The 110,295-nt window shown below is 67.4% G+C and carries 115 protein-coding genes and 2 pseudogenes (1 of these 117 only partly in view); 52 read left to right on the top strand and 65 right to left on the bottom strand.

The window, feature by feature from the left end; all coding sequences use genetic code 11:
* The first annotated feature begins 955 nt into the window (after positions 1-955).
* Positions 956-1,099: a hypothetical protein gene (locus Ssi02_RS22790; protein WP_204028924.1), complete on the top strand. Its 144-nt coding sequence runs from the start codon at positions 956-958 to the stop codon at positions 1,097-1,099.
* A complete protein-coding gene (locus Ssi02_RS22795) occupies positions 1,099-1,854 on the top strand; it encodes a tyrosine-type recombinase/integrase (RefSeq protein ID WP_204029532.1) in 756 nt (251 codons plus the stop codon). The genes Ssi02_RS22790 and Ssi02_RS22795 overlap by 1 nt, the downstream gene beginning before the upstream one ends.
* Positions 1,855-1,889: 35 nt before the next feature.
* Here Ssi02_RS22795 and Ssi02_RS22800 read toward each other — a convergent pair whose 3' ends face one another.
* The 3 genes from Ssi02_RS22800 to Ssi02_RS22810 all read right to left on the bottom strand — a co-directional run bounded on the left by Ssi02_RS22800 (position 1,890) and on the right by Ssi02_RS22810 (position 6,849).
* On the bottom strand, positions 1,890-2,192 hold the full coding sequence (locus Ssi02_RS22800) for a hypothetical protein (protein WP_204028925.1): 303 nt from the start codon (positions 2,190-2,192) through the stop codon (positions 1,890-1,892).
* A gap of 107 nt (positions 2,193-2,299) precedes the next feature.
* Positions 2,300-6,316: a PIN domain-containing protein gene (locus tag Ssi02_RS22805; protein WP_204028926.1), complete on the bottom strand. Its 4,017-nt coding sequence runs from the start codon at positions 6,314-6,316 to the stop codon at positions 2,300-2,302.
* A 227-nt stretch (positions 6,317-6,543) separates the two neighbouring features.
* Positions 6,544-6,849 carry a hypothetical protein gene (locus Ssi02_RS22810; protein ID WP_204028927.1) on the bottom strand — a complete coding sequence of 102 codons (306 nt, stop codon included), beginning with the start codon at positions 6,847-6,849 and terminating at the stop codon, positions 6,544-6,546.
* Positions 6,850-7,267: 418 nt separating this feature from the next.
* Here Ssi02_RS22810 and Ssi02_RS22815 point away from each other — a divergent pair, with 418 nt between their 5' ends.
* Positions 7,268-9,547: a hypothetical protein gene (locus Ssi02_RS22815; protein ID WP_204028928.1), complete on the top strand. Its 2,280-nt coding sequence runs from the start codon at positions 7,268-7,270 to the stop codon at positions 9,545-9,547.
* Between the two features lie 356 nt (positions 9,548-9,903).
* Here Ssi02_RS22815 and Ssi02_RS22820 read toward each other — a convergent pair whose 3' ends face one another.
* The 14 genes from Ssi02_RS22820 to Ssi02_RS22885 form a co-directional block, all read right to left on the bottom strand.
* Positions 9,904-10,869: a DUF6414 family protein gene (locus Ssi02_RS22820; RefSeq protein WP_204028929.1), complete on the bottom strand. Its 966-nt coding sequence runs from the start codon at positions 10,867-10,869 to the stop codon at positions 9,904-9,906.
* Positions 10,870-12,625: 1,756 nt separating this feature from the next.
* Complete coding sequence (locus tag Ssi02_RS22825; RefSeq protein WP_204028932.1) at positions 12,626-13,279, bottom strand: AbrB family transcriptional regulator; 654 nt, start codon at positions 13,277-13,279, stop codon at positions 12,626-12,628.
* Between the two features lie 934 nt (positions 13,280-14,213).
* Positions 14,214-15,359 (bottom strand): thiolase family protein, encoded by a 1,146-nt coding sequence (locus Ssi02_RS22830; RefSeq protein ID WP_204028933.1) that lies wholly within the window; start codon positions 15,357-15,359, stop codon positions 14,214-14,216.
* A gap of 60 nt (positions 15,360-15,419) precedes the next feature.
* On the bottom strand, positions 15,420-16,361 hold the full coding sequence (locus tag Ssi02_RS22835) for a cyclase family protein (RefSeq protein WP_204028934.1): 942 nt from the start codon (positions 16,359-16,361) through the stop codon (positions 15,420-15,422).
* Positions 16,362-16,449: 88 nt separating this feature from the next.
* Positions 16,450-18,063 (bottom strand): amidase, encoded by a 1,614-nt coding sequence (locus tag Ssi02_RS22840; protein ID WP_204028935.1) that lies wholly within the window; start codon positions 18,061-18,063, stop codon positions 16,450-16,452.
* Between the two features lie 43 nt (positions 18,064-18,106).
* Positions 18,107-19,291 (bottom strand): acyl-CoA dehydrogenase family protein, encoded by a 1,185-nt coding sequence (locus Ssi02_RS22845; RefSeq protein WP_204028936.1) that lies wholly within the window; start codon positions 19,289-19,291, stop codon positions 18,107-18,109.
* A 16-nt stretch (positions 19,292-19,307) separates the two neighbouring features.
* Positions 19,308-19,622 (bottom strand): DUF7508 domain-containing protein, encoded by a 315-nt coding sequence (locus tag Ssi02_RS22850; protein ID WP_204028938.1) that lies wholly within the window; start codon positions 19,620-19,622, stop codon positions 19,308-19,310.
* An 8-nt stretch (positions 19,623-19,630) separates the two neighbouring features.
* On the bottom strand, positions 19,631-21,448 hold the full coding sequence (locus Ssi02_RS22855; RefSeq protein ID WP_204028940.1) for an acyclic terpene utilization AtuA family protein: 1,818 nt from the start codon (positions 21,446-21,448) through the stop codon (positions 19,631-19,633).
* Between the two features lie 26 nt (positions 21,449-21,474).
* Positions 21,475-21,927, bottom strand: coding sequence for a MaoC/PaaZ C-terminal domain-containing protein (locus Ssi02_RS22860; RefSeq protein ID WP_204028941.1), 453 nt, complete (start codon positions 21,925-21,927; stop codon positions 21,475-21,477).
* Positions 21,924-22,427, bottom strand: coding sequence for an FAS1-like dehydratase domain-containing protein (locus tag Ssi02_RS22865; RefSeq protein ID WP_204028942.1), 504 nt, complete (start codon positions 22,425-22,427; stop codon positions 21,924-21,926). Before Ssi02_RS22865 ends, Ssi02_RS22860 begins: the two co-directional genes overlap by 4 nt.
* A gap of 8 nt (positions 22,428-22,435) precedes the next feature.
* The gene (locus tag Ssi02_RS22870) at positions 22,436-23,632 is read right to left on the bottom strand and encodes a CaiB/BaiF CoA transferase family protein (RefSeq protein WP_204028943.1); all 1,197 of its coding nucleotides are present in this window, start codon (positions 23,630-23,632) and stop codon (positions 22,436-22,438) included.
* 236 nt (positions 23,633-23,868) lie between these two features.
* Positions 23,869-24,447, bottom strand: coding sequence for a nuclear transport factor 2 family protein (locus Ssi02_RS39880; RefSeq protein WP_204028945.1), 579 nt, complete (start codon positions 24,445-24,447; stop codon positions 23,869-23,871).
* A gap of 111 nt (positions 24,448-24,558) precedes the next feature.
* Entirely contained in the window at positions 24,559-25,188 is a 630-nt protein-coding gene (locus tag Ssi02_RS22880) for a nitroreductase family protein (RefSeq protein ID WP_204028947.1), read from the bottom strand.
* Positions 25,189-25,320: 132 nt separating this feature from the next.
* The gene (locus Ssi02_RS22885; RefSeq protein WP_204028949.1) at positions 25,321-26,139 is read right to left on the bottom strand and encodes an enoyl-CoA hydratase/isomerase family protein; all 819 of its coding nucleotides are present in this window, start codon (positions 26,137-26,139) and stop codon (positions 25,321-25,323) included.
* A gap of 130 nt (positions 26,140-26,269) precedes the next feature.
* Here Ssi02_RS22885 and Ssi02_RS22890 point away from each other — a divergent pair, with 130 nt between their 5' ends.
* From Ssi02_RS22890 to Ssi02_RS22910, 5 genes are all read left to right on the top strand, one after another.
* Complete coding sequence (locus Ssi02_RS22890) at positions 26,270-27,052, top strand: enoyl-CoA hydratase/isomerase family protein (protein ID WP_204028951.1); 783 nt, start codon at positions 26,270-26,272, stop codon at positions 27,050-27,052.
* A 17-nt stretch (positions 27,053-27,069) separates the two neighbouring features.
* Positions 27,070-27,882 (top strand): enoyl-CoA hydratase/isomerase family protein, encoded by an 813-nt coding sequence (locus Ssi02_RS22895; RefSeq protein ID WP_204028953.1) that lies wholly within the window; start codon positions 27,070-27,072, stop codon positions 27,880-27,882.
* 30 nt (positions 27,883-27,912) lie between these two features.
* Positions 27,913-29,064: an acyl-CoA dehydrogenase family protein gene (locus Ssi02_RS22900; protein WP_204028957.1), complete on the top strand. Its 1,152-nt coding sequence runs from the start codon at positions 27,913-27,915 to the stop codon at positions 29,062-29,064.
* Entirely contained in the window at positions 29,061-30,119 is a 1,059-nt protein-coding gene (locus Ssi02_RS22905) for an acyl-CoA dehydrogenase family protein (RefSeq protein ID WP_204028966.1), read from the top strand. Before Ssi02_RS22900 ends, Ssi02_RS22905 begins: the two co-directional genes overlap by 4 nt.
* 69 nt (positions 30,120-30,188) lie before the next feature.
* The gene (locus Ssi02_RS22910) at positions 30,189-30,947 is read left to right on the top strand and encodes a crotonase/enoyl-CoA hydratase family protein (protein ID WP_204028976.1); all 759 of its coding nucleotides are present in this window, start codon (positions 30,189-30,191) and stop codon (positions 30,945-30,947) included.
* A gap of 63 nt (positions 30,948-31,010) precedes the next feature.
* On the opposite strand, the gene Ssi02_RS22915 is transcribed toward Ssi02_RS22910, so the two are convergent.
* The 4 genes from Ssi02_RS22915 to Ssi02_RS22930 form a co-directional block, all read right to left on the bottom strand.
* Positions 31,011-32,099 (bottom strand): ABC transporter permease, encoded by a 1,089-nt coding sequence (locus Ssi02_RS22915; RefSeq protein ID WP_204028983.1) that lies wholly within the window; start codon positions 32,097-32,099, stop codon positions 31,011-31,013.
* On the bottom strand, positions 32,096-33,643 hold the full coding sequence (locus Ssi02_RS22920) for a sugar ABC transporter ATP-binding protein (RefSeq protein ID WP_204028986.1): 1,548 nt from the start codon (positions 33,641-33,643) through the stop codon (positions 32,096-32,098). The genes Ssi02_RS22915 and Ssi02_RS22920 overlap by 4 nt, the downstream gene beginning before the upstream one ends.
* Positions 33,640-34,782, bottom strand: coding sequence for a sugar ABC transporter substrate-binding protein (locus Ssi02_RS22925; protein WP_204029001.1), 1,143 nt, complete (start codon positions 34,780-34,782; stop codon positions 33,640-33,642). The genes Ssi02_RS22920 and Ssi02_RS22925 overlap by 4 nt, the downstream gene beginning before the upstream one ends.
* A gap of 169 nt (positions 34,783-34,951) precedes the next feature.
* Positions 34,952-35,923, bottom strand: coding sequence for an acyl-CoA thioesterase (locus Ssi02_RS22930; RefSeq protein WP_204029007.1), 972 nt, complete (start codon positions 35,921-35,923; stop codon positions 34,952-34,954).
* 172 nt (positions 35,924-36,095) lie between these two features.
* On the opposite strand from Ssi02_RS22930, the gene Ssi02_RS22935 reads away from it, so the two are divergent.
* Complete coding sequence (locus Ssi02_RS22935) at positions 36,096-36,746, top strand: TetR/AcrR family transcriptional regulator (RefSeq protein WP_204029008.1); 651 nt, start codon at positions 36,096-36,098, stop codon at positions 36,744-36,746.
* 67 nt (positions 36,747-36,813) lie between these two features.
* Here Ssi02_RS22935 and Ssi02_RS22940 read toward each other — a convergent pair whose 3' ends face one another.
* The 7 genes from Ssi02_RS22940 to Ssi02_RS22970 all read right to left on the bottom strand — a co-directional run bounded on the left by Ssi02_RS22940 (position 36,814) and on the right by Ssi02_RS22970 (position 43,354).
* The gene (locus Ssi02_RS22940; protein WP_204029011.1) at positions 36,814-37,947 is read right to left on the bottom strand and encodes an acyl-CoA dehydrogenase family protein; all 1,134 of its coding nucleotides are present in this window, start codon (positions 37,945-37,947) and stop codon (positions 36,814-36,816) included.
* 12 nt (positions 37,948-37,959) lie between these two features.
* A complete protein-coding gene (locus Ssi02_RS22945) occupies positions 37,960-38,973 on the bottom strand; it encodes an acyl-CoA dehydrogenase family protein (RefSeq protein ID WP_204029013.1) in 1,014 nt (337 codons plus the stop codon).
* A gap of 65 nt (positions 38,974-39,038) precedes the next feature.
* A complete protein-coding gene (locus Ssi02_RS22950; protein ID WP_204029015.1) occupies positions 39,039-39,803 on the bottom strand; it encodes an SDR family NAD(P)-dependent oxidoreductase in 765 nt (254 codons plus the stop codon).
* Positions 39,804-39,878: 75 nt separating this feature from the next.
* Entirely contained in the window at positions 39,879-40,442 is a 564-nt protein-coding gene (locus Ssi02_RS22955; protein ID WP_204029016.1) for a MaoC family dehydratase, read from the bottom strand.
* Between the two features lie 205 nt (positions 40,443-40,647).
* The gene (locus Ssi02_RS22960) at positions 40,648-41,796 is read right to left on the bottom strand and encodes an acyl-CoA dehydrogenase family protein (RefSeq protein ID WP_204029018.1); all 1,149 of its coding nucleotides are present in this window, start codon (positions 41,794-41,796) and stop codon (positions 40,648-40,650) included.
* Between the two features lie 87 nt (positions 41,797-41,883).
* The gene (locus tag Ssi02_RS22965; protein ID WP_204029020.1) at positions 41,884-43,080 is read right to left on the bottom strand and encodes an acetyl-CoA C-acyltransferase; all 1,197 of its coding nucleotides are present in this window, start codon (positions 43,078-43,080) and stop codon (positions 41,884-41,886) included.
* Positions 43,081-43,150: 70 nt separating this feature from the next.
* A complete protein-coding gene (locus tag Ssi02_RS22970) occupies positions 43,151-43,354 on the bottom strand; it encodes a hypothetical protein (protein ID WP_204029022.1) in 204 nt (67 codons plus the stop codon).
* Between Ssi02_RS22970 and Ssi02_RS22975 the strand changes: the two genes are divergently transcribed.
* On the top strand, positions 43,286-43,834 hold the full coding sequence (locus Ssi02_RS22975; RefSeq protein WP_275410740.1) for a molybdopterin dinucleotide binding domain-containing protein: 549 nt from the start codon (positions 43,286-43,288) through the stop codon (positions 43,832-43,834). The two genes, Ssi02_RS22970 and Ssi02_RS22975, sit on opposite strands and share 69 nt — an antisense overlap.
* A gap of 44 nt (positions 43,835-43,878) precedes the next feature.
* Here Ssi02_RS22975 and Ssi02_RS22980 read toward each other — a convergent pair whose 3' ends face one another.
* Positions 43,879-44,028 carry a GPGG-motif small membrane protein gene (locus Ssi02_RS22980; protein ID WP_204029026.1) on the bottom strand — a complete coding sequence of 50 codons (150 nt, stop codon included), beginning with the start codon at positions 44,026-44,028 and terminating at the stop codon, positions 43,879-43,881.
* 909 nt (positions 44,029-44,937) lie between these two features.
* On the opposite strand from Ssi02_RS22980, the pseudogene Ssi02_RS39630 reads away from it, so the two are divergent.
* Positions 44,938-45,060: pseudogene (locus tag Ssi02_RS39630) on the top strand (hypothetical protein); the annotation flags it as partial.
* Here the strand turns inward: Ssi02_RS39630 and Ssi02_RS38845 are convergent.
* The 3 genes from Ssi02_RS38845 to Ssi02_RS23000 are packed head-to-tail and all read right to left on the bottom strand — an operon-like array spanning position 45,024 to position 47,902.
* Complete coding sequence (locus Ssi02_RS38845) at positions 45,024-46,115, bottom strand: glycosyltransferase family 2 protein (protein ID WP_239129422.1); 1,092 nt, start codon at positions 46,113-46,115, stop codon at positions 45,024-45,026. The pseudogene Ssi02_RS39630 and the gene Ssi02_RS38845 sit on opposite strands and share 37 nt — an antisense overlap.
* Positions 46,115-47,119 (bottom strand): iron-containing redox enzyme family protein, encoded by a 1,005-nt coding sequence (locus tag Ssi02_RS22995; protein WP_204029032.1) that lies wholly within the window; start codon positions 47,117-47,119, stop codon positions 46,115-46,117. The genes Ssi02_RS38845 and Ssi02_RS22995 overlap by 1 nt, the downstream gene beginning before the upstream one ends.
* A gap of 39 nt (positions 47,120-47,158) precedes the next feature.
* The gene (locus Ssi02_RS23000; protein WP_204029034.1) at positions 47,159-47,902 is read right to left on the bottom strand and encodes a class I SAM-dependent DNA methyltransferase; all 744 of its coding nucleotides are present in this window, start codon (positions 47,900-47,902) and stop codon (positions 47,159-47,161) included.
* 340 nt (positions 47,903-48,242) lie between these two features.
* On the opposite strand from Ssi02_RS23000, the gene Ssi02_RS23005 reads away from it, so the two are divergent.
* On the top strand, positions 48,243-48,689 hold the full coding sequence (locus tag Ssi02_RS23005; RefSeq protein WP_204029036.1) for an SRPBCC family protein: 447 nt from the start codon (positions 48,243-48,245) through the stop codon (positions 48,687-48,689).
* Between the two features lie 150 nt (positions 48,690-48,839).
* Here Ssi02_RS23005 and Ssi02_RS23010 read toward each other — a convergent pair whose 3' ends face one another.
* Positions 48,840-49,340, bottom strand: coding sequence for a hypothetical protein (locus Ssi02_RS23010; RefSeq protein ID WP_204029038.1), 501 nt, complete (start codon positions 49,338-49,340; stop codon positions 48,840-48,842).
* A 329-nt stretch (positions 49,341-49,669) separates the two neighbouring features.
* Between Ssi02_RS23010 and Ssi02_RS23015 the strand changes: the two genes are divergently transcribed.
* Positions 49,670-50,005: an STAS domain-containing protein gene (locus Ssi02_RS23015; protein ID WP_239129423.1), complete on the top strand. Its 336-nt coding sequence runs from the start codon at positions 49,670-49,672 to the stop codon at positions 50,003-50,005.
* Between the two features lie 928 nt (positions 50,006-50,933).
* The gene (locus tag Ssi02_RS23020) at positions 50,934-51,731 is read left to right on the top strand and encodes an SDR family oxidoreductase (protein ID WP_204029535.1); all 798 of its coding nucleotides are present in this window, start codon (positions 50,934-50,936) and stop codon (positions 51,729-51,731) included.
* Between the two features lie 148 nt (positions 51,732-51,879).
* Here the strand turns inward: Ssi02_RS23020 and Ssi02_RS23025 are convergent, their stop codons facing one another.
* Together Ssi02_RS23025 and Ssi02_RS23030 are read right to left on the bottom strand one after the other, a co-directional pair.
* On the bottom strand, positions 51,880-52,839 hold the full coding sequence (locus tag Ssi02_RS23025) for a glycosyltransferase (RefSeq protein WP_204029039.1): 960 nt from the start codon (positions 52,837-52,839) through the stop codon (positions 51,880-51,882).
* Positions 52,836-53,390, bottom strand: a complete 555-nt coding sequence (locus Ssi02_RS23030) for a D-glycero-alpha-D-manno-heptose-1,7-bisphosphate 7-phosphatase (RefSeq protein WP_204029041.1) — start codon at positions 53,388-53,390, stop codon at positions 52,836-52,838. The genes Ssi02_RS23025 and Ssi02_RS23030 overlap by 4 nt, the downstream gene beginning before the upstream one ends.
* Positions 53,391-53,530: 140 nt before the next feature.
* Between Ssi02_RS23030 and Ssi02_RS23035 the strand changes: the two genes are divergently transcribed.
* The 9 genes from Ssi02_RS23035 to Ssi02_RS23075 all read left to right on the top strand — a co-directional run bounded on the left by Ssi02_RS23035 (position 53,531) and on the right by Ssi02_RS23075 (position 63,639).
* Entirely contained in the window at positions 53,531-55,171 is a 1,641-nt protein-coding gene (locus tag Ssi02_RS23035; protein ID WP_204029537.1) for a carbamoyltransferase family protein, read from the top strand.
* Positions 55,168-56,208, top strand: a complete 1,041-nt coding sequence (locus Ssi02_RS23040) for a glycosyltransferase family 2 protein (RefSeq protein ID WP_204029043.1) — start codon at positions 55,168-55,170, stop codon at positions 56,206-56,208. Before Ssi02_RS23035 ends, Ssi02_RS23040 begins: the two co-directional genes overlap by 4 nt.
* Positions 56,209-56,501: 293 nt before the next feature.
* Entirely contained in the window at positions 56,502-57,290 is a 789-nt protein-coding gene (locus Ssi02_RS23045) for a glycosyltransferase family 9 protein (protein ID WP_307825761.1), read from the top strand.
* The gene (locus Ssi02_RS23050) at positions 57,287-58,480 is read left to right on the top strand and encodes a glycosyltransferase (RefSeq protein WP_204029046.1); all 1,194 of its coding nucleotides are present in this window, start codon (positions 57,287-57,289) and stop codon (positions 58,478-58,480) included. Before Ssi02_RS23045 ends, Ssi02_RS23050 begins: the two co-directional genes overlap by 4 nt.
* 4 nt (positions 58,481-58,484) lie before the next feature.
* Positions 58,485-59,036, top strand: a complete 552-nt coding sequence (locus Ssi02_RS23055; protein WP_204029048.1) for a D-sedoheptulose-7-phosphate isomerase — start codon at positions 58,485-58,487, stop codon at positions 59,034-59,036.
* Positions 59,033-60,823, top strand: coding sequence for a PfkB family carbohydrate kinase (locus tag Ssi02_RS23060; protein ID WP_204029050.1), 1,791 nt, complete (start codon positions 59,033-59,035; stop codon positions 60,821-60,823). The genes Ssi02_RS23055 and Ssi02_RS23060 overlap by 4 nt, the downstream gene beginning before the upstream one ends.
* Before the next feature lie 133 nt (positions 60,824-60,956).
* A complete protein-coding gene (locus Ssi02_RS23065) occupies positions 60,957-61,637 on the top strand; it encodes an SDR family oxidoreductase (protein WP_204029052.1) in 681 nt (226 codons plus the stop codon).
* A gap of 195 nt (positions 61,638-61,832) precedes the next feature.
* Complete coding sequence (locus Ssi02_RS23070; RefSeq protein ID WP_239129425.1) at positions 61,833-62,648, top strand: glycosyltransferase family 9 protein; 816 nt, start codon at positions 61,833-61,835, stop codon at positions 62,646-62,648.
* Between the two features lie 16 nt (positions 62,649-62,664).
* Complete coding sequence (locus tag Ssi02_RS23075; RefSeq protein ID WP_204029056.1) at positions 62,665-63,639, top strand: UDP-glucuronic acid decarboxylase family protein; 975 nt, start codon at positions 62,665-62,667, stop codon at positions 63,637-63,639.
* A gap of 336 nt (positions 63,640-63,975) precedes the next feature.
* On the opposite strand, the gene Ssi02_RS23080 is transcribed toward Ssi02_RS23075, so the two are convergent.
* The 3 genes from Ssi02_RS23080 to Ssi02_RS23090 all read right to left on the bottom strand — a co-directional run bounded on the left by Ssi02_RS23080 (position 63,976) and on the right by Ssi02_RS23090 (position 65,854).
* Positions 63,976-64,308 (bottom strand): STAS domain-containing protein, encoded by a 333-nt coding sequence (locus tag Ssi02_RS23080; protein WP_204029058.1) that lies wholly within the window; start codon positions 64,306-64,308, stop codon positions 63,976-63,978.
* Positions 64,309-64,458: 150 nt separating this feature from the next.
* On the bottom strand, positions 64,459-65,472 hold the full coding sequence (locus tag Ssi02_RS23085; protein ID WP_204029059.1) for a DNA topoisomerase IB: 1,014 nt from the start codon (positions 65,470-65,472) through the stop codon (positions 64,459-64,461).
* A gap of 232 nt (positions 65,473-65,704) precedes the next feature.
* Complete coding sequence (locus Ssi02_RS23090) at positions 65,705-65,854, bottom strand: hypothetical protein (protein WP_204029060.1); 150 nt, start codon at positions 65,852-65,854, stop codon at positions 65,705-65,707.
* A gap of 289 nt (positions 65,855-66,143) precedes the next feature.
* Between Ssi02_RS23090 and Ssi02_RS23095 the strand changes: the two genes are divergently transcribed.
* Together Ssi02_RS23095 and Ssi02_RS23100 are read left to right on the top strand one after the other, a co-directional pair.
* Positions 66,144-66,452: an early set domain-containing protein gene (locus Ssi02_RS23095; protein ID WP_204029061.1), complete on the top strand. Its 309-nt coding sequence runs from the start codon at positions 66,144-66,146 to the stop codon at positions 66,450-66,452.
* Positions 66,453-66,794: 342 nt separating this feature from the next.
* Entirely contained in the window at positions 66,795-67,538 is a 744-nt protein-coding gene (locus Ssi02_RS23100; RefSeq protein ID WP_204029062.1) for a DUF2071 domain-containing protein, read from the top strand.
* A 47-nt stretch (positions 67,539-67,585) separates the two neighbouring features.
* On the opposite strand, the gene map is transcribed toward Ssi02_RS23100, so the two are convergent.
* Positions 67,586-68,371, bottom strand: a complete 786-nt coding sequence (map, locus tag Ssi02_RS23105) for a type I methionyl aminopeptidase (RefSeq protein WP_204029063.1) — start codon at positions 68,369-68,371, stop codon at positions 67,586-67,588.
* An 87-nt stretch (positions 68,372-68,458) separates the two neighbouring features.
* Between map and Ssi02_RS23110 the strand changes: the two genes are divergently transcribed.
* Positions 68,459-68,728, top strand: a complete 270-nt coding sequence (locus Ssi02_RS23110) for a helix-turn-helix domain-containing protein (RefSeq protein ID WP_204029064.1) — start codon at positions 68,459-68,461, stop codon at positions 68,726-68,728.
* 213 nt (positions 68,729-68,941) lie between these two features.
* Here Ssi02_RS23110 and Ssi02_RS23115 read toward each other — a convergent pair whose 3' ends face one another.
* The 5 genes from Ssi02_RS23115 to Ssi02_RS23135 are packed head-to-tail and all read right to left on the bottom strand — an operon-like array spanning position 68,942 to position 71,601.
* A complete protein-coding gene (locus tag Ssi02_RS23115; RefSeq protein WP_204029067.1) occupies positions 68,942-69,529 on the bottom strand; it encodes a CGNR zinc finger domain-containing protein in 588 nt (195 codons plus the stop codon).
* Positions 69,530-69,573: 44 nt separating this feature from the next.
* Entirely contained in the window at positions 69,574-70,041 is a 468-nt protein-coding gene (locus Ssi02_RS23120; RefSeq protein ID WP_239129427.1) for an HPP family protein, read from the bottom strand.
* A gap of 38 nt (positions 70,042-70,079) precedes the next feature.
* Positions 70,080-70,277 (bottom strand): ferredoxin, encoded by a 198-nt coding sequence (locus Ssi02_RS23125; RefSeq protein ID WP_204029068.1) that lies wholly within the window; start codon positions 70,275-70,277, stop codon positions 70,080-70,082.
* Between the two features lie 3 nt (positions 70,278-70,280).
* A complete protein-coding gene (locus tag Ssi02_RS23130; protein WP_204029069.1) occupies positions 70,281-71,156 on the bottom strand; it encodes a pyridoxamine 5'-phosphate oxidase family protein in 876 nt (291 codons plus the stop codon).
* A 1-nt stretch (position 71,157) separates the two neighbouring features.
* Positions 71,158-71,601: a VOC family protein gene (locus Ssi02_RS23135; protein ID WP_204029070.1), complete on the bottom strand. Its 444-nt coding sequence runs from the start codon at positions 71,599-71,601 to the stop codon at positions 71,158-71,160.
* A 356-nt stretch (positions 71,602-71,957) separates the two neighbouring features.
* Between Ssi02_RS23135 and Ssi02_RS23140 the strand changes: the two genes are divergently transcribed.
* The 4 genes from Ssi02_RS23140 (at position 71,958) to nrfD (ending at position 77,907) form a co-directional block, all read left to right on the top strand.
* The gene (locus tag Ssi02_RS23140; RefSeq protein ID WP_204029541.1) at positions 71,958-72,602 is read left to right on the top strand and encodes a DNA alkylation repair protein; all 645 of its coding nucleotides are present in this window, start codon (positions 71,958-71,960) and stop codon (positions 72,600-72,602) included.
* A 187-nt stretch (positions 72,603-72,789) separates the two neighbouring features.
* The gene (gene fdh / locus Ssi02_RS23145) at positions 72,790-76,032 is read left to right on the top strand and encodes a formate dehydrogenase (protein ID WP_204029072.1); all 3,243 of its coding nucleotides are present in this window, start codon (positions 72,790-72,792) and stop codon (positions 76,030-76,032) included.
* An 85-nt stretch (positions 76,033-76,117) separates the two neighbouring features.
* Positions 76,118-76,885 (top strand): 4Fe-4S dicluster domain-containing protein, encoded by a 768-nt coding sequence (locus tag Ssi02_RS23150; protein WP_204029542.1) that lies wholly within the window; start codon positions 76,118-76,120, stop codon positions 76,883-76,885.
* A complete protein-coding gene (nrfD, locus tag Ssi02_RS23155; protein ID WP_204029076.1) occupies positions 76,882-77,907 on the top strand; it encodes an NrfD/PsrC family molybdoenzyme membrane anchor subunit in 1,026 nt (341 codons plus the stop codon). The genes Ssi02_RS23150 and nrfD overlap by 4 nt, the downstream gene beginning before the upstream one ends.
* A 124-nt stretch (positions 77,908-78,031) precedes the next feature.
* Here the strand turns inward: nrfD and Ssi02_RS23160 are convergent, their stop codons facing one another.
* From Ssi02_RS23160 to ccsA, 12 genes are all read right to left on the bottom strand, one after another.
* Positions 78,032-79,789 carry a complex I subunit 5 family protein gene (locus Ssi02_RS23160; protein ID WP_204029077.1) on the bottom strand — a complete coding sequence of 586 codons (1,758 nt, stop codon included), beginning with the start codon at positions 79,787-79,789 and terminating at the stop codon, positions 78,032-78,034.
* 3 nt (positions 79,790-79,792) lie between these two features.
* The gene (locus Ssi02_RS23165) at positions 79,793-80,137 is read right to left on the bottom strand and encodes a sodium:proton antiporter (RefSeq protein WP_204029078.1); all 345 of its coding nucleotides are present in this window, start codon (positions 80,135-80,137) and stop codon (positions 79,793-79,795) included.
* The gene (locus tag Ssi02_RS23170; RefSeq protein WP_239129437.1) at positions 80,137-80,835 is read right to left on the bottom strand and encodes an MnhB domain-containing protein; all 699 of its coding nucleotides are present in this window, start codon (positions 80,833-80,835) and stop codon (positions 80,137-80,139) included. Before Ssi02_RS23170 ends, Ssi02_RS23165 begins: the two co-directional genes overlap by 1 nt.
* Entirely contained in the window at positions 80,832-81,086 is a 255-nt protein-coding gene (locus tag Ssi02_RS23175; RefSeq protein WP_204029079.1) for a hydrogenase subunit MbhD domain-containing protein, read from the bottom strand. Before Ssi02_RS23175 ends, Ssi02_RS23170 begins: the two co-directional genes overlap by 4 nt.
* Positions 81,079-81,351 (bottom strand): monovalent cation/H(+) antiporter subunit G, encoded by a 273-nt coding sequence (locus Ssi02_RS23180; protein ID WP_204029081.1) that lies wholly within the window; start codon positions 81,349-81,351, stop codon positions 81,079-81,081. The genes Ssi02_RS23175 and Ssi02_RS23180 overlap by 8 nt, the downstream gene beginning before the upstream one ends.
* Entirely contained in the window at positions 81,348-81,593 is a 246-nt protein-coding gene (locus Ssi02_RS23185) for a monovalent cation/H+ antiporter complex subunit F (protein ID WP_204029083.1), read from the bottom strand. Before Ssi02_RS23185 ends, Ssi02_RS23180 begins: the two co-directional genes overlap by 4 nt.
* Entirely contained in the window at positions 81,590-82,054 is a 465-nt protein-coding gene (locus tag Ssi02_RS23190; protein ID WP_204029084.1) for a Na+/H+ antiporter subunit E, read from the bottom strand. The genes Ssi02_RS23185 and Ssi02_RS23190 overlap by 4 nt, the downstream gene beginning before the upstream one ends.
* Before the next feature lie 54 nt (positions 82,055-82,108).
* Positions 82,109-82,978, bottom strand: a complete 870-nt coding sequence (locus Ssi02_RS23195) for a cytochrome c-type biogenesis protein (protein ID WP_204029087.1) — start codon at positions 82,976-82,978, stop codon at positions 82,109-82,111.
* Positions 82,975-83,511, bottom strand: coding sequence for a TlpA family protein disulfide reductase (locus Ssi02_RS23200; RefSeq protein WP_204029088.1), 537 nt, complete (start codon positions 83,509-83,511; stop codon positions 82,975-82,977). Before Ssi02_RS23200 ends, Ssi02_RS23195 begins: the two co-directional genes overlap by 4 nt.
* The gene (locus Ssi02_RS23205; protein WP_204029089.1) at positions 83,508-85,457 is read right to left on the bottom strand and encodes a heme lyase CcmF/NrfE family subunit; all 1,950 of its coding nucleotides are present in this window, start codon (positions 85,455-85,457) and stop codon (positions 83,508-83,510) included. Before Ssi02_RS23205 ends, Ssi02_RS23200 begins: the two co-directional genes overlap by 4 nt.
* Positions 85,454-85,837 (bottom strand): cytochrome c maturation protein CcmE, encoded by a 384-nt coding sequence (locus Ssi02_RS23210; protein ID WP_204029090.1) that lies wholly within the window; start codon positions 85,835-85,837, stop codon positions 85,454-85,456. Before Ssi02_RS23210 ends, Ssi02_RS23205 begins: the two co-directional genes overlap by 4 nt.
* 85 nt (positions 85,838-85,922) lie before the next feature.
* Positions 85,923-86,675, bottom strand: coding sequence for a cytochrome c biogenesis protein CcsA (gene ccsA / locus Ssi02_RS23215; protein ID WP_507763439.1), 753 nt, complete (start codon positions 86,673-86,675; stop codon positions 85,923-85,925).
* 322 nt (positions 86,676-86,997) lie between these two features.
* Here ccsA and coxB point away from each other — a divergent pair, with 322 nt between their 5' ends.
* Genes coxB through Ssi02_RS23265 form a run of 10 tightly spaced genes read left to right on the top strand, consistent with a single transcriptional unit; the run spans position 86,998 to position 95,504 of the window.
* Positions 86,998-87,975, top strand: coding sequence for a cytochrome c oxidase subunit II (coxB, locus tag Ssi02_RS23220; protein WP_204029097.1), 978 nt, complete (start codon positions 86,998-87,000; stop codon positions 87,973-87,975).
* A 9-nt stretch (positions 87,976-87,984) separates the two neighbouring features.
* Positions 87,985-89,925, top strand: a complete 1,941-nt coding sequence (gene ctaD, locus Ssi02_RS23225) for a cytochrome c oxidase subunit I (protein ID WP_204029099.1) — start codon at positions 87,985-87,987, stop codon at positions 89,923-89,925.
* Positions 89,922-90,548, top strand: coding sequence for a cytochrome c oxidase subunit 3 (locus Ssi02_RS23230; RefSeq protein ID WP_204029101.1), 627 nt, complete (start codon positions 89,922-89,924; stop codon positions 90,546-90,548). The genes ctaD (Ssi02_RS23225) and Ssi02_RS23230 overlap by 4 nt, the downstream gene beginning before the upstream one ends.
* A gap of 7 nt (positions 90,549-90,555) precedes the next feature.
* The gene (locus Ssi02_RS23235) at positions 90,556-90,978 is read left to right on the top strand and encodes a hypothetical protein (RefSeq protein WP_204029103.1); all 423 of its coding nucleotides are present in this window, start codon (positions 90,556-90,558) and stop codon (positions 90,976-90,978) included.
* Positions 90,969-91,829, top strand: a complete 861-nt coding sequence (locus Ssi02_RS23240; protein ID WP_204029105.1) for a cytochrome c oxidase assembly protein — start codon at positions 90,969-90,971, stop codon at positions 91,827-91,829. The genes Ssi02_RS23235 and Ssi02_RS23240 overlap by 10 nt, the downstream gene beginning before the upstream one ends.
* The gene (locus Ssi02_RS23245) at positions 91,826-92,203 is read left to right on the top strand and encodes a c-type cytochrome (protein ID WP_204029107.1); all 378 of its coding nucleotides are present in this window, start codon (positions 91,826-91,828) and stop codon (positions 92,201-92,203) included. Before Ssi02_RS23240 ends, Ssi02_RS23245 begins: the two co-directional genes overlap by 4 nt.
* A gap of 11 nt (positions 92,204-92,214) precedes the next feature.
* A complete protein-coding gene (qcrC, locus tag Ssi02_RS23250) occupies positions 92,215-92,940 on the top strand; it encodes a cytochrome bc1 complex diheme cytochrome c subunit (RefSeq protein ID WP_204029108.1) in 726 nt (241 codons plus the stop codon).
* Positions 92,937-93,791 (top strand): ubiquinol-cytochrome c reductase iron-sulfur subunit, encoded by an 855-nt coding sequence (locus Ssi02_RS23255; RefSeq protein ID WP_204029110.1) that lies wholly within the window; start codon positions 92,937-92,939, stop codon positions 93,789-93,791. The genes qcrC and Ssi02_RS23255 overlap by 4 nt, the downstream gene beginning before the upstream one ends.
* Positions 93,788-95,206: a cytochrome bc1 complex cytochrome b subunit gene (gene qcrB, locus Ssi02_RS23260; RefSeq protein ID WP_204029112.1), complete on the top strand. Its 1,419-nt coding sequence runs from the start codon at positions 93,788-93,790 to the stop codon at positions 95,204-95,206. Before Ssi02_RS23255 ends, qcrB begins: the two co-directional genes overlap by 4 nt.
* Positions 95,193-95,504 (top strand): hypothetical protein, encoded by a 312-nt coding sequence (locus Ssi02_RS23265; protein ID WP_204029114.1) that lies wholly within the window; start codon positions 95,193-95,195, stop codon positions 95,502-95,504. Before qcrB ends, Ssi02_RS23265 begins: the two co-directional genes overlap by 14 nt.
* Here the strand turns inward: Ssi02_RS23265 and Ssi02_RS23270 are convergent.
* Positions 95,487-95,651, bottom strand: a complete 165-nt coding sequence (locus tag Ssi02_RS23270) for a hypothetical protein (protein WP_204029116.1) — start codon at positions 95,649-95,651, stop codon at positions 95,487-95,489. The genes Ssi02_RS23265 and Ssi02_RS23270 overlap by 18 nt on opposite strands.
* Before the next feature lie 209 nt (positions 95,652-95,860).
* On the opposite strand from Ssi02_RS23270, the gene Ssi02_RS23275 reads away from it, so the two are divergent.
* From Ssi02_RS23275 to ctaD (Ssi02_RS23295), 5 genes are all read left to right on the top strand, one after another.
* Positions 95,861-96,430 carry a hemerythrin domain-containing protein gene (locus Ssi02_RS23275; RefSeq protein WP_204029118.1) on the top strand — a complete coding sequence of 190 codons (570 nt, stop codon included), beginning with the start codon at positions 95,861-95,863 and terminating at the stop codon, positions 96,428-96,430.
* A 109-nt stretch (positions 96,431-96,539) separates the two neighbouring features.
* Positions 96,540-97,004 carry an SRPBCC family protein gene (locus Ssi02_RS23280; RefSeq protein ID WP_204029120.1) on the top strand — a complete coding sequence of 155 codons (465 nt, stop codon included), beginning with the start codon at positions 96,540-96,542 and terminating at the stop codon, positions 97,002-97,004.
* Between the two features lie 331 nt (positions 97,005-97,335).
* Entirely contained in the window at positions 97,336-97,527 is a 192-nt protein-coding gene (locus Ssi02_RS23285; protein WP_204029122.1) for a hypothetical protein, read from the top strand.
* A 100-nt stretch (positions 97,528-97,627) separates the two neighbouring features.
* Positions 97,628-97,921, top strand: coding sequence for a hypothetical protein (locus tag Ssi02_RS23290; protein ID WP_307825763.1), 294 nt, complete (start codon positions 97,628-97,630; stop codon positions 97,919-97,921).
* Between the two features lie 352 nt (positions 97,922-98,273).
* The gene (gene ctaD / locus Ssi02_RS23295) at positions 98,274-99,959 is read left to right on the top strand and encodes an aa3-type cytochrome oxidase subunit I (protein WP_204029124.1); all 1,686 of its coding nucleotides are present in this window, start codon (positions 98,274-98,276) and stop codon (positions 99,957-99,959) included.
* Positions 99,960-99,977: 18 nt separating this feature from the next.
* On the opposite strand, the gene Ssi02_RS23300 is transcribed toward ctaD (Ssi02_RS23295), so the two are convergent.
* The gene (locus tag Ssi02_RS23300) at positions 99,978-100,586 is read right to left on the bottom strand and encodes a TetR/AcrR family transcriptional regulator (RefSeq protein WP_204029126.1); all 609 of its coding nucleotides are present in this window, start codon (positions 100,584-100,586) and stop codon (positions 99,978-99,980) included.
* A gap of 139 nt (positions 100,587-100,725) precedes the next feature.
* Here Ssi02_RS23300 and Ssi02_RS23305 point away from each other — a divergent pair, with 139 nt between their 5' ends.
* Positions 100,726-101,718, top strand: a complete 993-nt coding sequence (locus Ssi02_RS23305; RefSeq protein ID WP_204029133.1) for an ATP-binding cassette domain-containing protein — start codon at positions 100,726-100,728, stop codon at positions 101,716-101,718.
* Between the two features lie 13 nt (positions 101,719-101,731).
* Positions 101,732-102,562 (top strand): ABC transporter permease, encoded by an 831-nt coding sequence (locus tag Ssi02_RS23310; protein WP_204029135.1) that lies wholly within the window; start codon positions 101,732-101,734, stop codon positions 102,560-102,562.
* An 80-nt stretch (positions 102,563-102,642) separates the two neighbouring features.
* Here the strand turns inward: Ssi02_RS23310 and Ssi02_RS23315 are convergent, their stop codons facing one another.
* The 4 genes from Ssi02_RS23315 to Ssi02_RS23330 form a co-directional block, all read right to left on the bottom strand.
* Positions 102,643-103,593 (bottom strand): serine hydrolase, encoded by a 951-nt coding sequence (locus tag Ssi02_RS23315; RefSeq protein ID WP_204029137.1) that lies wholly within the window; start codon positions 103,591-103,593, stop codon positions 102,643-102,645.
* 118 nt (positions 103,594-103,711) lie between these two features.
* Positions 103,712-103,960 carry a hypothetical protein gene (locus Ssi02_RS23320; protein ID WP_204029139.1) on the bottom strand — a complete coding sequence of 83 codons (249 nt, stop codon included), beginning with the start codon at positions 103,958-103,960 and terminating at the stop codon, positions 103,712-103,714.
* Positions 103,953-104,282 carry an ArsR/SmtB family transcription factor gene (locus Ssi02_RS23325; protein ID WP_204029141.1) on the bottom strand — a complete coding sequence of 110 codons (330 nt, stop codon included), beginning with the start codon at positions 104,280-104,282 and terminating at the stop codon, positions 103,953-103,955. The genes Ssi02_RS23320 and Ssi02_RS23325 overlap by 8 nt, the downstream gene beginning before the upstream one ends.
* A 130-nt stretch (positions 104,283-104,412) precedes the next feature.
* A complete protein-coding gene (locus Ssi02_RS23330) occupies positions 104,413-104,886 on the bottom strand; it encodes an HIT family protein (protein WP_204029143.1) in 474 nt (157 codons plus the stop codon).
* 47 nt (positions 104,887-104,933) lie between these two features.
* Here Ssi02_RS23330 and Ssi02_RS23335 point away from each other — a divergent pair, with 47 nt between their 5' ends.
* Complete coding sequence (locus Ssi02_RS23335) at positions 104,934-105,119, top strand: hypothetical protein (RefSeq protein WP_204029145.1); 186 nt, start codon at positions 104,934-104,936, stop codon at positions 105,117-105,119.
* A gap of 71 nt (positions 105,120-105,190) precedes the next feature.
* On the opposite strand, the gene Ssi02_RS23340 is transcribed toward Ssi02_RS23335, so the two are convergent.
* Positions 105,191-105,490 (bottom strand): chorismate mutase, encoded by a 300-nt coding sequence (locus Ssi02_RS23340; protein WP_204029147.1) that lies wholly within the window; start codon positions 105,488-105,490, stop codon positions 105,191-105,193.
* Between the two features lie 334 nt (positions 105,491-105,824).
* Between Ssi02_RS23340 and Ssi02_RS23345 the strand changes: the two genes are divergently transcribed.
* The 4 genes and pseudogenes from Ssi02_RS23345 (at position 105,825) to Ssi02_RS23360 (ending at position 109,391) form a co-directional block, all read left to right on the top strand.
* A complete protein-coding gene (locus Ssi02_RS23345) occupies positions 105,825-106,964 on the top strand; it encodes an agmatinase family protein (RefSeq protein WP_204029149.1) in 1,140 nt (379 codons plus the stop codon).
* Between the two features lie 119 nt (positions 106,965-107,083).
* Positions 107,084-107,689: an RNA polymerase sigma factor gene (locus Ssi02_RS23350; protein ID WP_204029151.1), complete on the top strand. Its 606-nt coding sequence runs from the start codon at positions 107,084-107,086 to the stop codon at positions 107,687-107,689.
* Positions 107,686-108,501 (top strand): zf-HC2 domain-containing protein, encoded by an 816-nt coding sequence (locus tag Ssi02_RS23355; protein WP_204029153.1) that lies wholly within the window; start codon positions 107,686-107,688, stop codon positions 108,499-108,501. Before Ssi02_RS23350 ends, Ssi02_RS23355 begins: the two co-directional genes overlap by 4 nt.
* Positions 108,498-109,391 (top strand): annotated as a pseudogene (locus tag Ssi02_RS23360) (ATP-binding cassette domain-containing protein). The gene Ssi02_RS23355 and the pseudogene Ssi02_RS23360 overlap by 4 nt, the downstream one beginning before the upstream one ends.
* Before the next feature lie 28 nt (positions 109,392-109,419).
* On the opposite strand, the gene Ssi02_RS23365 reads toward Ssi02_RS23360, so the two are convergent.
* Positions 109,420-109,869 (bottom strand): hypothetical protein, encoded by a 450-nt coding sequence (locus tag Ssi02_RS23365; protein ID WP_204029155.1) that lies wholly within the window; start codon positions 109,867-109,869, stop codon positions 109,420-109,422.
* 166 nt (positions 109,870-110,035) lie between these two features.
* A protein-coding gene (locus Ssi02_RS23370; RefSeq protein ID WP_204029157.1) for a glycoside hydrolase family 3 protein crosses the window boundary here: on the bottom strand, positions 110,036-110,295 show its 3' portion. Its footprint extends 25 nt past the window's final position; the window shows 260 of its 285 coding nt (coding positions 26-285); its start codon lies off the right edge, out of view — the gene reads right to left on this strand; the stop codon is at positions 110,036-110,038.

Consider the following 110,295-nt stretch of genomic DNA (forward strand, 5'->3'; position numbering starts at 1 on the left):
CTGTGCGAATGAGGGAGAAATTGTACAGGGAAGATGGAATTATACGAGACGCATAGCTGCTAACTATGCACTACCTGACGTTGCTTATCCTGTGGGAAATGAGATACGATGGCAACTATCAGAAATTTATTCCGCCGAATCGCTGGTTCGGCGAGGTCGCGCCTGTTCCGTGGGCCGTCCCTAGACCAGCAAGTGGATTTACCGGCAAGCGTAGGGCCCCGCGAGCGCCATTCCACCTTCATACGGTATCCGACTGATAGGCGGGATCGCTTGAAACCAAGTTATTGCTGCTCCCCAGGCCCATGGGACCGAACATCTCGGCCCCACGGGGTGTGGTGCATGTCAGGCGTCCCCACCACCGCTGCCGAACATTGCTTTGATCCACTGCACGAAGCGATCTAGCACCTCAAGTGCCCAATCCCGACGACTTACTGGCAAAAGTGACCAAAGGGCAAACGCCAGAGAGAACGCCAGAACAAGCGCACTAGAAGAGGCAGGGCAGTCAGGGCCGCGTTGAGTACACGCAACCACAGAGGCAACCCTTCCACGTTACTCCTTTGCCTGGAGAAATTTCCGCTTCTGCGGTGCAGGAGTTGATTCATCTCATGGCTAGGCGTGAGGTAGGGCTAGGTCGGCTGCCGGGAACCATCCGGGTCGCCTTACCACGGAGAGGTGAGCAGCATTGACCGAAAGTGGCTGCCTTCGTCTCGTTGACCTTGGGCTGAAGTCCAAACCCAGCCGAGTGCCAATGCCAAAACCATCCCTATGGACGCGATCCAGAATACGTCTGATGGCTGGCATGTGGGACGGGTTTTCCAGTCTGATCAGCTTCGCTCGCCGACGGCAGGGCAGACGGCGACTCCGCAACGTTGTATGTCATATCAGCGTGGAGGTGCCCGGGTCGGCCGTCCCCTTCCCTGAGCCCTGCCCCGACGCCTCCAGCAGTGGACCGAGCGTGGCGGCCTCGGTCGAACGCTTCCTGTCCTTTATCCAGACCACGACCACTCGCCAAAGCTACGCCGATACCCTGGCCCGCCTGACCGCACAAGCCGGCCCCGGCCCGCCGCCGACCTGGAGCCCGCCGACGACGCCGCCGTGATGAACCAGTGGGAGTCCGCAGCGGCCGCGACCTGGAACCGGCACCTGTCTGCGCTGGTCTCCTCCACCCCCTGGGCCCAGCGCCAGGAACTGCTGGCCGTCAACCCCGCCCGGCGCCTACAGCGCCGCAGAGCCGCCCGCCGCAGCGACCGCGCTATCCCGCGTGTCCGGCTGGAGGCCCTATTCATCGGTGCCGGCCACGCGCTGCGCGAACGCCTGCTGTGGCGATTACTTTACGAGACGGCCGCCAGAGCAGAAGAGGCCCTGACCCTCGATGTCGATGACCCCGACATGGAGTTCCGCCGCGCCCGAGTGATCTCCAAGGGCGGCGCCGTCGAGTACGTGCATTGGGCCACCGGCACCGCCCGCCTGCTGCCCCGCCTGATCAAGGGCCGTACCGGCGGACCGCTGTTCCTGGCCGACCGGCGCGCTCCCGCCGCCGGTTCCCGGGTGCCCGCAGCCGCCGACGTCTGCCCGATCACCGGTCGGGGCCGGTTGTCCTATCCGCGAGCCGAGTATCTGTTCAAGCAGGCCAGCGCCGACCTAGACCCCCACGGTCAGGACTGGACGCTGCACCAGCTCCGCCACAGCGCGTTGCAGCACCTGGCCGAGGCTGGTCGCAGCGCACCCGAGCTCCAGGTCAAGTCCCTGCACGCCCACCTGGCGAGCCTCGGTCGCTACGTCCAGCTCGATGAGCAGACCTCCGCCCGCATCACCGCCGAGGAAGACCCGGCCGCCCGCCGCAGATTCCGCTGACCAGGGCTTAGCGCCCCACTCTTCTCATCGCACCGCTAACTGGCGGCTGGGGGCACGTTCGGGAGAAGACCCCCGTTCCAGGACGGCGCGGTGAGGGCAAGCGGGGCCGCGAGGCGCACCGAGTGGCCCTGGCCGCGGCGGATGATCTGCCCAGTGGTGAGGGCTTTGCGGACGGGGCTGTCGCTGGCGGTGCGCAGGTGGTCGGCCAGGAGGCCGGGCAGATCGAGGATCACGATCAGGTTCGGCGCGTTCTCGCCGGGCCGCGCCGCTACCGACTGCGGCTGGACCTGGCGGACGCCGCAGCAGGTGCTCACCCACACCCACCCATGCCTATTCATCCGCGATGAAATCCGTCTTTGCGAACGGACACGCGCGCGAGCCCGCCCTGCGGGATCTCGTACTCACCTCGTGCAGCAGGATGGCGTCGATGAATGTCACCCAGGCGTCAACTGAATAGCGCCTCAAGGACCGCGTACCGATCCGGATCAGCAAGACCAGCAAACAGAGAAAGGGCAAGACGCGTAGCCTCCGCTATGGACAGCTCTTGCGCGAAGTCATCACGTAGCAAGCACGCGCATCTGGGCAAAGGGTCAGGACTGGCGGGGCTATCGGGATCAGCGCCGTAGGCGAGACCGTCTCGGGCCGCAGTCATCAGAGGCAACGCGGCATGCGCAGGTGTCCGTCCGACCTGGATGGCGACGGTCAGGAGCAAAGCGGTGATGTCGGTGGCGGCCTCCGGAGTATTTGCGCTGATGGCAGCGCCCCGAACGGCGTAGTACAACCACCGTGGGAGCGTCTCGGGGCAATGCGAGCGAATCTGGATGGTGAGCCGGCCGAACAGATTGACGGCGCGCAGCGCATCAGCCCAGGCTGCGGGGCGGCTCAAGGCCAGGGCCACATGTGTGGGTCGCCAGCCCTCGTCTTCAGCGAGTTCGAGCAGGCGTGGTTCATTCAGCGGCATGTCTCCGATATGGGCTTTTATCAGGGCGCGGATGGCCTGCTCGTGAGCCTCGGCCGTGATGCGGCCCGCGCCGAGGAGATAGTCCAAGATTGCGGTTGTAGACGTCGTCGCAATGCCCACCTGCCGAGCATGGGCCCGCAGCACGGAGTCGTCACTCCAGAGTGCGACCTGCCGCTGCTGGGCAAGGTCAGCAACCGACGCCCATGCGCGAATCGCCGGCGCGTCCAGGCGGTCGAACGCCTCGGTAGCAGGCTGCGGGATGCGGGTCAGACTTTCGATCGCGCTCAGCAGGGCCGAGGCCTGGCTGACCTGCCGAGAGATCTCGGCCGGTGAGACGGCAATCACCTGAACCCTGTCGTGTCGATCGTCCCATACCGCAGTGCCGACCTTGCGCAGGGCCAACTTGTCGCTGGCACCCAGCGCATCCAGCATGACTGCATCGGTTGTCATGACGCGAGCGAACACCCCCAGAACATCCTCGCGCAGCTGTGGAGGCAGTGTTTGGAGTACCAGCGCCGCCGCGGTGTCCTGAACCGCGTCTTTGTCAGCGTGACGCCGCACTGTCTCAGCGCACGCCATCAGGTCGACAGGGCCGGGGTGGCGCGCGGCGATGACGATGTCATCCCGGTCGATCAGAACCTCGGCATAGGTGCGATGGGCGGAGGCGGCCAGCAAGCTCAGCGGCAGTTGGCCGGTCAGGAGGCCGCGAACCAGCCGTTTGCGGGTAAGTTGATCTTGCGGGTCAGGGCGTATCAGGTCGCTGATGTCATCGATGATCCGATGCGGATCGAAGCTGTGCAGCCGCTGCGCGCGCTGGGCGGGCCAGCGCTCGAAGAAGCGCTCCGTTGCGTCCTGGACCTCGGCGTTCAGAACTTCCGAAAGCGGATCGTCGCGGCTCGATAACGCCAGGAGATTGGTGATGATGAACAAGCTGAATTCTTCATCATCGATGAAGCGACGCAGCAGTCGCACGCAGCCGGTTACCGTCTCCTTGGCCGACGCACGCCGCACATGAAGCTGAATCCATGCACGCGCATCGGCCACGCTTGTTGGGTCGAGCGGGTGGGGAGCCTTGCTGAGATGCCGCCAGGCCGCAGTCAGGTCACCCCGGTTGATGAGGATCCGGATCAATGTCCAGCGGGTACGCGTATCATCTGGCTCCAGGCGAAGCACCATGCCCAGCAAGTCGCATACACGGTCCAAACGGTGGTCGTCGTAGGCGACATGAGCCGCCAGACGCAGCGCCTCGGCGCGGCCGCTCCACTCAGGCGGAGTGTCGGACAGTAACCGATCCAAGACGCGCTCGGCTTCGGCGTTACGGCCAGCACGGGTCAGCACCGTGGCCGCACTGAAGCGCAGGGAGGCGTCGCCGAAGTGATCGGCGGCGTCGGTCAAGGTCTGTACCTGATCGTCCATTCTCCCGAGGGCTCCATAGCCTTGCGCCAGATTCATCGCGGCGGTGATCGAGGACCGGCGGCGTGAGCGCAGTTGGGCGATGGCCCACCCTGTGTTCCCTGACGCCAGCTCGGCCACGGCCCGGAGCTCAACGACCTCATTGGGGTACCGGACGGTGAGTTCCTCCAGCCTCGGCAGGTCTAGGACGCCGCACCGCGCCAGTCCGAACAGCGCCCGTGCGAGTTGTTCATCGTCTTCAGCCATTTCGATGGCTCGCCGCCACAACGGCTCAGGATCACGATGTTCGGCTTCGGCCAGCAGGGGTGCAAGCCGTGCCCGTGCCGACTCGCTGGTGATGGTGGCCAGATGTTCGCGGGCGCGGGAAAGGTCACCGATCTCCAGAGCGGCGATGGCGACGTACTCGTGCACGATCGGGGAGCTCGCCTCCAGCGCGGTGGCGCCGTTATCACTGACCGTGCCCAAGGTGATGACCATGTGAGGATCGGCCATCAACTGCGCGGCGTGACAGGCATGGATGACCGCTTCGGTGCTGTCTCCGCGGAAGACCCGGCGATCATCTCGGGCTTTCAAGAGCAGGTTGAGAGCTTCCCTGAGGTCATTATCCCAGTTCGGTGATTCGCCTCGCCGCGCCCGGATTATAAGGAAACGGGCACGGAGGATCGAGAAGGTACTTGACTGCTGCGCGGCAAGAACGTCGGTGGCGATTTGCAACATCTCGTTAAGACATTCACGAGTGAAAGACTGTCCGCTGAGCAGGAGTGCGACACTGACCCTCGCCAGCGCGTGGACCATTTGATCGGCCGGCTCCGGTACCCACCGATCGAGTTCCTCGGCCGCGGCTTGCACATCACCGGCGAGCAGCGCTACAGCGGCTCGAGCGTAAGGGTCTGGTGACGGCGGTGGTCCCAGCTTTTCCAGCACCTGACAAGCGGCCGCCGTATCGTCCAATTCGTGGTAGATGAACGCCGCCCGCGCAAGGCAGAAATCCCGGCGGAACGCACCGTGCTCCGCAGCCCGCACGAACAGATCCGCCGCCAAACGCGGCGCACCGTAGGCTCCAGCCAGTTCCCCGGCGGCCAACTGGATCTGCCAGGCGGCGCTGTCCAACCACGGCGGCAGGTGCCGGGCCCACCCGGCGACGACATCAGCCGGACGCGCCTGCACAGCGGTCAGGTCCGTTACCAGTTGCCAGGTCGAATCCGGTTGGCTCTGCCAGGCCGCCATGATCTGCGCCTCGCATGCCGGGGGCAACTGGCGAAGCCGCCCCTGCAGAGCCTCGTCATTGTTGTCCATGCCCGGCTGAGCAGTGCCGGCCCGCATGCGAGCGCCCCGAGCACGGACTGGGAACTCATGAGGCCACAGCTCCGAAACACCCTGATCGATGACGGCCAGCTCAAGCCGCTTGCGTCCATCTCGGACCTGTCGGGCGACCCAGTTGCCTCCCGCTTCCAGGGCTAGGTTGTCATCAGGAAGCCCTAAGGCACTCATCTGCGCGGCCACCGCCTCGCGAAGCCGGGGCGGTGTGACACCGGTATCGAACTTCAAGACCCCCAGTAGCTCCAGCAGCTCTTCTTCGGACAACTCAGCAGCCGCTGCCCAGCGGGCTCGAGCCTTTCCTAGCGCGGAGCGCGCTGTCTTCTGTCCGGCCTTGGGCAGCAAGAACAGGGTGCGCGAATCACAACAGGAGAGCAGCGCGTCGCTCGGGTCGATCGCGCGGCTGGTAACGAGCGCCAGCTCGACCTCACCGTCTGCGGCGAGCGTGCGCCAGGCCTTTGAGATCTTGGCAAGGATGGATGGGCCACCCGACTCGCTGCGAGCTAGCAGGTACTTCTCATTGACCGGAGAGGTAGCATCGACGGCGTACTTAACCTGCGCATACGAGTGAGGCGCCGCCGCCCGGTACAGCACGACGTCATCCAGATTCCCGGCGCCGTCGGCTTCCACTCCAACGGCGATCACCGGATTGCTCTCGGATCGTTCCCGGTCACGCAGCGCGGTGATGCACCCCTGCCAGGCAATGAGCCACTGATACATGTAGCCGGCGATTATGACACCGCTCGCACTCGGCGCTGGTAGGGGTTCCATGTCCTTATTGTTCCCTGCAATCCTACGCCTCAGCCGATCGGCGACAAGCAGGCGCAGAGGCTCAGACAGCCGCCCTTGTGCCTAGCAACCACCGCTACGCCACCGCCCAGCGTGCTCGTCCGGCTGCATGGGCTTGTTGTCAGGGAAATCTCTCGCAACGTAGGCATGTCAGCTCACGTGCAGTGCCCCTAAGCGTGAGTTCACCCAGGCGGAGGTCAGCCCCGAGTTCAGGGTGCCGTTCTGCTAGCCGGATGTGACCGTTCCTGCGATGAGGCATCTGGGGGTGACTTTTCGGGCCGGGCGGCACTGTCCTTCTTGTTCAGCAACGCTTGCGCCACGGCGGCGGCGGTGATGGCTTCCTCTCGCTGCAGGTGAGCGGCGCGCAGCGCGCTGGTGGTGTCGGCAAGCTCGCCACGCAGCCGATCCGCCTCACCAGCGGCGTCGGCTCGGGCCTGGGTCGCGGCCTCGCGGGCCTGCTCGGCCACAGCGGCCGCAGTGACGGCTTGCTCGCGCTGCTGTTGTTCGGCGGCCAACGCCTGGCGGAGCCGGTCGGCCTCTTCGGCGTGTGCCGCGGCGGTGCCGCAGGCCTGATCGCGTTCCTACTCGGCTTTCCGGGTCCCGCCTGCTCAACTCGAAAGTCAAACCTGCGGTTGAAATTGCGCGGCGGTGCAACGCTGGTCCGAACTCACACAGTGGCGACGTCCGATGTACCGACTACCGCGATAATGCGGACGAAATGTCGGACCCCACAGGTAGGTTGCCAGCATGGCAAAAGGGTCTCGACGGCAGCGGGCAGCTGGACACCATCAGCAGGGTTGGCGGCCTGCCGATGCTGACGCGGCCGCGCAAGTAGAGGTGTTCCAGCGTCGAGTGCTCCGGTCCACCGAGGCCCTCACGGCCCTAATGAATGAGGCCGAGTCGTGGGAGGAGGCGGCCACTCGGACAGCGGCGATGATGAATACGGTCGTCGCCGAGTTAGCCGAGCGGACGAGTTCCTGGCATGCGTTCGACGTCCTGGCGTGGCTACAGCGTGCGAACATGGCGTACGCCGAGGATTATCAGGAGAGCACGCATGACGGGTTGTCGGCGTTGGTGGAGCTCGCGGCGCTCCTTGTGATGGAACGGCCGTCGGCCAACGCGATGAGCGGCGACTCGCGGCCCCGCGAACTCGAATCACACGACATCGTGGACCCCGGGGCGGTTGCCCAGCTCTGCCGTGATTTGGACGCAGGCCTTCGTCGCCTTATCGACGCGGGGCATCTGCTGAACTTTGCGCGGCAAGCCGACAGCGGGCCTGACTGGCGGTTGCGCTATCACATGGTGGAGCGGGAGATGTTGCTGCGCAACCTGAGCTACCCGCACTTGCAGGAGCGCCTGCTGCGAGGGCTGTTCTGCGAGCCGCCGGTGGCGGACCTGCTCGCTACGACCCTCGGCTTCACCATCGAACAGGCGCTCAAGGTCATCGACGGTTTCCAGATGATGATCGAGAACGCCTACTGGGACAGCGTGGACGCCGCCCGGGAGCACATCCTGGCCGCCCCACGAGCCGCTGAGCCTGTCGCCATGGACGCGACCGCCACGCGCCGTCCCCGGCGCGGTCGCAAGGCGATGGACCGTGAGCGGCTGGACAGGGTACGTGTGTCTGTCGCGGCGATCGTGTCGGACCGGTTGGGGCGCCGGGTCGCTATTTCCGCCGAGCAACTCGCCGCCATGCTCGGCGAGGATTGTTCCGCGATCGAGGCCGTGCTTCGGCTGTTTTCGCAGCCATTTGGTACCAGGCCGGCAGTGGATCTGGTCGAGGACTACTTCCGTGGCCGCAATCCGCTGCGAACCAGGGCCGTGCTCCACGACCCCGCGGTCGGCTACTTCCCGATCAACGTCGGGAACCTGCTGTTTGGCCTCCGGGAACTCATTGAGGACGCCTTCAAGCAGCACAAGGTCTTCGACCGCTATGCCAAACACCGCGGTGACTGGGTCGAAGAGGCGGCGGTGGCCGCCTTGCAGGAGCGGCTCGGCTCTGAAGAGGTGCACCGCAACATCGAGTTCGTACTCGCTGACGGACGCGCTGTGGAAAGCGATGCGCTCCTGGTGTGCGACCGGGTCGCGCTCGCTGTAGAGGCCAAGGCCGTCAGCCTTAGCCCGCGAGCGCGCTCGGGCGATTCGGCGCGGATGAGCCGTGACTTCACCCGCATCGTCGCTGACACCGTCCAACAGGCTGACCGTCTGCGCACCACGCTGGCCCGCGACGGCCGGCTGCACGTCCGCAGTCGAGACCAGACCGAGTTTGACTTCGCCCATGTGCGACGGATCTTCCCCATCGCCGTCACCCTGGAAGACGTCACCAGCATCACTGGCAGCGCATCCGCGTTCGTTGACGCCGGGATCCTGCCGTCACGACGCGAGTTGCCGTGGATCGTGAGCCTGCTCGACCTCTGGGTCATCTGCGAGATCGTGGAGGGACCGGCGCAGCTGCTGCACTACCTGCACCAGCACGAGCAGGCGATCAACCTCGATATGATCACCGCATCCGAGGAACTCGACCTGTTCATGATGTTCCTCGACCAGGGCCTGTACTTGGGTGATCACGTCGACCAGGACGGCAACCCCACCACCGGGTTCTTCACGCTATCCATGACCGACCCCTTGGACGCCTACTACCTGCACCAAACAGGTCAGCGCCGAACGCCAGCACCGAAACCGCGGCAGGAATGGTCACCGAAAGCGTTCCGTGAGCTGATCACCCAGCTCGAGTGTGAACGCGCCGACGGATGGACCACCGCTGCCCTCAACCTGCACGAGGGCGACCGCAACGTCCGGAACCAGATTGCCACGATGGTGCGCAGATTGGCCCGTCGTACCCGACTCGATGGGCGCCCGCACGACGAGACCCGTCTGTTCACCGACTCCCACTCCTCGTTCGGTGTCACGGGCATGTCCGTCGGAAAGGAATGCACAGTTGAGCAACTCCGCGAGAGGCTGCTCACCTGGTGCCGTGCCCGCAAACACCTGGAGCACATCGCTTCCTGGACCGGCATCGGGGTCATAGCCAACCAGCCGGGTAGGGTTGCTGTCCTTGTGCAACTCGACGAGCCATGGACCGACGACCCCGAGCTCGACCTAATCGTCAGGACGTTACGGATGCGGCCCGCTGCCGAAGTTGCGACCACCGTCGGTAAGCGAGGCCACCCTGCGGGTGCCTCAGTCCCCGGCCCCAACCAAGGACTTGGCTGATCTGCTCCGCCCTGAGCGGGCGAACTGATGTATTGGAAACTCCTATGAGGCCAGCGGGTGGACTGGAGTGCAAGATCCGGAATATGTGCAGGATCGCCTTACCGAGGCAAAGGCAAGGCGATTTGATAGGTGCCAGGCCAGGGCGCTGAGAGCGGAGAAACGCACCTTCCACCTCTAATCCGACGGTCGTACTTCAGCGCGAGGAAGTTCATACAGCACTTACGGGATATACGTGGAATGATCTCGACACCAAATGGCTACCATAAGGAGTCGCCACAATTGGCCATCGGGCCACATGCACCCCCCAAGACATGTTTTATCATTCAACATCAAGCGCATCACCTCTAAAGTTGAAGCTAAACAAAAATTGCCATTGGGAGAATCTGAATCGCGGGCGCCCCAATCGGGTCAGCCACATCGAAGTGAAGCCCAGCACTAGATCTAAGATTGTCCACCATCTCGTTAACCATATCCCCTCCCGCAACACCCAGCACGGTACGGCGAGCCAGATTGACATTCTGATCGTCGGTGAGCACTTGGGTAACCTTGCCTAGAACCTTAAACTCTCCTGAGCGGAGGTACTCACTGGTGGCAGAGGTGTGAAACTCGGAAGACACAGTAAGAATCGCTTTAAGAGTTTCATCCATGCGAATTAGAACATCATGTACAGGAGCACTGCTAATATCCTCATAGAGGCGCCGAGCTATTCTCCATCCGTAATCCATCTGGGCACTTGCTGCGGCCTCGACCTGACGTTGCACTTCAACCTCGGGAGATTGCGTACGCGCCGGAACGCTCCTCCTCCTCTTCGACCTGGAGGGAGCGTTTTCTTTCTTATTTCCGGAGCCCTCATCCTCCATATCGAGATACGGAGTAATTTGCATAAAGAATGAAAGATTTTCTTCCAGCGGGTTTCCTGCATAAGAACCGGAAAGCTCTATCAAGTCTCCAGACCCAAGCTGACCCAGCTGACCGGCATCTTGCAGAGAAACTATTTTCTGGGCACCATGAAGATAAGCGTATAGTGCATTAAACAAGCTTACTTCCGTGTGTTGCTTAGCAGCTTTGGACTCAACCAGCCCTTCCCTCTTCCAAGCACCTCCACCTTCTACCCCAACCTCAACACCGAAAATCCCAGACAGCGAAGGGAGCTTCGCCTTACCTGTTCCCTTGAGGTTCTTTTCACCCACCTTCCCTTCTTTGCGAGTTTCCTCTTCTTCCATCGCCACACCTCCTTGAATTTGAGCCAGGAAACTCATCATCATTGGCACATCAAGGTAGACCGGATGCGCCAAGAAATGCAGCTTGTTTTCGTAATCCATTACCATTAGCCCTCCAGTCAGATCTCCCAGCTCGAAGCACATAACAGATGATCTTGGCTCGCAAGGCTGTTTCTCCAAACCGTCAGGATTGCAGAGCTGACCCACGATTTGCCCGAACTGTTCTCATGGGTATCAAGGGCGGGGGCGTGAGGCGCCACTGCACGGCACCGCCGGCCGGACGTGCGGCGTAGGCGCCGGTCCCGAACGGCGGCGGAGATCGGCCCGCATACCGCGCCGCTCGCGCGCCGCACCCAACCCGCCGTACTGGGGCCGCACCGCTGCCGGCAACTTCAGACGTGCTCACGCGGTACCAGCTCAGGATGAGCGCGGTACCAGTCGACGACGCGGCAAGTGATGCGATCGAGGGGCTCATCGTCAGCAAGTGGATACTCAAAGTCAGCGGAGCGACCCAGATCTGTGGACAGCTCCTTCAAGGTCTCCGCATCGAACAATCCCGGCGCGGGAGCTTTTCGCGCAGGTAAGTCAGAAGCTGCCCAAACAGCTCACCCCAGTTGACGTGGCCGTTGCGCTGGGCCTCGTCCCGGAGTATCTCCACTGCCCGCAGCAACTCACCTTGAATGGTGTCCGCCTGCCCTCAGCGCGTTACTTAGGCCTTCCAGATGTGGCGAGCATCAGCGGTGCACCGGGGGCCCATGCACGTGACCGTACGACCTACGCCTCCGGCGGGGGCGCTCCGGCTCCGTCTCCGGGATGATCTCCAGGGGCAAGAGCCGGGTTCGCAAGTGGTTGGGGACCAATAGAAGTGCGCGCGGCCGCCCATACTGATTTACTCGCTGCTCCTAGGCTCCTGGCTCACTCCGAGGCGGCCACGACCCGCGAGGTGTCCACTGTGAGGAACAGTTGGAAGAGGAAGCGGGGTTCGGCGCTATTGGCGTAGCCGAAAAGGACTTTCCCGTCCACACGACACGCATGTAGTCCTTAGCTTAGGTGCCGTGACGCCCTCCGGCCGAGTGCTCAAGCGTCATGGATTTTGAGAAGCCTGAGCGGCGGACAGCTCCCCGGCCGTACGTTCGCGGTGCGAAGGCCAGCAATGGCTGCCAGCTCACAGAGGGATATGCACGGGAATACGATCATCACATGGATGGGACTTACCCCCTGGTCCGCGAGCTCTTCCCAGACCTCATCACGGACCTGATCTCATGCCTTGAGAAGGACGGGGAACCCGAGCTTGCGATCGTTGCGCGGGATGTCCGGCTCTACCAGTGGTGCGGGTGCGGGGACGATCTCTGCCAGAGCTTCTACACAACCCACCCCCTGGTGGGGCCTACGGTCCCGAGCATCGTTGCGTGCCGCTAATCCCCGAGAAGGGCGACCTGATCCTTGACGTTGTACGTAACCGGATCACGTATGTCGAGGTGTTGTACTACCCCAGTCTCAGAGGTGCGACGAGCCAAAGTAGCGGCCCGGATCGGGCTCAGGACTGAGTGACGAACCGAGTGACAACGGCTACGGACGACCCCGGACACCGGTGGATCACCATGGATAGAAACAGCAGGTCACCGACACCGTGGGTCCATGTGCCGCCCCAGTCTCGACTGCTTCGGGACGAAGAGGCCGTGGGTTCAAATCCCGCCACCCCGACCCAGTTCGACCAGATCAGGGGCCTGATCCGCTAAGCGGAACGGGCTCTTTTTCTGTTACTGGGAGAGACCTGGGAGATGACCTTGATCACCTGTCTCTCTCCCCAAAGGGCGATCTCGATCCCGGGGGCGCTTTTGGGCACCGGCGCGCGAGCTTAGGAGCTCGCGAAGTCTACCTCCTGACCGGCAGACCTGGGCGAGCACTCATCTGGACACCCGCGCCCACCGGCGAGGCTGTTCCGATCGCCTGCCTCCTGCGACGGGCCCGCGGCGCCCGCCTGGGACGGCAGGATCACGCTCAGCAGCAGTGGCGTACTCGCCACGACGAAACCCAGCCGCAGGTACTGCATGAACACCACCTGACGCCCGTCCGCGTCGAGATCCTGAGCCGAGGCCACCGCGGCGGCCGATTCTCCCGCGATCATGCCCAGAGTCGCCGTGGCCCGATCCACCCCGCCGAACCGCATCATCGCCCACGCGGCCCCCTGGCAGATGACCAGCGTGGCCAGCGTCACCATGACCAGCGGCGCGATCGACCTCGCCACCTGCCCGAGCGCCGCCACGTTCAGGTAGGTCCCCATGAGCACGCCGAGCAGCGCCTGCGCCCCCCTGTTGAGCACAGCGGGCGGGCGGCGGCGCACCAGCCCGGTCATGGCCGCGAGCAGCCCGAGCAGCAACGGGATCAGCATGTGCGGGGAAGGCAGCTCCGGTTCGCCTAGCTCGCCAGCAGCCACGATGATCGGCAGAATCATCGCCCATCCGGCGATCTCGCGGGCACTGCCGTCGGCGGCCCGCAGCGCAACTCGCATGCTTGGCAGGCTAGTACCGGCATGGAAATGCCCAGGTCAGCACATGGTCTAGGTGGAATTGCAGAGTGGTCCGGGTGGCTGCCGTTGCGAATCCTGCGGAGCTGCCGGTTCAGTGCAGCAGTAGTCCGGCCAGGGCTCCGGCGGCGACTTGCGACACGTTCGGTCGGGGTTTCCTATGTCGTGCGACATGGATTTCCTTTGCCCTGAGCCAGCACACCGCCACCCCAACTCAGTTTGACCAGATCAGGAGCCTGATCCGCTAAGCGGAACGGGCTCTCTTTCTGTTATTGGGAGAGACTTAGGAGATGACCTTGGTCGCCTGCCTCTCTCACCAAAGGGCCAGCTCGGGGTCCAGGAGCGGGGTGCCGAGGTCAGCCAGACTCTGAACCTCTGGGAGATCGCCATCTCCCAGAGGGCGTCCAGGACGTCGAGCAGCTCGGCGCGATCGCGTCCACCTGGTCGACGAGATCCACTGTCCGGCAACCCGTGACGACCGCCCGCTCCCCAAGCAGGGCCTTTGACGCCGGGCTTCGACCCCGCCCGTTTCCAGACGAAACCGCCAGCCTGCTGCCGGACCTCCTGGCAACTCCTCGGACCGGACTTCCACCGGTAAGCGACGACGAGCTTACGAATGACAAGATCCACCGCTACGTCACGGCTTCACCTCCTGCTGGGCGCACGAAGAAGGCTCACTATTGGCCGCCCTGGCCGAGTTCATTCGCGAACTCATCGAGGGGCACCCACAGGGCCTGGCCGCCGCCCGCGCCTGCGGCGTCCGCCTCGGCCGACCACCCATGACGCCCCCGATCAGGTCCGGCATGCCGCGCCCTGCTACTGGACGCCGAGGCCGACAGGTAGCCGCTGGCTTCTCTGCCACTCCCGGGCAGGGAACGGAAAACCCCAGGTGGCCGAATTCAGGCGTCCACAGGGATGCTCACGGGACGAGCTCGAAGATCGTTGCATTCGCCTGACCGCCGCCTTCACACATCGTCTGAAGTCCGTAGCGAATTCCACGGTCAGCCATATGGTGGATCAACGTTGTGGCGATGCGTGCGCCGGATCCACCGAGCGGGTGGCCGAGCGCGATTGCACCACCGATTGGATTGAGCGCTGATTCGGGCACGCCGTACACGGCCTGCCAAGCAAGTGGCACCGAGGCGAACGCCTCGTTCACCTCGAACGCCCCGATCTCATCGATGCCCAGGCCGGCCTTCGCCAGTGCTTTCGCGGTTGCCGGGATCGGCCCCGTCAGCATGATGTTCGGCTCGCTGCCCACCACGACCGCCGTGTGAACCCGCGCGAGAGGCTTCCATCCGTGTGCGCTCGCGATGTCCGAGGTGGTGATCAGCAGGGCAGCGGCCCCGTCGCTGATCTGGGAGCTGTTGCCGGCACTGACGACGCCGCCCTCGAGGAAAGGAGTCCGCAGGGTGGCCAGTGTTTCGGCCGAGCAGTCCGGACGGATTCCCTCGTCGAAGCTCACGCCTCCTTCGGGGGTCTCGATCGCCACGATCTCCGCGTCGAAGGCTCCGTCGGCGGCGGCACTCGCGGCTCGCCGGTGGGAACGCTCGGCGTAAGCATCGAGTTCGCCGCGACCGATCGACCACTCACGGGCGATCTGCTCGGCTCCGAGGCCTTGGTTCGGCATACCGTCCCCATATCGCTTCGCGTACAGCTCCCCGAGCGGTGACTGACCGCCGACAGCCGACCCCATGGGGACTCGTGACATCGACTCGACCCCGCCGGCCACGACGACGTCGTAGTGTCCGGCGATGACGCCCGCGGAGGCGAAGTGAATGGCCTGCTGGGACGAGCCACATTGACGATCGACCGTAGTGCCGGGGACCGACTCCGGCCACCCCGCCGACAGCGCTGACGTACGCGCGATGTCAAAGGTCTGTTCGCCGACCTGGCTGACACACCCCCAGATCACGTCGTCCACCACCGCCGGGTCCAGCGACACGCGATCTGCGAGGGCCGTGAGGACTCGCGCGGACAAGTCAGCGGGATGGACGCCCGAGAGCGCTCCTGCCCGCTTGCCGATGGGGGACCTGACAGCCGCCACGACGACAGCGTCTCGCATGAAATCTCCTTGAACTCACTTTGGCTTGTCGGCTTGTACGTTCGATTCAGCGGACCGGGCTCAGTCCTTGCGGAAGGGGAAGGCCCACGGACGCAGCGGCGACCCGGTGGCGCCACGTAGGCGCAGACACGCTGCGAAGAATCCGAACTCGTACACCTCTGCCGCCGCGAGCGCCTCCAGATCGAGCACCTCGATCAGGGGCGCACCCGCCTCGGCGAGAAGATAGGTGTGCACCGGCGTGTAGTTGTCGGGATCGGTCGACGGCCCCTGCTCGACGCACACGGTGTCGGAGCCGACGATCATCGCCCCCTTCTCGACCAGGTGCACCGCGGCGGCGCGCGTCAATCCGGGCGGGTTCTCCCCCCACGCTGTGGCGTCCGGCCACGCCCGCATCCTGCCCGTCCGGGCGAGCACGACGTCACCGAGCTGGATCTCGACGCCCTGCTCGGCGAGGCATTCGTCGACGTCCTCTGGGGTGATCCCGTACTGGTCGGGGAGCATGTCGACACCGCGCAGGCCGGCGAAGTCGAGGAGGACGCCTCGAGCCACGATCGGCGGCATCTTGTCGGCGCCCGCGACGCGCCAGTGCCGAGTTCCGAGGTGCTCCCGCTCAGTGAAGTTGTTGTAGATTCGCCCGTTGTAGCCGTAGTGATTGAGCGTGTCGATGTGGGTACCGGTATGCGTGTACATCATCACCGTGTCGCCGGAGTAACTGATGTACTCGGTCATTTCCCGCGAGATGCCCGGCAGTTCGTCGATGACCGTACCGTGCGGCGTGTGCGTCATCCAGATCTGGTAAGCTGGATCTCCCAATAGCTGCCACGAGGGCATCCCGATGAAGTAGTCCACGGACAGATCGAACATCTGGGTGGCATCGATGCGACTGATGACGGCAGCGCGGGATTCCGGGCTCATCAGGTTGAGTCGGCCGATCTCATCCTCAGGCCCGTAGGGGCTCGTGGTTACTTGGCGGTTGGCGCCGGACGCTGGGTTGTCGGACATGTGGGCTCCTCCTGGGGGGTTTCGACTGTGCGGATGGACCGCGGTCGCCCCGTCGGCATGGGGCGGTCGTTGCGGGGGCGGAGATGAGTTAGTCCCCTGGCATGGCTGGGGCCGCCAGATGGAAGCAGGTCAGTCGTTGATACGCGTCAGCCACTCGCAGGACGGTGGTCTCGTCGAACGGCTTTCCGATGATCTGCATGGAGACGGGCATACCGACTCCGTCGAAGCCGATAGGAACGGCACATGCGGGGAGCCCGGTCAGGTTCCACTGTGATGTGAACGATGCGCTGGACCAGCGATCCATCATCATGGGATCGGTCTCCTCGAGGAGCCGCGCGCCCGTCGGCATGGTCGGCATGATCAGCACGTCGCAGGCGCGCATCGCCTCGGACACCTCGCGGTCGAACGCGGTCGCGATCTTCTTCGCCTGGACGTAGTCCGCGCCGCCGTACAGCGCTCCCCGGGCCAGCAGTCCGCGCGCGTAGCGCCCGTACTTGGCCCAGTGCGCCACCAGATCGTCCCGGTGATAGGCGAACGCCTCGCACAGCAGCACGATCTGGCACGCGATCCTCGCCATGTCGGCGTTGGGCAGGCTCACCTCCGCCACGCCGGCGCCCGCCTCTCGCAGCGCGGAGATGGCCGCGGTCACCCGCGTCCTAACCAGATCGGAGACGTTTCCAGTGTCGAAGAAGTAGCGCTTCGGCCAGCCGATCCGCAGGCCTTGCACAGAGCCGTCCAGCGCATCGAGATACTGCGGGACCGGCCGCCGGCTCGAGCCCCTGTAGCTCGGGTCATGGTCGGCGATCGCGTGAAACATCAGGGCGCAGTCCCACGCGGAGCGCGCGATGGGGCCGACGGTGTCAAGGCTCGGCGACAGCGGCACCGTCCCGGTGGTCGAGACGCGCCCGAGGCTCACCTTGAGGCCGGTCACACCGTTGAGCGCGGAGGGATGCCTGATCGAGCCGGCGGTGTCGGTGCCCAGTCCGCCGAGGGCCAGGCCGGAAGCGACCGCGATGGCCGTGCCGGAGCTCGACCCCCCGGCGTAGCGATCGGCGGCCCATGAATTGCGTGGCATCGGGAAACCCGTGGCGGGGTCGTTCAGTCCGAGAGCGAACTCGTTCGTTGTCGTCTTGCCGACAATGATCGCGCCGGCGTCCCGCAGGCGGGCCACGGCGGTCGCGTCGCCGTTGCTCCGCCACTGCCGGGGCGCGACCAGACTGTTCGCCCGTGTGGGTCCCTCGACCGTGGCGATGACGTCCTTGATCGCCAATGGGATCCCGTGCAGCGGGCCTCGGTCCTGTCCGGCGGCCAGTTCGCGGTCCGCACGGTCAGCCGCCTTGAGGGCGGCGTCGCGGAATGTGCTGACGTACGCCCCGAGCCTCGCGTCGAGACGATCGATGCGCACGAAGACATCGTTCGTGAGCTCGACTGCTGTCGTCGTCCCGTCGCGAAGCGAGGACGCGGTGTTCTGGATCGTCCGGACGGTGGCCCGAGTACTGATGGGATCAGCTGCGTCGGCCGACTTGAACGCCGATGGTGTCGATGTGTCGCGCGCGACACCGTCGGCGCCGGTCCGGTGAAGCTCGTCGGCCTGGTGCCGCAGCGTCTGGTAGTCGTGCGCGATGGAGGTGATCTCGTCGGCGCTCATCGTCAGGCCGACGACGTCGAACATGGTGCGTACCCGCCGCTCAGCCGATGTCATCGCGCGACAGGTCCCCGGTGAAGGGACGAGCGGATGCCCGAGGTCATCGGTCGATCCAGCTCGTGTAGCGGCCCTTGAGCATGTCACGACTGATGATCATCCGCTGGGTCTCGGTGGAGCCTTCACCGATCCTGCGGATCCGCAGTTCGCGGTACCAGCGTTCGAGCGGGAGGTCCTTCGAGACCCCGTATCCACCGTGGATCTGCATGGCGCGGTCGACCACTCGACCGGCCGCCTCTGTAGCGACGATCTTGGCGATCGCCACCTCGGTACGGAACGGCCGACCGCTGTCCGCGCGTTCGGCGGCGTCCAACGTGATGGCCGCCGCGGTCCGGAGATCGATCTCGTTGTCGACGAGCATCCACTGGATCCCCTCGTGGTCCGCGAGCTTCGAGCCGAAGACCGAACGGATGCCGGCGTACTCGACGGCCATGCGGTGCGCCATCATCGCCACTCCCAGACAGCCGGCGGCGTAGGGGATGCGGTTCTTGGTCAGCCGCTCGTTGGCCATCGCGAATCCCTGGCCGACCTCCCCAAGGACCGCACCGGCCGGCACTCGCACATCCTCGAACACCAGCTCGGTCGGGTAGTGACCTGAGCGTAGGGTGTGGATCACGCGTCGCACGGTGAATCCGGGGGTGTCCGCGTCCACGATGAAACACGTGATTCCGTCGCGCCCGGACTCCTGGTCGCCGGTACGCGCGAAGACCAGCCCGAAGTCGGCCGAGTCCGCGCCGCTGATGAACGTCTTGTTGCCGTTGATGATCCAGTCCGAGCCGTCGCGCTTCGCGCGGGTCTGGATCGCCCGGGCCGGGTCGCTTCCTCCGGACGGTTCGGTGAGCGCGAAGAAGGACCTCTTCTCACCCCGCAGGATCGGGAACAGGTAGCGTTCCTTCTGCTCGTCGGTCGCCTCGTACAGCTGTGCCATGTCGGGCTGGCCGAAGGCGCTGTAGCACGGCGAGTACAAACCGGCGCGATGCTGCGACATCTCGATGGCCAGCAGCGTTCGCGTCACAGTGTCCGCGCCGACTCCGCCCAGTTCCTCCGGGACGTCGAGGTTGTACAGCCCCATCTGCTTCGTCTTGGCGACGAGACCGGCTAGGACCGACGGGCTCAGTTCGCTCTCGTCAGGATCGAGGTCGAATTCCAGCGGGATGATCTCGGTGCGGACGAAACGCCGGACGTTCTCGATCAGAGTTCGCTGCGTCTCGGTGATGGCGAATCCCATGGTCGCTCCTCCAGTTCTAGTTCGATCGAATGCGTCCGGCCGGCGCGTCGACGCCTACCAAGTTCCGGGGAACCGCACCGAATTCGTTGACGAATACCTGAACGACCTCGCGGTAACGCGAGAGGTACGCATTGGTCCTCTCGTACCGGAACAACAGCCCCGATTGCTTGCCGCGCCACTCGTCGAGTGCCCCTCGGAGGCCGAACACACTGTTGCCGCCTGCGAAGTCGATGGCGATGACGCCGATTTCGTCGGCGATTTCGAAGACGCCGACGGAAGCGGGCACGAGTGCCACGTTCTCAGCCGTGAGCGGAGTCCAGGGCTTGGACATGGACACACTCATCTCGTCCCCACCGCCTCGCGGTACTGATCGGCGGCCGCGTGCCCCTCATGCAGAAGTGCCCGCGGAATTTCCACGAATCGTGAACGCACGTATTCACCCAGTCCTTTGGCCTGCGGATCGGGACGCGTCGTCGCGGCGACTCCGTCGCCGAGCAGACCACGCACGACGAAGTTGACGGCCCGCAGGTTGGGCAGCTCGTATCGCTCGACGACCAGCTCGGCGGCCTCGGTGAGCAGACCGCGCAACCGGTTTTCGTCGAGGTAGTTCCGCAACCACTCGAACGCCTCGTCCGTACGTGCCCAAAGGCCGATGTTGGCGTCGCCGCCCTTGTCTCCGGATCGCGCGCCGACCACCCAGCCCAGCGGTGCGAGGATGGTGTCGTCGTCCATCGCCTGCGGCACGCGCGGCGCGTCGCCGCGTGGCGCGTCCTGGCGCACGGTGGGGGGGCGAGGCACCGGCAGTCGCCGTCCGTCCTGGAAGACGATCTCGGGGCTGAGGACGTCGACCGGCACGAGCGTCGGCCAGTAGACCCCGTAGGCGCTGGCCGACCGTTCGGCCCGCTCGAGGTACATGCCGGGGTAGCTGGAGAGGCCGAACTCCGCGACGGCGTTGAAGAAGCGGCGCCCCACCTTGTGCTCGTCGGAGTCCTTCACCGTGATCCGGAGGCGGGCCTCGGCCTGGACGTTCTCCGGCGCGTCGAAGACATCGGTGCGCAGCAGCCGGATGTCGGTCTCCGCGAACGTGTCCGGCCCGCCGAGTCCGTCGATGACGAGAGAGCGGACGGCCTGGTCGGCTTTGGCTTCGATGTCCAGCCCGGTGAGGATGAACGTCGCGCTGTTGCGGTAGCCACCGTGATAGTTGAGGCAGACCTTGGCGGTGTCGGGCGCGGGAAGGCCGCGAACGCCGCTGACCCGCACGCGGTCGGTCCCGTCGCCGGACAGGTTGATGGTATCGAATCGAGCGACGACGTCCGGGTTGAGATAGTCCGGCGCGCCGATCTCGTAGAGAACCTGCGCGGTGACCGTCTCGGCCGTCACCGCGCCACCCGTGCCCGCATGTTTGGTGATCACGAACGAGCCGTCCGCCGCGATCTCGGCAATCGGGTAGCCCGGCCGTTCTCTGTTCGGCAACTCGGAGAAGAAGGAGAAGTTGCCGCCGGTGGCTTGGGGACCGCATTCGAGAATGTGCCCGGCGGCGACGGCGCCGGCCAGCCGGTCCCAGTCGTCGAGCTGCCAGTCGAACGCCCAGGCCGCCGGCCCGACCACCAGCGAGGCATCGGTCACCCGAGGACACACCACGATGTCGGCGCCGGCGCGCAGTGCCTCGGTGATGCCCCAGCCGCCCAGGTAGACATTGGCGGTCACGGGCTCGACGTCAGCCTCGGCGAGGCTCTTCCCGGAGCTGAGGTGCGCCAGGGGGTGACCCTGCTGCTGGAGCTCCGGAATGCGGTCGAGGAGGTCGTCGCCTTCGATGTGGGCGATGCTGGGATGGAGTCCGAGTCGCGTGGCCAGGCGTCCGAGTTCGATCGCGAGCCCGCCGGGATTGAGCCCCCCGGCGTTGGTGACGATCTTGATGTTGCGGTCTAGGCAGGTGCCGAGCACCTGTTCCATCTGCGCCAGGAACGTCGTCGCGTAACCACCAGCCGGGTCGCGCCGCCGGGCCTTCCACAGGATCAACATGGTCAGCTCGGCGAGGTAGTCGCCGGTCAGGACGTCGAGTGGGCCGCCCTCGACCATCTCACGGGCCGCAGCGAAACGGTCTCCGTAGTATCCCGAGCAGTTTCCGATCCGGAGGATGTCGCGTGTTGCCGACATGTTCACCTCGTTCTGTTCATTCATTGTCACAGCGGCAATGCGATCGTGGCGGTCGCGATGGCGCACACCGTGTTGTCGGATTCCCGGGTCTCGGTGACGTTGAGGTGGACAAGCCCATGGCCTTCTTCGACTTGCTCGACACCCGTGACCTCACCGGCACAGACGAGAACATCGCCAGGAACCGCATAACGTCGGACCGACACCTCCAGCCTGGTCAGCCGTCCGCTCGCGCCCATCCACTCCGTGCACAACGTCACCAGGAAGGCACCGTGCAGATGAGACTGGACGAGGACGTCCGGATAACCCTCGTGCGCGGCGTAGTCGGGATCGAAGTGGATGCGATGGGTGTTCCAGGTCACCGCGCTGTACCTGAAAAGCTGCAGCCTGGTCGGAGCATGGCGCATTTCCGGCAACCGGTCACCGACGTGGACGGCGCCGAACCGGAGATCTCGGCTGGTCGCAGTGGTCGAGCTGCTCATCGGAGCAAAACCTTCCGTGTCGAGGTCACCAAGGGGAGTCCGTCGTCGTCGACGAATTCATGCCGGTAGCGAACGACGATGAATTGGCCGTTGCGCCCGTGCAGCAGCTCGGCGTCGATCATCGTGGATCGCTCCACAACGGTCGTACCGGCCGTGATGGGTGCGTGGAACTCCATGTCCTCACCGCCGCCCATCACCCGTACGCCGCTGGTGGGGATGCCCTCCAGTTGCAGCGTTTTCGGTGTGCCGTCGGTGCGGAGATCATCAGCGGCGGGGCCTTCATCCCAACAGGTGATCGCCGTCACCAGGTTGGGCGGCGCCACGATGTCCGCGTATCCGCGGCTGCGGGCGAATTCGGGATCGAAGTACAAGGGGTTCGACTCGCCGATGGCGCGGGCGTAGCGCCGGATCATCAGGGCGGTGATCGGCCCGAGCGAGTGGGTGGTTTCGGAGCCGATCTTGATCCGGATCGACTCGAGCAGCGTCTCGTCAACGGGCATGGATTCTCCTAGACAACGTTCTCGTCACGCAGTTGCCGGACTTCGGCGGCGTCCAGGCCGAGCCGCTGTCCCAGGACCTCCTCGGTGTGCTCACCGAGGACGGGCGCCGCTTCGGTCGGCACCGCTGCCGAAGCCGCGAGGCGCAGCGGACTGCCGAAGACGTACGACGGCCGGCCCCCCGCATCGCTCACCGGCCGGATCATGCCATCGACGCCGACGAGCGGCCCGGACATGACGTCGGACAGGCTGAGCACGGCCGCACAAGGCACCCCGGCTGCCTGCAACCGGTCCACCACGTCGTCACGAGTGAGCTCCGCGGTCCACATCGCGACGATCTCGTCGAGCTTGTCCATCTGCGCCACGCGAGCAGGTGGTGACGCGAACGCGGGGTCGTCGGCGAGATCCTCACGATCCATCAGGCGGCACAGCGCCTGCCAGTGTCCGTCGGCCATGCACAGGATCGCCACCCAGCCGTCCGCCGTCGGATAGACGTTGTAGGGACAGACCGCCAAACCCCCGTGCCTGTTCCCGGTTCGCTCGGGAAGCGTCCCGCCGCTGTCGAGGTAACCGGCGATGCTGGAGGTCAGCGACGGGATGACGGCGTCCTGCATCGCGACCTCGACATGCTGGCCTCGTCCGGTCACCGTACGCTGATAGAGCGCTGCGGCGATCGCCCCCATCAAGTGCGTGCCACCGAAGAAGTCGGCGACCGCGGGCCCCGCCTTGGTCGGCGGCTGGTCGGGCTGTCCGGTCGTCGCCATCACTCCGGTCACGGCCTGGATGGTCAGATCCATGGCTCGCTGCCCGGCTTGTGGCGTGGAGGCACCATATCCCCGTCCGGATGCGAGGATGATCCGCTCGTTGGCCTGCGTCAGAACGTCGTAACCGAGGGACAGCCGCTGCAAAGTGCCAGGAGCGAAGTTCTCCACGACCACGTCAGCCTGCGCGACCAGGCGCAGGAACAGTTCCCGCCCACGGGGATTCTTCAGATCCAGCCGCAGGCTCTTCTTTCCGCCGTTGAGCAGGCCGAACGCGGCCGTCTGCTGCTCGCCGACGACGCGCCACCGCACGGGCTCGCCGCCGAACGGCTCGATCTTGATGATCTCCGCACCGAGTTGCCCCAGCAGCATGGTGCAGTAGGGACCGTTGTACACCTGGCTGAGGTCGAGTACGACGATGCCATCGAAAGCCCGCGGTTCCGTCAAGGCAGATCCTTTCTCCGGGAGGGGACGGTGCGAACGGCGCAACAGAGCGTCCCCCGGTTGAGCTGTACCGGCGCCCCGGGCTGGAGGAAAAAACATACTCCTGCGTAGTTCGTTATGAAAGGGTGGTCCAGGGCCGGGATCGACGAGAGGCAGACCGCGACGGGCTCGCACGATCTATGAGGAATCGTTCGCGCGGCGGCTGGGCCGCGCGGTCGGGCCAGCTGAAGATCGGCTTCCTACCGTCGGAGCGCGGCCAGTTCACGGAAAGCGAGGACAGCCGGATCGCGGTCGTCTCTGGAACCGCGACGGAAGGTGTCCGCTTTGGGCGCCGACGGCGCTTCACCGAGCTCGCGGCTCCAGTCGATCACACAAATGCGTCGCAGAATCCGCCAGACACCGTCACGCTTCTCGAGCCTGTCGACATACCGACCGCCGAACAAGCCGAGGGGCGCGACCGACCCGGAGCCGTCGAGGTCTTCCATGTAACAGAGGAAGTAGGCCTCGGAAACGGCAGCCCCGGCCCGAACCTCGATGAGGACGTTCCCGATGAGGTGCTGCCTGACGCCCTGTCCAGACGGGTGCTTTCGAAGTTTCGCCGTGAATTCCTCGACGGTCCCACTGGCATAGCCGTGGTCATCGTAGGCTCCCGGGTGATAGCAGGCCTCGACCATGTCAACGTCGCCGCGATCAACGCCATGTGCATACTGCAGGACGACTCGGGTGATGTCCCGTTCATCCAGCAGGAGTTGCAGGAGCTCGGAAACAGGCACTTCGTCAAAGGCGGTGTGGCCATCGAGGGCCCGCCGTTCTGTCACGGCAGATCCTTTCTCAGGAAGGGAAAGTGCTGATCGCGAACCAGCGCGTCCCCGTGGTGCTGAACACGTTTCCCACGCGCTGGGCGTACGGCGGTTTCGCCGGCGCCACAGTCAGTCCGTCCACCGGTTCCATCGGGTGATGGTCTCGACGGGGGGCCGTTTGGCGGGTTTGAACTCGTCACCGATCGTGTAGGCGACGGGAAGCAGGGCGACGGGTGTCATCGTGTCGGGCAGCCGCAGGACCTCGGTGTATCGCCGTTCGTCGTCGCCCACGAACGGCGTTGTCAGCACCGAGCCCATACGGCGGGACCGCAGCGCGAGTTGCAGGTTCCAGATCGCCGGGAAGATCGAGCCGTAGAACGCGGCGGGATGTGTCGCGTTGGGTTCGTCGAGCCGTCCCTGGACGCACGGCACGATGAGCACCGGGACCTGCGCCAGGACCGTGGCCAGATACCGGGCGCTGTCGTAGACGCGCCTGGTCTGTGGATCCTTGATGTGCGGATACCGCCGGTCGATGACCGCCAGGGTCTGGCGCGCGTAGATGTCTGCCACGTTCGCGCGCACCTCGGGGTCGTCCACGACCAACCAGCGCCACGCCTGCTTGTTGCCGCCTGTGGGCGCCTGCACCGCAAGACGAAGGCATTCGAGGATCACGTCGCGCTCGACCGGCCGCTCGAGATCGAGCCGACGGCGTACGGCGCGGGTCGTGGAAAGGAGTTGATCTGTTGCCGCGATGTCCATCAGGTCTCCCCTGGGCAAATCATTGACACGGCCCGGCTCGTTCGCGCTTCGTTCGTCCCTGTCGACGTAACGCACGTAAGTGCAGAGTCTGCCCCTCGGTGCCGTACTCGGCGACGCCGGGGTGGGGTGTTGTCATGCGTTCACCTGGGTGTCGGTGTGCTTGCCGGTCTTCTTGTCGCCCTTGGCGAGGAACTCGGCGACGCGGGCTTTGATGTCGTCGGTGCCGAAGGATTCGTATTCGGCGGCGAGGGCGAAGTTGAGCACGCTGTTCGCCGAGTCGAGCAGGTGCATGTTGAGAGCGCGCTTGGTGTCGCGCACCGACTGAGCCGGTAGTGCGGCGAAGCGGCGCGCGATCGTCTTCGCGGTCTGCATCACCTCATCTGTGGGTACCACCCGGTTGCACAGCCCGAGCCGCACGGCTTCGGAGGCCGGGATCCGGTCACCGAGCAGAAGGAATTCCTTGGCGGTGAGCAGGCTGGTCAGCCACGGCCAGGTGACCGCGCCACCATCGCCGGCGACCAATCCGATGCTCACATGCGGGTCGCTCATGAACGCGTCCTCGGCCATGACCACGAAGTCGGACATGGTGGCCAGGCTGCAGCCCAGCCCGACCGCCGGGCCGTTCACCGCCGCGACCACCGGCAGCTCACACGACATCATCGCCCGAGCCAGCCGCTCGCCTTCCCGGATGTCGCGACGCCGCGCCACCAGGTCATGGTGATTGCGGATGAAGTTCGGCACATGACCACCGGCACTGAACACCCGACCGGCACCGGTGAGCACCACCGCACGCGCGTCCTCGTCGTCGACCAGCAGATCCCACACCCGCCGCATCGCGACATGCAGCGTGTCATCGAACGAGTTGAGCTCATCGGGCCGGTTCATCGTGACGATCCGCAAGGGCCCGTCCACCTCCACCAGCAAGCCGGGCGCCAAACCCGAGTAATCCATCCGGAGCCTCCTCCACACTTGACCCCCCGCCGCACAGTGCAACGAGATCCGTCACCGAACTGCAACAACCTACGTGGTAGTATGCAGACGCACCGCCGCTTTGCCAAGCAGCGTTTTAGGAGACTCGAAAGTGGCAGACCTGGAATACACCGTTCAGGATGGGATCGGCACCATTCTGCTGAACCGGCCGCACCTTAAGAACGCGTTCACCCTCGACATGATCGATCAGTGGGGCGAGGCGCTGCGTTCGGCGCGAACGGACCCGGGCGTACGGGTCGTCGTCGTCACCGGTGCCGGTGACGCCTTCTGCTCCGGCATCGATCTTGACGCCTTCAACGCGGAGGCCAGTGGCCCCCTTGCGCTCAAGTCCCTGCTCACCGATCGCATCCATCGTGTCGCCCATGCCGTCGACGATCTGGACAAGCCCTTGATCGCGGCCGTGAACGGGGTCGCCGTCGGCGCCGGGATGGACATGGCGCTGATGTGCGACATCCGACTTCTGGCCCGGTCAGCCCGGCTGTCCGAGGGCTACATCCGGCTCGGGCTCGTGCCCGGAGACGGCGGCTGTTACTACCTGCCGCGGTTGGTCGGGATGGCCAAGGCACTCGAACTTCTGTGGACCGGGGACTTCGTGGACGCCGATGAGGCCTGTCGCATTGGCATCGCCGACCACGTTCACGCCGATGAAGACTTCGCGGAGGCGTGGCGACGTTACGCGCAAAGGCTCGCGGAACAACCGCCGATCAACGTGCAGATGATCAAGAGAGCGGCTTATCAATCCGCGCGCACCGACGTCCGGACCGCACTCGACCTGATCTCCTCGCACATGGCCGTGGTGCACAGCACACACGACTCCGCCGAGGCGATGGCCGCGTTCCGAGATCGTCGCGCCCCCGTGTTCGAGGGACGCTAGCCGGAAGCGAGTGGAACATGACTGCAGAAGCAACCTCGTCGGCCGTGCAGAGTCCGCTGATCGTCACTCGAGACGGCGCAACGGCCACCCTCACCCTGAACCGGCCCTCCCGCAAGAACGCCATCGACGATCAGGGCTGGCACCTGCTTCGCGATGTACTCGAGAACCTGGCCACTGACGACGCGGTCCGGGTCGTCATCGTGACCGGGGCCGACGGAAATTTCTGCGCGGGCGCCGACCTGGGGCGCCAGTCCCGCGACGAGCACCCCGTCTCGCGGATGCGCCGGGTCGGCAACATTGCGATCGCCTTGAGTGAACTGCCGAAGCCGGTGATCGCCAAGGTCGAAGGGGTCGCTGCGGGGGCCGGCTGGAACCTCGCGCTGGCCTGTGACTTCGTCGTCGCCTCGGCGTCCGCCCGGTTCTCACAGATCTTCGCCCGGCGTGGACTGTCGATCGACTTCGGCGGATCCTGGTTCTTGCCTCGGCTCGTCGGTCTCCAACAAGCCAAGCGATTGGCGATGCTCGCCGAGATGATCAGCGCCGAGGAGGCCCAGGAGCTCGGGCTGGTGACCTGGGTCAGACCGGAGGACGAGCTGGCCGGCTTCGTCACCGAGCTGGCCCGGCGGCTCGCGGCGCTCCCACCGGTCGCGCTTGCCCAGTCGAAGGCGCTGCTACAGCAGGGCACCACCCAGACGTTGCGTGAGGCGATCGACAACGAATCGCGCGCGCAGGCGGTGAACCTGGCCACCGAGGATGCTCCAGCCGCGTTCCGCGCCTTCCTTGAGAAGGCCGAACCGCCAGCCTACACCGGTCGCTGGGCATTGCGCTGAGCACTGACTGATGAGAGTGAGCCACAAGTGATGGATCTCTGGAGTCTCGAGCCCGTCGCGCTTCCGGCAGAGCTCGACGTCCTGCGGAGAGACGTGCGCGCGTTTCTGGCCAAAGAGCTGTCCTCAGGCCGGATCGCGGCGAATTGCGATCAATGGCTCGGGGGCTGGGATCACGCGTTCAGCCTGAGGTTGGGCGAGCGCGGCTGGATCGGCATGGCTTTCCCGGCACAGTACGGCGGGTCGGCCGCCGGCGCGTTGGCACGGTTCGTCGTCACCGAGGAACTCCTCGCGGCCGGAGCGCCGGTGGCCGCACACTGGATCGCCGACCGGCAGTCCGGGCCGGGATTGCTGAAGTTCGGGACCGAGGAGCAGAAACGGGCCTTCCTTCCCAGGATCGCTCGTGGTGAGTGCTTCTTCGCGGCCGGCATGAGCGAACCCGACACCGGCTCTGATCTGGCGTCGGTGCGTACCCGCGGCAGGCAGGTCAACGGCGGCTGGCGGCTCACTGGGACGAAGGTCTGGGTGAGTGGAGCGCATCGGGCGCACGCCATGATCGCCCTCGCCCGTACCGAGCCTCGGACAGCCAACCGACACGCCGGATTGACCCAGTTCATCATCGAGCTACCCGACCCCGATGTGCACATCCGACCGATCCGACTGCTCACCGGTGAGCACCACTTCAACGAGGTCGTCCTCGATGAAGTGTTCGTACCCAACGCCCGGGTGCTCGGGGAGCCCGGGTCGGGCTGGCACCAGGTCACCAGCGAGCTGGCGATGGAACGCAGTGGTCCGGAGCGGATCCTGTCGACCTTTCCCTTGCTGGCCGTTGCCGCGGACCACCTGGCCGAGAACGGCGAACGGTCGAGCGCGTCACGGGTCGGTGCGGTGGTCGGGCGATTGTGGGCGCTGCGCCAGTTGTCTCTCGCGGTCGCCGGCCGGCTCGAGGCCGGCGCCGCACCGGCCGTGGAGGCGGCGGCGGTCAAGGACCTCGGCACTCGGTTCGAGAGTGTCGTCATCGACACTGTCCGGCTGCTGAGCCAGGTCGTTCCGGACCTCGGCTCCAACCGGCCATTGCCTCGGATGCTGGCCGAATCGATCCTGCACAGTCCCGGATTCACCCTGCGGGGCGGGACCAATGAGATCTTGCGCGGCGTCGTCGCCAAGGAACTGGGGGTGCGATGAGCGAGATCATCGCGGCGCTCGTGGCCACCGTGCGCGAGGCGTCCGCCAAGCAGTGCGACATCGGCGCTGTGACGGCCTGCGCTGACGGTGGCTGGAACGCCGAGCTGTGGACAGCGTTGGAGCAGATCGGTGTCACCATGCTGTCGGTGCCGGAGGAACACGGTGGCGCCGGCGGAGACGTCGCTGCCGCCGTGGCCGTGCTGGAGGTGCTGGGTGAGTACTCAGCCGGCGTCCCGCTCGCCGAAACCGCGCTGCTCGCCGGTTGGCTCATCGCCGGCTGTGGTGCCACGGTGCCATCCGGTCCGATGACCGCTGCGGTCGCGAGCCCCGAGCTGCGGACCCGCCAGGAGGACACCGGCCTGTCCGTCCGGGGGACGGTCGCCCGCGTGCCCTGGGCCCGATACGCGCACCACGTGGCCGTCCTCGACAACGGCCGCGTGATTCTGCTGGGCCGCAGCGACTTCCTGCTGGAGCAAGGGACGAACCTGGCCGGCGAGCCCCGCGACGACCTGGCCATCAATGCCATAGTTCCCGCGTCCCGAGTCCACGAACCATCCGCGGACTCGGCGATCTCCGTGCAGGCGTTCTACGGTCGAGCCGCGCTCGCCCGTGCCGCACTCATGGCCGGCGCTGCCCGTCGGGCCCTGGAACTGGCCGTCGCCTACGCGGGTGAGCGTGAGCAGTTCGGCAGACCGATCGCGAAGTTCCAGGCTGTTCAACAGCATCTGGCCGCGATGGCCGGCGAGGTGTTGCTGTCCAAGATGGCTGTCGAAGCCGCGGCACTCGCTCTCGACACTCAGGGCGATGCGGACGTGGCGGTTGCCGCGGCCAAGCTCGTGGCCGGCCAGATGGCCGGCGTGGTCGCTTCGCTGGCGCACCAGATCCATGGCGCGATCGGATTCACTGAGGAGCATCCACTGCGGCACAGCACCACACGTTTGTGGGCTTGGCGGGACGAGTCGGGCAACGAAGACGAGTGGTCCGGGGTCCTCGGACAGCGTGTGGTGTCCGAGGGCACCGGCGGACTGTGGTCGTTGCTCACCGGGGCGCGCTGAGCAACGCCGTCACCTGCGGCAACACGATGAGCACGTCGGACGACCGGCGCGCGGAAATGGAGCAGACCGATGAGTGTGTCGTTCGAGTGCACAGGCGGGACCGCCGTCATCACGATCAACCGTCCGGAGAGCCGCAACGCCGTCAATCTCGAAGTGGCCCAGGGCATCGCGGCTGCGATCGACGAGTTCGAAGCACGCAAAGACCTCAGCGTCGCGATCCTGACCGGCGCGAGTGGCACCTTTTGCGCCGGCTTGGACCTCAAAGCCTTCACCCGCGGAGAGATCCCGATCATTCCGGCCCGGGGCTTCGGCGGTCTTACCGAGAAATTGCCGACCAAGCCGTTGATCGCGGCCGTCGAGGGATGGGCTCTCGCCGGCGGGTTCGAACTCGCGCTGGCCGCCGACCTGATCGTCGCCGCACGAGACGCGAAGTTCGGCCTGCCCGAGGTCAAACGAGGTCTGGTAGCGGGGGCGGGAGGTCTGCTGCGGTTGCCGAAGGTCCTCCCCTACCGGCTGGCCATGCAGCTCGCACTGACCGGAGAGACGCTGACGGCGGAGACAGCCCATGCACACGGGCTGGTCAACCTGCTCACCGAGCCTGGGGGCGCCCTGGCCGGAGCACGCGAACTCGCGGCGAAGGTGGCGGCCAACGGACCACTCGCCGTCCGCACCAGCAAGCAGATCGTCTCGATGTCGATCGACTACGCGAGTATCGAGGCGTTCGCCGCCCAACAGGCCCTGGTCGAGCCGGTGCTCGCCTCCGCCGACGCCCTGGAAGGCGCCCGGGCTTTCGCCGAGAAGCGAGCACCGGCCTGGACCGGCGAGTAGCAGGCACCAGGCCGGTGCTCGCGCACTGATTTCGTGTGTCGATGCCGCGCGCGGGACTGTTCGTCAGTGCGCCTGCGCACCCTCTGCCCGGCTTGCCTGCTCCTTCTGCTTGCGCCTGGGGCGGCGCTTAGCGCTCAGGACGGCCGCGCTCACCGCGGCGAGCAGCGCGACACCGCTGAACAGATCCGTCACCCACAATTGGTTGCCGCTGAGCTGCAGACCCTTCACACCGATGGCAAGCAGCACCAGCGCGATGACGGTGCCTCCGACGTTGAACCGACCTGGCTTGAGCTGGGTCGTGCCCAGGAAGCAGGCGGCGAAGCTCGGCAACAGATAGGCCGGGCCAAGCGTGGGAGCAACATTACCGATCTTCGCGGTGACGAGCACTCCGGCGATCGCGGCGAACAGGGAGGTGACCACGAACGAGCCCGCGATGTACCAGCCGGTCCGGACACCGGCCAGCCGGGATGCGTCCGGGTTCGCCCCCACCGCGAACGCACGGCGTCCGACGGGCGTGTGCTCAAGGACATACCACGCAAGGAGGCAGAGCACGACGGCGTACAGGACGACAATGGGGAGCCCAAGGATCTCGTAGTTCGAGAACTCCTGGAACCCGCTGGGCACCGGGCCGACGAACTGGTAGTTGGAGACCTGTCCGGTGACCGCGAGCAGCACCGAACTCGTGCCCAACGTGGCGATCAGACTGTCGATGCCGATCACCGCCACGAAGATCGCGTTGACCAGTCCGACGAGGAGTCCGACCAGCAGCGTCACCAGCACGGCCATGCCGGGATTCATGTTGTGGTGGACCATCAGAACGCTGCAGATCATGGCGCTCATGCCGAGATTCTGGGCCGCCGACAGGTCGAACTGGCCGACCGCCAGGGTCACCAGCAGCCCCAGCGCGAGAACCATCGTGACCGACTGGTCGCCGGCGATGCTGGTGAACGTCGCCTTCGTTAGGAACGTCTCCGGCAACTGGATGGAGAAGAAGACGATCAACGCCACGCACAGCAGCAATCCGCTGTACCGAGGCACCTGTACCCGGCCGGCGACCAGTTGCAGGAGCTGGGTCGCTCGCGACCTCCCGTCGCCGCCGCCGTCAGGCTGCGGACTCGACTCGGTGGTGATGTTCTGGGAGTCGAAGGTCATGAGTGCCACCCCTCCTGGGGATCGTCGGCGGAGTCGCGGATCGTCTCGCTCACGATTCGCGCGACCGATAGATCGCCCTTTTCCAGCACGGCGCGGACAGCGCCGTGGCGCATGATGAGCACCCGGTCACACACGGCGCACAGCTCTTCGGCATCAGATGACGACAGCACCACCGCCCGCCCTTGGGCAGCGATGTCGGCCAGCGCTTCATAAATCGACGCCTTCGCGCCGGCGTCGACTCCGCTGGTGGGCTCGTCCAAGAGAAGAATCCGGGCATCGACCCGCAACCAGCGCGCCAGTACCACCTTTTGCTGATTGCCGCCGCTCAGCAGGGCCAGTTGACGGTCGGGATCTGCCGGCACCACATCCAGGCGTTCGATCCACGGGCGGACCTCACGTCGCTCGAACCGTTGGCCGAGCCAGCGAGCGGGTCCGACGGCCGGAAGACGAGGCAGGGTGAGGTTCTCCCGCACGGTCCACTCGGGAATAGTGGAGAGCCGCTTTCGGTCGGCCGGGGCGTAGGCCAGCCCAGCGTTGATCGCCTCGTCAGGCCGGTTGGCCGGCACGGCGCGACCCCCGAGCCGCACTTCTCCACCGCTACGGCGGCGCGCACCGAAGGTCAGCCCGAGCGCCTGGTCGTACCCGGAGCCGATCAGACCACTGACGCCGACGATCTCACCGGCTCGAACATCCAGTGAGAAGTCGGTCACCTGGTCACCGGCCACCCCGGACGCACTCAGCAACACCTCCGAGTCCGGTGAAGGCAGAGGCGGGGAGAACTCGGTCGGCTTCCGGCCGATGATCAGTCGGACGAGCTCGTCAGCGTCATCGACGGTGTCGACCGGCTGAGTCGTGATTCGCCGTCCGTCCCGGAGCACCGTGACCCGGTCCCCGATCTGGAACACCTCGCGGAGGCGATGTGTCACGTAGAGAATCGCCGCACCACGGTCGCGGAGCTTACGCACCAGGTCAAACAATTGCTCGACCTGGTGCTGCGGCAACGACGCGGTGGGCTCGTCCAGCACCAGCAGGGCCGGTGCTCCGTCGGTCGCCGCCACCGCCCGCACGATGGCCACCATCGTCTGTTGCCCCGGCGTGGCCTCGGCCAGCGGGCGGCCGGGGTCGAGGTCCACCTCGAACTCGGACAGCAGCCGGGCCGCCGCGCGGCGTTCACGGCGGCCCGACAACCACCAGCGACCGGCGTACCGATTGCCCAGCGCCAGATTGTCCACGACGTCCAGCTCGGCCACCAACCCGAGATCTTGGTGGATGAAGGCCACCGCCCGCTCAGGCGTCGCGGTGCTGCCGAGCGTCATCGGAGCCCCGTTCAGGGTGACCGTTGCCCCGGGATCCGCCGAGTGATAGCCCGCGAGGATCTTGATCAGCGTCGACTTCCCGGAACCGTTCTGCCCCAGCAGGCAGTGCACCTCCCCCGCCCGCAACTCCAGGTCAACGTCGTCCAGCGCCTTCTGGGCAGGAAACGTCTTGGAGAGCGAGCCGATGCTCAGGACGACGGGCGGTGCCGGGGAACTCGCCGCACTCATCCCACGTGCCAAGCCGCGTAGTACGTCTGCGCGTAGTCCGGCGGCTCGGGCTTGTCGCTGGTCTGGGTCACGTTGCTCTTGATGTAGATCTGCTGCCATCCGGGGGCGTCGGCCCGATCGCCCAGTGGCACATCCATCATCAGTCGGATCAACTGGTCGACGGCGCGGTAGCCGGCAGCGGCGAGTTCCAGCCCGATCGAGGCCCACTGGGTCCCGGCCTGGATCGCCTTGAGGGAGGCCGCGTCGGCGGCGCGGCTGAGGATCTTGACCTTGCCGGCCAGTCCCGCGGACCGAAGTGCCGCGTCCAGCCCTGCGGTGTAGTCGACGACCGCCAGGGCGACGTACTCGGTGTCCGGGTTGGCTTGGAGATAGCTGACGATCTGGCTCGGGACCGTCTTGCCGATGTTGGCATTCGAGACATCCAGGATGTCGGCCGAGCCCCCGGCCCCCTCCAGCACCTTCTTGTAGGCGTCCTTGATCGGCCCCCAGGAACCGACGAAGGAGGGATCCCAGACGAACACCGACTTCGCCGGGCCGTTCGCCTCCGCCACCACCGCCTGGCCCATCAACGTCCCGGTCAGCGCGGCGTCCTTCTGCCCGAACACGACTGCCTGGACCGGACCGTTCGGCATCAGGGCGTCACCGAGCGGGGAGATCGACGTGATCTTCGTTCCGGCGGCCTGAAGCTTGGCCAGTTGCGACCGAATCGAGGAATCCGGCACGGCCGCGATGTAGGCGAGGGCGTCCGGTGGGTCCGCGGCCACCTGGTCCATCACCGAGACGAAGCCCTGCGGCGTGCTGTTGGACTGCAGCGTCGTGACCGTCCAGCCCAGCTTGCGCGCCGCCTCCTCGGCACCTTCGGAGAGGGTGACGCACACCGGAATCGAGCACGTGATGACCACCAACCGCTTGCCGCTGGGCGCCGGCGACGGGAGTGCCGGGACCGGGGCCGCGGGCTGCCGCTTGGTGTATTCGGCGTACGCCGCGCGCGCATCGGCGATCACGGCTTTCTCGGAGGATGAAACGGTGCCGCTGACCGCTTCAGCGTTCCTCCCGTCGACGCTGCCACAAGCGGCCAACACGAGGCAGAGCATGCCAGCGGCGAGCGTGGCAACAGGGACACTGAGCTTTGTTTGCATTGCATCTCTTTTCGGCTCGTCGCGCGATCTCCGCCCGGGACGTGTTTCCGCGACGTTCCACCCACACATCTCACCCGGGCGGGCGTGGGCCTTGAACTCGGTGCGTTCCGCACTTCAGTGGAGTGGTGTACGTCACCAAAAAACATGCTACTCAGTAGGTTGTAGCCCGTCAACGATCGGCGTTCTTCGCCGCCCGTCCGCCGCCGCACTCCGCTTCGCTGACGCGAAGGACGGCTTCCTGGGTCGTACTGGCGCACAATCGCCCGGTCCTGTCGAACAGCCGGCCGCGCGTCAGGCAGCGCCCGGCACCCGCCCAGTCACTCTCGACTTCGTAGAGCAGCCAGTCGTCGGCTCGAGCCGGTGCGTGCAGGATGACGGAGTGGCCGATCGTGGCGAACCACACGTTCCCATCGGCGATGCGGTGCGGATGCGGCTGCAGACTTGCCGCGAGCATGAGCAGGTCGGAGAGGTAGACCATGCCTGCGGCGTGAATCTCCGGCGAGTCCGTGAGCTTGTGCCGGGTGCGCAACCAGACCCGCAGCGCGGCGATGTGCCCGCTCGCGCTCGGACGGTGAAGCGACCCGTCGGGAAACCGGATTTCGACCGGCAGCCGGCTGGTCACCTCGGAGATCCAGGCCAAGGTCGGCGGGTCGTCCGCCAGGGCATTCTCCGCCGAGGGCAGCGTCTCAGGCATCCGCGCCGGAGAAGGAGCCACTTGATGGCTGAGCCCACGCTCCGGACTCTGGAACGAAGCGGTGGCCCACAGGATCGGCCTGCCCGACTGGCACCCTTCCACTGTCCTAGTGCTGAAGGTACCCCCGTCCCGCGCCACCCCGACCTTATAAATGACGGGCACCGTGGAATCGCCCGGGAGAAGAAAGTACGCGCCGAGCGAGTTGAGCGCCCGCCCCGGCGGCACCGTTCGGCCGGCCGCGAGCATGGCTTGGGCCGCGACTTCGCCGCCATACAGCCTGATTCGGTCGCCTGCGTGAGTCCGGCCGCGGAAGATCAACGGCTCGAGCTGCTCAAGCTCGAGGAGTTCACCGACTCCGCCTTCAGGGTCGACGTGACCGGCTCCCCCTGCGCCGGCGGGCTGCATGCCTCGGGTAGCTGCCGTGGTGTGCGGATCGGCTGCGTGCATCGAGTCGCCCCTTACCTGTTTTGTTTCAGCCGTGTGTCACCAGGTCCGGGGATGAGCGGTCGGACCCTATCATACTACCACGTAGGTTTTTTGGTCTCGCGAAACCGGCCCGGTTCCGTCGCCAACTCAGCGTGAGCCCCCGCCAATTCATTCGGCCGAGTAGTATGTCGCCATGCGACAGCCCATCGCCCAAGGACGTACGCAAAAACTGGACTCGAAGCGGCATGCGAGCGCACAAGAGATCCTGGACGCGGCGGCAACGGCATTCTCGGAACGGGGGTACGCGGCCACCTCGATCGATGATGTGGCCGATGTGCTCGGCTGCACCAAGGGTCGGATCTACCACTACTTCCGGACCAAGGGCGATCTGTTCATCGGGATCCATCTGCAGGCGTTGGAGTGGGCGTTGGAGGCGGTCGGGCCGACCGCTGAGCGGGCGGATCTCGGCCCGGAGGAGAAGCTGCGCGAGATGGTGCACCGCCACGCGATGCACCTTATGAATAGGGCCAGTTACATGGGTCCCGCGCAATATCAGATCGAGATGAACCTCGCCAGCGAAGGCCGCAACAAGGACGAGCAGATGGCCCGCATCCTGAAGATGCGCCGGCAATTCGAGGCGTACTACGCCACCGTCGTCGAGGAGGGAATTGCGGCCGGCGCATTCCGCGGCACCGACGCGAACATCCTCGTCAAGGCCGTGCTGGGCACGATTAACTGGATGCACGTCTGGTTCCGCCCGGGTGGGCCGCAGGACTCAACGGTTGAGCGAGAGCGGACTGCGGCGGAACTCGCCGAGTTTGCCGTTCGCGGTGTCGTTGCCTGAACCCGGTCGCCGACCTGTTGGTCGAAGTCGTCAGATCCAGTAGCGCACCACTCGCGGCCTCGTCGGGCTAGCCAGGACTTCGCGGCAGACCCAGCAGTCGCTCGGCGAGGATGTTCCGCTGGATCTGCGCTGATCCTCCGTAGATGCTGCCGGCGCGGCCGTAGAGGTACCGGTCGAACCACTCGGCGCGACCAGGCGCGGTGGTGTCGGTCAGCAGGCTGAGGCTGAGTGCCATCAGCTTCTGCTCCACCGCGGTCATGAGCAGCTTGTCGATGGAGCTCTCCGGGCCAGGAGGCGCGCCCGAGACGCGATCGCTCAAGGTGCGCAGGCAGTGCATCCGTAGCACCTCCAGCGCAGCGGCGGCCTCGCCCAGCGCACGTAGGATGGCTCTGTCCGGTGTCGACGTCTGTGTCTTGACGACCGCGGCGAGTTCGGAAAGGTAGCGCTCAAACTTCGGCAGGTACCCGGTTTCGACGGCGCCCCTTTCGTAGTTGACCACGTCCATGGCGATCCGCCAGCCGTCGGCCGGCCGGCCGAGCATGTTCGCCTCCGGGATTCGTACGTCGTCCAGGAAGATCTCGGCGAACTCTTCATCCCCATTGGCCAGCACGATCGGGCGGACGGTCACCCCTGGCGTGCTCAGCGGGACGATGAACGCCGAGATTCCACGATGGCGGACGGCATCTGGATCCGTCCGGGCGAGCAGCAGGCAGAAGTCAGCGAATGCTGCGTAGCTCGTCCAGATCTTGTGGCCGTTGAGCACCCATTCGTCGCCCTCACGAACCGCACGGGTCCGCAGCGAGGCGAGGTCGGAGCCGGCCTGCGGCTCCGAGAATCCCTGGCACCAGATCTCGTCGGAGGCGAGCAGCGGTGGCAGGTAACGACGTCGTTGCTCGTCGGTGCCGTAGCTGAGCAACGGCCGGCCGAGGTGACCCAGCGGAAGCAGGCTGGGAGCGTTGGCCTTGCCAAGCTCCTCGCTGAGGATCGCCTCCTCCATCGGTCCGAGGCCCTGACCGCCGACCTCCTTCGGATACGACAAGGCGACCCAACCGCTCCGGTACAGGCGCTGCTGGAACTCACGCATGTAAGGCCAGCGCTCGGCGAGTACGGTCGGTTCTGGATCAGTCGGCAGGTTCTCCTTGAGCCAAGCACACAACCGTGCTCGGAAACGAGCTTCTTTTGGGGAGTCGCGAAGGTCCATGTGTGATTGCCCTCATGCCTTGTCGAGGACGCGGCCGGCCAGCAGCATCAGCGGCGCGTCCAGGTTGCCGAATGCCGCGTGGTGCAGGTGGGCACTACGCAGGCGGAGGTGGGCGTCATGCTCCTGGGTCACGCCGATCCCACCGAGGACTTGGATTCCGGTCTCGCAGACCCTGATCGCTGCCGCACCGGTGTAGCACTTCGCGGCCGACGCCACCCGTTCCGCCTCGTCGATCGGGGCATGCTCCGCCGCCCAGGAGGCGCCGTAGGTGATGGAGCGGCAGGTCTCGACGTCGAAGAGCATGTCAGCGCAGAGATGCTTCACGGCCTGGAACGAGCCGATCGGACGGTCGTACTGCTCACGCTGACGTGCATAGTCGAGTGCCTGACGCAATGCTCCGTCAGCGAGTCCCGTCAGAAACGCCGCGGCTCCGGTCCACGCCGCTGCTCGGGCTCTGCGCGCCCCCTCACTGGAGGCTGCACCCGCAGGGACGGGCCGGACACGGCACAAGCGGTGCAGTGGATCGACGTCCGTGATCGGGTCCACATCGACGAGATCGTGCACCGTGGCGAGCCCGTCCGGGGAGAGCGCGACCCCTTGAGCACCGTCGACCCAGTCGAACGCCACCGTTGCCGTGGCAACAGGATCTTCGAGCTGACCTCCGAGGAGGACCGAGTATGCCTCGCCGCGGCAGAGAGCTGCGAGCGACTCCCCCGGGCCACCTGCGAAACGGAGTAGGGCTGCTGCCGCAATAGCGGTCCCGACATACGGCACCGGCGCGATGTGGCGACCGAGCGCCTCGGCCACGACGCAGGCATCGGTCAACGAACCGCCTGCGCCACCCTGGTGTTCGGGGACCAGCAGTCCGACGAGGTCAAGCTCGACCAATTTCGACCACAGTTTGGCGCGCAGCGCGCCTCCGTCTGCTCGCGCATTCCCCACCGGCGAATCCGCGAACAGCTGTGCACTGACCTCGTCAATCGTCTGCTGGAGGATGCGTTGATCCTCCGAAAGAGCGAAGTGCATTTCGGACTCCTGAATAGAAGCACACTACTGCGTAGGTGGTAGTTAGAGCGCCGGCTGGGCTCCGTTCAAAGCCTGAAGCCGCCGTCGACATACAGCGTCTGTCCGGTGATGTAAGACGCCTCGTCGCTGCACAAGAACGCCGCCGCGGCCGCGACGTCCTCGGGGGACCCGACCCGCCTGACCGGGGTCGCCTCGGCCCTGGTCCGGCGGAACTCCTCGACGTCCAGCTTGAGCCGACGCGCGGCGTCGTCGGTCATCTCCGTGGTGATGAAGCCCGGCGCGATCGCGTTGACGTTGATGCCGAACGGACCGAGTTCGATGCCGAGCGTGCGGGTGAAGCCCTGCACGCCCATCTTCGCGGCCGAGTAGTTGACTTGACCGCGGCTGCCGAGCGCGGAGGTGCTCGAGAGATTGAGGATCTTGCCGTACCTTTGCGCCACGAAGTGCCGCTGCGCTGCCTTGGTCATCAGGAACGCCCCCTTGAGGTGCACGCCCATGACCAGGTCCCAGTCGTCCTCGGTCATCTTGTGCAGCAGACTGTCGCGGGTGAAACCGGCGTTGTTCACCAGCACATGGATACCGCCGAGTTCCTCGACGACCCGGGTGATCGCCGCATCGACCGCGTCGCCCCTGGTGATGTCGATAGCGATGTCGATGGCCTTCGCGCCTTCGACCACCGGCAAAACGCCGACGGCCTTGGCGGCTGCGGCCTCGTCGAGGTCGATCACGGCGATCGACGCGCCCTCCTCGGCGAGGCGGGCGGCAACTCCGAAGCCGATACCGCGTGCTGCCCCGGTGATGACGGCGATCCGCCCGTCGTAGCGACCCATCGAGTCTCCTCGTCATTGTCGGTATTGCGTCTGGTGAAGGACTGAGCACACATCGGACTCAGGCGTGTGCCGCGATCAACGGGGGGAGGTCTGCGTGCCATCGCATCGGCTCGCCGGATCGCGCGCTCCCCCGGGCATGGGATGGCCCGGGTTCGAAGCCCCTCGCGGCACCATGAGGCGAACGGTCTCGGCGATGCAGGCCGGCTTGTCCTGGCCGTCGATCTCGATCGTGTGGCGGATGACGGCCTGGGTGCCCGAGGCGGTGTCGTCGACGCTGACCAGCGTGGCACGGGACCGGATCCGGGAGCCGACCGTCACCGCTTGCGGAAAACGCACCTTGTTCAGACCGTAGTTGATCGACATCAAGACACCGTCGACGGTGAAGATCCGGCTGCCCAGAATGGGGATCAGGGACAGCGTCAGGTAGCCGTGCGCGATCGGCGCACAGTAGGGACCAGAGGCTGCTCGTGCGGGGTCGACGTGGATCCACTGCCGGTCCTCAGTGATCTCCGCGAAGGCGTCGATGCGGTCCTGGTCGACCTCGAACCATTCGCCGACACCGAGTTCCTCGCCGACGTGGGAGCGGAAGGAGTCGATACCGCCGAAGCGGCGGGGGACGCCGGTCGCGGAGATAGTCATGCTGTAGTCCTTCGGTCGATGCCGGTGTTGGGTCGCGCCTGCTGGACGGAACCGCGGGGCCTACTACTTGGTAGGTTGTTATCGTCAAAGTCGGCAGGTTCAGTAGAGATCCGTACGTTCTCAACAGTTCGGTCGCCGCGACCTCAGGCTGGGCGGCGCAGACTCGCCGTGCCGCGACATCGCATGCCTCAGACCGTCTCCGAAGTCAGAGGGAGCGAGCGATCAGTTCCTTCTGAATCTCGTTGGTGCCGCCGTAGATACGCTGCGCTCGGGCATCGGCGTACAGCCGGGCGATCGTGTACTCGGTCATGTAGCCGTACCCGCCGTGCAACTGCAGGCATTTGTCGATCACCTGACACTGGACGTCGGTGAGCCACCACTTGCACATCGCCGACGTAGGGAGGTCCAGTCCGGTCGACAGGTGGGTGGCCATGCATTCGTTGAGGAAGATGCGGGCGACCTTTGCGAGGGTGGCACACTCGGCAAGCTCGAAGCGGATGTGTTGCTTGTCGATCAAGGGGCCACCGAACGCCTCACGATGCTTCACGTAGTCCGTTGTGACCGATAGCGCCAGCTCGGTCGCGGTAACCGCGGTGACGCCGACGATCAGGCGCTCCTGCGGCAACCTGTGCATCATCATCGCGAAGCCGTTGCCCTCCTCGCCGAGGAGGTTCTCCTCTGGAACGAGGACGTCGTCGAAGAAGAGTTCATTCGTGTCCGCACCGTGCTGACCGATCTTCTCCAGGGGCCGACCTCGAGTGAAGCCGACAGCGGCTTGGGTTTCGACGACGATCAGGGAAATTCCCTTTGCGCCTTTCGACGGGTCAGTGGAGCATGCGACGACAACGAGATCGGCGCTGCCACCATTGGTGATGAAGATCTTGGACCCGTTGATGAGCCACCCGCGGCTCGTGCGTACCGCCTTGGTGCGAATCGCCTTGAGGTCAGAACCGGCGGACGGTTCAGTCATGGCCAGTGCTCCGATGAGCTCACCACTGGCCATCTTCGGTAGCCAGCGCTGCCGCTGCTCCTCCGTCCCGTATTCGTATACGTAGTCGGCGACGACTCCGCTGTGCATCGAGTTGCCCCAAGACCGGTCACCATGACGCGCGTAGGCTTCTTGGATCGTCGCCTGGTGAAGGAAACTGCCGCCGCCACCGCCGTACTCGACGGGGATGCTCGCGCACAGCAGGCCGAGCTCGCCGCACTTGAGCCAGAATTCGCGGTCGACACAACGCTGTGCCTCCCACCTCTCCCTGTTGGCCGGGATCTCACGGTCAAAGAAGGCTGTGGCCATCGCGAAAAGGTCGGCCGCGTCGCCGGTCATCCAAGGCCGAGCCGTAGCGTCGATCATCAGGTCTCTTCTCTGTCGAGGACGTTCTGCGTGGGAACGTCATGTCCCTCGTGAGGCAGGAATCGAAGGATCAGGCATCAGTGAGAGTCATGGGGACTCGGGCAGTCGTTCGATGATCGTTCCCGTTCCGAGCCCACCGCCACAGCACATCGTGACCAGTCCGTAGCGACCACCAGTGCGCTCGAGCTCGTAAAGCGCCTTGGTGATCAGGATGGTCCCGGTCGCGCCGAGCGGATGGCCGAGGGCGATCGCGCCACCGTTGACGTTCACCCGGTCCATGTCCGCGTCGTACTCCTTCGCCCACGCGCAGGCGACCGAGGCGAATGCCTCATTGATTTCGACGACGTCGATGTCGGACAGCGAGAGCCCGGTCCGGGCCAGGATCTTCGCGGTCGCCGGAATCGGCCCGGTCAGCATGAGGACGGGATCGGAGCCGACCAGGACCGAGTCGAGGACGCGCGCCCGCGGGCGGAGTCCGAGAAGGTCGGCCTTCTCTCTGCTCATCAGCAGCACCGCACTCGCCCCGTCGGAGATCTGGGACGAGTTTCCGGCGGTATGGAAGCTCGATGGCACTCTGTCGGGCTGGTTGAGCCTCAGCCCGGCAAGGCCCTCGAGTGTCGTCAGCCGAATGCCCTCATCACGCGTGATCGTCTTCGTTCCGACCATCTCGCCGTTCTCGTCGGCGACGGCGGCGTCGATGGGGACGATCTGGCTGCCGAAGCGGTCCTGCTCCCACGCGCGTGCGGCCCGGTCCTGGGAGTTCTTCGCGAATTCGTCGAGCGCCTCGCGGCTCAACCCCCAGCGCTCGGCGATGCGGTCGGCCGCCTCGAACTGAATCGTGGGTTCGTAGTTCTCGGCGTACCTACCGCCACGAGGGTTGCCGTACGGCCCGCCCGGAGGCATGTTGCTGCCGAGGGGGATTTGGCTCATCACCTCGACGCCACAGGCGATCGCGACATCGGCGAGGCCGGCCGCAACAGCGGCCTGCGCCATCAGATGAGCCTCCTGCGACGAGCCGCATTGGGCATTCACCGTCACCGCCGGCACCTCCAGCGGGAGGCCGGCGGTGAGCCATGCGTTACGCACGACGTTCGCGGCCTGCATGCCGAGTTGCACGACGCACCCCCCGACGACGTGCTCGACCTCGGCGCCGGTGAGGTCGCATCGCGCGAGAAGCCTGGCGAGGACGTCGCCGAGCAGTTCGTTCGAGTGCTTGTGGGCCAGCCCGCCGTTGCGTTTTCCGACAGGAGATCGGACTGCATCGACGATGACGACTTCGCGCATGTGAACTCATTTCTGCATGACCTAGGCAAACATACTACCACGTAGGTTGTCCGTATGCCGCTCGACATCTCTAGAGCCTGCCGATCCCTTCCAGCACCTCCGGGCACGACCACCCATATGCCAACCGCCATGTCTCCAAAACCGCGACAGCGGGAAGAATGCGGGCGATCCGCTCGGCGATCAGCGGTACCGGCATCCCCGCACGCTGGGCCTCGGCACGGATGCGAGCGGCCAGGCGGGCCAACTCGGCCCGACGACGGCGGCCGACGGCCATGGTCGCCGCACCTTTCACTGCACGCGGGTACGGCAGGCGCACCATAAACCGCGGGTCGGGATGTGGGTGGAAATGTCAGCCGCCGAGGCCGCCGCCCAAGGCATGGCGGAGGGGGACATGGTGGAGGTGGCGACGCGCAGGGGAGCCGTGCGGGGCAGTTTGCGGGTGTCCGCCATGAGGGACGGGGTGGTATTCCTGTCCTTCCACTACGGCTACTGGGACACCCAGACGGGTGCCGCCCGAGCCCCCGGCCAGGCCGGGCGGGCGGCGAACAAGGCGACCCTCACCGCCTGGGACCCGGTCTCCAAGCAGCCCCTTTTCAAGACCGCCGCTTGCCGGGCGCGGCGCGTGGCGCCCGGCGGCGGCCGACATGCTCCGGCGCCCACCACCGGGGCTTCGGCGCCGGTCGACCTCGTCGGCGCGGCGGCCACCGCGGGTGGCTCAGACGCCCCCGCCGCTCAGAGGCTTCCGGACGCCTGAGCTGCAGCGGGCGCCCGAGATGCCCGCTCTGCGCCGGTGGCCGCTCACACGTCGAACATGCTTACTCCGCCCGGACCGACGAGCAGTCCCACAACGATCAGAACGATCCCCCAGAGGACCTGTCGGCGTGCGACCAGGACGTAGACGCCCCCGATGACCAGGGCCGCAGCAAGAATCCATAGCAAAGTACCCATAGAAGGCCCTATGCCCGCCGATCCGCACACCATTCGCAAACCGGTCCCAAACACCGCGCACCGATGCCCACCGACGCATCAGGCAGGGCCCGGACATACCGAGCCTGACAGGCGGACACGTTCTATGGCGGGTGCTGTCCCGTCACGCTCACCGCTCACCTCTTCGTGGGTGCCCTGTGACCTTGCGGTGCTGCAAGGGCAGGACCGCAGAGCTTCGGTGCGCAGTCCAAAGGAGTCGGAAAGCCACAGCATCTGCTGTCGGCGGCCAGCCCGCACGAGAAGCTGCTGGTCGGCCGGGACGCCCACAAGTCGGTCGTCGCCGGGCTGATTTTGTCCGGGATCGAGCCGGTGTAGGTGGACCCGCAGTGGGACGCCGGCTTGCGTCTGGCGCACCCGCCGTCCCCGGCCACTTTCGAGGTCGCTTTCGCCGCCCACCCCGACGCCAAAGTGGCCCTGGTGGTCAGCCCGACCCCGTACGGCACATGCGCCAACCTGGCGACCCTCGCCCGCATCTGCCATGAGCAGGGCGAGCCGGTGATCGTGGACGAGGCGTTGGGGGGCCCACCTGCCGTTCCACCCCGGCCTGCCGAGCTGGGCGATGGCCGCCGGGGCGAACGTCTGCGTCACCTCGATCGGCTACCTGCGCAGCGGTGTGCAGGCGGGCATGGTGATTCCCGATGCGGTCGACTCCCGGATGGAGAGTGTGCGGGTGGTTGCCCGAGACTTGCTTTGCGCGTGCCGCGGATCATCTTGCCGTCGTATCGCGGCCGAAGGCGATGGTCTTGTCGCGCGAGGGACGCCGCTTTCGCGGCGGGCTCGGGACTTGCCGAGGTTTCGGCGGGCGATGGAGTCGCCGGCCGCAGACGACGGAACGGTTTCCTGCCAGACCTCGGGGGCAGAGTCCCAGCTATGGGCCGCAAGGCGAACAAACGTGTATCAGTAACGCTGTGTGAGGATGGCCCCCTGCTCGTGCGGGGCGCCTTCACGCTGGTCACTCAAGACGGGGAGACGATCGACCCCGGCAGGGCGACCGTGGCGTTGTGCCGCTGCGGGCTTTCGTCGCGCAAGCCGTTCTGCGACGGTTCGCACAAGGCGGCGGGGTTCCAGGCCGCCGGAGAGCCCGAGTCCGCCGACTGAAACCGTCTTTTCAGGTAGCGCACCGAATGTGCGGCGACCAGCAGCCGCCGGCCCGCATAAGGCACTCCGCCCCGGAAAAGCCGAGCCCACAGAGCCAGCCAACTGCAGGTCGCGCGCTCCAGCATCCAAAGCGGCGCGAACAGCGATGTGCCAGCGGGAAAGACCTGCCGGCCCCCGGCTTTGCGGCGGCCGATCTCGGCTGCACCCACCGTCAGCGCGCTGAAGGCCAGGACCGCTCGCCATCGTCGGCGCAGGAGACAGACGGCGAGGGCGGGCAGGAGCGCCAGGAAGCCCAGCATGCGGGCAGGCTGGGCCAGATCGTCGTATGCCTGTCGCACCCGCTGGGACCGGAATCTTTGTGCATCGGGCGGCAGGCGGCGCACATAGAGGCCAAGGGGGCGGTGCTCGCGGCCGCCGAAGCTGCGGACGGTGCGAATCAGCTCCAAATTCTCAAAAAGGACGTCACCGTCGTAGCCTCCCATTCTCCGGAAGGTCGACCGGCGCACTCCGAAGGTGCCGGGATAGTCTGCGCCGATGCTGCGGTTGAGGAGGATACGGGCCGTATCCCATCGGGCGTGCCAGGGAAGCGGGTGGAAGTAGTTCTGCGGCCTGACCAGGTCCGCCGTCGCCAGGAGGGCGTGCATCCTGGCGAGCTCGGCTTCGCCGTACCGGACGTCGTCGTCGGCGACGATCACACGCTCCGCGCGTGCGCGGCGCATCCCGCTGATGACTCCGCTGACTTTGCCGTTGGCGAAGCGCAGGTCCCGGTCCGGGCGCACATGCCGTACGAACCCCTCCCACGTTTCGGAGTGCCGTTCGAACAGCGGCGCCGGCGAGCCGTCGACGACTATGACCTGTACGGAGCGGCTCAACCACCTCAGATAGCCGGTCAGCTCCATCAGGCCGGAGTCATCGCGCCAGCGCAGCGGTAGCACGTAGTCGAGCTCCATCACGGGCCGCCCACAGGGGAGGCTTCCTCCAGCAACGATGTGGTGCCGCGCGCCCAGGCGTCCAGGAGATGGTCGCTGAAGAGCCGGTCGAGGAAAAGAGCGCAGGCCGCGCCGTACAGGATGTCGCCGGCGAGTTCGGGGTGCGCCTCGGCGAACCCGCCGCACATATCGTGAGCGGCGATCTGCTCGTGTACGGCGTCGGCCTGCACATGCTCTTCGAAGAATCGGCAGGCCGACTCATCGCCGCCGAGCCGCCGCAGACCGCGCGCGTATTTCTGATTGGGCAGCGAGGAGGTCATTTCGAAGGCTGCGAGATGGCCGAGCAGGGCCCCGCGGTGGCGGCGGTGCAGGCCGAACAGCGAGATGACGTTGGCCGCCGCCAGGGTGAGCGCCGGAACTCGGTTCACATAGGCGCCGTAGGTGTCGTCGAGGCCGAGGCCCCGCATGGTGGCCCGGAACAGCTCCGAGTGCATCCGATCCAGTGATCCTCCGCCATATTCATCGGCCTGTATCTCCACGAGGGCGGCCTTGGCCTTGCCGGTCAGCCGGGGAATCCCCCACGTGTGAGGGTCGGCCTCTTTCAGGTGGTAGATCGACCGGTGCGCGATGAACTCACGGAACTGCGTCGCATCCGCTTTCTTCTCCAGAAACGCGGCAAGGGAAGGGGCCTCGTCGGCCGCCGCCACCAGCTCCGACAAGGCCCGCCGTATGTGGGTGGAAGCAGGCACGGCCGGGCGGGCCACGGCTTCGGTGAGGGCGTAGGTGAATCGCCGCTCCAGCACTTGTCTGGTGGCGAGCAGCGAAGGCTCCCACTCCCATCGGTCGTTCACCTCGGAGAAGCCCTGGTAGTGCAGCTCGTAGCAGATGAAGAGCGCGAGCTGCTCGTCCTCGTCCGCGAGAGCCGCATCGCCCGAGAGCGGGGGCGGCCGGAATTCGTGCGGCGGGCGCGTCAGCCGTTCGGCGAGCATGGTGGTGACGGGACCTCGGGGGAAGGGCAGGTGCATCGGGCGTCTCCAGAAGAATGAGAGGGTCTGTAGCATCGGTCAAAGGCGGTAGACCGACACATGGGCCCTGCTGTCGTCGGTGAACGGGGTGCGGCACCAGTCGGCCCAGCGATGCTCGTGTTCCATGCCCGCCAACCGTGCCATCAGGTCCAGTTCGGCCGGCCACGCGTATCGGTGGTTGGCGGGTAGCAGCCGCAGGCCATCAGCAGTCATGTCGATCTTCGTCGTGTGCATCATCTGATCGGCGCGTGAGAGCCGCGCCGCCTCCACAAGCACCCTCCGCTCACCTACCACCAGCAGGCGCAGTGCCGTACCGGCCCAGGAGCTCGCAATGTCGGGCACCCATGCCTCGACCACGAAGCGGCCGCCCGGCCGCAGATGAGCGGCCGCGTTGCGGAAGCATCCGATCTGGGCGTCTTGAGAGGGCAACGCATAGATCGTGTTGACGGCCAGCACGACAAGGCTGAACTCGCCCGGTACCCTCGTGGTGGCGAAATCGCCCATCGTCACGGGAATTTCCTCCCCGCCTGGCTTGGCGCGCAGCTCATCCACCATGTCAGTGGAACCGTCGATGCCCACGACGGTCAGTCCGCGCTTCACCAGCGGTAGGGCCAGCCGTCCGGTGCCGATACCGAACTCCAGGACCGGGCCGCCTTCGGCGAGTTCCTGCAGGCGGTCTACCGCCGAAGCGGTGGAACCCTCAGGAATGATGGCGCTGTAGATGTCGTCGTAGACGTCGGCGATGGCCTGGCCGTAAGCGGATGCGTCGAACGCCTGCGCCATGGGAGCCCCCGTTCCTCATTGCAATTAGGGGTGGCCTGCCCTTGGAAGGAAAGGCGAAAACAGCGGGCGTACCGTGGAAGGGCAAGGCTTTATCGGACCCGGGGGGAGATGAGGGCCATGCCGGCCCGGTGCCGTGCCCCCGGCCGGCCTGCCGGTCCCGGCCTTACCCGACTGGCCATGCCGGTCACCTGGAAGGCCGCTGTGCCGGACGGCGCGAGCCGAGGCGGGCACGGAACGGAATCGGTATAAACCCCCAAAAGGGCGGGTATCGGGACAACCTGACAGGGTCGCGGCGGAGCACCGCCGCGGCCTTGACCACATACAGAGAAAGGAATCGCCTGTGGGCAGCATCACCCAGTCGGTCGACGTCGACGTTCCGGTGCGCACCGCCTACAACCACGCGGCCCGGTTCGAGGCATTCCCCCACTTCGTCGAAGGGGTGGAGTCCGTGGTCCAGCACGGCGACGCCACCACCCACTGGAGGATCAAGCTCGGTGGCGGCGGGGCCGAGCGCGAGTTCGACGCCCGCATCACCGTGCAGCGCCCCGACGAGTGCATCGCGTGGGTCTCGGTGAGCGGCCCCCGGCACGTCGGCATCGTCACCTTCCAGCCCCTGGGCGAGGGCCGCACCCGCGTCACCTTGCAGATCCAGACCGACCCGCAAGGACCGGCCGACAAGACCGCCGACGCCGCCGACCTGCTGTTGCGCAAGGTCAAAGGCGACCTGCGGCGTTTCGCCGACTTCGTCGAGCAGCGCGGCGAGGTCGCGGTCCCTCCCGCCATGTGACCGGTGCCGGGGCAGGGCCGCCGAGGGCCTCAGGGGTGCCGCCGGCGGCCCTGCTCCGGCACCATCCAGGGCGGGGGACTTCACGCAGATGCCTCACCCCGGTGAAACGGTGCAGCGCTCCAAGCCGCGAGTAGACATGGTCGGCAGCAGCTAGATGTACTTCATCGCGGTGCCGCGGGGCACCGCCCCACGGCACATATCCGGGCGCGGTCGCAGATAGCGCAGCGGATGCCGCCAGCGGCCGTGCTCGCGGGCCAGATCGGCCGGCACCTCCACCACCGGCTCAGGCTCCACCCGCACGTAGGCGACCGGGTCGGCCCTGCGGAACAGGCCGGCTGCCCAGCCGGGCGGGAGCAGCTCCGGCCACGGGTGAGCGTCCTCGGCGGGGCGCAGAAGCGCAGCCACATCCGCCGCCCGGCTCCTAATGCAGGCGGCTGGTGCGGCCGACCACGCCCAGCAGCCCGCCGTCGTCGGCGCTCCGCGGCAGGACTCCAGCCGCACCCAGCGCTCACCGATGTAGGCCACGGCCCGGTAGCCGTCGTACTTGGCCTCGTAAAAGGCAGCCGCCGCGGCAGGAGCCGGGCTCGGGCAGGAAGTCCAGGAGGGCGGGCCGGCATCGGGCCCGGGAGACCGGTCACCCGACTCCGGCACGATGATCCCTGGAAGCGCGAACCGTGAGGACCGGGATGATCGTGTGTACGTCTGGACGCGGCCTTGGCGATCCGCCGCCGTAGCGGCGCGGCATGCGGACGGCCACCCTGCAAAAGGGGTGGCCACCGTGCAAAGCCATGCCCGTCCCTGCGGGAGGTATGCCCTTGAACTGGTCAAATGCGGGTTCCGGTCGTATTACCGGCTCTCGCAGGTAGGGGCGAGGCCTGCCTACCCTGGCAGAAGCAGTGGTCGCGGGACCAGGCGGGAGAGGGCACGGCGGACATCAGGCCTTCTCCCGCCCCGCCCGCATGGAGAAGGGGGCAGGGCCCGTGTCTCGTCTGCTGGCCGCCGTCGCCGACTACCGGCCGTGCACCGTGATCTCGCTGTGGGGCGAGCTCGACATGGAGTCGGCCGCGCTGGTGGAGTACCTGGTGGCCCAGGCGCTGGAAGGCGGCCGGGTCCGTCTGGTGGTGGACGCCGCCCGTCTGGAGTTCTGCGACTGGGCCGGCCTGGAGGCGCTGCTGGCCGCCCGCGACCGCGCCGCCGCGGCCGGGGGGAGTCTGCGGCTGGCGTTCGTGCACGGCCAGGTGAGGCGGCTTGTCGGCACGGGACAGGCCTGCCGTGTGGTCCCGGCCGACGCCGAGCTGGTGGCGCTGGACTGGTGAACCCCGAAAGGCCCCGCCCGCCGGTCTCAGGTGCCGGTGTGGGCGGGCTGCCTGGTCTCTTGGGCCTTGCGCGCGTGCCGGAAGGGCGGCTGGCCGGCGGGCCGGAGCTGGAGGCGCCGCCCGAGCGGCGTCGGCGGCGCACCGCCAACGCCATGTTGACCACCATCGCGAGCACCACCAGCACGGCGCTTAACCACCGTTGGCCGATCAGGAACGTCAGCAGGAACATCAGTGCGAAGACTCCCAGCAGCACGTGCGCCACATCGCACGTGATCGCCGAGTCGCGGTCTTGCCGCGGGCGGTCTGGCTGGTCCAGCCTCTCCTTCCGTTCTCCTTTCCGGCGCTCCTGGCCGGCGGAGTGTGGCAGGGGCGGGTCCGGCGGACGGTCTTGCCGTGGCCCGCGCCTGCTTTGGCTGCCCTGCCCCCGGCCTGGCCGCCGCACACCTCCTGCAGGGTCAAAACGGGATCCGGAGCGGACAGATCAGCAGGCAGGCGGGAGCTTCAGCAGCGTCCGCCCTCCTGGAGCGGCTTTGCGTCCTCACCCGGGGCCCAAAGTTCTGTGCGGGTGCGGGGCGGCGGACGCTCAGGAAGGCGCTGGCCAGGCCCATCACCTGCTCCAGCCACCGCTGCAGGCAGCGCGGCACCCCCTCAGGTGTTCGATCCTTGGCGTGTAGGTGCGGAGGGATGGCTGCTCGGGCCCGATGGCGGCTGAGCAGCACCGGCGATGAGTTCGCCGTCGTGCCCGGCTGACCGGCCATATCCAAGCGCTACCTGCGTGGCAAGGTGTGGACCGGCGGTCCCCGGTGCGGTCGGCCCCGTGCCGAAAAGGGGTGGCCTGGGACGTGGTGGGTAGCGTCCGAATATGCCAGAAGACACCGACAGCACCCCGCCGGCGCAGCGTCAGCCGCGCCCGGGCGAGACCGAGCCCATGGCGCCGCAGCCGCGGGACGAGATGCGCGACTACACCGGCACAGGCCTGCTGAAGGGCAAGCGCGCGCTGATTACCGGGGGCGACTCCGGGATCGGGCGGGCGGTCGCCGTCGCCTTCGCCAAGGAGGAAGCCGACGTGGCGATCGCCTATCTCAGCGAGCACAAGGACGCCGAGCACACCAGGAGCCTGGTGGAGAAGGCTGGGCGGCGCTGCCGGCTCTACCCCGGCGATCTCGCCGATGCCGGCCACTGCGCATCGGTGGTGGAGCGGGCGGCCGCCGATCTGGGGGGCCTGGACATTGTGGTGAACAACGTGGCCTACCAGGCTCCGGTGGAGTCGCTCGAGGAGCTCTCCGACGAGCAGTGGGAGCACACGTTCGCGGTCAACATCCACAGCTACTTCCGGGTGACCAAGGCGGCTTTGCGGTTCCTGGGTGAGGGCGGGGCGATCGTCAACACCTCCTCGATCAACGGCCTGCGCGGCAACAGGTCGCTTATCGACTACGCCGCCACCAAAGGCGCGATCAACGCCTTCACCTACTCGATGGCGCAGAACCTGCTGGAGCGCGGCATCAGAGTGAACGCCGTCGCGCCGGGACCGGTGTGGACTCCGCTGATCCCCTCCACCATGCCGGAGGAGAAGGTGGAGAAGTTCGGCGAGCAGGCGCCGATGAAGCGGGCCGCCGACCCCGATGAGATCGCACCGTCTTATGTCTTCTTCGCCTCTGACCGGCTCTCGTCGTATTACACCGGCGAGATCCTCGCCCCGGTCGGCGGGGAAACCCTGCCCGGTTAGGCCCATCCTGGGGGTGCCACACGATCGGCCCGGCTCACCGTCAGCTTCGCCGAGCGGGCCGCCAAGAGGCGGAAATCCACCAATTTTTACGGCAGAGCGGTGTTGGCCGCCTGCATTCGTGGAAGTAGGCACATATTTTCAAGCATGCCTAAAGGCTGCGTTGCGCCGCGTCAGGCACAAGGGTGGTCAGCAGTCTGTCCCAATCGTCCAGGAAGCGGCTGAGGCCGAAGTGGGCCAGGGCAGCGGCGCGCGCCTCGGCTCCAACCTCGGCGGCCAGGGCGGAATCGGTCGCGAAGGCCGCCAGGGCGTCGACCAAGGTGGGCACACACGTAGAAAGCACGCCAGCCCCGGGCGGAATTGCTTCAACGGCCTCGGTCGTCGCCAAGGCAACAACCGGCATTCCCAGCATCATGGCTTCGATCAGCGCCAACCCGAGCGATGTCCACCTATAGGGATGGAGGTAAACCCGCCGCTGTGCCAACTTCTCGTGCATCATGTGCTGTGGAAGGTCGTCGAAGGTGTTGTATGGCAAGCCCGTGACCTTCATGCCGAAAATGTCCAGTGGCGTCTTGGCCGCGAAGGCCGCAAGCAAATCAGTGCCCGTAACGCGGTTGCGACGCACCGGCTCGTTGACCACCACGGCCGCACGTGGCAGGGCACCGGTGTATCGGTGGCCGGGATCCCGCACGCCGTGCTCGATGACATAAGAGCATGCACGGCCAGAGTCCCACATCAAGTGGTTGAAGTGGGTGACATGGACCAGTGGGATGTCATCCCTGTCCGCCATGGGGTGACGGGTGGCGGGGACGTCGCCTGCCGGCGTGTTGTGTTCGACGTAGACGGCGGGCAGGTCTGTGCCCGGGTGTCTCCCCAGCCAGCGGTGGACCAGCTCGGCCTCGTGGGGGCGCTGAAGGACCACGAGGTCGACCTGTTCGTTCCCAAGCATGTCCCAGGGCACTTCCCGGACGGAGGCGGGCCAGGGGAAGGTGCGCGCTCTGCCGCGGCCGTCCGCGCAGCGCTCCGGGGTGAGCGGCACCACATAGCTGTGCCCGCCTTGCACGAACGAAGTGGTCCAAGAGCCGTGCACATGCCAGAGAAGCACCTTCATCCGAGCACCCTCCCAACCGCGGACAACAGGTCAGGAGCCACCTCGCGAGCGGCGAGCACCTCGTCCGGGAGTGTTTCTGCCGTCGGCACAAGGATTCCGCGTGCACCGGCCGCCGCGGCGGCCTCTACATCACGCCCGATGTCGCCGATCACAACGCAATGGCGTGGCCGTACGCCCAAGGCGGCGGCGGCGCGCTGGACAAGGCCGGGGAGGGGTTTTCGGCAGAGGCAGAGATCGGTTTGCCGGTGAGGGCATACCGCCCAGACGTCGAAAGGCCCGAGAAGCTCCTCTACTCGGGCATTGACCAGTTCCAGGGCGGTCATGCTGAACAAGTTGCGTGCCACGCCGGACTGATTAGTGACCACGCCAAGGGGAATCCCCGCTTGGCGGAGAAGCCGCAGAGCTGCTGCCGCATGCGGCATCGGTCTCACTCGATTTGGATCCGCATTATACGGGACGTTTTCAATTATCGTTCCGTCGCGATCGAAAAGCACGGCCGCAGGGAGCCTTCGAGATCGCGAGCCGATCATTTCGCCGCACGCACGAATCATGTCCTCTCCCGAACATCACACGACTACACAGAGTTATGGTTCCCTACTTTGGGGCCACACTTCGCCCTCTTATTGGAAAAGGGGTGTTTGCGGGAGTTCACCGGCGGTACGCCGTAAGGACTCGGCGAGAGGTGGGTGAAATGCGCTTTCTAGGCATCAATGCGATCTTTCACGACCCTGCCGCCGCGCTTGTAGTAGACGGAGAAATCGTGGCCGCAACCGAGGAGGAACGATTCTCTCGCCGCAAACACGGCAAGAGGCCCGTCCCCTTCTCGGCATGGGAGCTTCCCGAGAAGGCCGCGGCATGGTGTTTGGATCAGGCAGGGCTGCGGCCGGAAGATCTGGACGCGGTCGCCTACTCCTATGACCCGGATCTCGTACGGCACGGCGGAGACGGCCAGGATCCAGGCTGGGAAGAGCTTCGCACCACCTATGCCCGCCGCGCCCCAAACTTCCTCGCAGGAGTCTTGCCTGGGTTGGACCCCGGGCGCGTGCGCTATGTCCCCCACCACATCGCCCACGCGGCTTCCGCCGGGCTGGCCGCGCCGTACCGCGATTCGGCCGTGTTGGTCTGCGACGGCAGGGGCGAGGCGGTCTCGCATTTGGCCGGCCGTTACCAGGACGGGAAGCTCACCATCCTCGCGGCCCAGGAGCTTCCACATTCCCTCGGCCTCATGTATGAAGAGGTCACCGAATACCTCGGCTTCACTCGCTCCAGCGACGAATACAAGGTGATGGCACTCGCCTCATACGGCGAGCCCCGCCATCTGCCGAAACTACGTGAACTTGTTTACGCCACCGAGGACGGCGGCTTTCGCGTCGAGCCGATCGACTGGCAGAGCTATGCCAAGGCCCTGCGACCAGGCGAGCGCTGGAGCGCCGATCACGCGGATCTCGCGGCCAGTGTGCAGGCCTGCCTTGAGGAAGTGCTCCTTGATCTGGCCCGATGGCTCTATAAGCAAACTGGCGAAAGACACCTGACGATGGCAGGGGGCGTGGCCCTCAACTGCGTCGCCAACACACGCTTGCTGGTGGAGGGACCTTTCTCCGACCTTTGGGTGCAGCCCGCCGCCGGAGACGCGGGAACGGCTCTTGGCGGCGCGCTCCACTTGTCCGAGTGCGTCGGGGAGGGAGCCGGTCCCATGCGGGGAGCCGATCTCGGGCGAGGGTGGAGCGACGACGAACTCGCGCGATGGCTTTCGAACGCGTGTGTGGCATATGAGCGGCCGATCGACCTAGCGGCCGTTGTCGCGGAAGAATTGGCTGCCGACCGGATCGTCGCATGGTTTCAGGGGCGCAGTGAATACGGCCCGCGAGCACTTGGTCGGCGCTCTCTGCTGGCACATCCGGGACGTCCGGCCAACACGGAACGGTTGAACCAAGTCAAAGGACGTGAGCAGTTCCGTCCGATCGCCCCGATGGTGCTGATGGAGCGCGCGCAGGAGATCTTCCAACGCGGACCCGAGATCAGCCCGTACATGCTTTTTGTGCACGACGTGCGGCCCGAGTGGCGAGACCGGATCGCCGCTGTTGTCCACGTCGATGGCACCGCACGGGTGCAGACGGTGGACAGGGCCGACGACCCGTTGCTTGCGCGGACATTGGAGCAGTTCGATAAAAGAACCGGCTTGCCCGTCCTCGTGAACACCAGCCTGAACACGGCGGGCCGACCCATGGTCGACGATCCGCGCGACGCCTTGGAGTGTTTTGGTGCAGCCCCGGTGGACGTCCTTGCGATCGGCCCCTTTGTCGTACGCCGGGCGGAGGTCTTCTCAACGTGATCACCGTTGTGATTCCCACTGTCGGGCGCGCCTCTCTGGCCCGCACCCTCGCCGCGCTGACCCCTGACCGGAATGAAGTGGCCCTCGCCGAGGTATTCGTAGTGGACGATCGGCCGGACGGCACCGCCGAGCCGTTGCCCGTCCCCGAATGGGCGAAGGTGCTGCGCTCCGGGGGGCGCGGCCCGGCAGCCGCGCGCAACGTGGGCTGGCGAGCGGCCGGAACGCCGTGGGTGGTGTTTCTCGACGACGATGTGGTGCCGTCGCCCGAGTGGCGGTGGACCCTTCACACAGATCTCGCCGGGCTGCCCGAGGAGATCGGCGCCAGTCAGGCACGGATCGTGGTGCCGCTCCCGAGGGATCGTGCACCCACAGATGCCGAGCGCAATACCGCCGGACTGGCCACTGCCAAGTGGATCAGCGCGGACATAGCCTACCGGCGGGAAGTGCTGGAATATGCCGGCGGATTCGACGAGTGCTTTCCCCGCGCCTACCGGGAGGACGCCGACCTCGCCCTGCGGGTCAAGGCGATGGGCTACCGCCTGGTCAAGGGGCGGCGGGTGAGCAGCCACCCCGTGCGCCGGGACGGGTTCTGGGCCAGTGTCCGCTTTCAGCGAGGAAACGCCGACGACGCGTTGATGAGACACCGCTACGGCCCTGCCTGGCGTGACGTCATCGGTGGTGCGCGTGGACGCCTTCGCCGGCACACGCTGACGACCGCGTCGGGAATGACCTCGATACTCGCCTTCGCTCTCTTCAGCGCGGCCAAGGTACGGCTGCGCCGTACCTTGGCCGTGTGCCAAGCCGGCGATCTCATAGGTAAGGGGCGTGGAACGGGCACCGCCGCCCCTGTGCTGGTCGCGCTCGGAGTGGGCTCCGGTCTGACCTGGCTGGCATACACCGCGATGTTCGCGTGGACGCGCATCGCGCCGGGCCCCCGTACAGCCGGGGAGGTCGCACGCATGGCGGTCACCAGCGTGGTCATCCCGCCCGTCGCCTGTGCATGGCGACTGTACGGCGAGTGGAAAGTGCGACGTTGACCGGCTCCGAGCCCGCCGGGGAGAGAGCGAGAGGCACGGTGCTCATCGCTCGACTCGACAACGCGGGAGACGTGTTGCTCGCCGGACCGGCGGTCCGAGCAGTGGCGGCGGGGGTTCGGCGGATAGTGCTGCTCACAGGAACGAGGGGCAGCGCCGCCGGTGCTCTCCTGCCAGGGGTAGACCAGATCATCACGTGGGATGCGCCATGGGTGGGGTACACGCCACCGGAGGTAAGCGGCCGCGAAGCGAGCAAGTTGATCCGATTGGTGAGAGACAAAGCGCCGGAGCTAGCCTTGATCTTCACCTCGTTTCACCAATCGGCCCTGCCGCTCTCCCTGCTGTTGCGCTTGGCCGGCGTACCGGAGATCGCCGCTATAAGCGGCGACTATCCGGGATCACTGCTCAACGTCCGTCTTACAGTTGACGAGAGTGTGGACGTTCCCGAAGCGGAAAGGATGCTGAACCTCGTCAAGGCGGCGGGCTTCGACCTTCCGATCGGCGATGACGGGGCTCTGGCCGTACGCAGACCGCTTCCCAAAGTCCAGCGCCTTACCGGTCCTCGTGGCTACATAGTGGTTCATCCGGGTGTGTCGGCCCCTGCTAGAGCGTGGTCCCCCACCTCCTATGCGAAGGTGGTGCGTCTTCTCACCGATCGTGGGAAGCGCGTCGTGGTGACCGGGAATACCGACGAACGTGTCCTGACCGCAGTGGTCGCCGGCACACGCGCTCTCGACCTCGGCGGACGGACGAAGTTCGCCGAGTTGGCGGCGGTCATCGACGGGGCGCAGGCGGTCGTGGCCGCGAACACGGGGCCCGCTCACCTTGCGGCGGCTGTCGGCACACCTGTGGTGAGTCTTTTCGCACCGGTGGTGCCCGCCGAAAGATGGGCGCCTTATCGAGTGCCCGCGGTAGTCCTCGGAAACCAGCACGCACTGTGCCGGAACAGCCGTGCCCGGCTCTGTCCCGTGCCAGGCCATCCCTGTCTTTCCTCAGTGACCCCCGACGAGGTTGTCGAGGCGGTCATCCGCCTCGACGCCGCGAATCACCGCGTGAACGAGATCGCGAACGAGGGGGTGCGATGAGAATCGCTCTGATATCTGAGCACGCGAGCCCGCTGGCCGCGGTCGGGGGGGTCGACGCGGGAGGGCAGAACATCCACGTCGCCGCATTGGCCGCCGCGTTGGCCGAACGGGGCCATGAGGTAGTGGTCTACACCAGACGCACCAGCGAGGTCGAGCCCCACAACGTGCCGATGGCACCTGGAGCGACGGTCAGGCATATCACCGCCGGGCCTCCTGAGGCGGTGCCAAAAGACGATCTCCTTCCGCACATGGCCGATTTCGCGACGGAACTCGGCCGCCATTGGTCGCGGTGGACGCCCGATGTCGCCCACGCGCATTTCTGGATGAGCGGCGTCGCCACTCTGGCGGCCTCGCAGAAGGTCGACGTGCCCGTCGCCCAGACCTTCCACGCCCTTGCCACGGTCAAACGCCGCTGGCAGGGAGACGCCGATACGAGCCCGCCAGAGAGAATGGCCCTCGAAGAGCATGTCGGGCGGCACGCCGGAGCGATCATCGCGACCTGCAGCGACGAGGTGCGGGAGCTATCGGTGATGGGAGTTCCGCAAGACAGAGTGGTCGTTGTTCCATGCGGAGTCGATCTCAGCAGCTTTCAACCTCGCGGTGAGTGCGCCTGGAAAGGGGAGCGGCCTCGGATTCTCAGCCTCGGCCGCATGGTGCCCCGCAAGGGCCTCGACACGCTTATTCACGCGCTGCGCGATGTGCCGGAAGCGGAGCTCATGATCGTCGGCGGAGAACCGTGCGACGAGGAATATGTACGGCTCGCCGCATTGACCGCCGTTCACGGGGTGAGCGACCGAGTACGGTTCGTAGGAAGCGTACCCCACAACGAGGTGCCAAAGCTCCTGCGGTCCGCGGACGTGCTGGTCACCGTTCCGTGGTACGAGCCGTTCGGCATAGTGCCGGTGGAGGCCATGGCCTGCGGTGTTCCGGTGGTCGCGTCCGCCGTCGGCGGTCATCTTGACACGGTGGCCGGCTGCGGCCTTCTCATACCTCCCCGGCAACCTGAGCTGGTGGCCAGAGCCTTGAACGATCTACTGGCCGACGCTCATCTCCGTGCCCGGCTGGGAGCGGCAGGTGTGCGGCGCGCCCGTGCTCGATACGGCTGGCCTCGAGTGGCCGAGCGCACGGAGCACGCTTACAAGGCTTTGCTCGCGACATCAGCCGACCAGCTCGCCGCGGCGGAGGGATAGGCAGATGCACACCCACCTGATCCAGCTACGTGACGCCCTCGCCGCGGTCGACGCTCAGACCGGCAAGATCGAGGCATGGGGCGGAAAGCTCGCCGCCGTGCTGCGCGGCGGCGGGCGGCTCCTCGCCTGTGGAAACGGCGGCTCGGCGGCCGAGGCCCAGCACCTCACGGCCGAACTGGTCGGTCGCTTCAAATGCGAGCGCCGCGCCTACTCCGCGATCGCTCTGCACGCCGACACCTCATCGTTCACCGCGATAGGCAATGACTACGGGATGGAAGAGGTGTATGCCCGGCAGGTCCTGGCTCATGGACGCTGCGACGATGTGCTGCTATGTCTGTCAACCAGCGGGAAGAGCCCTAACGTACTCGCCGCGGCCGCATCCGCCGGCGAAATCGGCGTCACGGCGTGGGCATTGACCGGGCCGGCACCGAATCCGCTTATCGCCATGTGTGACGACGCTCTCGCCGTACCTGCCGGCGACTCGGCCACCGTGCAGGAGATCCACCTTGTTCTCATCCACATGCTGTGCGATGTGGTGGATCGGACGCTGTCATGAACGGGCCCCTTATCGTCATCGGAGACTCCCTTCTTGACGTCGACCTGGAAGGCGACTCCGAGCGTCTGTGCCCTGACGCACCCGTACCCGTTGTCGACGGCCACATCGAGCACCGGCGCCCGGGTGGCGCTGGGCTGGCGGCTTTGCTGGCCGCGCAGGACGGCGCCCGCGTCATTCTGGTCACCGCGATCGGAGACGATGCCGCCGGACGCTGCCTCGCCGATCTGCTTTCGGCCTATGTGGAAGTCGTACGGCTACCGCTGCACGGCCTTACCGTTCGCAAGACGCGGATTCGAGTGCGCGGACAAACGCTCCTGCGTGTGGACACCGGCGATGGGCGAGCGCATACGTGTGAAGCCGGGTTCTGTCTCACTCCTCTCGGGTCGGGCGGCTACATCGTCAAGAACACTGCGTCCCAAGGTGGAAAGGACCCTGGCGAGTGTGCGGTAGGCGAAGGGGTGTCTACATACGCCAACCCCGGAATGGCCGCATGGAGCGACGCCGGCCCGTCGGAGTCCGCGAGACGGAAAAGCGGAGTCAACGGTGAGGCAGATCACGGACGGGTCGGCGACGCCGTTGTCGCGGCGTTGAAAAGCGCCTCGGCGATCCTTGTTTCCGACTACGGAAAGGGGGTGGCCGATCTGTGCCGCGGCCTTCTCGACGACATCGAGGTGCCGGTGATCTGGGATCCCCATCCGCGAGGCGGGCCGCCGGCCCGCGGATGCACACTCGTCACACCGAGCGAGGCCGAGGCGGAGGCGATGTGCGGGGGTCAGCATGTCTCCCCCGAACGCGCCGTCCGCCGTCTCGTCAGGGAACTCGACGTCGAATCCGTCGCCGTGACGCTTGGAGGTGATGGCGCTGTCCTCTCACGGAGGGGTAACCGCTCATCGCGGTTCCGCCCCCATCGGATGGTATCCGGCCAGGACACCTGCGGCGCGGGCGACCGCTTCGCCGTATCGGCCGCGTTGGCGCTGGGCAAGGGGTGCGCCGCCGAGGAGGCGGTGAAAGGGGCCGTGGAGGACGCGGCCGGGTTCGTGGAGCGCGGAGGAGCGGCGGCCGTGCGGCTCGACGCCGTCGCCCCACGCGACTTGGTGGATCCGCCTGAGACGCACGACCTCCGAACGACGCGAGATCGTCCTCCTCGTGGCGAGCACTTGCAGAACGAGCGCGTTGGGGGCGGCCGAGTTTCCACGCCGATAGGCGCGCCGCAGGCGATGCCCGATGTCCGAGGCGATAACGCCCTCTCGAAGGGGTTGGGCACCGATCTTGAGTGTCTCGGCGCTTCCTTTCGTACCTCGGAGTCGGCCACCACAAATGCGGCGTCGCCGCTGAGTTCGGCGGCTGACGTGCTGCACCAGGTTCGCGCCGAAGGGGGCAGAGTCGTGGCGACGGGCGGCTGCTTCGATTTGCTCCACGCCGGCCACCTGAGCCTTCTCCGCCGTGCGCGAGCCTTGGGAGACGCTCTGATCGTCTGCGTTAATTCAGACGCATCGGTCAGGCAGCTCAAAGGGAATAGCCGACCGATCGTGAAAGAGCAGCACCGCAGCGAGATGCTGTGCGCCCTCTGCTGCGTGGACGCCGTGCTGATCTTTCACGAGACGACTCCGTGCGAGGTGATCGAACGTATACGTCCAGACGTGTGGGTGAAGGGGGGCGATTATCACGATCAGGGGTTGCCGGAAGCACCGATCGTGGGTGCCGTCGGAGGGGAGATCGTCATATTGCCCTGCCTCCCCGGCCACTCCACCACAAAGCTCATCGCAGCGGTGCAAGCCGCCCGTTGACGGTGAGCGGCCGATCCAACGCGAGCCGATGGGGCCGGCGGCATTCGCGCCGGTCTTGTTGAGCCGAGGAGTCGTTCCGCAGATTCGAGGCCGTGGCCTCGGGCTCACACAGCTGAAGTCGAGGGGGAAGTCGATGGTAGGAAACATCCTGATCACCGGAGGCGCGTCCGGGCTGGGGAAAGCCACCGCCACAGCCGTCGAGAAGGCCGGAGGACGAGCCTTGGTGATCGACGTGCGGCCGCCTGCCAACGGCCTCGAGTACGTGATCGCGGACGTCTCCGACCGGCGTCGAGCGGAGGACGCGGTCGGAGAACTGGCCGAACGCGCCGGCGGACTCGACGGGGTGGTCACAGCCGCGGGCATCGATGCCTGCGGGCCGCTCGAGGACGTGGCGCCGGCGGCCTGGGAACGCGTAATCAACGTCAACCTGGTTGGGACCGTGTCGGTGGTGCGCGCGGCCCTGCCGTACCTGATGCGCTCCAGTGGGCGAGTGGTGACGTGTGCCTCCACCCTCGGACTGCGTGCCGTCGGTGATGCGACCGCATATTGCGCCGCCAAGTTCGGAGTAGTGGGGTTCACCCGGGCGCTGGCGGCAGAGCTCGCAGGGCGCGTCGGGGTTACTCTGCTGGTGCCCGGTGGCATGCACACGCCGTTCTTCGACGGGCGCGACGAGAAGTACAAACCAGCGGCCGATGCCCGGCTGAACCAGCCGGAGGACGTCGCGGCGGCGATTGTGTTCGCACTCGCCCAACCGCCGGGATGTGAGGTTCGCGAGCTGGTCGTCTGCCCATCCAACGAAACATCGTGGCCTTAGGCGATGTGTCCAAGGGGAGAGGCCGACACCCGGCCTGCGGTGCTGGTGCTTCGGGCGCTGGGGCTCGGTGATCTTCTCACGGCTGTGCCAGCGCTGCGCGCTGTCAGACGGGCCTTCCCTTCGCATCGCCTCGTCCTCGCGGCACCGCGAGCGTTGGCAGACTTGCTGCCGCTTATCGGGGGTGTGGATGAGCTGTTGCACCTTCCGAGACTGGGGCCGATAGCCTGCGAGCGGCCCGAGATCGCGGTCAACCTGCACGGCGCCGGACCTCAGAGCGTCGACGCGCTGATAAGCACCCGGCCGACGCGCTTGATAAGCCACTCTCACCCGAGCCGCCCCTGGATCACGGGGCCGGTGTGGCGCGAGGAAACGCATGAAGTGAACCGCTGGTGTGCCCTCCTGGACTGGCACGGCGTTCCTGCCGATCCACAGGAGCTGGCTCTTATCCCCCCACCGCCGTGGCGGTCGGCCGGCCATGTGGTCATCCATCCGGGAGCGGCATATGCGGCCAGGCGCTGGCCCGCAGAACGATTCGCGGAGGTCGCCACTGCCCTGCACGCGCGATACGGAACAGCGATCTTGATCACCGGGTCGTCGACAGAGCACCACATCGGATCCTCCGTCGCCGATCTGGCCGGACTGCCGCGACAGTGCGTGATGGCGGGCTTGACGGATCTCACGACCCTGGCGGCAATCGTCGGATCGGCATCGCTTGTTATCTGCGGGGATACCGGAGTGGCGCACCTCGCCTCCGCACTCGGCGTGCCGTCGGTAGTGCTCTTCGGTCCGGTCTCGCCCTCCCGGTGGGGACCGCCTCCCGGCGGGCCCCACCGCGCATTGTGGGCGGGAAAGCAGGGTGACCCCCACGGGAAATACATCGACGAGGGTCTACTGCGCATTGATGTGGAGGAGGTGATGGCCGCGGCATCGGAACTCATGGAACCTCGATGTACGGCACTGCCCCGTGAGAGGCGCCGCCGCACGTCGAGCGGGATCAACCGTCCAGCCTGACGACGAGGGGGAGCTTATGAGGGCCGTCGTGACCGGAGGAGCCGGTTTCCTGGGATCGTATCTATGCGAGAGCCTGGTCGAGCGCGGTGCCGAAGTGATCTGCATGGACAGTCTTCTGACCGGGTCGCCGCACAACGTCGAACATCTGCTGCGCCTCCCAAGTTTTCAGCTTCTGGAATGCGACCTTACGGGCTTCGTCCATGTCCCTGGGGACGTGGACTTGGTGATGCACTTCGCCTCTGCGGCCTCTCCCCTCGATTACCAGCGCTACCCCATAGAAACCCTGAAGGTCGGCAGCATAGGCACGTTGCACGCGCTGGGGCTCGCCAGAGAGAAGGGAGCCAGATTCGTCCTGGCTTCGACCAGCGAGGTGTACGGTGATCCGCTGGAACATCCTCAGCGCGAGACATATTGGGGCAACGTTAACCCTATCGGACCTCGCAGCATGTATGACGAGGCCAAGCGCTTCGCGGAATCGCTGACCACGGCATATCGCAACTCCCACGGCGTCGACACGGGCATTGTGCGGATCTTCAACACCTACGGTCCTCGAATGCGTCCGCACGATGGGAGAGCTATCCCGACCTTCATCAATCAGGCCCTCGCCAACGAGCCGATCACAGTTGCCGGCGACGGACGGCAGACTCGTTCCATCTGCCATGTCGACGATACAGCCGCCGGAATTCTCGCTCTAGTCGACAGCGATGTCTCCGGACCGGTCAATATCGGCAATCCCACGGAAGTCTCCATGATCGAACTTGCGACGATCATTAGGGAATTGGCGGAATCGTCCTCGCCCATACGGTTCGTCGAACGCCCTGTCGACGATCCGGCGGTACGCCGTCCGGATACCACGCTGGCGGAGACGCTACTCGGATGGCGGCCTAAGGTAGATCCCATTACCGGGCTTCGCCGTACGATCCGCTGGTTCGCCGAGGAGGCGGCGGGCGTGGAGGCAAAGCCAACATGGAGCACGTCAACGGCCTTTTAGGAACGAGGAGCAGCGGCCCGTAGGTGTCTTCGCGAATTAGGTGGGACGGAACCTCTTCGACGCTGCCGGGCGCCACTCCAGTTTTGCCCTGCCTCCCACATCCTTAGGGCCGGAGGGGCTAAACTCGCAAATAGTGAGCTCCGTCCGGGCTGCGAACGGAGCTCACGCTCCATGAGCGACTCGACGAGCACCGGCGCCGATTCCGCGCTATCGGCGAAATGGACGGTGGCGGCTACCCTGGCAGCCCGTCCGACCTAATAGTTTGATGTTCACAGCGATCTGCATGAGATTGATATTGACGAGACAGCACACCAGTGATTAATGGGACATTAGCCGCTACCAGTCCAAAGTGGTGACCAATTCGGTGCCCGGCCCGCTTCCGTTTCTTCGATCGAACTCCAGCAGCCTCTTCAATGACCCGTGGGCGAAAGCCAGCGAGAGCCCGCCACCGGCGACCTCTGCGCGCCGATGCATAGCAGCCAGCAGGGCGGTCCCCTGATAGTCGCAGGAGTCGAGATTGGCGGCGTCCACCACGATTCGACTGCTGTGTTCCAGCGCCTCCTCCACCACCAGAGAAAGTATGGGCGCCGACAGCTCCTCCAGGTCGCCTCGTAGCACCAGCAGGCAGAATCCCGGATAATAAGCTATCTTAACTCCCAATGCTTTCATCAGAATCTCCGCAGAAGAGCGCGCATCTTCCACTCTGCTTGGAGCCGGTGGCCCTCCACATCCCACTGCGCGGGCGACTGCAACACTGCACCTCCACATGGACCCTTCGCGATCCGGTTTACGTGGCGAATTACGTGAGGGCATGCATTCTCAAGTACGGCCCAGCAGTCGGATGACGGCTCGTTCGGCTTCGCCGTGAGTGGCCATGACTCCGCCGGGGACGTCCTTGCCGAGCTTGGGCAGTATCGCCGCTATCGTGCGGCCCTCCTCGTATAGGTCGATCAGCCGGGGATCCACATATGACGCCCGGGCCAGGGCAGGTGTGTTACCCAGGTAGTCGGCGACCTCCGCCATGACCCGGGCGACGGCGCGCTTGCGCGTCCGGGGCGAGTCGGCGGGCGAGGAGACCGCCAGCCCTACCGCGGCGAGCACGGTCGCGTGCCAGGTCCGGAAGTCCTTGGCCGTGACCTCCTCGCCGAACAGGTCCTGCAGGTAGGCGTTGATGTCGTCGCTGCGCACGTCGTGCCATTTGCGATGAGACCAGTAGCGCAGCAGCCCGGCGCGGGCGGGTCCGCGTCGGCGGAGCGATCGGATGATCTGGCACACCACGGGGTCGGAGATCACCTGGACCCGCTTACGGCCGCCCTTGGCGGGATAGGTGAAGACCACTTCCCCTTGGCTGCAGCGGGCGTGTTCACAGCGCAGTGTGGCCAGGCCGTAGGTGTCGTTGTCGTCGGCGTAGCGCTCACCGCCGATGCGGAAGGATCCCAGGTCAAGCAGTCTGACCGCCGTTGACAGCACCCGGTCGCGACTCAGGCCCCGGCCGCGCATGCGCTCGGCGAGCACGCGCCGGATACGCGGAAGGCGGGTGGCCATGTCGCGGACGTGCTCGTACTTCGCCAGATCCCGCTTTCTGCGCCATTCGTCGTGGTAGCGGTACTGCAGGCGGCCGGCTTGGTCGTATCCGACGGCCTGGATGTGGCCTCGAGGAGACGGGCAGATCCACACCGAGGTCCAGGCGGGCGGAATCACCAGGTCCTTGACACGCTGGAGGTCCTCGGGGTCGGTGAGTGTCTGCCCCGAGGGAGTCGTGTAGCTGAACCCGTGACCGCGGCGGTGGCGGGTGATGCCCGGCGCCGATCGGTCGCTACGTGTGAGTCGCATGATCAAACCCGGATATGGCGGCGGGTTCTTCCCTCCGTTTGATTGCGCCCAGTTCTCGGTCCATGCCGTTTTCAGGTCTTGCCACGGCCGCTCATCGCGTCCCGCATGCGGTCCACCAGGCCGCTGGGCCTTTCGTCGGCCACGCCGACGCGTCCTCGCAGGCCAGATGGCCATACCCGCCGCACTTGGCGGAAAAACCGCGCTTCCGCATCTGTTGGGGGGCCGGCGGCGATCAGGTGTCGAAGGCGCTCAGCGCGCCCGGCCCGGCGAGCAGGACGAGCCCGACCAGCGCGGCCCCTCGCAGGCGGCGATCGCCGCCCCGCGCGATCACCGTGTAGACGCCGCCGACGACCAGAAAGACGATCCATAACAGAGTTCCCATACTGGGCCCATGCCCACAAACCTCTCATACATTCAAAGCCACTTCAGCACCCATCAAACCGGCGGTAGGGGGGCCCGAGCCGTGTGAGGGCCGCCCGAGCGGGTAGGCGGCCATGAGCGAGGCGTCCCTCCGCTCCTTGCGGCCGGGCAGCAGCCCGATGCCTGGGCGGCGGAGACTTCGCCAAGACCACACCCGGCCCCGGCGCGGCGGCCCGCCCTTCATGCCCCGGTCCCGATAGGAAGAGACCGGGGCCGCTTCTGGTCCCCCTCCCATCCGAAGGGCGCCCTTGATGATCACACAGAGCGAACCGGACGAGCACGGGCTGGTCACCGTCGTGTTCACGCTGCCGGCCGGCACGAGCGGCCATGTATCAGTGGTCGGCGACTTCAACAACTGGGACCCGCACACCGACCCCATGGGGCCAGGCCCCGGCGACCGGCCCACCGCCGTCGTGCAGATCCCCTACGGCAGCACCGTCGTTTTCCGCTACCTGGCCGAAGGCGGCCTGTGGTTCGACGACCCCGAGGCCGACTCCCACGACGAGCGCGGCGGCGTCCTGCTCGTCGGCGCCGCCCCCCAGGCGGGACCCGTCTGGTAGGTCACCTGCCCTGAGCGCCCGCTGGAGGGCCCGGTTTCCCGCCCGACCTGCTCGCGGACCTGCGCGACGGACAAGCGCAGCGCTTCCGCACCGGACGGACCGAACGCGGCCGAGGGCACGGACTCGGCCTGACCACCGCGCTCGGCCATGCCCGCATCATCGGCGCCGCCCTCCAGTTCGCCAACCCCCCGTGACGGCGGCGCGAGCGTCACTATCACCCTGCCCGGCACACCACCCGGCACCGGACCAATAGCCCGCCGCGGGATTCACGGCACGTGCGCTGAATATGGCTCCCCAGGCACCCCTGCCGGTCGCGGCCCCATCGCCGTATTCTTTCCGGGCATGACCTTTCGTGGCACCCCCCGGCCGCGTCCACGTTGGCACCATGCGCAGACCGAGCTGGACGACTTCGCGATCGTCAGCTACCGGGTGCCCGCCGATGCGCTCGCCCGGCACCTGCCCACCGGGTTCGCCCCGATGAAATTCGCCTTCGACGACGGCCAGGACGCTCTTGTCTCCGCCGTCGTCTTCCGGGACCGGGACTTTCATTTCCGGTTCTGCCCACCGGCGGCCATCACATGCGGACAGATCAACTACCGCGCCTATGTCACCGCGTACGGTGACCCAGGCGTGTGGTTCTTCGGCACCAGCCTGGATCACCCCCTGGTCGCGATCCCGCGGCACCTGTGGGGCATGCCCTGGAGGCGCGACCGCATCCACATCGAGGCCGATTGGAACGGCACCCCGGCACGCTGGCGATTGAACGCCGGGGGCGCCACCTGCGAGGCGAAGGAGCTTTCCGAGCCGCCCGCGAAGCTTCCCGGTTTCACCGGCCAGTCACACTGGATGGAACTGCTCACCCACCCCACCCGGGGCTGGTACCGCCGCCGGAACAGGCAGGTGGGCACCTATAGCATCTGGCATCCGCCGATGCGCCCACGGCATTTCACGGCCGGCTCCGCGCGTTTTCCGGTTTTCGAGCGCCTCGGCTTGACCACCTCGGAAACGCCGGCGCACTCGGTCCTGATCCAGCCCCGACTGCACTTCGACATCCACACCCCGCCCCGCCGCTTCCGCCCGGCTTAGAGCCTGTGACGAGAGGTCGCCAGACCGTCGGCATTTGCCGGCGATGGCTACTCGACAGTGTTCTCCGATTCACGGCGGGTGAGCACCAAGGGGGCGTCCTCGGTGATGGCGATCGTGTGCTCGGAGTGGGCCGTGCGTGAGCCGTCCGCCGACCGGATGGTCCAGCCGTCGGGGTCGTAGACGATCCGGTCGGTCGTGCGGGCGAACCAGGGTTCGAGCGCGAGGGTCAGGCCCGGCCGGAGCGGATAGCCGCGCCCTGCCTTGCCCTTGTTGGGAACGTGGAGATCCTCGTGCATGGTGCGGCCGATGCCGTGGCCGCCGAACTCGGTGTTGACGGGATAGCCGTAGTCGCGGGCCACCGCCCAGATGGCCGCCGAGATGTCACCCAGGCGGTTGCCCGGACGGGCCGCCTCGATCGCCGCCTCCAGTGCTTCCTCGGTGGCGCGAATGATCCGCAGGTCCTCCTCGGCGGCGGTGCCGACGACGACCGTGCGGGCCGAGTCGGCCACCCAGCCGTCGATGCCGACCGCGATGTCCGCACTGAGCACGTCGCCGTCGCGCAGTTTGTAGTCGTGGGGCAGGCCGTGCAGGACGGCGTCGTTGACCGACAGGCAGATGACGTTGCGGAACGGGCCGCGTCCGAAGGAAGGGGCGTAGTCCCAGTAGCACGACTCCGCTCCGCGCCGTTTGATCATGCCGCGCACGTGGTGCTCCAGGTCCAGGAGGTTGACGCCCACGTCGGCGAGCCGGCCGACCTCGGAGAGCACCTCGGCGACGAAACGCCCGGCCACGTGCATGCGTTGGATCTCCGCAGGTGTCTTCAGTTCGATCACGAATACCTCGCATCACAGGGTGTTGGTATAGTTATACCAGCAACCTAACGCTTGCCGGTAAAGTAATACCAGCCCTATCCTGGGCGCATGGTCCGCCAACCGCTCACACCTGAGCAGATCGAAGCCGGCAGGCGTCTCGGCGCCCTGCTGCGCCGCGCACGAGCAGGACGCGACCTAGCGGAAGTCGCGCACGCGGCCGGCATCTCACCGGAAACCCTGCGCAAGATCGAGACCGGACGGCTGCCCTCCCCCGGATTCGGCACGATCGTCTGCCTCGGCGAGGCACTCGACGTGCCGGTTGAGGAGTTGGCGGCCATCTGGCGCGGCAACGACCTGCCGCTGGAAGCCGTCTCGTAGCGGCTGCCGCGCCCGCTCGCGGAGTCCCGGCGGACACCCGCAGCCCGTGGCCCGCGATGTCCACGGCGAGGGCCGTGCGCCCGGAGCCCGTCACCCGGGTCAGCACCTCGCTTCAGCACCACGTGCCGTGCCAGAAACCGTGCAGAAAGAGGACAGGGGTAGATCTTCCTTCCGTCACTCCGAACATGCTCCAACTCAAGGCGCAGGGTGTCCTCACTGCGCCTTCCGGCTCGAACGATGCTGACGGTAGTGGCGGGCGGCTCTGGCACGGTTGCCGCAGGCGACTGAGCACCACTCCTGCCGATGATGTTCCTTGACGAAATAGAGCACGCAGCGGGGAGCCTGGCAGGCGCGCAACTCGGCCAGGTCCGGCCCGGTGAGGAAGTCGATCGCCGCCGTGGCCAAGACCGCGCGCAGCCGTACACCCGCGCCGGGCCGCCCCGCCGCGACCGTGCGCCGCTCCGGCCGCCCCTCCGCGGGCCAGTCGAGCTGCCTGGCCCAGGGGGCGGCGAGGGCGGCCTCGTTGACCAGCGCGAGCGCCTCGCGGGCGGGCGGCAGGCTGTCGGCATCAGCGCTGCTCGGCGGCGCGGGCGCCACCGCACGGGCGAACAGCGCCCGTACGGCCCGGCGCAGCTCGACCACCTCCAGGCGGACGAACTCGGTCACATCAACCCGGTCGACGGCGGCCTCGGCGGCATGCTCAAGCACCCACCGGGCCAGACCATCCGAATCCGCCAGAGTGTCGACGAGACCGCTGGAATCGGCTCTGACAGTGCTGACGAACTCCAGCGCGATGGACATCCTCCAATCCTAACGCATATATGACACTTTCCCCGTTAGTGTGCTCACCAGTAGACGGGGTACCGGGCCCCTCGCCCGCGAGCCCCCACGATGCCGACCGCCACGAGCACGACCGAGGCGGCCATCAGCAGGGCCAGGAACGACAGGATCGGCGGCGAGGTCAGCACCACGAGCACCGCACTGGCGGCGGCGGGCGAGTGCGGCACACGCACGAGCTGCATCACGCCCAGCGCCAACCCCCCGGCCAGCGCGGCGGCCCACATCGACCCGCCGAGCACGGTGAGTACGGCGAAGCCCGTCAGCGCCGAAACGAACTGCCCGCCGACCACGCTGCGCGGCTGGGCCAGCGGCAACGCGGGGGCGCCGGCGACCAGGGCCATGCTCGCCGCCAGCGGCGGGACCAGCAGGACCTGGTCGAACAGCACCCCCAAACCGGCCAGAACCGTCAACGCGAGCGTACTGGTGAGCGTGGCCGCGCCGATTTCCCATATCGGGGGACGCGGCGGGGCCACACGATCCTCCCTCCCCGCGCGTGAACGCGCCGACGGCCTCACGAATGCTCCTCGTCAAGGAAGATCGCCTGGACCGGGCAGGCGTTCGCCGCGAACTCCACCTCCCGCCTGAACGATTCGTCCGGCTCCGCAACGTAGATCAGTTCGTCGTCGTCACCGAGCTCGAAAACCTCGGGGACCGCGAATACGCACTGTGCGTGCACCTGACACAGAGCCCTGTCCACTCGGACATGCATTTCTTACTCCTGTGGGTTGAAGCGCGAGTAGCGGTCCAGGCTCCACCGCAACGGAACGGCCCCCTCGATCTGGACCACCCGGTCGATCTCAAACTCGACCAGCCGCTGTGCCCCCGCCACGCCGCGGGGTTCCCAGTCGGTCCTGGCCCGTCCGGTCAGGTGCAGAGCCGTCCCCGCTTCCCAGTCGAGAAAGAACAGCCCCGCACGCGCATCCAGTGCGAGGTTGCCCAGGGTCATGTACATCGAGTTCCCGGCATAGTCCGGCCAGACCAGCTGGTTCGGCCCGGTTACCGAGACGAAGCCCGGGTTGCCGCCCCGGTGGGACACGTCGGCGCCCTGACCGCGTGCGTAAGTGGCGACGAAGAACGTGTCGGCGCGTTCGATCCACCCCCGTTGCGCGCGGTCGAGCCCGGCCGTCGTCCTGGCCGGCCCACGCCCGGCCGGGCCGTCCGGAGCGGGCCGACGGGTGGTGATGTACTTGGGACAGTTGGCGTATACCTGATCGGTCGTCACAACCGTTTTCCCGCCGACCATCCGTGCCCGGCCGTTGACCCGCATCCTGCGACGGGTCTGCGGTTCGATCGCGAGGATGCCGACGTCACGATCGTGGTCGAGCAAGCCGTACAGCGGATCTCCCTCTCCCGGAAGGGCGTCGACCACGATGACCCGTTCGTTCTCGGGCTCGGCGAACCCCGCCTGCCCAGACAGCACGGTCACCCACACCCGGCCGTCGTCGCCGGCCGCACCGACGACGAGCATCCGCTGAAGGCGCAGGAACTCCGCCGCCGGAGGCGGGATCGACGCGTTCACCCCTGCCGAGCCGTATCCCTCGGCCCGCACGCCCGCACGCCGCTGGACCGCCAGCTCCCCCGGGTGCATTTTAGAAGAATCCGCAGGTGGGGGCACCGGAGGTGGGAGCCGGAGCGACGTCGGCACCGCTCGGTGCGTAGATCTCCAGCCGGATCCCGTCGGGGTCGGCGAAGAAGATTCCACCCGAGGACGCGCCCTCCCCGTGCGGCACCACGCCATCGTGGAAGAGCGTGGCACCGATCTCGCGCAGGGTCGCCTCGGCGTCACGCACCTCGTCGATGCCCGGCACCTGGAAGGACAGGTGGTGCAGCCCCGGCCGCTCGGCGGGGAAGCGGCCCTCGCTCTGCTGCCACAGGGTCAGTACGAGCCTGCCGTCCTGCCCGAGGAACACATAACGCCGCTCGTCCTGGCCCGACTCCCCGAGCACCTCGAAGCGGAACACCTGCCGATAGAAGTCCCTGGAGGTGCCGAGATCAGTGACATTCAGACCAACGTGCCCAGTCTCAAATGACATGTGAAACAACCTTTCTAACGGATAGAATCGATCCATCCGTTAGAGGATGACACACACTACTCACGGAGAGAACTATTCAGTGGCGTTATGTGACTCATGTCACCCAAAACTGTCCTAAGTGCACAGCGCGAGCCGCAGGCCGCACAGGCGCATTCGCCGGCGCATCTCGATGACGTAGTGGTCGTCTCCGGCCCCCGCTCTCACCTGATCCACCGGGGGATTTCGTGCAAGTTCGCTGCCGTCGAACCGGTGTGTACGGCAGGGGCCGGCTCCGACGTAGGCTGAGTCTCGCGCGTGATGTACAGGAGGCTGAGGTGGCCGAGACGACGCCGACCGGCACGACGGTGGCCGAGGTGATGGCCGAGTTGGCCCAGCTCGAAGACCCGAAAGCACGCAAGGTGAACGAGAAGCACGGTGACGATCACGGTGTGAACCTCGGCAAGCTGCGTGCGCTCGCGAAGCGGCTGAAGACGCAGCAGGAGCTCGCGGGCCGGCTTTGGGAGACGGGTGACACCGCGGCGAGGCTGCTGGCGATCCTGATCTGCCGCCCGAAGGCGTTCAATCAGGACGAATTAGACGTCATGGTGCGCGAGGCGCGCACTCCCAAGGTGCACGACTGGCTCGTGAACTACGTGGTGAAGAAGAACCCGCACGCCGAAGAACTGCGCCTGCTCTGGTTCGCCGCGCCGGATCCGGCGGTCGCGAGCGCCGGCTGGGCCTTGACCACCGAACGCGTGGCCAGGAAGCCCGAGGGCCTCGACCTCGCGGGGCTGCTCGACGTCATCGAGGCGGAGATGAAGGACGCCCCGGCTCGCCTGCAGTGGGCGATGAACCACTGCCTGGCGCAGATCGGGATCGAGCATGCCAGGCACCGCGCCCGCGCGATCGACATCGGTGAGCGCCTGGAGGTGCTCAAGGACTACCCGACTCCCCCGGGCTGCACGTCTCCTTTCGCACCCATCTGGATCAACGAGATGGTGCGCCGCCGGCACGACAAGTAGGAGCACCTCACACCCCCCGTACGGCAGAGCCACCCGCTGACCAGCCGATTCCTTGACGCTTCGCTGGCGGTGCCCACAAGCGGCACCGGGCATCCAACCCGACGTACGGTCACCAAGGGGGACGGATGCCGGGCAAACAGCGGGTCCTGCGGCTGCTGGCGATGCACTCTGAATCAGGGCAAACCCCATGAAAGCGCGTTGGCCGGTGTTGTTGCGCCAGATCATCGGTCCCGACCGGCTGGGAAGGGGAGCGGCGGTCAAGTCGCGGCGCAGTGAGGAGTTGACCGCGCGCACCGCGTCCGCCGACCGTGTGGTCAAGTCCGTGTGCCCCTATTGCGCCGTCGGCTGCGCCCAGAATGTCTACGTCCGCGATGAGAAGGTAGTGCAGATCGAGGGTGACCCCGACTCCCCGGTCAGCCGGGGACGGCTGTGTCCCAAGGGGGCCGCCAGCCTCCAGCTCACCACCGGCTCCATGCGCCGTCACACGGTTATGCACCGGGCACCGTACGCGCTCGACTGGCAGGAGATCGGGCTCGACGAGGCGATGGAGATGGTCGCCGACCGGATCATCGAGACGCGGCGGGCCACCTGGGAGTGGGAGCAGGACGGCAGGCGCACCGCCAGGACCATGGGCATCGCCTCTCTCGGCGGGGCCACCCTGGACAACGAGGAGAACTACCTGATCAAGAAGCTGCTGACCGCGCTCGGGGTGGTGCAGATCGAGAACCAGGCTCGGGTGTGTCACAGTTCGACCGTGGTGGGTCTCGGCTCCTCCTTCGGCAGGGGCGGCGCCACGACCTTCATGCAGGATCTCCAGCACTCCGACTGCATCATCATCGAAGGCTCCAACTTCGCCGAGGCGCACCCGGTGGGTTTCCAGTGGGTGATGGAGGCCAAGGCGCGCGGTGCCGTCGTGATCCACGTGGACCCTCGGTATACACGCACCAGTGCCCTGGCCGACCTGCACGTGCCGATCCGCGCCGGCTCCGACGTGGCCTTCCTCGGCGGGATCATCCATCACGTGCTGGAGAACGAGCTCTACTTCCGCGAATACGTGCTCAACTACACCAACGCCGCCACGCTGGTCACCGACGAGTATCGCGACACCGAGGACCTCGACGGGTTGTTCTCCGGCTTCAACCCCGACAGCCGCCACTACGACTTCGATACCTGGCAATACCAGGGCATGCGGGTCGTGGCCGCGGCCGGCGACCGGGACGAGGACTATGAGCTTCGCGGTCAGAGCAGGCAATCCGTTCGTTCCGCCGGGCGGGGTGAGATGCACGGCGCCGGTGGAGTGGCACTGGAGGGCACGCCGCGCACCGATCCGACATTGCGTGATCCGCAGTGTGTCTTGCAGATCCTAAAACGGCACTACGCGCGATACAGCCCCGAGATGGTCGAGCGCATCTGCGGCATCCCGCCGGAGCTGTTCGCGCGGGTGTGCCGCGACCTGACGGAGAACTCCGGCCCCGAGCGCACCTCGGCCTTCGCCTACGCGGTCGGCTGGACTCAGCACTCCGACGGCTCCCAGTTCATCCGAGCCGCGAGCATTCTGCAGCTCCTGCTGGGCAACATCGGCCGTCCGGGCGGCGGCATCCAGGCGTTGCGCGGGCACGCCAGCATCCAGGGCTCCAGCGACATCCCCACGCTGTTCAACCTCCTGCCCGGCTACATCCCGATGCCGCACGCGCACGAGCATGAGCACCTGAACGACTTCGTCCGCTCCGACGCGCCGAGCAAGGGCTACTGGGGCGAGATGCGCGCCTACATGGTCAGCCTCTTGAAGGCATGGTGGGGAAGCGCCGCCACGCCCGACAACGACTTCTGCTTCGGGCATCTGCCACGTCTCACCGGCAGCCACAGCACCTACGACACTGTTATGGCTCAGCTCGACGGCACCTGCAAGGGCTACATCCTGCTCGGCGAGAACCCGGCTGTCGGGTCGGCCAACACCAAGATGCAGCGGATGGGGATGGCCAACCTCGACTGGCTGGTCGTGCGCGACTTCTCCTTGATCGAGAGCGCCACCTGGTGGCTGGACGGCCCGGAGATCCAGAGCGGGGAGCTCACCCCGCAGGGCATCGGCACCGAGGTGTTCTTCTTCCCCGCCGCCGCCCACACCGAGAAGAGCGGGAGCTTCACCAACACCAACCGGATGCTGCAGTGGCATCACCAGGCGGTCGATCCGTCCGGCGACGCTCGCAGCGACCTCTGGTTCATGTACCACCTCGGCCGGATCATCCGCCGCAAGCTCGCCGGGTCCACCGACCCCATGGACGCCCCGATCCTGGATCTCACGTGGGACTATCCGACCGAGGGGCCGCTCATGGAGCCGGTCGCCGAGGCCGTGCTCGCCGAGATCAACGGCTGGGATTCCGAGGGCCGGCCCTTGTCCGGGTATACCGCGCTGAAGGACGACGGTTCGACGGCGTGCGGCTGCTGGATCTACTGCGGAGTGTACGCCGACGGCGTCAACCAGGCCGCTCGCCGCAAACCGGCCGAGGAGCAGGACTGGATCGCCGCCGAGTGGGCCTGGTCCTGGCCCGCCAACCGCCGCGTGCTCTACAACCGGGCCTCCGCCGATCCAGAAGGCCGCCCGTGGAGCGAGCGTAAGCGGCTGGTCTGGTGGGATGAGGCCGCGCGCAAGTGGACCGGCCACGACGTCCCCGATTTCGACGCCGCCAAGAGCCCGAGTTATCAGCCGCCCCGCGACGCGAAGGGCGCGGAGGCCTTGTCGGGCATCGATCCGTTCATCATGCAGGCCGACGGCAAGGGGTGGTTGTTCGCGCCCGCGGGCGTGGTGGACGGTCCGCTGCCGACCCACTTCGAGCCGCAGGACTCCCCTGTGCCCAACCCGCTGTACGGCAGGCAGCGCAACCCCGCCCGCATGGTCTATCCGCACGAGCACAACCGCTATCACCCGTCGCCCGGCGAGCCGGGCGCGGCCGTCTTCCCCTACGTCGTCACGACCTACCGGCTGACCGAGCACTTCACCGCGGGCGGGATGAGCCGCAGCACGCCCTACCTCGCCGAGTTGCAGCCGGAGCTGTTCTGTGAGGTGTCGCCCGAGCTGGCCGCCGAACGCGGCCTGGTGCACGGGGGCTGGGCCACGATCGTGACCGCACGCAACGCCATCGAGGCCAGGGTCCTCGTCACCGAACGGATCACGCCGTTGCGGCTCGACGGCCGGGTCGTGCACCAGATCGGCGTGCCGTTCCACTGGGGCCCGAACGGGCAGAGCCGCGGCGACGCGGCCAACGAGCTGAGCTCGATCAGCCTTGATCCCAACTCCCACATCCAGGAGGTCAAGGCGTTGTCCGCCGATATACGCCCCGGGCGGCGCCCGCGGGGCCCGGCGCTGCCCGAACTCGTCCGCGACTACCGGGCGCGGGCCGGCATCACCGATTCGACCGGCACGGAGGTGTGAGGCCGTGGCCTTCGACCTGGACCTCGCTCTGGCTGCGCCGTACGATCCGGCGAGCGCGAGCGGTTACCGCGAACATCCCGAGCGGATGGGCTTTTTCACCGACACCAGTGTCTGTATCGGCTGTAAGGCGTGTGAGGTCGCCTGCAAGGAGTGGAACGCGATTCCCGACCACCCACTCGGCTTCACCGGCATGTCCTATGACAACACCGGCGGTCTGGGTGCCTCCACCTGGCGGCACGTCGCGTTCATCGAGCAGCCGGGGCGTACGGCGGGGGCCGACGGCGCCGAGTTCCGCTGGCTGATGGCCTCCGACGTGTGCAAACACTGCACGCACGCCGCCTGCCTGGACGTCTGCCCCACCGGATCGCTGTTCCGCACCGAGTTCGGCACCGTGGTCGTACAGGAGGACATCTGCAACGGATGCGGCTACTGCGTGCCCGCGTGTCCTTACGGGGTGATCGCCCGCCGGGAGGAGGACGGCCGGGTCTGGAAGTGCACCATGTGCTACGACCGGCTCGGCGTCGGTCAGGAACCGGCGTGCGCCAAGAGTTGCCCGACCGACTCCATCCAGTTCGGCGAGTTGACCGAGTTGCGGACGCGCGCCGAGCGCAGGCTTGAGCAGTTGCATGAGGCCGGTGTGGGTTCGGCGCAACTGTACGGCCACGATCCCGGTGACGGCGTCGGCGGAACGGGCGCGTTCTTTTTGCTGCTGGACGAGCCGGAGGTTTACGGCCTGCCGCCCGACCCCGTGGTCACCACCCGGGACCTGCCCGCCATGTGGCGGCAGGTCGCCCTGGCCGCCACGGCGCTGCTCGCCGCCGTCGCCGTCACGGCCCTGGGAGCGCGTTCATGAGCCGGACGAGCCAGACCGACGTGCGCCTGGACGGCACCCGCGACCTGCGGCCCGATCGGGAGGCGATCACCCGCCCCGGCGGCCCCCGGGCACGCGGTGAGCGTTTGATGGTGCCCAAGGCGGACTTCCGCTCCTACTACGGCCGCCCGGTCCTGCAACCGACCCCGTGGAGCGACCACGACATCGCCGGCTATCTCTTCCTCGGCGGGCTGGCCGGGGCCTCCTCCACGCTGGCCGCCGCCGCCGATCTGATGGGGAGGCCGCACCTGGCCCGGGCGGCCAAGGCCGGTGCCGCCTGCGCGCTCGGCGGCTCCCTCTACTGCCTCATCCACGATCTCGGCCGTCCGGCGCGGTTCCTCAACATGCTCCGGGTGTTCAAGGTCACCTCGCCGATGAGCATGGGGACCTGGATTCTCAGTGCATATGGCCCGCCGGCCGGCCTCGCCGCGCTGACCGCCGTCACCTGCCGTTTCCCGCGGGCGGGGCGCGCGGCGACCGTCACCGCCGGACTGATCGGTCCCGCCGTCGCCACCTACACCGCCGCGCTGATCTCCGACACCGCCGTGCCGGTGTGGCACGACGCGTATCGCGAGATGCCCTTCGTGTTCGCGGGCTCCGCCGCCGCCTCGGCCGGCGGTCTCGGGATCCTGGCGGCTCCCGTCACCGAGGCGGGTCCGGCCCGCAGCCTCGCACTGATCGGCGCGCTGACCGAATACACCGCTGTGCGGCGCATGGAGCGACGGCTGGGCATGGTCGCCCGCCCGCTTAAGAAGGGGCGGGGCGGCGTGCTGATGCGTCTGGGCAAGGCATTGACGCTGACCGGGGCAGTGGCCGCGCAGACCGTCGCCCGCCGCGACAGGACCGCCGCGGTCGCCGCAGGAGCGGCCCTGCTGGCCGGGGCCCTCTGCACCCGTTTCGGCATCTTCCACGCGGGCCTGCAATCGTCCCGCGATCCGCGATACACCGTCCAACCGCAACGCGCCCGCCTGGAGAAGGCGGAAGGCGAGGGGAGCAGGTCGTGAAACGGTTGACGTCCTATCTGCCGCTGACCTTCATCGTCCTTGTCACCTGCGGCGCGGCTTGGTGGGCCGGCCACCGTCCGGTACGGCGAAGCCGCCCCTAAGCCCGGCCGCCCGCAACGGCGGCTCACCGCGTCACGACGGTCAGCACGGCGAACAACGCGATCCCGGCCAGCACCCAGGCGATGTAGTCGCCGACGTGCCCAGAGTGCAGGCCGCGCAGCACCGTCCCCAGCCTGGCCGGCTGCGGCAGGCGGCCACCCCAGACGCCCAGGGCCGCCACGGCCAGGGCGGCCACTATTCCCGCCAGGCCGCTCGCGACCCCGGAGAACGTCCAGGGGCTTGGGGGACGGCCGGCCGGTGCTACCGAGGCTTCGCCGTACAGGACGGCTTCGGTGTAGCCGGTGGTGAACACCTCCGCGCCGCCCGCCACGGCCGACGCCGGCAACACGACGGTGAGCAGTCCGCCGCCGAGCAGCAGCACGCCGGGAACCAGCATCGGCAGGGGCTTGCGCGGTGTCGGCTCCGCCGTCTCCGCGTCCTCGTGCTCGACCGGATGGCGGGTGGGCGCCGCACCGGCGCCGTGAAAGACACGCAGCCACACCCGGAGCACCGCGCCGCCCGTCAACCCCGCGGCCAGCAGGCCGAGCACGGTGAACCACCACCACCCGTACGGCTCGGCCGCCCGCTCGGCCAAGACCTTGCCGAGCCACATGCCGCCGGGCGGCAGCCCCGCCAGGCCGAGTCCGCCGAGCAGGAAGAGGCATGATGTGACCCGCATGCCCCGGGCGCGGCCGTGCAGTTCGGTCTCGTCCACCGTCTGGAACCGGTTGAGGAGCATGCCCGCCCCGATGAAGAGGGCGCTCTTTACTCCGGCGTGGCCGAGCAGGTAGAACGCGGCCCCCGTCAGCGCGTCGGCGCGCATCAGGGCCACGCAGGTGAGCAGCAGCCCCACGTGGCTGATCGTGGAATACGCCAGCAGGCGCTTGATATGCGGTTGGAGCACGCACATCACGCCGCCCAGCAGCATGGTGACCGCGCCGAAGCCGGCCAGCACGGCATCGGCGGTGCCGCCGAGGATCGTCCAGTGCGCGCGGGCGACCGCGTAGACGCCCAGCTCGACCATGATCCCCGAGAAGAGCACGCAAACGGGTGTGGGCGCCACCGCGTGCGCGTCGGCCAGCCAGAAGTGGAACGGCACAGCCGCGGCCTTCACCAGGAACCCGGTGCAAAGCAGGGTAAACGCCACAAGCAGCCCGGCGTCCGGCTCGCCCGCCGCCCGCACACGCTCCCCGATGGCAGCGAACCCGAGTTCGCCGGTGCGGCCGTACATCAGCGCGATGCCGGTCAGCGTGAGGTAGGCGCCTATGGAGTTGACGACACCGAAGTTCAGCGCGCCGTGCACGGTACGCGCCTCCTCGGCGCGGTAGCCGGTCAGCACGTAGGCCACGGTGCTCATCAGCTCGAAGAAGACGAAGGCGTCGAACACATCGCCGGTGAGCGCGAAGGCGCACATGGCGCCCAAGAACATCAGCATCAGAACGTGGAAGATGGCCTGCACCTCGGTGAAGTACCGCCAGGAGAACATCAGCGCCGCCACGGTCAGCACTGCCACGACCAGGGCCAGGCCCGCCGCGAACGGGTCGGCGACCAGCGGGATGCCGTTGCTTATCCCGCCGTGCGGCCCCCAGCCGCCGAGCCAGACGACGACCGTGCCGTGCCGTACGGCCCGCCACAGCACCACGCCGAGCAGGCCGATCACGGTCAGCGCGGCCGCCATGGCGACGGCGTCCACGACCACCCGGGGCAACCACCGCCCGGCCGCGGCGAGCACCATCGCCGTGACGAACGGCACCGCGAGGGCCAGTTCGACCGCGGAGAGCACGGCTCACTCTTCCAAGGTGCGCAACGCGTCCGGGTCGACCGTGCCGCGCCGTTTGGACACCTGCACCGTGAGCGCCAGCAGTAGCGCCGTCACCGTCGCTCCCACCACGACATCGGTGAGCGTCATGGCCTGCACCACGGGATCGACGACCGGCCGCCCCGGCCGGATGTCGGAGAACACCGGCGCGGTCGCTCCCCATCGGTAGCCGACGGACAGCAGGAGCAGGTATGTCGCGGACTGCGCGACCGACAGGCACACCACGACGTGCACCAGGTTGCGGCTGGTGACGATGCCGTAGAAGCCGGCGAGCACGATCCAGCCCGCCGTGAGGTATGCCGCCCAGGCCATCAGCCGGTCTCCCGTACGAGCAGCGCCTGCTCGAAGAACTTGGCGAGCACGAGGATGAACGCACACCCGACCTCCACACCGACGACCGCGTTCATCGGGATGATCAAGCCCGCGAAAGCCAGCGCCAGGACCACGAACGCCGCCGCCGCGACCGCCTCGCCGCCCTCGAACAGAGGGACAGGGCGGATCCGGTCAAGCGCCCGGTAGTCGCCGGTCAGGTAGAGCACGTGCACCGCGGTGCCGAGCACGACTCCGCCCTGGAAGCCGCCCCCGGGGCTGAGCTGCCCGTGCGCCACGACGTAGACGCCGACGAGTACGGTGACCGGGAGCAGCGCGTAGCCGGTGACCCGCAGGGCCTCGAACACGTCGGCGGGGCCATATCTGTGCCGCCCGGGCTCGTCCTCCTCCTCACGGCGCACCATGCGCAGCAGCACCACCACGGCGAGGGCGGAGGCCACCAGGATGAGTTCCTCACCGAGTGTGTCCAGGGCCCGCTGATCGAAATTCACCGACGACACGGTGTTGGGGGTGCCGCGCAGCAGCGAGGCCCGCACGGCCCGGTCGCCGTATGGATGGACATCGCCGCCGAACGGCTGAAGCCCGAGCACGGCAAGTGTGAACACGGCGGCGAAGCCGAGCGCCCCCGCCGCCATCAGGCACAGTCGCAACCGTCGCACACCGTTCACACCCTTGCTCACGGCGGCTCCTCACGCTGGTGCCGCCGGATCGCCGCGACGGCGAGAATCACCATCAGCGGCACCATGACCGTGCCCACCGCCAGTTGTGCCATGGCCACGTCGGGCGCCTGGAGTGTCACGAACAGGACACCCAGGCTCAAGCCGTACCCGGACAGCACGATCGCCTGGCGCACGGGATCGCGGGTCAGCACTACAGCGGTCGCCAGCAGCGCCGCCAGCGCGAACGCCCCCGCCAGCAGCGCCTCACCCATCGGGGTTCCTCATCGCGCGGGCGGCCGCGACGACGGTCGCCGGACCGGTCGCGACGAGCAGCAGGCCGATGACCGCAAGCTTGAGTGCGTCCGGCACGGCCGCCGCGCCGGCCATGAGGCCCGCCACGACCAGCGGAACGCCGCACGTGGTGATCGCGGCGACGAAGTGCAGACGGCGGGTGCCCGCGGTGGTCAGCAGTCCGGTCGCCGCAGCCACGGTCACCGCCACCCCGGTCCACACGAGGACCTGGGCCAGTGTGGTCACAGGGTGCGTCCCAGGAAGCGGGCGTAGACGAGCGACCCGGCGCACGACAGGAGGGCGGCGAGCAGGGCCACATCGACATAGGCGGTCCTGCCGTACGCGGCGGCCAGGAGCAGCAGCACCAGTGCGGACACGGGCCCGGTGGCCACCAGTCCGATCAGCCGCTCGGACGGCTCCCCGCGCGTGGTCGCGAGCAGGCACGGCAGCATCGCGCCGACCATCATGACCAGGGCGGCGGCGCTCATCGGCGCATCATCCGGGTCAGGCCGGCGGTCTTTCCCAACCGGTGCACGATGAGCTTGTCAGGGCGTCCGGTGCGCACCCGGATGACATAAGTGCCGGGCGAGAACGACAAGGCCAGCGTGGCCAGCGCGTGCCAGGCGGTTGTGCGCTTCTCGCCGCCCGTTTCAGGGCAGGGCACTTCGTCGAAGCCGGTGGGCACATCGCGGCGGGCCAGCACCCGGGCCAGAGTCCACAGGTCGGGAGGGACTCGCGCGAGCATCGGCGGCACCCAGCGCAGCCACGCCGCCCGCGGCCGGAAGCGCAACCGCTCCGCCCGCCGCGTGAGTGCCGCCAGCCACGCGCAAACCGCCGCCGTGACCGCACCCACCGCCAGTTCGACGGGCGGATAGGAGCTGACGAGGGCGAGGTAGCAGCCGAACAACAGCAGCCACCACACGGCGAACTCCACAACCGATCCCCGCACGACCGCCCCCGATCACCTACCCCAAAGGGTCACCTACCCGACACGAATGCTTACCTAACGTGACCGTCCTTTCGGGTTGTGACCTTGCTCAAGCAGTTGCCCCACCTGGGCGCGGGCCGGGTGGCCTGGCGGGGCCGCCGCAAGGAACCGCCGCAGCGTACGGCGCCCGTGCTCCGGGTCGAGTGCGTAGCGGGCCGAGCCGAGGACCAGCAACACGTCGGGATCGTCCGGAGAGCGGCGGATCAGCGGGCGCAATGCGGCCACGGCCTCGGCCGGGAGTCCCGCCTTCAGCAGCGCGAACGCGAGCAGGCAGCGCGCCGTACGGTGACCGGGACGGTCCTGGACGGCCTGCCGGAACACCTCTATCGCCCCGTGCAGGTCTCCGCGCTCCTGAAGTGCGCGCCCACGGGTCAAGGGATCCACGGCTCCCGCGGAAGCCGGCATGGGGGGCGCCGGAGTGCGGGTGAGCATCACGGTGAAGCCGCCGCCGGCGACGGCGAGGACCACCAGGACCGTGAGGCCGGCGCCCCGCGCCGGTGCGGAGGCGACGGCTCGGGGCCGGTAGACGCGCACCACGATCAGGCCGGCGACCAGCAGGGCGAGCACCGGCGCCAGCCACACCAGCAGCGCGATGCCGGAGGCACGCGGCGTGAGCAGGATCCAGTCTCCGTAGCGCCCGCGGAAATACTCGCGTATCTCCTCTGCGTCCTGCCCCTGGGCGAAGCGGCGGGCGATCTCGGTGCGCATCGCGCCGGCCATTTCACTGCGGGACTCGGCGGCCGAGGCGGCCTGGCAGTCGGGGCAGCGCAAGGTCGCGGCGATCTCCAGCACACCCTCTTCGGGTTCTGCCGCCGAGTGCCAGATCGCCAGTCCGGCGAGAAGCGCCAGCAGGGCGGACGCCGCGCCTCGGACCGCCGTCTTCACCGGGCCAGCCGCGGCAGCAGATGGCGGTCGAGCCATTCGGCGTCCACCGGGCCCACTCCTCGCCGCGCCACCGTGCCGTCGCGATCGAGCACGTAGGTCTCCGGCACGCCGAAGACGCCCAGTTCCAGGGCCAGCCGTCCGTCGGGGTCGGTCAGGTGCGGGAAGGCGTCCGAGATCCCGATCTCGCGCAGAAAGGCCTCCGCCACCCGGGGCGAGTCGCGGATGTTCAGGCCGACGACCCGCAAGCCGCGTGGCCGAAGCCGCCGCGCGAGGTCGGCCAGCATCGGGAGTTCCTGCCGGCAGGTCCCGCACCAGGACGCCCAGACGGTTACCAGCACGACATGACCCCGCAGGCCGGCGAGGGCGAACCGCTCACCTCCGAGGGTGGTGCCGGACACGTTCGGCGCCGTGGCCCGAGCAGGCACGACGGGCGTCGCCGCGCCGTCACGGAGGAGTCCCTGGGCCAGCACGGCGGCGAGCCCGCAGGCGCCCAGCGCCACGGCCCCGGCCACCAGGTATGGACGCGCGGTCATCGCGCCGCCGTCTCCGCCGGCAGGCGGGCGGGCTCCCGCTCCGCCGGGACGGGCCCTCGCCGCCGGGCGGGGACCTGAAGACAGAGCAGGCCGCCGAGGACAAGAGCGCCGGCAGCGGTCCAGAGCACGGCCATCATCGGGTTGACCGCCGCGCGCAGCACCACCGAGTCACCGATCTCCGACACCGCGACGTACAGGTCGGCGAGCGGTGTCATGTGCACGTCGGGTGAGGCCACAGGCGGTGCTCCCGACCGGGTGTAGAAGGTGAGCCCCGGGCGCAGGAGCCCGACCGGCGTCCCCTCGCGGTAGACCGTCAGCCGGGCCGCGGTGCCCATGTTGTCCTCCGTGCGCGTGCGTTCCACGCCGTCCAGCCGCAGGACGTAACCGTGGACGGGCATCGACTCGCCGACGCGCAGCCGGGCCTCGACCGCGTCCGCCGCGCCGGCGGAGGCCGCGATCGCCACCGCTGCCACCGCGACCCCGGCATGCGCGATCACCCCGCCCAACCGGCGCCTGGGCTCCGCCCGCGCCAGGACCCTGATCCCATGCAGGCCGATCAACCCGGCGGCACGGGTCGCGACGGCCCCCAAGGCGAAGGCGCCGATCCCATACGCGAGCAGGGACGGCACGGAATGACGCCCGGTGACACCGAGCACGATCACGGTCAGCGCCCCGAGCACGGCGGGCCGGGCGAGGCGGCGGGCCAGCACGCCCGGTTCGGACCGGCTCCATGCCGCGAACGGCGCAGCCGCCATGAGCACGAGCAGCGTGAACCCGAACGGTGGAGTCACACGGTCGAAGTACGGTGGCCCGACGGAGACCCGCTCACCGCGTGCGAGCTCGGCGAGGAGCGGGAACAGGGTGCCGAGCAGCACGGTGAAGGCGAGGGCGGCGAGTAGCACAACGCCGCCCAGCAGCAGCGACTCCCGCGACAGGCCGCGGATCACCGCGCGGTCCGCGCCGACGCGGCCGGCCCGCCAGACCACCAGGCCTCCGGCTCCGATCAGCGCCGCGGTGAAGACGCCCAGCAGCACCGGGCCCGCCGCCGAGCCGGTGAAGGAGTGCACGCTCGCCACCGCCCCACCGCGGGTGAGGAAGACGCCGAGGAGCACAAGCAGGAACGCGGTCACCGCGAGGGTGAGGCTGAAGGTCCCAAGGACGCCTCGCCGCTCCCGCGCGGCCAGGGAGTGCAGTAGCGCGGTGGCGACGAGCCACGGCATCAGGGAGGCGTTCTCGACCGGGTCCCACTCCCAGTAGCCGCCCCAGCCCAGCACGCCGTACGACCAGGCCGCGCCCAGCGCGATGCCCGCGGTGAGGGGGATCCAGGCCACCAGCGTCCAGTGCCGCATCACCCGGGCCGCCTCCTTGCCCGTGCGCCCGGTCACGAGTCCGGCGACGCCGTAGGCGAACGGCACGACGAGCCCGGCGGTGCCGAGATAGAGCAGCGGCGGGTGAACGCCCATCAGGGGGTGGCCGCGCAGCAGCGGGTCGGGGCCCGGGCCGTCGGCCGGGACGGGATCTGCGGGCCGGAACGGGTCGGCGGCGAACAACGTGAGGGCGAAGAATACCGCGCACACCACGCTGACGACCGCCATGGCGATCCCGTGCTCGGCGCCTGGGCCGCTTTTGGCGGCGCAGGCCAGGGCGAGTCCGGCACTGACCAGCACCCACAGGACCAGCGAACCCTCCATGCCCGACCACAGGCTGGTGAACGTGTAATACGGGGGGACGTGCCGGCCTCCGTGCGCCGCCACGAACCCGACCCTGAAGTCGTGGCTCAGCAGCGCCCATTCCAGCAGCGCGAACGCCGCCACAGCGGCCCCGCACGCGACTGCCGTGAGCCTGGCGGCATGACGGCGTGTGCCGGGGAAGGTCCAGGCGGGGGCGGCGACCGAGGCCGCCACCAGGCCCGTCGCCAGGGACGACGAGCCGAGAGCGGAGATCACCGCGATCCGTCCGCAGCGCGGTATTCCTCGGAATGTTTGACCATCAGCCGATCGGAGCGGAACCTGCCGTCCGCGCCGAGCACACCCTCGGCCACGACGCCTTGCCCCTCGCGGAACACGGGCGGCCGGTATCCGGTGTGCACCACATCGATGGTCTTGGTGCCGTCGGTGAGGGAGAAGTGCAACTCCCGGCCGTCGGGGTGCGCCGTGCCGGGAACGACGAGGCCGCCGAGGCGCACGTGCTCACCGCCGGCCGGGCGGAGTTCGCTGGGAGTGCGGTAGTAGGTCAGGCCCTCACCCAGGCCAGTGCAGGCCAGAGGGGTCATGGCGAGGGCCGTGACCGCGACGAGCAGGAGCGGCAGCCTGCCGCCGGGGCTCATGTGCGCCGCCTTCCCGACCACAGTGCGTATGAAGCCCAGGTGGCGGCGGTGAGCAGGTAGCCGGCCACCACCCAGCCCCACCCGTTCACGCGGCACTCCGCACCAGCACGCGCCCGCACGATTCCCCGGCGGGCTCGGCGGCACGGGCCGGAGCCGGCTCCAGGTCGCGGACGCGGCGCAGGACCACCCAGGCGCCCATGAGGGCGAACGCCACCGCGGCGGCGATCAGGGCGGCGAACATCGCCGGGTGGACCGGCACCTGTCCGGGCGGGCGCAGGAAGGTGGGCGGCTGGTGCAGCGTGCGCCACCACAGCACCGAGAAGTGCACGACCGGCACGACGGCGAAGCCGGCGACGCCGGTCGCCGCGGTGAGGCGGGCTCTGCGCACCGGGTCGCCCCCCGGCCAGTACGGCAGCGCGAGGTAGGCGAGAAGGACCAGCAGCATGGCCGCCGTCGCCGTCAGCCGCGGATCCCAGGTCCACCACACGCCCCACACCGGACGTCCCCACAGGGAGCCGAGCGCGATGGTCAGGGCCGTCATGCCGGCCCCGAGCTCCGCCGCGGCCCGGCCGAGCCGCTCCCACACCCCTTCGCCCCGCCACAGCCGCATGGCGCCCGCTCCCGACACGGCGGCGAAGGCCGCGAAGGCCGCCCAGGCGGCGGGGACGTGGACATACATCAGGCGCTGGGTCTCGCCTTGCAGCGCGTCGGGAGGCGCGATCACGAGCCCGAGCGCCAGGGCCGCGGCACACGCGGCCAGCGCGCCCGTCCCCAAGCACCGCTCCAGCCTCCGCCTTCCGGCTGCCACAGCATCGTTGCCGGCCAACTCATCCCCCACGAAGCTGTCGTCCGCGAATCACTTGTCCAGTACCTAAGCGGCAGGCGTGACGCAGCCGCCGGAGGCGACGGCGAGGTTGCGTCGATGAGGCGGCAAAAAAATCATGACGCCCGGCCCCGCCGACGGGGCCTGCCGAAATGGGCCCGCCACCCGCGACGGGCTTTCACCTCGGTAAAGACCTGCGCCGGCCCGCGTGGCGGCGATGTTTGACGTGATCATGCTTCGGTAACCATGGAGCCCTGACGCTGTGGCGATCGGGAGGCCGATGAGCACATCTCGGCGCCGCGTTCCGGCGGCGCGAACGAGGACCGCAACCGCCCGCGTGGCACGCATATGCTGCGCGGGCCTCCTCGTGCTGGTCGCCTCCTGCAGCGGCCGGAGCCCGTCCACGCTGTCTCCGGCCGGGCCCGGGGCGAGGCGTGTCGCGGGGCTGTGGTGGCTGCTGTTCGGCATCTCCGCCGTCGTGTCGGTCGTCGTGACGCTGCTCTTGCTGTGGGCGATGATCCGCCGCCGCGGGCCCGGCGTCGTGCCGCACCCCGGCTCCGGCACACGGTTCGTGGTGTCACTGGGGGTGATCGTCCCGGCGATCGTGCTCACGTTCGTCTATGCCATAGGCCTGCGCGACATGCGCGCCCTGGAGGCGCCGCGCGGTGCGGACTCCCTGGTGGTGGAAGTGACCGGCCACCAATGGTGGTGGGAGGTCCGCTATCCCGCCCACGGCGCGGTGACGGCCAACGAGATCCACATCCCGGCCGGACGCCCCGTGCTGCTTCGGCTGCGGACCGCCGACGTCAACCACAGCTTCTGGGTCCCGCAGCTCATGGTGAAGACCGACATGATCGCCGGCCGCACCACACAGATGTGGCTGCAGGCCGACCGCCCGGGGACCTACCGGGGCCAGTGCGCCGAATACTGCGGGCTGCAGCACGGCCGCATGGCCTTCCACGTGGTCGCCGACCCACCGGCGGCGTTCACGTCCTGGCTCGCGAACCAGGCCCGCCCCGCCGCCGAACCGCGTGAGGCCATGGCCGCCCGGGGGCGGCAGGTGATCCAGTCGGCGTCCTGCGCGTCCTGCCACACTGTGCGCGGCACCTCCGCGGCGGGCCGGCGCGGTCCGGACCTGACCCATCTCGCGAGCCGCCGCCATCTCGGCGCCGGGACGGTGCCGAACACCCCCGGTCACCTGGGCGGCTGGATCGCCGACTCCCAGGCCGTCAAGCCGGGCAACCAGATGCCGCCGCAGCCTCTTTCACCCGAGGACCTGCGCTCCCTGATCGCCTACCTGGGCACGCTGCGTTAGGAGACGGGAGTGCAGGTCATCGATGCCAACGAGGCACACGCCGCCGCGCAAAGCAGCGCCGGGGACAGGGTCGCCGCCAAGTGGCCGGAAGAGGGCGGTCTGAAGGGCTGGATCTGCACCGTCGACCACAAGCGCATCGGACGCCGCTACATGGTGACCGCCAGCGTGTATTTCACCCTGGCGGGGCTGCAGGCGCTGGTCATGCGCATTCAGCTCGCGGTGCCCAACGCCGGGGTGGTCACGCCCGATCGTTACAACCAGCTGTTCAGCCTGCACGGCACGGCGATGATCTTCCTGTTCGCCACCCCGATGCTGTTCGGGTTCGGCAACTTCCTGTTCCCGCTCATGCTCGGCACCCGCGACATGGCCTTCCCGCGGCTCAACGCCTTCGGCTACTGGATCTTCGCCGGGGCCGGGCTGATCATGTTCGCCAGCCTGCTGTTCGACGCCGCGCCCAATGGCGGCTGGTTCGCATACGTGCCGCTGACCGGGCCCCGGTACTCCGAGGGGGCCAACCTTGACGTATATACGCTCGGCCTTCTGTTCCTCGGTGTGTCCACCACAGCAGGAGCGATCAACTTCATCGCGACCGCGCTGAAACTACGGGCGCCGGGGATGGCATTGAACCGTATGCCGGTCTTCGTCTGGACGCTGGTGGCCACGTCGTTCATGGTGGTCTTCGCGCTGCCGCCGCTGAACACCGCCAACGCGATGCTGTTCATGGACCGCCGGTTCGGCACACACTTCTTCCAGGCGCCCGCCGGGGGCGACACCTTGCTGTGGCAGCACCTGTTCTGGCTGTTCGGTCACCCGGACGTGTACATCATCGTGCTGCCCGCTCTGGGCATCGTCTCGGCGATCGTGCCCACGTTCAGCCGGCGCCCGATCGCCGCCTACCCGCTGGTCGTGCTGGCCACTGTCGCGACCGCCGTCATCGGCTTCGGCGTGTGGGTGCACCACATGTTCGCGGTGGGGCTGCCGCAGCTGTCGCTGGCGTTCTTCTCCGCCGCCAGCGTGGTGATCACGATCCCGGCCGGAATCCAGATCTTCTCCTGGCTGGCCACGATGCTGACCGGACGGGTGGTGCTCTCCGTGCCGCTGCTGTGGGTGGCGGGCTTCATCGTGCTGTTCGTGCTGGGCGGGGTGACCGGTGTGATGTTCGCCATGGTGCCCTTCGACCAGCAGGTCACCGACTCCTACTTCGTCGTGGCGCATTTCCACTATGTGCTGGTCGGCGGCGCCGTGTTCCCGATCCTCGGGGGCCTCTTCTATTGGTGGCCGAAGTTCTCCGGCCGTATGACCAGTCCGCGTGCGGGGCGGTGGGCGTTCGCGATCACGTTCATAGGGTTCAACCTGGCGTTCTTCCCGATGCACATCTCGGGTCTGCTCGGCATGCCACGCCGGATCTACTCCTATCCCGAGGACCTCGGCTGGGACGCGTGGGCGCTGCTGTCCACGATCGGGGTGCATGTGCTGACGCTCGGGCTTCTGATCACGCTGGCCACGTTGCTGATCAGCCTGCGGCGCGGGGCGCCGGCGCCGCCGGACCCGTGGGGCGGCGAGACGCTGGAGTGGGCGACGTCGTCACCGCCGCCCACCTACGACTTCGCGGTCATCCCCAGGGTGCACGGCCTGGCCGCGGCGTGGGACACCCGCACGCTCGAATCCCTCGTGGACGCGGACGAGGACCGGGTACTGGCCGACGGGCACAAGGTGCTGCGCACGTCCGAGCTCGACGGGGAACGGGAGCGCGCCATGGAGATGCCCGAGGACACACCGGTGCCGTTCGTCGCGGCGGTCTTCCTCTTCCTCGCCGTGGTGGGACTGCTTCTGGACTGGATGTTCCTCGCCGTCGTCGCCTTCGCCGCAGCCGCCCTGACGTTCGCCTGGTGGCTTTGGCCACGCGGGGCACCACCGCGGCGGAGCCGGGCGGAAGGAGCGTCGGCATGACCGAAGCAATGGGGCGTACGCTGCGCGAGGCCGTCGAGCCCCCCGCCGTGTCGAGCCGGGCGTTCGGGCGCACCCCCGCCTGGTGGGGCATGGTGCTGTTCGTCGCCACCGAGGCGACGTTGTTCGCTTGCCTGCTGGCCTCCTACTTCTATATCCGGTTCTCCACCGGCGGCGAATGGCCGCCCGGCGGCATCAAGGACCCCGAGTTGTCCAAGCCGCTGATCATGACGGCGGTGCTGCTGAGCAGCAGCGGCCCCATGGTGTGGGCCGACTGGGCGGTGCGCCGAGGGCGCATCGGGCAACTGAAGGCCGGCCTGCTGCTCACCCTGGCACTGGGTGCGGCGTTCCTCGGTCTCCAGGCCACCGAATACTCCACCAAGCTGGAGGAGTTCACCTGGAACACCAACACCTACGGGTCGCTGTTCTACGTCATCACGGGTTTCCACGGCACGCACGTGGCCGTGGGCCTGGTGATGCTGGTCTTCATCGCGATCGCGGCGTTCGGCGGGAAGTTCAGCGGCCGGCGCCACATGCGGGTGAGGCTGGTCGGGTTCTATTGGCACTTCGTGGACGCGATTTGGCTGGCCATCCTCTTCACGATCTATCTCAGCCCACACCTGTGAGGACGCCTTGAACGCGAACGACAGTTCCACGGCTCCGAACGCCCGGGGGACCGGGCCGCCGTCACCCCAGGCCGCCAAGATCGGCCGCTGGCTGCTCGCCTTCGCCGTCGGCGGTGGAATCATCTCCTGGGCCGTGCACCTTCTCGTGGCCTGGGCCGTGGTGGAGGTGACCTGCGCGCGCAACCGGACCTACGTGGGTGGTCTGCCGCTCTACGTGGTGGTCATCCTGGCGACCGCGGTGCCCGCCGCCGTCGCGGCGGCCTCTGCGGCGACCGCGTGGCGGTTGCGCCGCTCCCTGCGCGACGCGAGCGGACGGCGTGAGATCCGCGCCCGTTTCCTGGCGCAGCTCGGCCTGTGGCTGGACGGACTGTCGCTGATGATGATCGCCTTCGGCGCGGCAGCGGTGGTGGTGTTCCGGCCATGCGCCTGATCGCGTTCCTGGCGCACGGCGGAGACCACGCGGGTCTCGAACCGGCGACCCTGTTGACGGCAGCGGGGCTTGTCCTGGCCGGCGGCGGCTACCTCGCGGGGCTGCGTGTGCTCGCGGGCGGGGACCAGAACACCGTCCGCCAGGGGGCGCGCAGGTTGGGCACGCACCGCGCATATGCCTTCGCCTGCGGCATGCTCGCGGTCGCGGTCGCGCTGCTGCCGCCGTTCGAGCCGATCGCCGACCAGCGTTTCTCGACGCACATGGTCCAGCACATGCTGCTGATCGCGGTCGCGGCCCCGCTGCTGGCCCTGGGCGCCGCCGAGGTGGTGATCCCGCTGGCGCTGCCGGTGCGCGCACGCCGCCGCCTGGCGGCGCTGACCCACGCGAGCCGCACCTTGCCGCTGCTGCGGCTGCTGTGGCTGCCGGTCACCGCCTGGCTGGCCCACCTCGCCGTGTTGTGGTTCTGGCACCTGCCAGGCCCCTACGACCTCGCCCTGAAGTCCGACCCCGTTCACGCTCTGGAGCACCTGACCTTCCTCGCCGGCGCGTGGCTGCTGTGGTGGCACGTGACCACACCCACCGCCCGCAAGCTGAGTGCCCCGGTGGCGCTGCTGTACATGTTCGTCACCGCGGTGCCCAGTGCCGCCCTCGGCGCGGTGCTCACTCTGGCCCCCACCCCGCTGTTTCCTGTTCAGGCCGGAGCCGCGGCCCGGTCGGGCGTCGATCCACTGGCGGACCAGCAGCTCGCCGGGCTGGTCATGTGGGTGCCCGCCGACGTCGTCTACCTCATCTCCTTCGTGATTCTTTTCCTGCTCTGGATGCGGCCCACCTCCACGGAGGCGCAGCGATGAGCCCTGCCGCCATGCGGCTCCCGGCCGCCTGCGCATTGGTGTTCGCGCTCGCCGCATGCGGCCCCGCCCTCACCACCCCCGGGCCGGTCCCGTACGGCCGCCCGGAGCGCGGCCAGGCGCTGATCAACCAGTACGGCTGCGCCTCATGCCACACCGTGCCCGGTGTGCGCGAAGCCGACGCCCTGGTCGGCCCGCCGCTGAACTCCTTCGCCCGGCGCGGCTACATCGCCGGGGAGCTGGTGAACAACGCGGGCAACCTGGTCCGCTGGATCCGCCATCCCCAGGCGGTCGAACCCGGAACCGCGATGCCCGACCTCGGCGTCACCGAGCAGGACGCGCGGGACATCGCCGCCTACCTGCTCACCTTGGAGTGAGGCCGGTGGACATGCGCAGACCGACGCCCGCCGTGTGCCTCGCGCTCGCGGCCTTCGCCCTGACCGCCGTCGCGGGCCTGGCCGCCGCGAATCCGGCACACGATCCGGTCGAACGCGGCAGGCAGCTCTACGGCGCGAGCTGCGCGGGCTGCCACGGCCAGTCGGGCGAGGGATTCATGACCAGCCCCAGCCTGCGCGGGGTGGGCGCCGCCTCGGCCGACTTCCAGCTCTCCACCGGTCGTATGCCCCTGTCCGCACCGGACGCCCGGCCTCATCCGCGCGAGCCGGCCTTCGACCACCAGGACATCGCCGCGCTCACCGCCTTCGTCGCCTCCCTGGGCGGCGGGCCGCAGGTCCCGGCGGTCGGGCCGGGCGACCCACGCAAGGGGCGCACGCTCTACCTCGCGAGCTGCGCCTCCTGCCACTCCGCCTCAGGGGTGGGCGCGGCCCTTCCGGGGGGTGGGGCGGCCCCGTCGCTGCTGAACACCAAACCGACCCAGGTGGCCGAGGCCGTCCGCCTCGGGCCGGGCGCCATGCCGGCCTTCGACACCAAGACGCTGACCGAGGCCGAGGTGAACTCGATCATCGCCTACATCGGCACGGTCCGCGACGAGTTCCGGCACGGCGGAGCCGCGATCGGCGGCGCCGGTCCCGTCCCGGAGGGACTCGTGGCCTGGGTCATCGGACTCGGAGTGCTGATCCTGGTCATCCTGTTCCTCGGCAGGAGGGCATCGTGATCACGGCTCGACGGAGGGCCGAGCGGGGGGCCGCGGCGGCGTTCGGCCTCACCGCCGTCGCCGGTGTGTTCATCGGAGTGGTTTACGTCATGGGCGGCAACACCGCGCTGCTGGGCATCGGTCTCGCCGTTGCCTTCGCCTCACTCGCGGTGGGACTCGCCCTGTGGGCACAGCATCTGCTGCCCGAGCGAGCTTACGTCGAGGAGCGCGAGCCCGCGCCCTCACCTCCCCGGCTGCGCGAAGCGCTCGCCGCCGAGCTGAACCGGGACGACCGCCCACTCGCCCAGGCCCCCCTGCCCCGGCGGATGTTGATGCTCGCGCTCGCCGTACTCGCCGTGGTCGCGGTGTTTCCAGTCCGCTCGCTGCTGTTCAGGGTGCGCGACCCCGCACGTGCTCTGGCCGAGACACCCTGGCGGGCGGGCGCACGCGTGGTGGACGACACGGGCCGCAGGCTTCGCCCCGCCGACATCCCGCCGGGCGGCATGGTGACCGTCTATCCCGACGGGCACGTGGGCGCCGCGGACGCGATGGCGGTGCTCGTCCGGGTCGACCCCGCACTGCTCGCGCTGCCCGCCGGCCGCGAGGGATGGAACGTGGACGGCCTGGTGTGCTACTCCAAGCTGTGCACCCATGCCGGCTGCCCGGTCGGCCTGTTCGTGCAGACCACATCCCAGCTCGCCTGCCCGTGCCACCAATCCGCCTTCGACGTGCTGCGCGGCGCCGTCCCCGTCGCCGGCCCCGCCGCCCGCCCGCTGCCCCAGCTCCCGCTCGGTGTCGGCGCCGACGGCCTGCTGGTGGCTCGCGGGGGCTTCACCGCCCCCGTCGGCGCAGGCTACTGGAGGCGGAAATGATCGCTCGCTGGGTGAGGCGCAAACTCGAAGAGAAGCTGCGGGTCAGTCGCTGGGGGCTACGCAAGCTCGATGAACGGCTGCGGATCGCCTCCGTGGTGCGCGAAGCGGTGGCGAAGGTCTTCCCGGACCACTGGTCGTTCATGCTGGGCGAGATCGCGCTCTACGCCTTCGTCAGTCTGCTCCTCACCGGCACCTTCCTGGCCTTCTTCTTCGACCCGAGCAGCGGTGAACGGATCTACGCGGGCGACTACGCGGGGCTGCACAACTCGCGGGTCTCGGCGGCATACGCATCGGCGGTCGAGTTGAGCTTCGACGTCCGAGGCGGGCTGCTGGTTCGCCAGACCCACCACTGGGCCGCACTGATCTTCGTCGCGGCGATCGTCACGCACATGCTGCGCAACTTCTTCACCGGCGCGTTCCGCCGACCGCGCGAGCTCAACTGGATCATCGGCGTGACCCTGCTCGTGCTGGCGATCGCCAACGGCTTCGCCGGCTATTCGCTGCCCGACGATCTGCTCTCAGGCACCGGTCTGCGGATCGCGAACTCCATCGCCCTGTCGATGCCCATAGTGGGGACGTGGGCGGCTTTCCTGCTGTTCGGTGGCGAGTTCCCCGGGGAGTCGATCATTCCCCGGTTGTACATCCTGCATGTTTTGCTCCTGCCCGGCCTCATCGCCGCGCTCATCGGGGCGCACATGGGGATCCTGATCCGGCAGAAGCACACGCACTTCGCCGGCCCCGGGCGCAACGACCACAATGTGGTCGGCTCGAAGATGTGGCCGACCTACGCGTTCCGCTCTTTCGCCCTGCTGAGTGCTCTGTTCGCGGTGACGTTCGCGCTGGGCGGCCTGGTGCAGATCAACCCGGTGTGGTTGTGGGGGCCCTTCGATCCGGGCACGGCCAGCGCCCCGGCACAGCCCGACTGGTTCATGGGCTGGCTCGAAGGCGCGCTGCGGCTCTACCCCCCGATCGAGTTCACCGTGTTCGGCTATCTCGTCCCGGCTCCTTTTGTGCCAGGGGTGCTGCTGCCAGGTCTCACGTTCGCGATCATGTATGTCTGGCCGTGGCTGGACCGCCTGATCACGAAGGACCGCGCGGCCCACCACCTGCTCGACCGTCCACGCCACTCCCCGGCCCGGATGGCCGTCGGCGTATGGGCTCTGTCCTTCTACGGCCTCCTGCTGCTCGCGGGCAGCGACGACGTGCTGGCCGACCTGATGGGCCTTCCGGTGTTGACCGTCATGAAGACCATGCGCATTGTGGTGATCGTCGTCCCGTTCCTCTTCGCGGCAGCCGCTTATGCCCTCGCCCGCGCGCTGCGGGCCAACCCGGAGCAGCGGTTGTCGGGCCTGCGGTGGAAACAGATCCGCAAGAGCGACGTCGTGGAGGAGGAGACGCGCCATGGAGGGTCCTGAGCGCGTGGAGGTCTGGCCGACCGAGGAAGGCCGCTGGCGGTGGCGATATGTCGGACATGTCGTCTTGTTGAGCAACATGGACTACTTGAGCGTGGAGGAGTGCGAGCACAGCGCGCGCACCGCATACCCGGACCTTCCGCTCAAACACCTGGACGGAGAAAGGCCCTCGCAGAGCGGGAAACCCTCGCGGGCCACACGCGTCTTCCACCGCGTCTACCGGCTGCTGCGGTTTGGCATGCTCTGCTATGTCCTACTCCAACTGCTGAAACGTGGGCTGCGGTCAAGCCGGCGGATATGAGGCACCGGTCAGCAGGCGGGCCACATGCGCGGAGTTGGCCGCGAGCGTCTTCTTGACCTTGCCGGTGGTGTCAGGCTTCGGACCGGCCTGGTCGTTGAGTTTCCCCGACGCCAGCTTAAATCTTGCTTTTCTGGATGCGTCGGCCATGCCGTACACCGGTGTGACCTGGGGTTTTTCATGGGGAAAGGGGGGTATGGCCATCTGCCTGTGAGGGCGGAGAGTGTGGCCGGGAGATTTCCGCGCCATTGAATGCGCTGCCGGTCGCGGCTGTGGAAGCGGAACCGTGGAAGCGGCTCGCGAGCAAGAAGGCCATAGCCGCGCGCCCCAAGAAAACACGTGCGAAAGGAAGATTTTCCATGACCACACCCCACGACACCGATCTGATCTCGGTCCTGACCCAGGACCACCGGGAAGTCGAGGAGATGTTCGCCGAGCTGGAGCGGATAGGCACCGGCGACCTCGAACGCCGGCAGAAGCTCACCGAGAAGGTCATCATCGAACTGGTCCGCCACTCGGTCGCCGAGGAAGCGTACCTCTACCCTGCGGCCCGCGAGCTGCTACCCGACGGCGACGAGATCGCCGATCGGGAACTGGCGGAACACGCCGAGGCCGAGAAGACGATGAAGCACTTGGAGGAGATCGACGTCAAGGACGCCGAGCACGTCACGGCCCTGAACCGGCTGATGCGCGAGGTCCGCCAGCATGTGCAGGAGGAGGAGTTCGAGCTGTTCCCGCAGTTGCGCCGGCACGCGACTTCTGAACGGCTGGCCGAGCTCGGCGAGAAGGTCGAGGCGATAAAGGACCTCGCCCCCACCCGACCGCATCCCGCCACGCCGCAGAGCCCGACGGCCCAGAAACTTCTCGGCCCGCTCACCGGCCTGGTGGACCGCATGCGTGACACGATCAGCGGCCGCGGCAAGGACTGAACGTTCTCTACGACGGTCCAGGAATCGGCCCTCAAGGGGCGGGTACCGGGGTTCGTCATAACCGATGCGGCATTCGCGGCATCGGACAAGCGAGAGGAGAGGGGCACCCATGAGCACCATCACCCAATCCGTCGACGTCGCCGTCCCCGTGCGCACCGCATACAACCAGTGGACCCAGTTCGAGTCCTTCCCAGAGTTCATGGAGGGCGTGGAGTCGATCAGACAAGAGTCCGACACCATGACCCATTGGAAGATCAAGGTCGGTCCTGCGGAGCGCGAGTTCGACGCCCGCATCACCGAGCAGCACCCCGACGAGCGCATCGCGTGGTCCTCGGTCGAGGGGCCCAAGCACGCCGGCGTGGTCACCTTCCACCGGCTCGACGAGGGCCACACCCGCGTCAACCTGCAACTCGACACCGATCCCGAGGGATTCGTGGAGAACGTGGCGGACGCCACAGGCATCCTGTCACGCCGCGTCAAAGGCGATCTCAAGCGATTCGCGGAGTTCATCGAGCAGCGTGGCGAGGAAAGCGGTAGCTGGCGGGGCGACGTTCCGCCCTCGCCTACCCTGTGAGACCTGATCACGCGACAGGTTCGGCCTGGGGAGCGGATCCGCGACAAGTTCAGCCAGAGGGCGGAACATCCGGATCCGGCTGTCGGCCCTGGCACCGTCGGGCTTGGTCATCTCTATGACCTGGCCCGGCAGGTAGCCGTTGGAGGCCCCAGTCAATGACTCAATGCTCTCTGGGGCTTATACCTGCACAAAAGGGGCATGGCATGACTTGTCGGGCTGGCAGATGCGGTCTCACGACGGGCCCTTCTGCGGACGATCGGAGGTTGAGATGGAGGAGCGGGCACCTCGACGCCGCGCCCAAGCCACAGCCACCCCGCGCGATGTGGCGCATGTGCGACTGGGGTCTTTCGCACTGGTGTTCCTGTTCGCCTTCGGGCTGTTGTCTATCTTGATCAGGCAATGGTGGTTGACCGCCATCATGGGGGTGCTCATCTTGGCGGTGAGCGTCGACATCGCTCTCGCCGTACGCCGCCAGGGCCGTCTTGACGATCCCTCCTCGCCGGACGAGGAAGGCGAGGTGTGAAAACCGGATAGGGCCTTGACCGCAGGCGCCGTTTCGCCTCCCCGGCGCCGGGCAGGTCCCATGGTCAGGGGCCGCAGCACCGAACACAGGGGGATTTATCATGATCGGCATGCTACGCAAATGCGGAGTGACATCGCAGATGATGTACACCGCCGGAATGGCCTCGATCGGCCTTTCGGGGCTCGCCTGGCTGGCCTCTCGGACAATGGAGGAAGCCGGCCAGGGCCGGGCCGACCGGTGGGGGATCTTCATCGGCGAATGGGTCCCCGCTCTGTTCGCGATCGGGGTGGCGCTGCGCCTCGAGGAGATACAGGGCACACCTGTCGAGCGGCGCGCCAAGCACCCGCATAAGGCCGAAGAGCCGCAGGAGGCCGCCGTCCACGCCGGCGTCTAACCGGAAACCGGACGCCGGAATCCGGCGGCGGTGCTCGCCCCAGGGCATTTCCGGGGAACAACTGCGGTCGGGGCGGCTCTGCGACGTTTCAGCCCCTTGCCCAGAAGAAGGACTCAGATTTCACCTGAAACACCGCAGGCCAGCTTTTGGCGGGCTCCATACCCGACCCATACATAGCGCATGCATCGTCGCTGATCTGCGGGGTAGCCCTACGCATGATCGCGGGTGACCGCGCACGCGTCACCGGAACTCGCCGTGAGCGGTCGGGCTGGCTCGCCGCGGCGCGGGCGGCCGGGGCCTGGACGGGATGCCCTCCTCGGCATCGCATTGTGAGCATTGAAGGGAAGATGCGATGACCGGCGTGCGCCCGTCGCCTCCCCCCACCGCGCCGACCGGCAGGGCGACCGGAGGCCGGCTGGCCTCGGTGTTGTCCACCACTGACCACAAGGTCATCGGCTACATGTACCTCATCGCCTCGTTCGTGTTCTTCCTCATAGCCGGCTTGATGGCGATGGCGATGCGGGCCGAGCTGGCCCATCCGGGACTCCAGCTCGTCAGCGCCGAGCAGTACAACCAGCTCTTCACCATGCACGGCGCGATCATGATGCTGCTGTTCGCCACCCCGTTGTTCGCCGGCTTCGCCAACGTGATCATGCCTCTGCAGATCGGGTCTCCCGATGTGGCCTTCCCTCGGCTGAACATGGTCAGTTTCTGGCTTTTCCTATTCGGGGGGCTGATCGCGGTGGCCGGGTTCGCCACTCCGCACGGGGCGGCGTCTTTCGGCTGGTTCGCCTACACGCCGCTGTCGACCGCGGCTTTCTCGCCCTCGATCGGCGGGGATCTGTGGATCATGGGCCTGGCGATGGCGGGCGTGGGGACGGTCCTCGGGTCGGTCAACTTCATCACCACGATCATCTGCCTGCGTGCGCCCGGGATGACCATGTTCCGGATGCCGATCTTCACCTGGAACACCCTGCTCACCGCGGTTCTGGTGCTACTGGCCTTTCCCGTGCTGACCGCGGCGCTGATGGCGCTCGTGCTCGACCGCAAGGTCGGCACGCACATCTACCACCCCGGCACAGGAGGGGCGTTGCTGTGGCAGCACCTGTTCTGGTTCTTCGGGCACCCGGAGGTCTACATCATCGCGTTGCCCTTCTTCGGCATCGTGACCGAGGTGCTGCCCGTGTTCAGCCGCAAACCGCTGTTCGGCTATCTCGGCCTGGTCGCCGCCACCATCGCGATCGCGGGGCTGTCGATGACCGTGTGGGCGCACCATATGTTCGCCACCGGTCATGTGCTTCTGCCGTTCTTCTCGTTCATGACCTTTCTGATCGCGGTGCCGACCGGGGTGAAGTTCTTCAACTGGATCGGCACCATATGGCGGGGGCACCTGAGCTTTGAGACGGCCATGCTGTTCTCGATCGGATTTCTGATCACCTTCCTGCTGGGCGGGCTGACCGGGGTCATCCTCGCCTCGCCGCCGCTGGACTTCCCCATCACCGACACCTATTTCGTGGTGGCCCACTTCCACTACGTGGTTTTCGGCACGGTGGTGTTCGCGATGTTCGCGGGGTTCTACTTCTGGTGGCCGAAGATGACCGGCAAGATGCTCAACGAGCCGCTGGGCAAGGTGCACTTCTGGATGTTGTTCATCGGTTTCCACACCACGTTCCTCGTGCACCACTGGCTCGGCGTCATCGGATTTCCGCGCCGCTATGCCGATTACAGCCCGGTGGACGGGTTCACCGGGCTCAACCTTCTCTCCTCGATCGGCGCGGCGGTTCTGGGGTTGTCCACGCTGCCGTTCCTCTACAACGTGTGGCACACCGCCAGGAAGGGGAAGCGGGTGGAGGTGGACGATCCGTGGGGGTTCGGCAATTCGCTGGAGTGGGCGACGTCATGCCCGCCGCCCCGGCACAATTTCACCTCGATCCCGCGCATCCGCTCCGAGCGCCCCGCCTTTGATCTGCACCACCCCTATTACACGGCCGCCCCGCCGTCCCGCAGACACCCCGAGGAGCCGGAACCCGGCCGGTAGTCCTCCGGCGTACTCCCGTTACACGCGCAATGCCTGGGAGACGCCGTCGACGGCACGCAGGATGCGGTGGCGTGCCCGATCGGAGTCCGGTTGTCCCGCATCAAGCCAGGCCATGATGCCCTCGATCGCCACCGTGGTCCCCAGGTTCGCCGCCCAGTCCACCCAAGCCGGACTCTCGGACTCGGTGGCCATGTGCGGGCGCAGCATCTCGACCATATTCGCCCGGAGACGGTCGATGTCCACCCGGAAGCCGGGCTCCCGGGCGGCGTGGCGGAACAGCAGCCGGAAGCCGTCGGGGTCCTCTCCGGCCCACCTCATCATGCCCGGCACGCTCTCCTCGCCCAGGTCACCCTCCGCCGTGGCCGAGGCGTAAAGCCGCTCGGCCGCGCGGTCGATCACCGCCTGGTAGAGCTCGGTCTTCGAGGCGAAGTGCCGGTAAAGGATCATCTTGGTGACACCGGCCTCCGCGGCGACGTCGTCGAGACTCGTCGTGTTGAAGCCCCCTGAGCGGGTGAACGCCTTGGTCGCCGCCGCCAGGATCTGTTCGCGACGCTCCTCCCGCCGCATGCGCCGGACGGGCGGCGCGGCGGCACCCGTGGCCGGTTGCTCGGGGCGGTTCTGCGGCATCTCTTCCCTCATGGCCGACGGCGAGGAACGCGACTTGAGTCTAGGTGATGCGGTCAGAAGGCCATCCCTCAAGTAAGTATACTTTGTGATATATAACTTGAAGTAGACATAGGAAGCCTCGTTGAGAGGGCGTCATGACATGACACTCGCCACGCAGCACCGACCGCTGCGCGAATCCACCGACCTGGCCGTCCGCGTCGAGGGACTCGGCAAACGCTACGGAGACACCGCCGCCCTCGACGGCTTCGATCTCGCGGTCCCCCGGGGCACCGTATGCGGCCTGCTCGGCCCCAACGGCGCGGGGAAGTCCACCGCCATCCGCATCCTGTGCACCCTTCTGCGGCCCGACTCCGGACGGGCCGAGGTCGACGGGTTCGACGTGGTGCGGCAGCCCATGCACGTGCGATACCGGATCGGACTCGTCGGCCAGAACTCCGCGGTGGACGAGGTCCTCAGCACCCGCGCCAACCTGGAGATGTTCGGCCGGCTTTACCATCTGAGCCCCCGCGCGGCCCGTCGGCGGGCCGACGAGTTGCTGGCGCAGTTCGCACTCACGGAGCACGCCGATCAGTCGCCGCGTAAGTTCTCGGGTGGCATGCGCAGGCGGCTGGACCTCGCCGCCGGCATCATCATGTCCCCACCGGTGCTCTTCCTCGACGAGCCGACCGCCGCGCTGGACCCCGTCCACCGCAGCGACGTCTGGGCGGGGGTGCGCTCACTGGTGGCGCAGGGCACCACAGTGCTGCTTACCACCCACTACCTGGACGAGGCCGACCAGCTCGCCGATCACATCTCGGTCATCGACCACGGGCGCGTCATCGCCGAAGGCACCCCCGACGAGTTGAAGACGGCGCTCGGCGGCGACCAGCTGGACATCGTGCCGGCCGAATCCGCCGACCTGGGTGCGGCACGGGACGTCCTGGCCCGTGTCACCGGCACCGAACCACAGGTGCACGAGGCCGCCCGCCGCCTCACCGTGCCGGTCCGCAACCGGGTGAACGCACTGACCGAGACATTGCGTGAGATGGAGTCGGCCGGACTGGCCGTCCATGACGTCGCCCTGCGCCGCCCGACGCTGGACGAGGTGTTCGTCCGGCTCACCGGGAACGCGCCCAGCCATGAATCCCCGTGAGGAAGTGCTCGCCATGACGACCCTTTCCGTCAAACAACCGCCCACCGACCTCGCCGGCCGGCTGAGCCGGGCAGTGCTCGACAGCGCGACCATGACACGACGCAACCTCATCTACTGGCTGCGCTCCCCTGACGAGGTCGTCGGCGGACTGGCCTTTCCGATCGTTTCGGTGCTGCTGTTCGGTTTCGTCTTCGGCAGCGCGATGACCGTGCCGGGCGGCGGCGACTACCGCGAGTTCCTGATGCCGGGCCTGTTCGGCATGACGATGGTCTTCGGGCTCGTGGTCACCGCCACGGCCATGGTCTCCGACACCTCCCGAGGGGTGACCGACCGGTTCCGCTCGATGCCGATCGCACCGTCAGCCGTGGTCGCCGGGCGCAGCCTCGCGGACATGATCCGGGCCTGCGCCGACCTGGCCGCACTCATCGGCTGCGGCCTCCTGGTCGGCTGGCGCGCCCGGGGCGGCGTGCTGGAGTTCGCCGCCGCGCTCGGTCTGCTGCTTCTGCTGCGCTTCGCCCTGATCTGGGTTGGCATCTACATCGGACTGCTGTTGCGCAGCCAGGAAGGTGTGAGCGTCCTGTTCCCCATGGTGCTGCCGTTCGCGATGATCGCCAACACCTTCGTCTCCCCGACGATGATGCCAAACTGGCTGGGGTTCATCGCCGACCTGAACCCCATGTCTGCCACCGTCGCCGCAATCCGCGAGCTATTTGGCAACCCGGGTCTGGGCGGGGAGACATGGCTCGCCCAGAACGCCATCTTGCTGGCCGCGGCATGGCCACTGGCCATCATCGCGATCTTCTTCCCCCTATCGGTGCACCGCTACCGCCACCTGAGCCGCTAAGCGAACTCGTACGGAGCGATCCCCAAGAGCCGCCGTCGCAGCCTCTTGTGCCCGGCAGGCTGCGACGACCGGCTCTCTGCTCAGCCGAGGATGTTGTAGACGGCGGCTATGGCGAGATAGGCAATTGCGGCGAGTGTCACGGTGGTGAGGTGGATTCGCCCGAAGCGGGTCCACCATTTCCGGCGCCATGCGAGCACCGTGGTGACCGCCGCTCCGGCGGTGGCTATGGCGGCCAGGAGCGGCACTGTCTGGATGACCGCGAGAAGCGGGGAACCGCCCAGGAAGTAGGCCGCCTGGTTCGCCGCGAAGTTTGCGAACAGGGCCACCAGGGATGCGGTGGTCACCGCGGCAAGGGTCGCCGCCGTCCAGCCGGGCAGGCCGGCAAGGTGTGGGGCACGGGCGGGGCGGCGGCGGTTGGTGCGTACGGCGAAGGCCACCGGCCAGGCCAGCGCCGAGAGCAGGAGGACGGCCAGGCTCACGGCGAGCACGCCCAGGTGCAGGGCAGGGAGTTCGTACCAGGCGAGACGTTGCAGGGGACCGGCCGGGTTCTCCGAGGCCAGCAGGCCGTCTTCGCGGAAGTGGATCGTGCGGTAGCCGTCCTTCTCCTGGAAGACGCCAGGGGTGATCTGTAGCCATTGACGAGGCTTGGCCGGACCGTGGGTGACCGCACCGGTTGTCGTCAGGGTTCCGTCAGTAGCGGCGGTGACGGTGGTGGCGGTGATGAGCTTGCCGATGGAGGCGGGGGCGAACACCGTCTGCTCCGCGTCCACCGGGCGGCGCGTGGCCACATCGGCTACGCCATACCCCTTAGTGAAGATCTGCTTGTCCTTGGTGACCACCGCCACCGCGGCGCCCGGAATCCGGTGGCGGGCGAGTTGCGCGGGGAGGTGTTCGTCGGCGAATGCGCCGACCTCTTGGGGGAGATCGGGTGACGTCGCATATGCGGGGAAGCCCGATCCGAGGACCAGGGCGACCGCCACCGGCCAGCCGGCGAGGGCACGCCGGACGGCCGGTTTGCATTTGAGCAGCATGAGCTGCTCTCCTTTCCATGGAAGCACGTATGCGTGAAGACACGCCGCTCGCGGCGTGGTCGTGCGGTTTCCACTCCGGGGGTGAGTTGCCGCTCACCCCCGGAGAACTTCACAACGGTCAGCCGACGTTGCGCAGCAACTGCTCCAGTGCCGCGACTCGCCCGGTCAACTCGGCGATCTGGGCCTGGCTCCGCTCCTGCTGCCGCACAGCCCGCTCGGCCTGCTCGCGGTTTTTCGCCAGCTCGGCGGTCAGCACTTCGGTGCGGTGCCGTTCATAGCGAAAGTAGAAGCGGATGCAGGCCGTGACGCCGCCCACCAGCAGCAGCATGATCACGATGGGAATCACGGCTGAGTTGATGTCAGTCACTGCGCTCTCCTGAACTGGGCTGTTCACTCTCCCGATCGGCTTGGAGAGCCGCCAGGATCGTCGGGACGGTCAGGGTCAACTGGAACGGCTTCAGCTCGATGTATTTCATCGACTTGCCATCGTGGGACAGCTCCAGGTGACCTTCGACGAGTCCTGCCTTCTCCAGCCGTTCGAGATGCATGTAAAGCAGGGGACGGGACACGCCGACCCGGCGGGCCAGCTCGCTCACATGCACTCTCTCGGCGGCCAGTGCGGCGATGATCTGCAGTCGCAGCGGATGCCCAAGCGCGGCCAGCACGGTCAGCAGTTCTTCGCTCGTCAAGGCTTGCTAGTCCTCTATTTGTTTCACCTGTCAGCTTGACCTTACAGGTGAATTACGGCGAACACCAAAACCCCCTGCCGAGACTCGGGCGCCGGTCCGCCTGACGTGATCGCCTCGACGAGGGTGCGGCCTAGGCGTCCTTCAACGCCTGGCGAATCTTCTCGGCGAATGTTTCCGCCGGGCTCGTCGCGGTGTAAGGGTGCCGGGGGCCGAGCCAGATGCGCAGCCCGTCCTTCTTCCGCCGCGGAATGATATGCACATGGAGGTGGGGCACCGACTGGCTGATCACGTTGTTGATGAGAATCATCGAGCCGTCGGCCTCAAGCCCCGTCTCGACGGCCCGTTCGAGGCGTTGAGCCTCGGTGAAGAAGCCCGCGACGCGTTCGGCGGGCAGGTCGCTCATCAATTGCACGTGAATCTTCGGCACGAGAAGCGTGTGACCGTGGAAGAGCGGGCGGTGGTCCAGGAACGAGATGAGATCGCCGGTCTCCCGGATCACCGTCGCCTCGACCTCGCCACGAATGATCTTGCAGAACGCGCAGGCACGGCCTTCCGCGACCTCGCCCCGCCGGAAAAGGCTCTCCTGCCGACCGCCTTCGGCCATGGTCGCTGCTCCCGATCTTCACGCGGCCCCAACCGGCGCCGCTCCCGGTGAACGGAAGCCCAACCTACCCCCGCCCGGCGACGGTAACCCGCCGTCGCGACACGGCACAGGCAGAACTACTGGACCTTGGGCTCCTTCTGCACCGCCTATATCCGCACCCTCACCACTCCCACCTCGCCTACGAGGAGGACGAGCTCGTCGAGCCACTCGACCGGCTCAACATCCACGCCTGACGCGACGGTCAGAGTTCTGCCCCCACCAGCCGGGAAGTACTCGCGAAGAAGCGGCTCCGCCGTACAAGGGCCTAATCCAGCGAGCTCTGCCGCCGGCGTTCCCCCAGTTCCAGGGCGATGAACGCGTCGATCATAGCTCGCCACACCGCCTCGGCCACCTCGGGCGCGAGGCCGGCGACCGCCGCCTTGGCCTTCGCCGCCGCGACGACCCGCTCCACGCGGTCCGGGGCGCGGACGGCCTGTTCGTCCTTCTTGAACCCCGCTGCCGCCCGCACCAGCTCCTGTCGCCGCGCGAGCAGGTCGACCAGTTCGGCGTCGATCGCGTCGATGCCTGCACGGACGTCGTCAAGGGAGCGAGGGCTGGTAGACATACCGCATATCGTCCCATAAAGCTCGCAAAATCTCGGGAATCCACTCCCCCTGTCGAACCGGCGGCACGGTCCGGCGGATTCCCGCTCCCAAGGCCGACCTGCCCACCCGGCCCCATCGGTATTAAACTGTGATGTGGCACCGCGATAAGCGGCCGCCCCGGACGAGGAGTGAGCGCCGTACCCGGACGAGTCAGACGACGCTCTAGGGCTGGCTGGTGTGGTGCCGTCTCGCCTTAGTTCTCGGGCTTTTTTATACGCTTGGTTCTCAGGCTTTCTGACGAAATCGCATCGGCTCCCGGTCAGACGCACATCTCTACGGGAGAGGAAGCCGACGATGACCGAACCGTTCGCCCAGGGAGCCTGGGCGCAGCGCGCCGAGGCCGAGCTACCCGAGCGGCGGCACAGGGAGGAGATCGAGCGAGCGCTCGATCTCGGTCTCCCCGCCGCAGAGTCGATCAAAGACCGCACCATCCCGACGTTCTCCCGCGGCGAGTTGCCGCATTTCGCGGGTGAGCGGGGCACTTTCCTCAAAGCACCGTTCATGGAGAACGTTCACGATGTCGGGGACGCCGAGGTCGCCATCTTCGGCGCCCCGCTCGACGCCGGCACGACCTACCGTCCAGGCACCAGGTTCGGCCCACAGGGCATCCGGCGTGCCACCAACCTGTTCGGCACCTACTCGTTCGAGCTCGGGGTCGATCTGCGCGAGCAGCTCAACCTTGTGGACATCGGCGATGTGGTGACCATCCCCGCCAACATCGAGAAATCGTTCGACCAGATCAGCAGGGCCATCAGCCATGTGGCGGCGGCGGGCGCGATGCCGGTGGTGCTCGGCGGCGATCACTCCATCGGCTACCCGACCATTCGCGGCCTGGCCCCGCACATCGATGGAAACATCGGCATCATCCACTTCGACCGTCATGTCGACACGCAGGAAACCGACCTGGACGAGCGGATGCACACCACGCCGTGGTTCCACGCGACCAACATCAAAAACGCCCCCGCCGTCAACCTGGTGCAGATCGGCATCGGCGGCTGGCAGTCGCCGCGCGCCGGGGTGAAGGTGGGGCGAGGCCGCGGGACGACCATCATGACCGTGGGCGACGTCGAGCGCGTCGGCATCGAGAAGATCGCTGAGACCGCGCTTGAGATCGCGTGGAAGGACGCCAAGGCGGTCTACCTGTCGTTCGACATCGACGTCATCGACGCCGGGTTCGTGCCGGGGACCGGCTGGCCGGAGCCGGGCGGCCTGCTGCCCCGGGAGGCACTGGGCCTGATCCGGCTGGTGTCCGAGCCGGGGCTGGCCGGCATCGAGGTCGTGGAGTGTTCGCCTCCCTACGACTGGGCCGAGCAGTCGTCGCTGATCAGCGCCAGGGTGGTGCTGGACTCGCTGGCCACCATGATCAAGGCCGGCAAGCTGGGCAAACGCCCGGCTGCCGGGAAACGTCAGGCTTGGGGACCGTACCCCGCCTAAACAAGCCCGCCTAGACGAGAAGGAAGCCGCCGGGTGCGCAGCCGCCCGGCGGCTTCCCCTGCCCCGGAGAGTTCTTTTCCGGGAAATCCCATGACGGCAGTCGAGGCGATAGAGATGGTGTGCGACTTTTCAGCAACAAAGACCCCTCCGGCGGCCCGCCAGAGACGAACGCCAATGATGCCGAGTTACTGGCCGCCCTCACCGACGGGCATGTCGAGGCGTTGCGGCTGCTTCACCTGCGGCATGCCACGTGGCTGAGGGAACGCCTGGCCAGGCGTTGCGCGGATCCGGACATCGTGGACGCCGCCGTACAGGACACCTTTGTGGCGATCTGGAAGGGCTCCGGTAGGTATAGACGGCGGGGTCCCCTGCATGAGGACGGGGACGCGGGCGCGTGGATCTGGACGATCGCGATCCGCAAACTCATCTCGCTCCTCCGCGCCCAAGGTGCACGAAGGGGCACGCTGATCGAGATGCCGGGGTACGGCGAGGGCCTGCCCGGCCAGGCCGCGTCCGCCGAAGAGCTTGTGCTGGTCGGGGTCGAGCACGGGGATCTCGGCCAGGCGTTGCAGAAGCTGGCTCCGGAACTCCGCGCGGTGATTCAGGCGACGGTGCTCGACGGCCTCACCGCCAAGGAGACATCCGTACTTCTCGGCATCCCTGAAGGAACGGTCAAAACCCGCGTGCGGCGTGCGAAAGCCCAGCTTCGGGAGCAGCTCACATGAAAACCGGATGGCACCTCGCCAATCAGCAAATCGCCGCCTATGTCGGAGGTTCGCTTGCTCCCTCCGACGTCATGTCGGTCGAGGCGCATTTGGAGCGTTGCGGGGAGTGCCGCACCAGGCTCCCCGCAGATGAGCAGTGGCTCGCCACGAGCTGGACGGGGATCGCGGACGTCGTGATGCGCCCGCGCCGGGGAGTGCCGGAGCGGATCGTGGAGCGGATGGGTGTCCCCGGGCACCTGGCCAGGCTCTTGGTAGCCACACCGGCGTTGAGCCGGGCGTGGTTGAGCGCGGTAGTCGTGGTGCTGGTGTTCGCGGTGGGCGCCACCCGGATGCCGATGCTCGACGCGTATAGCGCGGTGCCGATGACACTGGTGGCGCCCGTGCTTCCTCTCGCCGGGATCGCACTCGCATATGGCAGGCGCGTCGATCCGGCGCACGAGCTCGTCGTGGCCACGCCGTACGCCGGTGCCCGCCTTCTGCTGGTGCGGGCGATCGCGGTGCTGGTGACCGCCGTGGCACTGGCGGCGTGCACGATGCCGTTCGTGGCCGGCCCGCCGCTGCCGGCGTGGTTGTTGCCCGCGCTGGCCCTGACGTCGGCGTGCCTGGCGCTGTCGACGCGGGTGAGCGTGTTACGGAGTGCCGTCTCCCTGGCGGCGGCCTGGACGGCACTGGTCGCCGGCGCGGCGCTTGTGCACTGGCAGGACCTGATCGCCGCGCACCCCCTCGCCCAGGCGTTCTACGGCTCGGCCACCTTCGCGCTCGCGCTCGTCACCTATCTCCGGCGCCACCGCCTCGACACGGGAGAATCATGACCACCGTCAGCGTGCGCGCACTGTGCAAGAAGTACGGCAGGAGCCTCGCGCTCGATCACCTCGATCTCGACCTGGCCCCGGGCGTCACAGGGCTGCTCGGCCCCCACGGAGCCGGCAAGAGCACGCTGCTGCGCTGCCTGGCCACCACCCTCGCCCCGGACACCGGCACGGTCCGGGCTTTGGGGCTGGATCCCGCTGACAGCCGGCAGCGTACGGCGCTGCGCCGCAGGTTGGGCTATCTCCCGCAGAACCCAGGTTTCTAAGGGCATTTCACGGTCTTTGAGCTGGTCGACTACGTCGCGATTCTCAAAGAGATGACGGATCGCGGCAAGCGGCACGCGGAGGTGCGCCGGGTGCTGGACGACGTGCACCTGAGCGATCGCGCCACGGCGAAGGTCCGCACGCTGTCCGGCGGCATGTTGCAGCGGCTCGCGTTCGCCCAGGCGTTGCTGGGCGACCCCGACCTGCTGATCCTCGACGAGCCGACGGTGGGTCTCGACCCCGCGCAGCGCATGCGTTTCCGCACGCTGGTGTCCACACTGGGGGAAAGCCGCACCGTCCTCCTGTCCACCCACCAGACCGAAGACATCGCCGCCCTCTGCGAGCGGGTGGTGGTGATCAACCGGGGGTCCGTCCTGTTCACGGGCACGCCGCGGGAACTGGCGGAGACGGCGGCGGGACACGTCTGGCTCGCGGAGCAGCCGCCCCCGGGCTCGCGGGCGTCGTGGCGGACGGCCGAGGGCAGCTACCGGGTGCTCGGCGCACGGCCCGCGCGGGGGCAGGCGGTGGCGCCGGCCGTGGAGGACGGCTATCTCCTGCTGCTCGACGGCGGCGACGGTGACGGCGAAAGGACCGCCGTAGCGGAGGAGGGCGTCTGCGGGACGAGGTGATACACCGATCGGGGTGCGTACGGCTGGGCTATCCCACGATCTTCTGCAGGGCGGCGCTATAGCGTTCCGCCTGCTCCTCGCTGAACAAGGGCGACAGGCGCAGGACGACGTTGTCCCAGATGTAGTAATACTCCGTCTGCTTGGAGGCGTTCAGCTTCGCCTTGATCGCGTCGATGCGCGCGGACGCCTCGGAGGAGCCGGGGAAGACCTCGACGATGCCGCCCTCGCGAATGTCGCCCTTTTTCGCGCCGCCGGCCTTCTTCATGGCGCGCTCGTCTTGAAAGGCCACCTTGCTCTCATAGCCGTCGTCCGCGCCGAGCAGTTTCTCGGGGTCGTTTTCCGCGGTGTAGGTGACGGATGTGTGGACCGGCAATCCTTCTTTCCCGAGCCCGGCCGCGATGGTGCCCGCGTCGGTGGACGCCCCACCACACCCGGCGACGCCGACGAGGGCGGCCAACACGAGGGGGGCAAGCCGCATGGTTCTCATTGCCATTGCTCCAAAATGTTGCGAATTCCTGCGATCTTGCCGCACAGGTAGAGGATCCGCATCCTTATTGGGCAAATTTCCGGCACGCCGTATAGCCTGACCGATCACTGAAGGGGGTGTTCCGGGCCCGGCGGAGGCCCGGAACAAGTCCCGTTAATCACCCGAGGTGATTCACTCCACCCCGTGGACGTGCGCTATTAACGGGAATACGAAAGGCCATCGCCGAAACGGAAGTGGGGATCCGCCGTGTCGAAGGGCAAGTCGGGCGGGCCGCCTCTACGGCGTCCATGGAGGACGGCAGGTCGAAGGGAAGCCTCCCCGCGGGGCCAAACCGCCCGGTGAGCACGTCGAGCACGGCCTCGTCGCAGGCGCCGAACTCGACCACGAGGCCCGCGCAGGCGGCGGCGAGTTCGGGCA

The organism is Sinosporangium siamense (genome assembly GCF_016863435.1).
Taxonomy (GTDB): Bacteria; Actinomycetota; Actinomycetes; order Streptosporangiales; family Streptosporangiaceae; genus Sinosporangium; species Sinosporangium siamense.

Excerpts from the sequence above, each read along its gene's own strand:
- Ssi02_RS22795 (WP_204029532.1), top strand. The coding sequence starts at position 1,099 with ATGAACCAGTGGGAGTCCGCAGCGGCCGCGACCTGGAACCGGCACCTG.
- Ssi02_RS22800 (WP_204028925.1), bottom strand. The coding sequence starts at position 2,192 with ATGAATAGGCATGGGTGGGTGTGGGTGAGCACCTGCTGCGGCGTCCGC.
- Ssi02_RS22805 (WP_204028926.1), bottom strand. The coding sequence starts at position 6,316 with ATGGAACCCCTACCAGCGCCGAGTGCGAGCGGTGTCATAATCGCCGGC.
- Ssi02_RS22815 (WP_204028928.1), top strand. The coding sequence starts at position 7,268 with ATGATGAATACGGTCGTCGCCGAGTTAGCCGAGCGGACGAGTTCCTGG.
- Ssi02_RS22820 (WP_204028929.1), bottom strand. The coding sequence starts at position 10,869 with ATGGATTACGAAAACAAGCTGCATTTCTTGGCGCATCCGGTCTACCTT.
- Ssi02_RS22825 (WP_204028932.1), bottom strand. The coding sequence starts at position 13,279 with ATGCGAGTTGCGCTGCGGGCCGCCGACGGCAGTGCCCGCGAGATCGCC.
- Ssi02_RS22830 (WP_204028933.1), bottom strand. The coding sequence starts at position 15,359 with ATGCGAGACGCTGTCGTCGTGGCGGCTGTCAGGTCCCCCATCGGCAAG.
- Ssi02_RS22835 (WP_204028934.1), bottom strand. The coding sequence starts at position 16,361 with ATGTCCGACAACCCAGCGTCCGGCGCCAACCGCCAAGTAACCACGAGC.
- Ssi02_RS22840 (WP_204028935.1), bottom strand. The coding sequence starts at position 18,063 with ATGACATCGGCTGAGCGGCGGGTACGCACCATGTTCGACGTCGTCGGC.
- Ssi02_RS22845 (WP_204028936.1), bottom strand. The coding sequence starts at position 19,291 with ATGGGATTCGCCATCACCGAGACGCAGCGAACTCTGATCGAGAACGTC.
- Ssi02_RS22850 (WP_204028938.1), bottom strand. The coding sequence starts at position 19,622 with ATGTCCAAGCCCTGGACTCCGCTCACGGCTGAGAACGTGGCACTCGTG.
- Ssi02_RS22855 (WP_204028940.1), bottom strand. The coding sequence starts at position 21,448 with ATGTCGGCAACACGCGACATCCTCCGGATCGGAAACTGCTCGGGATAC.
- Ssi02_RS22860 (WP_204028941.1), bottom strand. The coding sequence starts at position 21,927 with ATGAGCAGCTCGACCACTGCGACCAGCCGAGATCTCCGGTTCGGCGCC.
- Ssi02_RS22865 (WP_204028942.1), bottom strand. The coding sequence starts at position 22,427 with ATGCCCGTTGACGAGACGCTGCTCGAGTCGATCCGGATCAAGATCGGC.
- Ssi02_RS22880 (WP_204028947.1), bottom strand. The coding sequence starts at position 25,188 with ATGGACATCGCGGCAACAGATCAACTCCTTTCCACGACCCGCGCCGTA.
- Ssi02_RS22885 (WP_204028949.1), bottom strand. The coding sequence starts at position 26,139 with ATGGATTACTCGGGTTTGGCGCCCGGCTTGCTGGTGGAGGTGGACGGG.
- Ssi02_RS22895 (WP_204028953.1), top strand. The coding sequence starts at position 27,070 with ATGACTGCAGAAGCAACCTCGTCGGCCGTGCAGAGTCCGCTGATCGTC.
- Ssi02_RS22900 (WP_204028957.1), top strand. The coding sequence starts at position 27,913 with ATGGATCTCTGGAGTCTCGAGCCCGTCGCGCTTCCGGCAGAGCTCGAC.
- Ssi02_RS22905 (WP_204028966.1), top strand. The coding sequence starts at position 29,061 with ATGAGCGAGATCATCGCGGCGCTCGTGGCCACCGTGCGCGAGGCGTCC.
- Ssi02_RS22910 (WP_204028976.1), top strand. The coding sequence starts at position 30,189 with ATGAGTGTGTCGTTCGAGTGCACAGGCGGGACCGCCGTCATCACGATC.
- Ssi02_RS22915 (WP_204028983.1), bottom strand. The coding sequence starts at position 32,099 with ATGACCTTCGACTCCCAGAACATCACCACCGAGTCGAGTCCGCAGCCT.
- Ssi02_RS22920 (WP_204028986.1), bottom strand. The coding sequence starts at position 33,643 with ATGAGTGCGGCGAGTTCCCCGGCACCGCCCGTCGTCCTGAGCATCGGC.
- Ssi02_RS22925 (WP_204029001.1), bottom strand. The coding sequence starts at position 34,782 with ATGCAAACAAAGCTCAGTGTCCCTGTTGCCACGCTCGCCGCTGGCATG.
- Ssi02_RS22930 (WP_204029007.1), bottom strand. The coding sequence starts at position 35,923 with ATGCACGCAGCCGATCCGCACACCACGGCAGCTACCCGAGGCATGCAG.
- Ssi02_RS22935 (WP_204029008.1), top strand. The coding sequence starts at position 36,096 with ATGCGACAGCCCATCGCCCAAGGACGTACGCAAAAACTGGACTCGAAG.
- Ssi02_RS22940 (WP_204029011.1), bottom strand. The coding sequence starts at position 37,947 with ATGGACCTTCGCGACTCCCCAAAAGAAGCTCGTTTCCGAGCACGGTTG.
- Ssi02_RS22945 (WP_204029013.1), bottom strand. The coding sequence starts at position 38,973 with ATGCACTTCGCTCTTTCGGAGGATCAACGCATCCTCCAGCAGACGATT.
- Ssi02_RS22950 (WP_204029015.1), bottom strand. The coding sequence starts at position 39,803 with ATGGGTCGCTACGACGGGCGGATCGCCGTCATCACCGGGGCAGCACGC.
- Ssi02_RS22955 (WP_204029016.1), bottom strand. The coding sequence starts at position 40,442 with ATGACTATCTCCGCGACCGGCGTCCCCCGCCGCTTCGGCGGTATCGAC.
- Ssi02_RS22960 (WP_204029018.1), bottom strand. The coding sequence starts at position 41,796 with ATGATCGACGCTACGGCTCGGCCTTGGATGACCGGCGACGCGGCCGAC.
- Ssi02_RS22965 (WP_204029020.1), bottom strand. The coding sequence starts at position 43,080 with ATGCGCGAAGTCGTCATCGTCGATGCAGTCCGATCTCCTGTCGGAAAA.
- Ssi02_RS22970 (WP_204029022.1), bottom strand. The coding sequence starts at position 43,354 with ATGGCCGTCGGCCGCCGTCGTCGGGCCGAGTTGGCCCGCCTGGCCGCT.
- Ssi02_RS22980 (WP_204029026.1), bottom strand. The coding sequence starts at position 44,028 with ATGGGTACTTTGCTATGGATTCTTGCTGCGGCCCTGGTCATCGGGGGC.
- Ssi02_RS38845 (WP_239129422.1), bottom strand. The coding sequence starts at position 46,115 with ATGGAGCTCGACTACGTGCTACCGCTGCGCTGGCGCGATGACTCCGGC.
- Ssi02_RS22995 (WP_204029032.1), bottom strand. The coding sequence starts at position 47,119 with ATGCACCTGCCCTTCCCCCGAGGTCCCGTCACCACCATGCTCGCCGAA.
- Ssi02_RS23000 (WP_204029034.1), bottom strand. The coding sequence starts at position 47,902 with ATGGCGCAGGCGTTCGACGCATCCGCTTACGGCCAGGCCATCGCCGAC.
- Ssi02_RS23020 (WP_204029535.1), top strand. The coding sequence starts at position 50,934 with ATGGCGCCGCAGCCGCGGGACGAGATGCGCGACTACACCGGCACAGGC.
- Ssi02_RS23025 (WP_204029039.1), bottom strand. The coding sequence starts at position 52,839 with ATGAAGGTGCTTCTCTGGCATGTGCACGGCTCTTGGACCACTTCGTTC.
- Ssi02_RS23030 (WP_204029041.1), bottom strand. The coding sequence starts at position 53,390 with ATGATTCGTGCGTGCGGCGAAATGATCGGCTCGCGATCTCGAAGGCTC.
- Ssi02_RS23035 (WP_204029537.1), top strand. The coding sequence starts at position 53,531 with ATGCGCTTTCTAGGCATCAATGCGATCTTTCACGACCCTGCCGCCGCG.
- Ssi02_RS23050 (WP_204029046.1), top strand. The coding sequence starts at position 57,287 with ATGAGAATCGCTCTGATATCTGAGCACGCGAGCCCGCTGGCCGCGGTC.
- Ssi02_RS23055 (WP_204029048.1), top strand. The coding sequence starts at position 58,485 with ATGCACACCCACCTGATCCAGCTACGTGACGCCCTCGCCGCGGTCGAC.
- Ssi02_RS23060 (WP_204029050.1), top strand. The coding sequence starts at position 59,033 with ATGAACGGGCCCCTTATCGTCATCGGAGACTCCCTTCTTGACGTCGAC.
- Ssi02_RS23065 (WP_204029052.1), top strand. The coding sequence starts at position 60,957 with ATGGTAGGAAACATCCTGATCACCGGAGGCGCGTCCGGGCTGGGGAAA.
- Ssi02_RS23075 (WP_204029056.1), top strand. The coding sequence starts at position 62,665 with ATGAGGGCCGTCGTGACCGGAGGAGCCGGTTTCCTGGGATCGTATCTA.
- Ssi02_RS23080 (WP_204029058.1), bottom strand. The coding sequence starts at position 64,308 with ATGAAAGCATTGGGAGTTAAGATAGCTTATTATCCGGGATTCTGCCTG.
- Ssi02_RS23085 (WP_204029059.1), bottom strand. The coding sequence starts at position 65,472 with ATGCGACTCACACGTAGCGACCGATCGGCGCCGGGCATCACCCGCCAC.
- Ssi02_RS23090 (WP_204029060.1), bottom strand. The coding sequence starts at position 65,854 with ATGGGAACTCTGTTATGGATCGTCTTTCTGGTCGTCGGCGGCGTCTAC.
- Ssi02_RS23095 (WP_204029061.1), top strand. The coding sequence starts at position 66,144 with ATGATCACACAGAGCGAACCGGACGAGCACGGGCTGGTCACCGTCGTG.
- Ssi02_RS23100 (WP_204029062.1), top strand. The coding sequence starts at position 66,795 with ATGACCTTTCGTGGCACCCCCCGGCCGCGTCCACGTTGGCACCATGCG.
- Ssi02_RS23110 (WP_204029064.1), top strand. The coding sequence starts at position 68,459 with ATGGTCCGCCAACCGCTCACACCTGAGCAGATCGAAGCCGGCAGGCGT.
- Ssi02_RS23115 (WP_204029067.1), bottom strand. The coding sequence starts at position 69,529 with ATGTCCATCGCGCTGGAGTTCGTCAGCACTGTCAGAGCCGATTCCAGC.
- Ssi02_RS23125 (WP_204029068.1), bottom strand. The coding sequence starts at position 70,277 with ATGCATGTCCGAGTGGACAGGGCTCTGTGTCAGGTGCACGCACAGTGC.
- Ssi02_RS23130 (WP_204029069.1), bottom strand. The coding sequence starts at position 71,156 with ATGCACCCGGGGGAGCTGGCGGTCCAGCGGCGTGCGGGCGTGCGGGCC.
- Ssi02_RS23135 (WP_204029070.1), bottom strand. The coding sequence starts at position 71,601 with ATGTCATTTGAGACTGGGCACGTTGGTCTGAATGTCACTGATCTCGGC.
- Ssi02_RS23140 (WP_204029541.1), top strand. The coding sequence starts at position 71,958 with ATGGCCGAGTTGGCCCAGCTCGAAGACCCGAAAGCACGCAAGGTGAAC.
- fdh (WP_204029072.1), top strand. The coding sequence starts at position 72,790 with ATGAAAGCGCGTTGGCCGGTGTTGTTGCGCCAGATCATCGGTCCCGAC.
- Ssi02_RS23150 (WP_204029542.1), top strand. The coding sequence starts at position 76,118 with ATGGGCTTTTTCACCGACACCAGTGTCTGTATCGGCTGTAAGGCGTGT.
- nrfD (WP_204029076.1), top strand. The coding sequence starts at position 76,882 with ATGAGCCGGACGAGCCAGACCGACGTGCGCCTGGACGGCACCCGCGAC.
- Ssi02_RS23165 (WP_204029078.1), bottom strand. The coding sequence starts at position 80,137 with ATGGCCTGGGCGGCATACCTCACGGCGGGCTGGATCGTGCTCGCCGGC.
- Ssi02_RS23175 (WP_204029079.1), bottom strand. The coding sequence starts at position 81,086 with ATGGGTGAGGCGCTGCTGGCGGGGGCGTTCGCGCTGGCGGCGCTGCTG.
- Ssi02_RS23185 (WP_204029083.1), bottom strand. The coding sequence starts at position 81,593 with ATGAGCGCCGCCGCCCTGGTCATGATGGTCGGCGCGATGCTGCCGTGC.
- Ssi02_RS23200 (WP_204029088.1), bottom strand. The coding sequence starts at position 83,511 with ATGACCGCGCGTCCATACCTGGTGGCCGGGGCCGTGGCGCTGGGCGCC.
- Ssi02_RS23210 (WP_204029090.1), bottom strand. The coding sequence starts at position 85,837 with ATGAGCCCCGGCGGCAGGCTGCCGCTCCTGCTCGTCGCGGTCACGGCC.
- Ssi02_RS23230 (WP_204029101.1), top strand. The coding sequence starts at position 89,922 with ATGACCGAAGCAATGGGGCGTACGCTGCGCGAGGCCGTCGAGCCCCCC.
- Ssi02_RS23240 (WP_204029105.1), top strand. The coding sequence starts at position 90,969 with ATGCGCCTGATCGCGTTCCTGGCGCACGGCGGAGACCACGCGGGTCTC.
- Ssi02_RS23245 (WP_204029107.1), top strand. The coding sequence starts at position 91,826 with ATGAGCCCTGCCGCCATGCGGCTCCCGGCCGCCTGCGCATTGGTGTTC.
- qcrC (WP_204029108.1), top strand. The coding sequence starts at position 92,215 with ATGCGCAGACCGACGCCCGCCGTGTGCCTCGCGCTCGCGGCCTTCGCC.
- qcrB (WP_204029112.1), top strand. The coding sequence starts at position 93,788 with ATGATCGCTCGCTGGGTGAGGCGCAAACTCGAAGAGAAGCTGCGGGTC.
- Ssi02_RS23265 (WP_204029114.1), top strand. The coding sequence starts at position 95,193 with ATGGAGGGTCCTGAGCGCGTGGAGGTCTGGCCGACCGAGGAAGGCCGC.
- Ssi02_RS23270 (WP_204029116.1), bottom strand. The coding sequence starts at position 95,651 with ATGGCCGACGCATCCAGAAAAGCAAGATTTAAGCTGGCGTCGGGGAAA.
- Ssi02_RS23275 (WP_204029118.1), top strand. The coding sequence starts at position 95,861 with ATGACCACACCCCACGACACCGATCTGATCTCGGTCCTGACCCAGGAC.
- Ssi02_RS23280 (WP_204029120.1), top strand. The coding sequence starts at position 96,540 with ATGAGCACCATCACCCAATCCGTCGACGTCGCCGTCCCCGTGCGCACC.
- Ssi02_RS23290 (WP_307825763.1), top strand. The coding sequence starts at position 97,628 with ATGATCGGCATGCTACGCAAATGCGGAGTGACATCGCAGATGATGTAC.
- ctaD (WP_204029124.1), top strand. The coding sequence starts at position 98,274 with ATGACCGGCGTGCGCCCGTCGCCTCCCCCCACCGCGCCGACCGGCAGG.
- Ssi02_RS23300 (WP_204029126.1), bottom strand. The coding sequence starts at position 100,586 with ATGCCGCAGAACCGCCCCGAGCAACCGGCCACGGGTGCCGCCGCGCCG.
- Ssi02_RS23305 (WP_204029133.1), top strand. The coding sequence starts at position 100,726 with ATGACACTCGCCACGCAGCACCGACCGCTGCGCGAATCCACCGACCTG.
- Ssi02_RS23310 (WP_204029135.1), top strand. The coding sequence starts at position 101,732 with ATGACGACCCTTTCCGTCAAACAACCGCCCACCGACCTCGCCGGCCGG.
- Ssi02_RS23315 (WP_204029137.1), bottom strand. The coding sequence starts at position 103,593 with ATGCTGCTCAAATGCAAACCGGCCGTCCGGCGTGCCCTCGCCGGCTGG.
- Ssi02_RS23330 (WP_204029143.1), bottom strand. The coding sequence starts at position 104,886 with ATGGCCGAAGGCGGTCGGCAGGAGAGCCTTTTCCGGCGGGGCGAGGTC.
- Ssi02_RS23340 (WP_204029147.1), bottom strand. The coding sequence starts at position 105,490 with ATGTCTACCAGCCCTCGCTCCCTTGACGACGTCCGTGCAGGCATCGAC.
- Ssi02_RS23345 (WP_204029149.1), top strand. The coding sequence starts at position 105,825 with ATGACCGAACCGTTCGCCCAGGGAGCCTGGGCGCAGCGCGCCGAGGCC.
- Ssi02_RS23355 (WP_204029153.1), top strand. The coding sequence starts at position 107,686 with ATGAAAACCGGATGGCACCTCGCCAATCAGCAAATCGCCGCCTATGTC.
- Ssi02_RS23365 (WP_204029155.1), bottom strand. The coding sequence starts at position 109,869 with ATGCGGCTTGCCCCCCTCGTGTTGGCCGCCCTCGTCGGCGTCGCCGGG.